107 protein-coding genes, 1 tRNA gene and 1 pseudogene (2 of these 109 only partly in view) are annotated in these 113,945 nt (G+C 57.0%); 61 read left to right on the forward strand and 48 right to left on the reverse strand.

Features of this window, described 5'->3' with window-relative positions; translation table 11 throughout:
• From AB1E42_RS00590 to AB1E42_RS00615, 6 genes are all read right to left on the reverse strand, one after another.
• Positions 1-605, reverse strand: the 5' portion of a protein-coding gene (locus tag AB1E42_RS00590) for a carbohydrate ABC transporter permease (RefSeq protein ID WP_368345066.1). It extends 319 nt beyond the left edge of the window; 605 of the gene's 924 nt are visible here — the first part of the coding sequence; its start codon is at positions 603-605; its stop codon lies off the left edge, out of view.
• A 110-nt stretch (positions 606-715) separates the two neighbouring features.
• Positions 716-841: a hypothetical protein gene (locus tag AB1E42_RS00595; protein ID WP_368345067.1), complete on the reverse strand. Its 126-nt coding sequence runs from the start codon at positions 839-841 to the stop codon at positions 716-718.
• Positions 842-849: 8 nt separating this feature from the next.
• Positions 850-1,992 carry an ABC transporter substrate-binding protein gene (locus AB1E42_RS00600; RefSeq protein WP_368345068.1) on the reverse strand — a complete coding sequence of 381 codons (1,143 nt, stop codon included), beginning with the start codon at positions 1,990-1,992 and terminating at the stop codon, positions 850-852.
• Between the two features lie 101 nt (positions 1,993-2,093).
• Positions 2,094-2,609: a substrate-binding domain-containing protein gene (locus AB1E42_RS00605; RefSeq protein ID WP_368345069.1), complete on the reverse strand. Its 516-nt coding sequence runs from the start codon at positions 2,607-2,609 to the stop codon at positions 2,094-2,096.
• Between the two features lie 45 nt (positions 2,610-2,654).
• Entirely contained in the window at positions 2,655-3,242 is a 588-nt protein-coding gene (locus tag AB1E42_RS00610) for a LacI family DNA-binding transcriptional regulator (protein ID WP_368345070.1), read from the reverse strand.
• Between the two features lie 194 nt (positions 3,243-3,436).
• Entirely contained in the window at positions 3,437-4,096 is a 660-nt protein-coding gene (locus AB1E42_RS00615; protein WP_368345071.1) for a TetR/AcrR family transcriptional regulator, read from the reverse strand.
• Positions 4,097-4,212: 116 nt separating this feature from the next.
• Between AB1E42_RS00615 and AB1E42_RS00620 the strand changes: the two genes are divergently transcribed.
• The 3 genes from AB1E42_RS00620 to AB1E42_RS00630 are packed head-to-tail and all read left to right on the forward strand — an operon-like array spanning position 4,213 to position 9,299.
• Positions 4,213-6,258 carry an FAD-dependent oxidoreductase gene (locus tag AB1E42_RS00620; RefSeq protein ID WP_368345072.1) on the forward strand — a complete coding sequence of 682 codons (2,046 nt, stop codon included), beginning with the start codon at positions 4,213-4,215 and terminating at the stop codon, positions 6,256-6,258.
• A gap of 1 nt (position 6,259) precedes the next feature.
• Positions 6,260-7,288, forward strand: a complete 1,029-nt coding sequence (locus tag AB1E42_RS00625) for a proline racemase family protein (RefSeq protein ID WP_368345073.1) — start codon at positions 6,260-6,262, stop codon at positions 7,286-7,288.
• 19 nt (positions 7,289-7,307) lie between these two features.
• Positions 7,308-9,299 carry an FAD-dependent oxidoreductase gene (locus AB1E42_RS00630; protein ID WP_368345074.1) on the forward strand — a complete coding sequence of 664 codons (1,992 nt, stop codon included), beginning with the start codon at positions 7,308-7,310 and terminating at the stop codon, positions 9,297-9,299.
• A gap of 127 nt (positions 9,300-9,426) precedes the next feature.
• Here the strand turns inward: AB1E42_RS00630 and AB1E42_RS00635 are convergent, their stop codons facing one another.
• From AB1E42_RS00635 to AB1E42_RS00675, 9 genes are all read right to left on the reverse strand, one after another.
• Complete coding sequence (locus AB1E42_RS00635) at positions 9,427-10,518, reverse strand: ABC transporter ATP-binding protein (RefSeq protein ID WP_368345075.1); 1,092 nt, start codon at positions 10,516-10,518, stop codon at positions 9,427-9,429.
• Between the two features lie 2 nt (positions 10,519-10,520).
• Positions 10,521-11,513 carry a levansucrase gene (locus AB1E42_RS00640; RefSeq protein WP_368345076.1) on the reverse strand — a complete coding sequence of 331 codons (993 nt, stop codon included), beginning with the start codon at positions 11,511-11,513 and terminating at the stop codon, positions 10,521-10,523.
• A 7-nt stretch (positions 11,514-11,520) separates the two neighbouring features.
• Positions 11,521-12,396, reverse strand: a complete 876-nt coding sequence (locus tag AB1E42_RS00645; RefSeq protein ID WP_368345077.1) for a carbohydrate ABC transporter permease — start codon at positions 12,394-12,396, stop codon at positions 11,521-11,523.
• Positions 12,396-13,556, reverse strand: a complete 1,161-nt coding sequence (locus AB1E42_RS00650; protein WP_368345078.1) for a carbohydrate ABC transporter permease — start codon at positions 13,554-13,556, stop codon at positions 12,396-12,398. Before AB1E42_RS00650 ends, AB1E42_RS00645 begins: the two co-directional genes overlap by 1 nt.
• Positions 13,557-14,816 (reverse strand): extracellular solute-binding protein, encoded by a 1,260-nt coding sequence (locus AB1E42_RS00655; RefSeq protein ID WP_368345079.1) that lies wholly within the window; start codon positions 14,814-14,816, stop codon positions 13,557-13,559. It lies immediately after the preceding gene.
• Positions 14,813-15,901, reverse strand: a complete 1,089-nt coding sequence (locus AB1E42_RS00660) for a LacI family DNA-binding transcriptional regulator (protein ID WP_368345080.1) — start codon at positions 15,899-15,901, stop codon at positions 14,813-14,815. Before AB1E42_RS00660 ends, AB1E42_RS00655 begins: the two co-directional genes overlap by 4 nt.
• 462 nt (positions 15,902-16,363) lie before the next feature.
• Positions 16,364-17,218, reverse strand: coding sequence for an alpha/beta fold hydrolase (locus AB1E42_RS00665; RefSeq protein WP_368345081.1), 855 nt, complete (start codon positions 17,216-17,218; stop codon positions 16,364-16,366).
• 68 nt (positions 17,219-17,286) lie between these two features.
• Positions 17,287-19,530 carry a molybdopterin cofactor-binding domain-containing protein gene (locus tag AB1E42_RS00670; RefSeq protein WP_368345082.1) on the reverse strand — a complete coding sequence of 748 codons (2,244 nt, stop codon included), beginning with the start codon at positions 19,528-19,530 and terminating at the stop codon, positions 17,287-17,289.
• Between the two features lie 3 nt (positions 19,531-19,533).
• Entirely contained in the window at positions 19,534-19,992 is a 459-nt protein-coding gene (locus tag AB1E42_RS00675) for a (2Fe-2S)-binding protein (RefSeq protein WP_368345083.1), read from the reverse strand.
• Between the two features lie 184 nt (positions 19,993-20,176).
• Here AB1E42_RS00675 and AB1E42_RS00680 point away from each other — a divergent pair, with 184 nt between their 5' ends.
• Positions 20,177-21,196: a helix-turn-helix domain-containing protein gene (locus AB1E42_RS00680; RefSeq protein WP_368345084.1), complete on the forward strand. Its 1,020-nt coding sequence runs from the start codon at positions 20,177-20,179 to the stop codon at positions 21,194-21,196.
• Positions 21,197-21,474: 278 nt separating this feature from the next.
• Here AB1E42_RS00680 and AB1E42_RS00685 read toward each other — a convergent pair.
• The 4 genes from AB1E42_RS00685 to AB1E42_RS00700 form a co-directional block, all read right to left on the reverse strand.
• A tRNA-Thr gene (locus AB1E42_RS00685) sits at positions 21,475-21,550 on the reverse strand.
• Between the two features lie 43 nt (positions 21,551-21,593).
• Positions 21,594-23,045, reverse strand: coding sequence for a heme biosynthesis protein HemY (locus tag AB1E42_RS00690; RefSeq protein WP_368345085.1), 1,452 nt, complete (start codon positions 23,043-23,045; stop codon positions 21,594-21,596).
• 7 nt (positions 23,046-23,052) lie between these two features.
• On the reverse strand, positions 23,053-24,315 hold the full coding sequence (locus AB1E42_RS00695) for a COG4223 family protein (protein WP_368345086.1): 1,263 nt from the start codon (positions 24,313-24,315) through the stop codon (positions 23,053-23,055).
• 84 nt (positions 24,316-24,399) lie between these two features.
• Positions 24,400-25,098 carry a uroporphyrinogen-III synthase gene (locus tag AB1E42_RS00700; protein WP_368345087.1) on the reverse strand — a complete coding sequence of 233 codons (699 nt, stop codon included), beginning with the start codon at positions 25,096-25,098 and terminating at the stop codon, positions 24,400-24,402.
• 78 nt (positions 25,099-25,176) lie between these two features.
• Here AB1E42_RS00700 and tsaD point away from each other — a divergent pair, with 78 nt between their 5' ends.
• Genes tsaD through AB1E42_RS00725 form a run of 5 tightly spaced genes read left to right on the forward strand, consistent with a single transcriptional unit; the run spans position 25,177 to position 28,377 of the window.
• Positions 25,177-26,271, forward strand: coding sequence for a tRNA (adenosine(37)-N6)-threonylcarbamoyltransferase complex transferase subunit TsaD (gene tsaD, locus AB1E42_RS00705; protein ID WP_368346338.1), 1,095 nt, complete (start codon positions 25,177-25,179; stop codon positions 26,269-26,271).
• A complete protein-coding gene (locus AB1E42_RS00710; RefSeq protein ID WP_368345088.1) occupies positions 26,268-27,233 on the forward strand; it encodes an NAD(P)H-dependent glycerol-3-phosphate dehydrogenase in 966 nt (321 codons plus the stop codon). The genes tsaD and AB1E42_RS00710 overlap by 4 nt, the downstream gene beginning before the upstream one ends.
• A gap of 2 nt (positions 27,234-27,235) precedes the next feature.
• Entirely contained in the window at positions 27,236-27,508 is a 273-nt protein-coding gene (locus tag AB1E42_RS00715) for a YciI family protein (RefSeq protein ID WP_368345089.1), read from the forward strand.
• Positions 27,508-27,927: an EVE domain-containing protein gene (locus AB1E42_RS00720; protein WP_368345090.1), complete on the forward strand. Its 420-nt coding sequence runs from the start codon at positions 27,508-27,510 to the stop codon at positions 27,925-27,927. Before AB1E42_RS00715 ends, AB1E42_RS00720 begins: the two co-directional genes overlap by 1 nt.
• A gap of 54 nt (positions 27,928-27,981) precedes the next feature.
• Positions 27,982-28,377 carry a DUF1761 domain-containing protein gene (locus AB1E42_RS00725; RefSeq protein ID WP_368345091.1) on the forward strand — a complete coding sequence of 132 codons (396 nt, stop codon included), beginning with the start codon at positions 27,982-27,984 and terminating at the stop codon, positions 28,375-28,377.
• A 217-nt stretch (positions 28,378-28,594) separates the two neighbouring features.
• Here AB1E42_RS00725 and ahcY read toward each other — a convergent pair whose 3' ends face one another.
• Positions 28,595-29,983 carry an adenosylhomocysteinase gene (ahcY, locus tag AB1E42_RS00730; protein WP_368345092.1) on the reverse strand — a complete coding sequence of 463 codons (1,389 nt, stop codon included), beginning with the start codon at positions 29,981-29,983 and terminating at the stop codon, positions 28,595-28,597.
• Between the two features lie 108 nt (positions 29,984-30,091).
• On the opposite strand from ahcY, the gene AB1E42_RS00735 reads away from it, so the two are divergent.
• Together AB1E42_RS00735 and AB1E42_RS00740 are read left to right on the forward strand one after the other, a co-directional pair.
• Complete coding sequence (locus AB1E42_RS00735; protein ID WP_368345093.1) at positions 30,092-30,685, forward strand: YfbR-like 5'-deoxynucleotidase; 594 nt, start codon at positions 30,092-30,094, stop codon at positions 30,683-30,685.
• A gap of 97 nt (positions 30,686-30,782) precedes the next feature.
• Positions 30,783-32,201 (forward strand): hypothetical protein, encoded by a 1,419-nt coding sequence (locus AB1E42_RS00740; protein WP_368345094.1) that lies wholly within the window; start codon positions 30,783-30,785, stop codon positions 32,199-32,201.
• Positions 32,202-32,262: 61 nt separating this feature from the next.
• Here the strand turns inward: AB1E42_RS00740 and AB1E42_RS00745 are convergent, their stop codons facing one another.
• Both AB1E42_RS00745 and AB1E42_RS00750 read right to left on the reverse strand, forming a co-directional pair.
• A complete protein-coding gene (locus AB1E42_RS00745; protein WP_368345095.1) occupies positions 32,263-32,811 on the reverse strand; it encodes an ActR/PrrA/RegA family redox response regulator transcription factor in 549 nt (182 codons plus the stop codon).
• A gap of 61 nt (positions 32,812-32,872) precedes the next feature.
• On the reverse strand, positions 32,873-33,490 hold the full coding sequence (locus AB1E42_RS00750; protein ID WP_368345096.1) for an SCO family protein: 618 nt from the start codon (positions 33,488-33,490) through the stop codon (positions 32,873-32,875).
• A 79-nt stretch (positions 33,491-33,569) separates the two neighbouring features.
• On the opposite strand from AB1E42_RS00750, the gene regB reads away from it, so the two are divergent.
• The 9 genes from regB (at position 33,570) to AB1E42_RS00795 (ending at position 47,000) form a co-directional block, all read left to right on the forward strand.
• A complete protein-coding gene (gene regB, locus AB1E42_RS00755; RefSeq protein WP_368345097.1) occupies positions 33,570-34,943 on the forward strand; it encodes a sensor histidine kinase RegB in 1,374 nt (457 codons plus the stop codon).
• Between the two features lie 65 nt (positions 34,944-35,008).
• Positions 35,009-36,493: a PAS domain-containing protein gene (locus AB1E42_RS00760; RefSeq protein ID WP_368345098.1), complete on the forward strand. Its 1,485-nt coding sequence runs from the start codon at positions 35,009-35,011 to the stop codon at positions 36,491-36,493.
• Positions 36,494-36,542: 49 nt separating this feature from the next.
• On the forward strand, positions 36,543-37,034 hold the full coding sequence (tsaE, locus tag AB1E42_RS00765; RefSeq protein ID WP_368345099.1) for a tRNA (adenosine(37)-N6)-threonylcarbamoyltransferase complex ATPase subunit type 1 TsaE: 492 nt from the start codon (positions 36,543-36,545) through the stop codon (positions 37,032-37,034).
• Positions 37,027-39,996 (forward strand): double-strand break repair protein AddB, encoded by a 2,970-nt coding sequence (gene addB / locus AB1E42_RS00770; protein WP_368345100.1) that lies wholly within the window; start codon positions 37,027-37,029, stop codon positions 39,994-39,996. The genes tsaE and addB overlap by 8 nt, the downstream gene beginning before the upstream one ends.
• A complete protein-coding gene (gene addA, locus AB1E42_RS00775) occupies positions 39,993-43,370 on the forward strand; it encodes a double-strand break repair helicase AddA (protein WP_368345101.1) in 3,378 nt (1,125 codons plus the stop codon). The genes addB and addA overlap by 4 nt, the downstream gene beginning before the upstream one ends.
• A gap of 58 nt (positions 43,371-43,428) precedes the next feature.
• Positions 43,429-43,749 carry a thioredoxin gene (gene trxA / locus AB1E42_RS00780; RefSeq protein ID WP_368345102.1) on the forward strand — a complete coding sequence of 107 codons (321 nt, stop codon included), beginning with the start codon at positions 43,429-43,431 and terminating at the stop codon, positions 43,747-43,749.
• 120 nt (positions 43,750-43,869) lie between these two features.
• Positions 43,870-44,427, forward strand: coding sequence for an ATP-dependent protease subunit HslV (gene hslV, locus AB1E42_RS00785; protein ID WP_368345103.1), 558 nt, complete (start codon positions 43,870-43,872; stop codon positions 44,425-44,427).
• On the forward strand, positions 44,424-45,734 hold the full coding sequence (gene hslU / locus AB1E42_RS00790; protein ID WP_368345104.1) for an ATP-dependent protease ATPase subunit HslU: 1,311 nt from the start codon (positions 44,424-44,426) through the stop codon (positions 45,732-45,734). Before hslV ends, hslU begins: the two co-directional genes overlap by 4 nt.
• 42 nt (positions 45,735-45,776) lie before the next feature.
• On the forward strand, positions 45,777-47,000 hold the full coding sequence (locus tag AB1E42_RS00795; RefSeq protein ID WP_368345105.1) for an MFS transporter: 1,224 nt from the start codon (positions 45,777-45,779) through the stop codon (positions 46,998-47,000).
• On the opposite strand, the gene AB1E42_RS00800 is transcribed toward AB1E42_RS00795, so the two are convergent.
• Together AB1E42_RS00800 and AB1E42_RS00805 are read right to left on the reverse strand one after the other, a co-directional pair.
• Positions 46,980-47,606 carry a Smr/MutS family protein gene (locus AB1E42_RS00800; RefSeq protein WP_368345106.1) on the reverse strand — a complete coding sequence of 209 codons (627 nt, stop codon included), beginning with the start codon at positions 47,604-47,606 and terminating at the stop codon, positions 46,980-46,982. The genes AB1E42_RS00795 and AB1E42_RS00800 overlap by 21 nt on opposite strands.
• Before the next feature lie 54 nt (positions 47,607-47,660).
• Positions 47,661-48,317 carry a Tim44/TimA family putative adaptor protein gene (locus AB1E42_RS00805; RefSeq protein ID WP_368345107.1) on the reverse strand — a complete coding sequence of 219 codons (657 nt, stop codon included), beginning with the start codon at positions 48,315-48,317 and terminating at the stop codon, positions 47,661-47,663.
• 109 nt (positions 48,318-48,426) lie between these two features.
• Here AB1E42_RS00805 and AB1E42_RS00810 point away from each other — a divergent pair, with 109 nt between their 5' ends.
• Positions 48,427-48,921 carry an FxsA family protein gene (locus tag AB1E42_RS00810; protein WP_368345108.1) on the forward strand — a complete coding sequence of 165 codons (495 nt, stop codon included), beginning with the start codon at positions 48,427-48,429 and terminating at the stop codon, positions 48,919-48,921.
• A gap of 71 nt (positions 48,922-48,992) precedes the next feature.
• Complete coding sequence (gene secB, locus AB1E42_RS00815) at positions 48,993-49,508, forward strand: protein-export chaperone SecB (protein ID WP_368345109.1); 516 nt, start codon at positions 48,993-48,995, stop codon at positions 49,506-49,508.
• Between the two features lie 6 nt (positions 49,509-49,514).
• On the opposite strand, the gene dnaQ is transcribed toward secB, so the two are convergent.
• From dnaQ to AB1E42_RS00835, 4 genes are read right to left on the reverse strand one after another with little or no spacing between them, the layout of a single operon-like run.
• A complete protein-coding gene (gene dnaQ / locus AB1E42_RS00820; protein WP_368345110.1) occupies positions 49,515-50,216 on the reverse strand; it encodes a DNA polymerase III subunit epsilon in 702 nt (233 codons plus the stop codon).
• Positions 50,209-50,805, reverse strand: coding sequence for a dephospho-CoA kinase (gene coaE, locus AB1E42_RS00825; protein WP_368345111.1), 597 nt, complete (start codon positions 50,803-50,805; stop codon positions 50,209-50,211). The genes dnaQ and coaE overlap by 8 nt, the downstream gene beginning before the upstream one ends.
• On the reverse strand, positions 50,802-51,635 hold the full coding sequence (locus AB1E42_RS00830; RefSeq protein WP_368345112.1) for a shikimate dehydrogenase: 834 nt from the start codon (positions 51,633-51,635) through the stop codon (positions 50,802-50,804). Before AB1E42_RS00830 ends, coaE begins: the two co-directional genes overlap by 4 nt.
• Entirely contained in the window at positions 51,632-52,231 is a 600-nt protein-coding gene (locus AB1E42_RS00835) for a nucleoside triphosphate pyrophosphatase (protein WP_368345113.1), read from the reverse strand. Before AB1E42_RS00835 ends, AB1E42_RS00830 begins: the two co-directional genes overlap by 4 nt.
• A 400-nt stretch (positions 52,232-52,631) precedes the next feature.
• Here AB1E42_RS00835 and hemJ point away from each other — a divergent pair, with 400 nt between their 5' ends.
• The 7 genes from hemJ (at position 52,632) to AB1E42_RS00870 (ending at position 59,977) form a co-directional block, all read left to right on the forward strand.
• Positions 52,632-53,081: a protoporphyrinogen oxidase HemJ gene (gene hemJ / locus AB1E42_RS00840; RefSeq protein ID WP_368345114.1), complete on the forward strand. Its 450-nt coding sequence runs from the start codon at positions 52,632-52,634 to the stop codon at positions 53,079-53,081.
• 122 nt (positions 53,082-53,203) lie between these two features.
• Positions 53,204-54,478 carry a transcription termination factor Rho gene (gene rho, locus AB1E42_RS00845; RefSeq protein WP_368345115.1) on the forward strand — a complete coding sequence of 425 codons (1,275 nt, stop codon included), beginning with the start codon at positions 53,204-53,206 and terminating at the stop codon, positions 54,476-54,478.
• Positions 54,479-54,504: 26 nt separating this feature from the next.
• Positions 54,505-55,785, forward strand: coding sequence for a tRNA uridine-5-carboxymethylaminomethyl(34) synthesis GTPase MnmE (gene mnmE / locus AB1E42_RS00850; RefSeq protein ID WP_368345116.1), 1,281 nt, complete (start codon positions 54,505-54,507; stop codon positions 55,783-55,785).
• A 2-nt stretch (positions 55,786-55,787) separates the two neighbouring features.
• Positions 55,788-57,668, forward strand: coding sequence for a tRNA uridine-5-carboxymethylaminomethyl(34) synthesis enzyme MnmG (mnmG, locus tag AB1E42_RS00855; protein WP_368345117.1), 1,881 nt, complete (start codon positions 55,788-55,790; stop codon positions 57,666-57,668).
• Positions 57,665-58,288 carry a 16S rRNA (guanine(527)-N(7))-methyltransferase RsmG gene (rsmG, locus tag AB1E42_RS00860; RefSeq protein ID WP_368345118.1) on the forward strand — a complete coding sequence of 208 codons (624 nt, stop codon included), beginning with the start codon at positions 57,665-57,667 and terminating at the stop codon, positions 58,286-58,288. Before mnmG ends, rsmG begins: the two co-directional genes overlap by 4 nt.
• The gene (locus tag AB1E42_RS00865) at positions 58,281-59,078 is read left to right on the forward strand and encodes a ParA family protein (RefSeq protein ID WP_368345119.1); all 798 of its coding nucleotides are present in this window, start codon (positions 58,281-58,283) and stop codon (positions 59,076-59,078) included. Before rsmG ends, AB1E42_RS00865 begins: the two co-directional genes overlap by 8 nt.
• A gap of 11 nt (positions 59,079-59,089) precedes the next feature.
• Positions 59,090-59,977: a ParB/RepB/Spo0J family partition protein gene (locus AB1E42_RS00870; RefSeq protein ID WP_368345120.1), complete on the forward strand. Its 888-nt coding sequence runs from the start codon at positions 59,090-59,092 to the stop codon at positions 59,975-59,977.
• On the opposite strand, the gene hemW is transcribed toward AB1E42_RS00870, so the two are convergent.
• From hemW to rph, 3 genes are read right to left on the reverse strand one after another with little or no spacing between them, the layout of a single operon-like run.
• On the reverse strand, positions 59,974-61,161 hold the full coding sequence (gene hemW / locus AB1E42_RS00875; protein ID WP_368345121.1) for a radical SAM family heme chaperone HemW: 1,188 nt from the start codon (positions 61,159-61,161) through the stop codon (positions 59,974-59,976). The two genes, AB1E42_RS00870 and hemW, sit on opposite strands and share 4 nt — an antisense overlap.
• Positions 61,124-61,735, reverse strand: coding sequence for an RdgB/HAM1 family non-canonical purine NTP pyrophosphatase (gene rdgB / locus AB1E42_RS00880; RefSeq protein ID WP_368345122.1), 612 nt, complete (start codon positions 61,733-61,735; stop codon positions 61,124-61,126). Before rdgB ends, hemW begins: the two co-directional genes overlap by 38 nt.
• Complete coding sequence (rph, locus tag AB1E42_RS00885) at positions 61,732-62,439, reverse strand: ribonuclease PH (protein WP_368345123.1); 708 nt, start codon at positions 62,437-62,439, stop codon at positions 61,732-61,734. Before rph ends, rdgB begins: the two co-directional genes overlap by 4 nt.
• A 135-nt stretch (positions 62,440-62,574) precedes the next feature.
• Between rph and hrcA the strand changes: the two genes are divergently transcribed.
• Together hrcA and AB1E42_RS00895 are read left to right on the forward strand one after the other, a co-directional pair.
• Positions 62,575-63,639, forward strand: a complete 1,065-nt coding sequence (gene hrcA / locus AB1E42_RS00890) for a heat-inducible transcriptional repressor HrcA (protein WP_368345124.1) — start codon at positions 62,575-62,577, stop codon at positions 63,637-63,639.
• Between the two features lie 11 nt (positions 63,640-63,650).
• Positions 63,651-64,211: a nucleotide exchange factor GrpE gene (locus AB1E42_RS00895; protein WP_368345125.1), complete on the forward strand. Its 561-nt coding sequence runs from the start codon at positions 63,651-63,653 to the stop codon at positions 64,209-64,211.
• Here AB1E42_RS00895 and mutS read toward each other — a convergent pair.
• Positions 64,208-66,838 carry a DNA mismatch repair protein MutS gene (mutS, locus tag AB1E42_RS00900; RefSeq protein WP_368345126.1) on the reverse strand — a complete coding sequence of 877 codons (2,631 nt, stop codon included), beginning with the start codon at positions 66,836-66,838 and terminating at the stop codon, positions 64,208-64,210. The genes AB1E42_RS00895 and mutS overlap by 4 nt on opposite strands.
• A gap of 126 nt (positions 66,839-66,964) precedes the next feature.
• On the opposite strand from mutS, the gene AB1E42_RS00905 reads away from it, so the two are divergent.
• The 3 genes from AB1E42_RS00905 to AB1E42_RS00915 are packed head-to-tail and all read left to right on the forward strand — an operon-like array spanning position 66,965 to position 70,835.
• The gene (locus AB1E42_RS00905) at positions 66,965-69,220 is read left to right on the forward strand and encodes an NADP-dependent malic enzyme (protein ID WP_368345127.1); all 2,256 of its coding nucleotides are present in this window, start codon (positions 66,965-66,967) and stop codon (positions 69,218-69,220) included.
• An 11-nt stretch (positions 69,221-69,231) separates the two neighbouring features.
• Positions 69,232-70,140 (forward strand): D-amino acid aminotransferase, encoded by a 909-nt coding sequence (locus tag AB1E42_RS00910; protein ID WP_368345128.1) that lies wholly within the window; start codon positions 69,232-69,234, stop codon positions 70,138-70,140.
• A complete protein-coding gene (locus AB1E42_RS00915; RefSeq protein ID WP_368345129.1) occupies positions 70,137-70,835 on the forward strand; it encodes an HAD family hydrolase in 699 nt (232 codons plus the stop codon). Before AB1E42_RS00910 ends, AB1E42_RS00915 begins: the two co-directional genes overlap by 4 nt.
• Here the strand turns inward: AB1E42_RS00915 and AB1E42_RS00920 are convergent.
• Positions 70,832-72,055, reverse strand: a complete 1,224-nt coding sequence (locus tag AB1E42_RS00920) for an argininosuccinate synthase (RefSeq protein ID WP_368345130.1) — start codon at positions 72,053-72,055, stop codon at positions 70,832-70,834. The two genes, AB1E42_RS00915 and AB1E42_RS00920, sit on opposite strands and share 4 nt — an antisense overlap.
• A 183-nt stretch (positions 72,056-72,238) precedes the next feature.
• On the opposite strand from AB1E42_RS00920, the gene AB1E42_RS00925 reads away from it, so the two are divergent.
• The gene (locus tag AB1E42_RS00925; protein WP_368345131.1) at positions 72,239-72,964 is read left to right on the forward strand and encodes a hypothetical protein; all 726 of its coding nucleotides are present in this window, start codon (positions 72,239-72,241) and stop codon (positions 72,962-72,964) included.
• Here AB1E42_RS00925 and AB1E42_RS00930 read toward each other — a convergent pair.
• A complete protein-coding gene (locus AB1E42_RS00930) occupies positions 72,961-73,392 on the reverse strand; it encodes an NUDIX domain-containing protein (protein WP_368345132.1) in 432 nt (143 codons plus the stop codon). The genes AB1E42_RS00925 and AB1E42_RS00930 overlap by 4 nt on opposite strands.
• A 78-nt stretch (positions 73,393-73,470) precedes the next feature.
• Here AB1E42_RS00930 and AB1E42_RS00935 point away from each other — a divergent pair, with 78 nt between their 5' ends.
• The 5 genes from AB1E42_RS00935 to AB1E42_RS00955 are packed head-to-tail and all read left to right on the forward strand — an operon-like array spanning position 73,471 to position 79,245.
• On the forward strand, positions 73,471-74,460 hold the full coding sequence (locus tag AB1E42_RS00935; RefSeq protein WP_368345133.1) for an Hsp33 family molecular chaperone HslO: 990 nt from the start codon (positions 73,471-73,473) through the stop codon (positions 74,458-74,460).
• Positions 74,453-75,052, forward strand: coding sequence for a CoA pyrophosphatase (locus AB1E42_RS00940; protein WP_368345134.1), 600 nt, complete (start codon positions 74,453-74,455; stop codon positions 75,050-75,052). The genes AB1E42_RS00935 and AB1E42_RS00940 overlap by 8 nt, the downstream gene beginning before the upstream one ends.
• On the forward strand, positions 75,036-76,205 hold the full coding sequence (locus AB1E42_RS00945) for a CCA tRNA nucleotidyltransferase (RefSeq protein ID WP_368345135.1): 1,170 nt from the start codon (positions 75,036-75,038) through the stop codon (positions 76,203-76,205). Before AB1E42_RS00940 ends, AB1E42_RS00945 begins: the two co-directional genes overlap by 17 nt.
• 12 nt (positions 76,206-76,217) lie before the next feature.
• A complete protein-coding gene (locus AB1E42_RS00950) occupies positions 76,218-78,050 on the forward strand; it encodes an ABC transporter ATP-binding protein (protein ID WP_368345136.1) in 1,833 nt (610 codons plus the stop codon).
• Positions 78,043-79,245: a class I SAM-dependent RNA methyltransferase gene (locus tag AB1E42_RS00955; RefSeq protein ID WP_368345137.1), complete on the forward strand. Its 1,203-nt coding sequence runs from the start codon at positions 78,043-78,045 to the stop codon at positions 79,243-79,245. The genes AB1E42_RS00950 and AB1E42_RS00955 overlap by 8 nt, the downstream gene beginning before the upstream one ends.
• On the opposite strand, the gene AB1E42_RS00960 is transcribed toward AB1E42_RS00955, so the two are convergent.
• Positions 79,235-79,780, reverse strand: coding sequence for a CAP domain-containing protein (locus AB1E42_RS00960; RefSeq protein WP_368345138.1), 546 nt, complete (start codon positions 79,778-79,780; stop codon positions 79,235-79,237). The genes AB1E42_RS00955 and AB1E42_RS00960 overlap by 11 nt on opposite strands.
• Positions 79,781-79,920: 140 nt before the next feature.
• On the opposite strand from AB1E42_RS00960, the gene AB1E42_RS00965 reads away from it, so the two are divergent.
• Entirely contained in the window at positions 79,921-80,514 is a 594-nt protein-coding gene (locus tag AB1E42_RS00965) for a L,D-transpeptidase (RefSeq protein WP_368345139.1), read from the forward strand.
• A 148-nt stretch (positions 80,515-80,662) separates the two neighbouring features.
• A complete protein-coding gene (locus AB1E42_RS00970) occupies positions 80,663-80,845 on the forward strand; it encodes a hypothetical protein (protein ID WP_368345140.1) in 183 nt (60 codons plus the stop codon).
• 49 nt (positions 80,846-80,894) lie between these two features.
• On the opposite strand, the gene hemH is transcribed toward AB1E42_RS00970, so the two are convergent.
• Together hemH and AB1E42_RS00980 are read right to left on the reverse strand one after the other, a co-directional pair.
• The gene (gene hemH, locus AB1E42_RS00975; protein WP_368345141.1) at positions 80,895-81,959 is read right to left on the reverse strand and encodes a ferrochelatase; all 1,065 of its coding nucleotides are present in this window, start codon (positions 81,957-81,959) and stop codon (positions 80,895-80,897) included.
• A 55-nt stretch (positions 81,960-82,014) separates the two neighbouring features.
• Positions 82,015-82,839, reverse strand: a complete 825-nt coding sequence (locus AB1E42_RS00980; RefSeq protein ID WP_368345142.1) for an SAM-dependent methyltransferase — start codon at positions 82,837-82,839, stop codon at positions 82,015-82,017.
• Between the two features lie 28 nt (positions 82,840-82,867).
• Between AB1E42_RS00980 and AB1E42_RS00985 the strand changes: the two are divergent.
• The 5 genes and pseudogenes from AB1E42_RS00985 to AB1E42_RS01005 all read left to right on the forward strand — a co-directional run.
• Positions 82,868-82,996: pseudogene (locus AB1E42_RS00985) on the forward strand (double zinc ribbon domain-containing protein); the annotation flags it as partial.
• A gap of 15 nt (positions 82,997-83,011) precedes the next feature.
• Positions 83,012-83,581 (forward strand): ComF family protein, encoded by a 570-nt coding sequence (locus tag AB1E42_RS00990; protein WP_368346339.1) that lies wholly within the window; start codon positions 83,012-83,014, stop codon positions 83,579-83,581.
• 29 nt (positions 83,582-83,610) lie between these two features.
• Positions 83,611-83,868 (forward strand): glutaredoxin 3, encoded by a 258-nt coding sequence (gene grxC / locus AB1E42_RS00995; protein ID WP_368345143.1) that lies wholly within the window; start codon positions 83,611-83,613, stop codon positions 83,866-83,868.
• The gene (locus AB1E42_RS01000) at positions 83,865-84,692 is read left to right on the forward strand and encodes a carbon-nitrogen hydrolase family protein (protein ID WP_368345144.1); all 828 of its coding nucleotides are present in this window, start codon (positions 83,865-83,867) and stop codon (positions 84,690-84,692) included. Before grxC ends, AB1E42_RS01000 begins: the two co-directional genes overlap by 4 nt.
• A complete protein-coding gene (locus AB1E42_RS01005; RefSeq protein WP_368345145.1) occupies positions 84,692-85,135 on the forward strand; it encodes a MarR family winged helix-turn-helix transcriptional regulator in 444 nt (147 codons plus the stop codon). Before AB1E42_RS01000 ends, AB1E42_RS01005 begins: the two co-directional genes overlap by 1 nt.
• On the opposite strand, the gene ubiG is transcribed toward AB1E42_RS01005, so the two are convergent.
• Positions 85,132-85,881, reverse strand: a complete 750-nt coding sequence (gene ubiG, locus AB1E42_RS01010; protein ID WP_368345146.1) for a bifunctional 2-polyprenyl-6-hydroxyphenol methylase/3-demethylubiquinol 3-O-methyltransferase UbiG — start codon at positions 85,879-85,881, stop codon at positions 85,132-85,134. The genes AB1E42_RS01005 and ubiG overlap by 4 nt on opposite strands.
• Positions 85,882-85,937: 56 nt before the next feature.
• On the opposite strand from ubiG, the gene pip reads away from it, so the two are divergent.
• The 5 genes from pip to infB all read left to right on the forward strand — a co-directional run bounded on the left by pip (position 85,938) and on the right by infB (position 92,395).
• Positions 85,938-86,918, forward strand: coding sequence for a prolyl aminopeptidase (gene pip, locus AB1E42_RS01015; protein ID WP_368345147.1), 981 nt, complete (start codon positions 85,938-85,940; stop codon positions 86,916-86,918).
• 124 nt (positions 86,919-87,042) lie between these two features.
• Positions 87,043-87,627, forward strand: coding sequence for a ribosome maturation factor RimP (gene rimP, locus AB1E42_RS01020; protein ID WP_368345148.1), 585 nt, complete (start codon positions 87,043-87,045; stop codon positions 87,625-87,627).
• Positions 87,628-87,632: 5 nt separating this feature from the next.
• Entirely contained in the window at positions 87,633-89,246 is a 1,614-nt protein-coding gene (gene nusA / locus AB1E42_RS01025) for a transcription termination factor NusA (protein ID WP_368345149.1), read from the forward strand.
• 24 nt (positions 89,247-89,270) lie between these two features.
• Positions 89,271-89,906: an RNA-binding protein gene (locus AB1E42_RS01030; protein WP_368345150.1), complete on the forward strand. Its 636-nt coding sequence runs from the start codon at positions 89,271-89,273 to the stop codon at positions 89,904-89,906.
• Positions 89,903-92,395: a translation initiation factor IF-2 gene (infB, locus tag AB1E42_RS01035; protein WP_368345151.1), complete on the forward strand. Its 2,493-nt coding sequence runs from the start codon at positions 89,903-89,905 to the stop codon at positions 92,393-92,395. Before AB1E42_RS01030 ends, infB begins: the two co-directional genes overlap by 4 nt.
• A 49-nt stretch (positions 92,396-92,444) precedes the next feature.
• Here infB and mutT read toward each other — a convergent pair whose 3' ends face one another.
• Genes mutT through AB1E42_RS01050 form a run of 3 tightly spaced genes read right to left on the reverse strand, consistent with a single transcriptional unit; the run spans position 92,445 to position 94,903 of the window.
• On the reverse strand, positions 92,445-92,843 hold the full coding sequence (mutT, locus tag AB1E42_RS01040; protein ID WP_368345152.1) for an 8-oxo-dGTP diphosphatase MutT: 399 nt from the start codon (positions 92,841-92,843) through the stop codon (positions 92,445-92,447).
• Complete coding sequence (gene argJ, locus AB1E42_RS01045; RefSeq protein WP_368345153.1) at positions 92,840-94,060, reverse strand: bifunctional glutamate N-acetyltransferase/amino-acid acetyltransferase ArgJ; 1,221 nt, start codon at positions 94,058-94,060, stop codon at positions 92,840-92,842. Before argJ ends, mutT begins: the two co-directional genes overlap by 4 nt.
• Before the next feature lie 3 nt (positions 94,061-94,063).
• Positions 94,064-94,903 (reverse strand): peptidylprolyl isomerase, encoded by an 840-nt coding sequence (locus AB1E42_RS01050; RefSeq protein ID WP_368345154.1) that lies wholly within the window; start codon positions 94,901-94,903, stop codon positions 94,064-94,066.
• Between the two features lie 181 nt (positions 94,904-95,084).
• On the opposite strand from AB1E42_RS01050, the gene secA reads away from it, so the two are divergent.
• The gene (secA, locus tag AB1E42_RS01055) at positions 95,085-97,787 is read left to right on the forward strand and encodes a preprotein translocase subunit SecA (protein WP_368345155.1); all 2,703 of its coding nucleotides are present in this window, start codon (positions 95,085-95,087) and stop codon (positions 97,785-97,787) included.
• Positions 97,788-97,888: 101 nt separating this feature from the next.
• Positions 97,889-98,887 carry a hypothetical protein gene (locus AB1E42_RS01060; protein WP_368345156.1) on the forward strand — a complete coding sequence of 333 codons (999 nt, stop codon included), beginning with the start codon at positions 97,889-97,891 and terminating at the stop codon, positions 98,885-98,887.
• Position 98,888: 1 nt separating this feature from the next.
• On the opposite strand, the gene radC is transcribed toward AB1E42_RS01060, so the two are convergent.
• From radC to AB1E42_RS01080, 4 genes are all read right to left on the reverse strand, one after another.
• Complete coding sequence (radC, locus tag AB1E42_RS01065) at positions 98,889-99,620, reverse strand: DNA repair protein RadC (RefSeq protein ID WP_368345157.1); 732 nt, start codon at positions 99,618-99,620, stop codon at positions 98,889-98,891.
• Between the two features lie 79 nt (positions 99,621-99,699).
• On the reverse strand, positions 99,700-100,845 hold the full coding sequence (dnaJ, locus tag AB1E42_RS01070; protein ID WP_368345158.1) for a molecular chaperone DnaJ: 1,146 nt from the start codon (positions 100,843-100,845) through the stop codon (positions 99,700-99,702).
• A 72-nt stretch (positions 100,846-100,917) separates the two neighbouring features.
• Entirely contained in the window at positions 100,918-102,831 is a 1,914-nt protein-coding gene (dnaK, locus tag AB1E42_RS01075; RefSeq protein ID WP_368345159.1) for a molecular chaperone DnaK, read from the reverse strand.
• 176 nt (positions 102,832-103,007) lie between these two features.
• Positions 103,008-103,901 carry an ABC transporter permease gene (locus tag AB1E42_RS01080; protein WP_368345160.1) on the reverse strand — a complete coding sequence of 298 codons (894 nt, stop codon included), beginning with the start codon at positions 103,899-103,901 and terminating at the stop codon, positions 103,008-103,010.
• A gap of 34 nt (positions 103,902-103,935) precedes the next feature.
• Here AB1E42_RS01080 and cysQ point away from each other — a divergent pair, with 34 nt between their 5' ends.
• From cysQ to AB1E42_RS01115, 7 genes are read left to right on the forward strand one after another with little or no spacing between them, the layout of a single operon-like run.
• Positions 103,936-104,736, forward strand: coding sequence for a 3'(2'),5'-bisphosphate nucleotidase CysQ (gene cysQ, locus AB1E42_RS01085; protein ID WP_368345161.1), 801 nt, complete (start codon positions 103,936-103,938; stop codon positions 104,734-104,736).
• Between the two features lie 20 nt (positions 104,737-104,756).
• The gene (locus tag AB1E42_RS01090; protein ID WP_368345162.1) at positions 104,757-105,530 is read left to right on the forward strand and encodes a manno-octulosonate cytidylyltransferase; all 774 of its coding nucleotides are present in this window, start codon (positions 104,757-104,759) and stop codon (positions 105,528-105,530) included.
• The gene (locus AB1E42_RS01095; RefSeq protein WP_368345163.1) at positions 105,527-106,759 is read left to right on the forward strand and encodes a glycosyltransferase family 2 protein; all 1,233 of its coding nucleotides are present in this window, start codon (positions 105,527-105,529) and stop codon (positions 106,757-106,759) included. Before AB1E42_RS01090 ends, AB1E42_RS01095 begins: the two co-directional genes overlap by 4 nt.
• The gene (locus tag AB1E42_RS01100) at positions 106,759-107,916 is read left to right on the forward strand and encodes a glycosyltransferase family 4 protein (protein WP_368345164.1); all 1,158 of its coding nucleotides are present in this window, start codon (positions 106,759-106,761) and stop codon (positions 107,914-107,916) included. Before AB1E42_RS01095 ends, AB1E42_RS01100 begins: the two co-directional genes overlap by 1 nt.
• 40 nt (positions 107,917-107,956) lie before the next feature.
• The gene (locus AB1E42_RS01105; protein ID WP_368345165.1) at positions 107,957-108,967 is read left to right on the forward strand and encodes a glycosyltransferase family 2 protein; all 1,011 of its coding nucleotides are present in this window, start codon (positions 107,957-107,959) and stop codon (positions 108,965-108,967) included.
• A complete protein-coding gene (locus tag AB1E42_RS01110; RefSeq protein ID WP_368345166.1) occupies positions 108,964-110,661 on the forward strand; it encodes a beta-1,6-N-acetylglucosaminyltransferase in 1,698 nt (565 codons plus the stop codon). The genes AB1E42_RS01105 and AB1E42_RS01110 overlap by 4 nt, the downstream gene beginning before the upstream one ends.
• Positions 110,662-110,664: 3 nt before the next feature.
• On the forward strand, positions 110,665-112,089 hold the full coding sequence (locus tag AB1E42_RS01115) for a nodulation protein NodH (protein ID WP_368345167.1): 1,425 nt from the start codon (positions 110,665-110,667) through the stop codon (positions 112,087-112,089).
• 1 nt (position 112,090) lies between these two features.
• On the opposite strand, the gene AB1E42_RS01120 is transcribed toward AB1E42_RS01115, so the two are convergent.
• From AB1E42_RS01120 to lptB, 3 genes are all read right to left on the reverse strand, one after another.
• A complete protein-coding gene (locus AB1E42_RS01120) occupies positions 112,091-112,555 on the reverse strand; it encodes a PTS sugar transporter subunit IIA (RefSeq protein ID WP_368345168.1) in 465 nt (154 codons plus the stop codon).
• A gap of 27 nt (positions 112,556-112,582) precedes the next feature.
• On the reverse strand, positions 112,583-113,155 hold the full coding sequence (gene raiA, locus AB1E42_RS01125; RefSeq protein ID WP_368345169.1) for a ribosome-associated translation inhibitor RaiA: 573 nt from the start codon (positions 113,153-113,155) through the stop codon (positions 112,583-112,585).
• A gap of 213 nt (positions 113,156-113,368) precedes the next feature.
• Positions 113,369-113,945, reverse strand: partial view of an LPS export ABC transporter ATP-binding protein gene (gene lptB / locus AB1E42_RS01130; protein ID WP_368345170.1) — the 3' portion only. The gene runs 176 nt beyond the window's last position; only the last 577 of its 753 coding nucleotides appear in the window; its start codon lies beyond the right edge, outside the window — the gene reads right to left on this strand; its stop codon occupies positions 113,369-113,371.

Raw genomic sequence — 113,945 nt, forward strand, 5'->3', positions numbered from 1 at the left:
GAGTCGGGGATCGAAACCAAACCTGCAAGCATCAACAGCATCATGAAGGGCGTCCATTGCCACGCATTGATGAAGATGACGGTCGGCAAGGCAAAGGTCGGATTGCCGAACCATGACGGCCCCTCGACGCCGATACCTGAAAGCACATAATTCATGATGCCGAGCGTCGGGTTCAGAATGTAGCTGAACATCAGGCCAACGCAGATCGGGGTGATCATCATCGGCAGGATCGCCATCGAACGCAGCACCTGACCGGCGCGTATTTCGCGCAGAGAAAGAAAGACCTTGGCGCAGAGAAAGCCAAAGGCAACTTCGAGCACGATGGACGAAAACGTCAACACTGCCGTGTTCTGCATCGCCTTGAGGAAAAGAGGATCGGACAGCAGACGCTCGTAATTTTCAAAACCCACGAACCATTTGCGGTCCATGCGGGTCAACTTGGCGTCATACAGGCTCAGATAAACCGAGTAGATGAACGGGAACACGCTGAGCAGGAGCAGGTAGATAACCGCTGGCGCAATGAAGAAGAGCTTGATCGCGCGTTCGCTCTCTTCCGCCTTGACCCGCACTTTAGCGCCAGGCGCATTATGGATGACATCAGCCATGGTGCCTCTCATTCCTCGGCATCTGGGAGTGGTTGAAGGCGGTGGGAAGGGGATCCCTTCCCACCTGTAGTGTCACACACCCCGCAGGCAGGGTGTGCGCGGGAGGTGTGTTAACGCAGGTAGCCTGCGCGGGTCAGCATTTGCGTGACCGCCTCGTTGGCTTCGTCCATCGCCTCTTGTGCGGTGGCATCACCTACGATTGCGCGGTTCACCTGAAGGCCGATCGCGTCGATCATTTCGAAGGTCATCGCGTGGCGCGGGCGACCTTCCTGCCATGCTGCTTTGGCCGACTCATAGAGCGTCGGAACCCAAGGCTGCGCGGCAACGATCTCGGCGTCCTGCATGGCCGAATGACGGCTCGGCGGGCCACCGGCGAGAACGAAGTCCTATGCACTTCGGGGCTGGCGAACCACTTCATGAAGTCCCAAGCAGCGTCTTTTTGCTGACCATACGCGTTTAGACACATGATCCAGCCACCAACGGGCGGAACCGGCGATGCGCCATCGGCATGCGGGAACATGGCGACGTCAAAGGCATCCGTGACCTTCGAGATGTCAGGATCGGTGAACAGCGGCGTCCGCACGGACCAGTTGTTGATCATAGCCACTTTGCCTTGTGTGAACGCATTGGCGCGCTCGTCCCAAGCAAACTGCTCAACACCCGGCGGTCCGTAAGGAACCATTGCCTTGAAGAACTCGATCATCTCGACGGCTTCCGGCGAGTTCAAGAGTGGCGTCTGATCTGCATACGGATCATCCGAGCCCGGATAGTTCGATTCCCAAGGCTTGCCGCCCGCAGAATAGATCCATTCGAAGAACTGCTGGCCCGCTGCCGAACCACGCTGGAAGTTCATCGCCATGCCAGCGACATCCGGATCACCGTCATCCTCGGCAAAGAAGCGTGCAACCTCCATCAGTTCGTCAAAGGTTTGCGGAACCTCAAGGCCATGCTGTGCAAAGAGGTCTTTGCGGTAGTGCAGCATGTGCCAGTAACCGGCGATAGGAAGACACTGGAGCTGTCCGTCCCAGACTGCTTGGCCTTTGAAGCTGTCGATGTAGTCATCCATTGCGATCACATCGGCGCTTGTTTCCGCAACGCGGCCTTCGACTGGATCGAGGCAGCCTGCCTCGGCAAATTCACCGACCCAGATGCCGTCGATGAAGAGCACGTCATATTCATCGCTGCCTTGCGAGCAGGACAAGATCTGCTTTTCGTGCAGTGGGTCGTAGCCGAAGCTATCCAAAGTCACGTCAGCGCCCGTCAACGCGGTGAAGCCGGGGCTCACCTGATCGAACGCATCGATGAACGGGTCAGCGATGGACTGCACACGGATGGTGGTGCCGGAATGGTCGCCCAGTTCGGCGCCCCAATCCTGGGCGGTTGCCATAGATCCCAAAGCAATCGTCAACGCGAACGTCGAGACCCCCTTGGCGATGGTTTTCACTGGTTCATAGTATCCTCCTCTGACTGAACCTTTTCGTGGTTTGATCAGGCGCCAGGCAAAGCGTATCTATTCGCGGCCGTTATGGTCGCGTTCCTGTTTTGCCTGGCGCAAGATTTCGTCTCCCTACCGCTGATGTGCTTCGTACTCCCCCTTTGTTCAGCGGCCCCGTTGAGCGTCGCTGGCGCGTGGTTCTGCGCCGGTTTTGTTGACGCCCGAATTTCAAGTCTGCATTTCAGATCTGCAATCGCGCTTGCCGGTTCCTCTCCGGCCAGACGATCTTTCAATGTTGTCCAGATCGATTCCGCCATCTCTTCCACGGGCTGGCGCACCGCAGTGATCGGCGTGCGCCGCGCGGACATCCAAGGATAGTCGTCGAAGCCCACGACAGACACGTCGTTGCCAATGTCGATACCGCGCGCTGCAAGGCAAGTCAGAACCGATAGGGTTGTCATGTCCGTGGTGGCGAACACGGCACTGGGCATCGGGTTGGCATCAAGCCATTCGTTCAGGTGAGCGGCACCGATCGCAGGCTTCGGGCCGATGACCAAAACATCCGTCATCCCGCCTGCCGCTTTGATCTCCGCCGAGACGCCATCGCAGCGATCCTAAATGGCCTGCAAACCGAGATCAGACGCGGCGATCAACACATGACGATGCCCCAGAGCGGCCAAATGGGCACCGGCTTGACGGCCTGCGTCGAAATTGTCAGGCAGCACGACATCAAAGCCTTTGGCGCCAACGCCACGGTCAGTCAAAATGATCGGCATGCTGTCCCGTGCCGTGACAAGTGCCTCAGGCACAGCGTCAGAACTGGGCACAATGATCATGCCTGCCGGCTGCCATGACAACAGCGCAGCGATGCGGCGCTTCTCGGTATCGGCATCATCTTTGGAACTGGCAACGATGATGTCAAAATCATCCGCCTCGGCCAACGCCTCGATCTCGGTGATAAGAGAGGTAAAGAACGGGTCGGACAGATCAGGCACCATGACTGGCACAATCCGGCTTTGCCCAGATCGGAGGTTCGACGCGGCGCGGTTCACATGGTAACCGAGCTTGCTCGCGACCTCGCGCACATGGGCGGCGAGCTCCGGTTTGACGGGTTTCTTACCGGAAAACACGTTGGATACGGTCGCTGTCGACACGCCAGCAGCATCTGCCACCTGTTTTATCGATGTCGGGCGCTTCGCCATATGTCCTCCCTGACCGCTCTTTGGCGGCTCGGTTAAACGTTAAACAGTAAATCGTTTAACCGTCAGGCTTTGTCGTCCTCGAGTGCATAGTGAGCTTTACCGACAGCCAAACCGGCCCGCGCTTGGCTGGGAATGCGCCTTTTAGGCTGGTGCTTCAGGTATTGTTTTCGCTCTCAGGTGGCAGCGGGTGCTGCTCAGCCGTGCGCGGATGGATCGAACTTCAGGCGGGCGTGGAATCGGGCGAGTTCGTTTGGAGTCGGGGCTTGGCCGCAGAAAGTTTTGACGTAACCGGGTGCGCGGGCGACACGGCTGGCGGTGGATTCGGACACCTGCATGGCGATGTAGCCGATTTGGGTCAGGTAGACGGTGCGGGCGCGAACGTCGGCTTCGTCCTTGGAAAAACCGAAACGTTCGAACATGGCAACGATCGCGGCCAGCCGAACCTCGTCTGCCTCGCGCACCCGCGCGGCGGTGGCATCGGACTGGTGCGCCCAGCCGCGTATCGCGAAATCGAGCTGCGGCTCGAACAGGGCTTCATCGTGAAACACCACGATCAGATTCAGAATAGATTCAGCGATGGACTCCGAATAGGCGCCGCAGGCCTCGACAAAGGCGCCGGTGTTCTTTGCGTCCCATTCAGCAAGCAGGGCATCCAAGAGCGCGTTGCGGTCCTTGAAGAACCAATAAAAGCTGGTACGCGCGATTTGGAGTTGATTGGCGAGGGGCTGGATTTTGACCGCATCGACGCCGGAGGAGATCAGCGCCTCCCGTGCGGCCATTAACCAGACGTCACGCGAGCCGCGCCAACCAGTGGCCTTTTCATCGGGCGGGCGGATGTCTGCTTTTGCCATCATGGCGGCGACAATAGCGCGGCATGGGGGTGCTCACAACATAAATATACACTTGTGAACTTTATCTTGACATAAGTGAACATTCTGTGGATTCAAATTGCAATCGACAGGAGTTTCGCATGTCAAAAGATCCCCTTCTCCAGCCTTATCAGCTTAAGCATCTGACGCTTCGCAACCGGATCATGACCACCAGCCATGAACCTGCTTATCCCGAAGATGGGATGCCAAAAGAACGCTACGCGGCCTATCATGCAGAACGTGCGAAAGCGGGTATCGCGCTTGCGATGACCGCAGGATCAGCGGCCGTGTCGAAGGACAGCCCGCCCGTTTTCAACAATATTCTGGCTTACAAGGATGAAGTGGTGCCTTGGATCAGGCACCTGACCGATGCCTGCCATGAGCATGGCGCTGCCGTGATGATCCAGTTGACGCATTTGGGACGGCGGACTCGCTGGGACAAGGGGTCGTGGCTGCCATCGGTATCCTCGACCAAACATCGTGAGCCGGCGCATCGGGCCTTCCCCAAGCGCGCGGAGGCGTGGGATATTGCGCGGATCATCGCCGACTTTGCCGACGCCGCGGAACGGATGAAGGCAGGTGGCATGGATGGGGTTGAGATCATCGCTCACGGTCATTTGCTGGATCAGTTCATGTCGCCACTGACCAACGAGCTGAACGGCCCCTATGGCGGCGACAGTGTGGAGGCTCGCGCCCAGATGACGGTCGACGTGTTGCGAGCCGTGCGTGAGCGGGTTGGCGATGATTTCATCCTGAGCCTCAGGATGGGGGCCGACGAAAAGGAGAGCGGCGGGATCACGGCTGAAGAGGGCGTGCTTCTGGCACGGCACATTCAGAGCTTTGGCCTTGTCGACGTGTTCAACATCAACGGCGGGCGAATCCATACGGACCCAGCGATGACCGACATGATCCCTGTGCAGGGCATGGCGAGCGCACCGCATCTGGGCCTTGCCGGTGCTGTTCGCGCGGCAACCGGCATGCCGGTGTTTCATGCCTCACGGCTACCGGATGTGGCGACAGCGCGGCATGCGGTTGCGTCCGGCCAACTTGATATGGTGGGGATGACCCGCGCGCATATGGCCGACCCGCATATCGTGAAGAAGATCATCGAAGGCCGCGAGGATGACATCCGCCCCTGCGTTGGCGCGACCTACTGCCTCGACCGGATTTACGGCGCGGGCGAGGCGCTGTGCATCCACAACGCGGCGACGGGGCGTGAGCTAACCATGCCGCATGAGGTAGCGCCCGCAACGACGCAAAAGAAGGTTGTCATCGTGGGTGCCGGCCCTGCAGGGCTGGAAGCTGCCCGCGTCGCGGCGGAGCGTGGCCACAGTGTGACGGTCTTCGAAGCGCAACCGGAGCCAGGCGGGCAGGTGCGGCTCACCGCGCTGAACGCACGGCGGCGCGAGATGATCTCGATCATCGACTGGCGCATGGCGCAATGCGCGGCGCGAGATGTGGAGTTCCGGTTCAACACATGGGCCGAGGCGGAGGACGTGACCGCCCTAAAACCTGATGTGGTGATCGTCGCCACGGGCGGGCTGCCGAATACGGAATTGTACGAGAGCAGCGGAGAGCAGAGCAACGTGATCTCGGCTTGGGATTTGATCTCGGGCGATGCGAAACCGGGGCAGGATGTGCTGATCTATGACGAAAGCGGCGACCATCCGGGCCTGATGGCAGCAGAGGAGGCTGCGGGCGCGGGCGCGAAGGTGGAAGTGATGACGCCGGACCGGACCTTTGCACCGGAAATCATGGCGATGAACCTCGTGCCATATATGCGGGCCTTGCAGGATAAGGATGTGACCTTCACCGTGACCCGTCGCCTGAAAGATGTGGCAAAGGATGGCAACCGCCTCAAAGCCACGATCGGTACGGATTATGGCGGTGCGACATATGACAAGACCTATGATCAGATCGTGGTAAACTATGGGACGTTACCGTTGGATGATCTCTATTTCGACCTGAAGCCGCTGTCTTCCAACGGGGGGGAGGTGGATCACGATGCCCTGATTGACGGCCAACCGCAGACCATCGTGCGGAACGCGGAAAACACTTTCCAGCTTTTCCGCATCGGGGATGCAGTTAGCGCGCGCAACACCCATGCCGCGATCTATGATGCGCTGCGGCTGATGAAGGACATCTAAGATGCGGTCGAGCAAGACGATCCACGTTATCTCTGCCCATGCCGAGGGCGAGGTTGGCGATGTGATCGTAGGCGGTGTATTGCCCCCGCCCGGCAATACGATCTGGGAGCAGAGCCGCTGGATCGCGCGGGATGGCACCTTGCGTAATTTCGTCCTCAACGAACCGCGTGGCGGGGTGTTCCGGCATGTCAATCTGTTGGTGCCGCCAAAGCACCCCGATGCCCAAGCCGCGTGGATCATCATGGAGCCGGAGGACACGCCGCCGATGTCGGGTTCCAACTCCATTTGCGTTGCGACGGTGCTGCTGGATGGCGGCCTGATCCCGATGCAGGAACCGGAAACGCATATGACGCTTGAAGCACCCGGCGGGCTGGTGCGGGTGCGGGCGGAATGCCGGAATGGCAAGGCCGAGCGTATCCATGTGCAGAACGTCCCCTCATTCGCTGCTGATCTGGACTGCAAGCTGGAAGTAGAAGGGCTGGGAACACTGACCGTCGATACAGCCTATGGCGGGGACAGTTTTGTGGTGGTCGATGCGGAGGCTTTGGGATTTTCACTCACTGAAACCGAGGCGCATGACATTGCTAAGCTGGGGGTCAGGATCACCAATGCCGCCAATGCGCAACTGGGCTTTACCCACCCAGAAAACCCTGACTGGAGGCATATTTCGTTTTGTCTGTTTGCCGGACCGCTGCGCGAGGGCGCGGACGGGCTGGAGGCGGGCGCGGCAGTGGCGATCCAACCCGGCAAGGTGGACCGCTCACCGACAGGCACAGCCCTTTCCGCGCGGATGGCGCTATTGCATGCGCGGGGCGTGATGCGCGTGGGCGACCGCCTCACGGCACGCTCGGTGATCGGGTCGACCTTTTCGGGCGTTATCGTAGGAGAAACCACGGTGGGCGGGACGCCAGCGATTGTCCCCGAAATCTCGGGCCGTGGGTGGATCACCGGCGTGCATCAACACATGCTGGACCCTTCCGATCCGTGGCCGGAGGGCTACCGGCTGTCGGATACCTGGGGCGCGAAGTGAACGGATTGGAGACTTTAGAATGACCCTCAAACACGTCTTCGCCCCGCTCACGCTGCGCCACAAAACCCTTCGGAACCGGATCGTATTTGGCGCACACACGACCAATATGGCAACGGACGGCCTGCCCGGTGACCGGCATCTGGGGTATTACCTCGAACGCGCCATCGGCGGGGCGGCGATGATCGTGGTGGAGCCGATGCCGGTGCATGCGGCGGCCGTGCTGACGCGCGGCAATTTCCGCCATTCGAGCGATGATGTGATCCCGCATTTTGCCCGCATCACCAAGGCCTGTCAGGACGAAGGCGCGGTGATGATCCAGCAGCTCTACCATGTTGGCGCGCATGGCGATTGGGATAACAGCTGGCATGCGAACTGGTCCCCTTCGGGCGGGCCGAGCTACCACGACAATGACGGCAGCCGCGCGATGTCTGCCGACGAAATCGAAGAGACGATCGACGCCTTTGTGCAGGCCGCGATCCGGTGCCAGAAATCCGGCTTTGACGGGGTGGAGATCTGGGCCGCTTATAACTGCCTGTTGGATCAGTTCTGGGCGCCTTTCTCGAACCAACGGGAGGACGCATGGGGCGGCAGCCTTGAGAACCGGACCCGTTTTTCGCGCGAGATCATGCGGCGGGTGCGCGCGGCCTGTGGTGACGATTTCATCATTGGGCTGTCCGTCTCTGATGACCCCACTACGGGCGTTTTCCCGACCCGCGACGAAATGGTCGAGATCGTTGCACTTCATGATGCCGAAGGGCTGATGGACTATGTGACCGTCGGGGCGGGCAGTTATGTGGATTTCCAAAAGATCATCCCAAGCTTCCAATACCCCGAAAACCTTGGTGCCGACCTTGCCCAGCGCCTGAGGGAAGTAAAGCTGAGCGCGTTCGTGACCGCCGAGGCCAATATCCGGACGCCGGAAAATGCCAATACGGTGCTGGGGGCGGGACAGGCGGATCTGGTGTCGATCGTGCGGGGGCAGATCGCCGACCCGCATATGGTGCGGAAAGCGGAAGCGGGGCGGCTTGAGGATATTCGCGGTTGCCTGTCTTGCAATCAGCAATGTTGGGGGCGGCGCGGGCGCGACTATTACATCTCCTGCCTGATCAACCCATCCGTGGGTCACGAGTTCGAATGGGGCGGGGATCGCTTTACGGCCTCCCCTGCCCCGAAATCTGTGCTGGTGGTTGGCGGTGGGCCTGCGGGGCTTGAAGCCGCGCGGGTCGCGGCGGAATGCGGACATCGTGTTATCCTCACCGAAGCGGCGCCCGAGTTGGGCGGCCAGTTCAGGCTGGCGGGATTGCAGCCGCGGCGCGCCCAAATCACCGATCTGATTGCATGGTACGCGCGGCAACTGACCAAACTGGGCGTCGAGATCCGGTTTAACTGCTACATGGATGCGGATGATATCGTGGATATTGGCGCTGACCTGGTGCTACTCGCGACCGGCTCGCTACCAACTGGGACGGGCTTCCAAAAGGCACTGCCGCAGGTGGGTGAATTGCCCGGCATCGACAGCGGCAACGTGTGGTCAACCGAAGATGTCATGGGCCGTGCTGCCCGTTTGGGCACGCATGTGCTGATCCTCGATGAAGGCGGCCACTGGAAGGGGATCGGTACAGCGTGGCACTTGGCCGAGGCGGGCCATCAAGTGACCATAGTGACCCCTGACGCGATGATTGCCCGCGATCTGGTGCGCAGCGCGACTGATTTCAGTGCGCGGCAGACATTGGCCAAGCTGGGGGTGACTTTCATAACGGAAAGCGCCCTGACCCGTTGGTCCAAGGGGGGTGCTCGGTGTGTTTCGCTGCTGACCGGCGAGGAGGCTGACATCGCGGCTGACTCGCTGGTGCTGGCAACGGGGAACCGGACCGATACGACGCTGTTGGAAGAGCTGCGTGAACGTGGCGTTAACGTGCAGCCGATCGGAGACGCGGCAGCCCCGCGCCTCGCCGCGGCGGCAATTCGTGATGGGCGAGAGGCCGTGCTGAAGCTGTGCCAAACGCACTGAAGCGCGTAACTAGCGGCACATATTATGACGGAATCACAAAGGGGTAGCGCGAATCCGCTATAAGCCGTGACCCGAAAAGGTGCGCGCTGTTATCGACGCAGCTCGATTTGATCGAGCTGTCGACCTGTTAATGAGGGTCGGACCCCGCCGCTGGTAGCTCGTCAAACAGATGTGCTTGATTGGGATCGAAGTCCAATCCGATTGCATTGCCGAGCGCAAAGATTTGATCCTCTGCAAAAGCGGCAATCGCCTTTGTGCCGTCGCGCAGCGTGATATCCACCACCGTCTCGGCCCCCAGCCGTTCGGTCAGGGAGACGCTTCCGTGGAGCATGCCCTGTGCGTCCGACGTCGGGCGCAGGTATTGCGGTCGAATGCCAAGCGTTGCCTTGGTCCCCGGCCTAATGTCCCGCCCTTTGGTCGCAACGGTAATGGGATCGAGCGCAGGCGCCGATACGGTCGCCATATCGCCATCGACCGACAATACATCGACGACAAAAAAGTTCATCGACGGCGCACCGAGGAAACCGGCAACGAAGAGGTTCGCTGGCGAATGGTAGAGCTCCATCGGCGCACCGGCCTGCATGACTTCGCCGTCTTTCAGCACGACGATCTTGTCCGCCAGAGTCATGGCCTCGACCTGATCATGGGTGACATAGATCATCGTCGCATCGAGCTGCTTATGCAGTTTGCCGATCTCCATCCGCATGTCCATTCGCAAGGCTGCGTCGAGGTTCGACAAAGGCTCGTCGAATAGGAACACATCCGGCTGGCGCGTAATCGCCCGCCCGATGGCCACGCGCTGCCGCTGCCCGCCTGAAAGCTGGCTCGGCCGCCGGTCCAGCAGATGTTCCATCTGCAAAATTCGCGCGGCTTCCGCGATCTTCGCCGCCTTCTCCTCCTTGGGAACCTTGGCAATCGTCAACCCGAATCCGATGTTCTCCCGCACCGTCATATGCGGAAAAATCGCGTAAGACTGAAAGACCATCGCCACGCCGCGATCCTTTGGTTGGATCTGGTTCACCCGCCGGTCGCCAATGTACATGTCGCCGCCGGAGATATCCTCCAGCCCTGCGATCATCCGCAGCAAAGTGGACTTTCCGCAGCCAGACGGGCCAACGAAAACCGTGAATTCACCGTCTTTGATCTCTAGATCGACGCCCTTGATGACATCGACATCCCCAAAGCTCTTGGAAATATTTTTAAGAACAACGTCAGCCATGATTATTCCGCAGCCTTCTCTTGCTTGCGGACGGTAAGAAGCCCGTCCGCATCGCTCTCGACCAGTTCCGGATCCATGATCTGGCCAACAAATTGCGCCTTGCCGCGATCCTCGAACCCTAAGATGAACATCGCGCCATCATGCTCGATGATGCGCGCCGCATACCGACGGCAGGGCATATCACCATCGAGAAACGCACCCGGGGCGATCTGCCACGGGCCGCGCGGATCATCCGCGATGAGGTAATGCGTGCCTGTTACCGCCGGCCCCGGATGCGACGCGGCGTATCCGGCCGACCAATGCATCGCGTCATTGCAAAACAGGCAATACCAGCGGCCGTTCCGCTCGAATACTTGCGGGACTTCCAACTGTCCGAACCCGCCCACAAAGACAGGCGGCTGCAATTCCCATGTGATCAGGTCATCCGAAGTCGCAAAACCGACGGCTCCGCCCTCGTTCGGATCTGCCACACCGGGTACGCGGGCGGTGAAATACATCAGCCAGCCATCGCCGTTGGGGTCACGCATCACCCAAGGATCACGCATCGCCCGATCATGCCAGAAGCCGACCTGATGCTCCGCTTCATAGTGCTGCGCAGCCGGTCCTACGAGATCGAGGCACAGCCCGTCGCCCACGCGCTCCCAGTTGTGCATATCGGTCGAGGTGGCATGACCCACACGCTGGTAGAGCGCATTCTCGGCTGCCGAGGTGCCAGTATAGAACAGGTGCCAAAGCCCGTCATCATCGCGGACGACTGAGCCGGTCCACGTCGTCTTGTCATCCCATGCAGGCCCAGTGGACGGCGCGAATGTCGTTCCAAGGTGCTCCCAGTTGACCAGATCATGACTGACCGCATGGCCCTGCGTCACGTTCATGTGCCGTGCATCGGGGTCGCCAAGGGATTTGTCAGCCTGCAAAAAGTAGCCATGCCACTTTTCTCCGTCATGGGCGTACCAGCTGTCCCAGATCCATTTCTTTTCGAGTGCGATGACCATTTTGTTTTTATCCTTTCACACCTGTCGAGGCGATGGAGGCGATAAACGCGCGTTGGAGGAAGAGGTAGAAAACCAGAACCGGAACCGTAATCATGCTCAGGTAGGCCATGATTTCACCCCAAGCGGTGTTCAACTGGAAGAAATACTGAAGCCCCACAAGCACCGGACGGTAGCCTTCCTCCTGCACCACCATCAGCGGCCAGAGGTATTGGTTGTACATCACGAGGAACTTCAGGATGGCAGCGGTGGCGATGATCGGCCCCGAAAGCGGCATCAGCACTTTCGCGTACACGGTCCACCAGCTCGCGCCTTCGACCCGTGCTGCCTCAATGAGGTCTTTCGGCAGATCACGGAAATACTGCACGAAGAGGAAGATCGTCAGCCCATCCGCTACGAAAGGGATGATCTGTACGCGGTAGCTGTTCAGCCAGCCGATTTCGAAGCCTTCCATGCCGACCCAAGGCAATTTGGACGCCATCAGCAAGAGCGGCACGGCGATTGTCTCAAAGGGCACCGTCAAGGTTGCCAGAATAGCCGACAGCACGAACGCCTTCCCGCGCCAGTCCAAAATCGCGATGGAGAATCCGGCCAGTGAGCAGAGAAACAGCGACAGGATCACCGTTGTCCCCGTCACCAAAAGACTGTTCATCACGAACAAGCCGACCGGCGCCCGCTTGAAGGCCATCACATAATTATCAAAGCTGATATCCCCGACCGGCAGGAACGCCCGCAAGCTGCCGCTATCGACGAGCAGCTGTTGGCTCGGCTTAAGCGAGGACATCAACATAAAGATCAGCGGAAAGATAAACAGCGCCGCGATCAGGGTCAGGACAAGGTAGCGGACAGCGAGCCGCAGACGATGATTGTCAGCTTGGATGGCCATTATGAACGCTCCCGCGTCAGGTATCTTTGGATCAACGAAATACTGAGGACGATGAGGAACAGCAGCACCGAAATCGCGGAACCACCCGAGATGTCCTGTTTTCCGTAACCGCGCTCAATGGCCTGAAAGACGATTGTCTGCGTACTATCGAGCGGGCCGCCGTTGGTCATGACATCGACCTGCGCGAACAGCCCGAAGGCCTGCATGGTGATCACGATAAGGATCAGCACCGCCGTGTTCCGCAAACCTGGCCACGTCACATAGCGGAAGGTTTGCCATTTGCTGGAGCCTTCTAGCTCGGCCGCCTCATAGAGCGTCGGGCTGATGGTCTGCAAACCCGACAACCAGATCACCATATGGAAGCCCACCGCCTGCCAGATCGACATGCCGATAATCGCTCCCAGCGCTGTCGAGGTCTGGCCCACCCAATCTACCGGCTCTATCGCACCGAACGAGATCGCGCCCAGCAGGTTATTCAGGAGGCCATTGTTGCCGTCGTAGATCAGCCGCCAAAGGAAGGCGACGACGACAATCGAAATCACCACCGGCATGAAGTAGATCGCGCGGTAGATGTTGATCCCCCGCAGCCGCTGATTGATCAGCAGGGCCAGTAACAGGGCAAGCCCCGCCTGTAGCGGCGCCACGATGATCACAAAGGTGAAGGTATTCTTCAGCGCCCGCATGAAGACAACGTCTTTGGCGAGAATGACCCGCTTTAGTTCGTCATTTGGGCCGGTTTGCCAGCTGAACCATTCACGCATTCCCTGAATTTTGGGGTAATCGGGGTTGTTACGGGTGAAATTCCGCAGCCGTGGATATGCGATTTCGCCATCATCGTCGCGCAGCGCTGCGCCGTTTTCATCGCGCTCCGGCTCCAGAAGGATCGTGCCAACACTCAGCAGTTGGGTGTAGTTCGATAGCCCGACGAACTGCGTCGGATTGGGTGAAATCAGCCGTTGATTGGTCAGGCTGAACCAGATCGCAAAGAAGAAGGGCAGGATAATGAACGCGACCATCAAGCCGAAACCCGGAAGGGCAAACCCCCAGCCGGCGCCGTTGGATCGTGTGAGGCTTTTTTCACGTTGCATTATCGTGACTTTCTCGTCCGTTTGCGGAAGGTCGGACCCCGGCACAGCGCCGGAGCCCGATGGGAAGATCATTTAGTTGCCGTAGCCACCGTTCTTTTCGATGTCTGCGTCGATCTCGTCTACGGCAGCGTCAAGCGTATCCGCTACATCCGCACCGTTCGAAATATCGGCCAATGCCTTTTCGAAGACCTTCGCCACCACTGCGTAGCCTGCTGTCACAGGGCGCACCAGTGCCTGCCCTTCGGAGAGCGCGAAGAAGTCAGCCATCGGGCCACCGTCCTGATAGTACTTGCTCATCGCCGCAGCGGAAGCCGTCGCGGGGATAAGGCCGATGCCGTCAGAGAAAGCTGCCAGATACTTGTCTTGGGTCGCGAACTTGATGAACGCAGCAGCGCCTTCCGGATGCTCGGAAGCGGTGGTCACGCCAAACTGCCAAGATGCTGCGCCGATTTTCGGGCCATTGCCGAAATCAGGCGCCGGCAGGAATACCGTGTCATCAAAGGCTTCAAGCGCGGCGAGTGCGGCCCAGTTGCCGTTCCAGCTGAACGCATATTTGCCTTCGTTGAAGCCGGTATCGCGGTCAGCACCGTCCTGAGAGGTACCTGGTGCATAGCCACCTTCGAAGAGGGACTGCCACCACTCACCAAAGGCAAGCGCTTCGTCGCCATTCAGGGCGCCTTCTGCGGTCAGGTAGGTCGAGCGGTCGATCATGTCGCCGCCGAACGATTGCAGGAACGGCGAGAATGCATAGGGGTACCACTCACCCGTCCATGCCATGCCCGGGTCGAATGCGAAGTCGAAATCTCCGGAAGCTTTGGCTGCGTCGAGGGCCGCCATGAACTCATCTTGCGACCATGGGTTGTCGAGTGTCGGCTTACGCAGGCCCAGATCGTCCAGATAGGACTGACGGGTCACAAGCGCGACAGCCGCATCCCACAGGCCGATCGAGTAGAGCGTATCGTTCCAGATACCTTTGGTGCCGGGAAGGAAATCCGCGAACTCTGCTTCGTCAATCGGCAGCGGCGCGATGTAGCCGGCCCATGCCCAACCCGGCATGACCGGGCCGTCGACGTCGATTATGTCCGGCAGGTTACCCGCCAGCGCAGCTGCCTGAACCGCGTCGTTGTAAGCACCCTGCGGGAAGCTTTCGAGCGCGATCGTGTAGTCAGACTGGCTCTCGTTGAAGTCGGCAATGATCTGGTTGAGGATTGCGCTCTCAACTTCGTTGCCAGCGCCGTGATACCACATTGACAGCTCGGTCTGCGCGATAGCAGATCCGGCCAGCGCCGTGGATGCCAGCAATACGCCGGCGGTGAGTGTAAGATGTTTCATGAAGTGGTCCTCCCGTTTGACTGAAACATGGTTACGTTGGTGGAAAAGAAATCCGTGACCGACGACCGCCAATGCACGGGGCCGTCGATAAGCTCTGGGTTGGGCGTGTCGCTGGCTTGCCCGTCGATGAGCGCCAACAGGCGTTCGGCAGCGCGTGCGCCCATCTCGGCATAGGGCAGATCAACCGTCGTCAGAGGCGGAAACAGGCCGCCCGCGATCAGCTCGTAATTATCGAAGCCCGCGATAGAAATTTCACCGGGGATATCGACCCCCTTGGCGCGGAGGATGCCATAAACCCGCATCGCCAGCTTGTCGTTTCCGCAGCAGATCACCGTCGGCTTATCTTCAAGCGCAAGTAGCCGGTCGAGCGCCTCTCTCAGTTGGCCAACGAGGCGCGGGTCTTCATCGTGTAGCACATGGTCCAAAAGTGCTTCGTCATAGGGAATGCCCGCCTCAGCAAGCGCATCCCTGTAGCCGTCATGGCGCAGCTGCATTGCAACGAGCTGCTGCGGCAGTTGGATGAAAGCGATCCGGCTGTGACCGGCCTTGATGAGCCGTGCAATCAAGTCGCGCTGGCCCTTGCGGTCATTCGGCAAGATGCTCGGCCGCCCCGTGGCGTCAAAGCAGTTGGCCAGAACAATCGGCAGATCCTCGGAAATTTCCGGCAGCTCGACCTCTTTATGATGGTCGGCCACATAGATCACGCCCTCGGCGCGATGCTCCTGAAAGGTGCGGAGCAAATGCGGAATTGTGTCCACATCGCCCATCGTATCGGAAATCATCAGCGTTTTCTTATGGGCGGCCATGATCCGCTGGATACCCTGAACGATAAACAGGTCCGGCAGGCCCGCAGGCTCTGGCGTATCGCTGGAGCGCGAGATTGCGCCCGTCACCAGACCGATAATTCCGGATTTATTGGATCGCATCATTCTAGCCGCGCTTGAGGGCACATAGCCCAACTCGGTCATCGCCTTCTCGACGGCGGCCCGCGTCTTCGCGCCGACAGGCGCATCCCCGTTCAGAACGCGCGACACCGTCTTTGGCGAAACACCAGCGATTTTGGCAACATCGTAGATCGTGGCCATCCAATTTCCTCCCATGCATTTACGATGCGGCCACCCTAGTAACCCTCATCGCAAATGTCATGACACCGATATCATGACATCGGTGTCATGACATCGGTGTCTAAATGTTAAGCCCGATTCGTGTCAAGTGTTCGCGCTAACAATTCTCATGGAGCGATCTGTTTTGGGGGTCACTTGGCCCAAGCATATCAACGAACGTTGGTGATCTTGGTTTCTTTGGCCTTAAGTCAATGCTCACTAGCGGCCCATTGCTGCCGCTTGCAATCGAATCGGGGGTCGCGCCGTCGATCGCCGGACCAGTCGTTGATGCATCATCAAAAATTTGGAGTGGTAGGTTCGCAGGGAGCAGGACAAGGCATAAAGGAAGTCCGCCCGCGACGGCAAAAACGGTGCGCTGGCGCGTTGCGGCCAGCCGAGCGACTCCAGTGCCTTCAACGACTTTTCGATTCAGAGACAAGAGACTTACTTGGTCGCGTTATCGAGCGCCTCTACCCCGTCAATAAAGCTCAGAACCTTATTGAGATAATCGGAATGATTGTCCTCCCAAGCATAGTGCGCCGCACCGGCAATGAGGGCGAAACGGCTGTTCGGCAGAAGATCGGCCAGCCGCTGCGAATTGGTTTCGGATACAAACGTATCGAATTCACCGTTCAAAACCTGCACCGGGGCCTCGATCCGGGGGACGTCGCGCGCAAGCGCCGGTGTCTCCGTCGGGTAACTGCCCAGAAACCCGACTTGCCCACGCAGCTTGGCGAAGCTTGTAGACCCGGCAAGATAGTCCGCTTTTGCCTCTTGTGACGGTTTGTTGAGACGATACCCGACACTATTTGCGGCGGCGCAGTAGATGCGTCCACCGATGGCACCACCGGCAGACAGCGTCGCCCATTGCGCAAAGCGCCAGTACACCAGCGCCCGAAAGAGAAACGCCCCTTCGACATTTCCGACCGCACCAGCATCGCCAACGGTGGCCGATTTGATCCGGCCGGGGTTATCAGCCATGAACCGCATCAGCGTAGGAGTGCCAATATCAGGCCCCACTGCGTGCGGGTGCGATAGCCCGAAATGATCTAGGATCTTGCCAAGGAACACTGCGTGCTGACTGACTGTCGTCACATGCCGTGCTGAATCGGAACCGCCGTGGTTGGGCAGGTCCACCGCCACCACGTCAAAGCGCTGTGAGAGCTGGTCCCACCAATTTCGGTAGGTCAGAACGCTCATCGGTTGTGGTGAGGTCAGCAACAGTTGTGGCTTGCCCGCATTCCGGCTGGCTGCAAAGCGGATCTTGATCCCGTCTATGATTGTGCTCTCGAACTTCATGTGCCTTGTTCCTCAGCCAATTGTTTTATGGATGCCGTCGGTTTCCGCGGCCGACGTCTTTGCAGGGTTCATGCGAAATCCACTGACTTGTTGAATGGCATCTCACGCAGACGCTGACCTGTCGCGGCAAAAATGGCATCAGCCAGCGCCGGGGCCGCTGGGGCCGTTGCGGGTTCACCCAATCCTCGGACCCGCTCGGCGCGCTGCAACAGCGATGTATGGAACCGCGGCGTTTGGTGCAGACGCATCCCTTCAAACGCATGAAAATTGGTCTGTTGAATGGCGTGATCCTCGTAGGTGAGTTCACAATTCATAGCGTGGCCAAGCCCGAAGATTGCTGCGCCTGTTAGTTGCGCCTCGGCGTTGACGGGGTCGAAGACGGTGCCGCAATCGGCGGCGATCCAGACTTCGTCGATGCGGATGCCACGATCGGTCATGGTCACGTCGATGACCTCGGCCACTGGCACACCATGGGTATGGGCAAAGGCTATGCCGCGTCCCCGCCCTGGCCCGATATCAGTACCTGACCAGTTCGACATCTCTCCCACCGCCTCTAGCACACGACGGCTATCGGGGTCGGAAATCAGGTTCAGGCGTTCCTCAAGCGGGTCAGCACCAGCGGCATAAATCAGTTCAGACAAAAAGCTTTCGTGAAAGAAGCTGTTCGAGCAGGCCCCGGGCGAACGCCACGAACCAACCGGCATCATCGGCGGCGCGGCGTAGCCGGTCACGCGGTAGTTGGGAATGGCGTAGGGCTGGTCGAAGGCACCCCAGACCAGCATCGTGTCAGGACCTGGCGGCACGACAAAGATGCGCCCGAACCAAGATGAGACAAGCGAGGGGCTTACGGTGTCTAGGTCATAAGCAAGGACGCGACCATTCCTGACGGTACCCCGCCCAACGGCCATGTGCAGGGGGCGGGGGAAGTCATGGGTCATGTCCTCCTCGCGGCTCCATGTCGTCTTGATGGGTGTGCCGGGCATTGTGGCGGCGATCTGGATCGCCTGCACAGCATAATCGTGGTCGAGCCTGCGGCCGAAACTGCCGCCAGCGGGCATGGCGTGGACGATGACCCGTGACGGATCGACGCCGGTTAGCTCCACTGCCGCATCACGCACCACAGCGGGAATTTGCGTCGCGGTCCAGATCTGCACTCTGTCCGCCTCGACCAAGACCGTGGCGCTGAGGGGTTCCAATGCGGCATGAGCCAGGAACGGCGAACGGTATTCGGCCTCGATCACGGTTGCACCTGCGAGAGCTGCCTCGACATCGCCGTCGTCGCGCAATCGGCTGTTGCGAAATTCATCCGCGCGGGCCTCCACAAGGGCCTGCCACATTTCGGCGGAACTGGCGGGATAATCGGGGGGCAACCACTCGACCTCTAGCGCCTCTGCCGCCTGAAAGGCAAGCCAGGTATTGTCGGCGATCACCGCCAGCCCCTCGTTCACTTCGACCACCGACCGCACGCCCTGCATCGCCAGCGTGGCATCTGCGTTATAGCCCGCCATCGCCCCGCCGCGCCCGGGGTTGGCGCGCACGGTTGCGTGCAGCATCCCGGGCAGCACCACATCGATGCCATAGTCTTGCGTTCCAGTTGATTTCGCGTGGATATCAAGCCTCTGCGAGGGCTTGCCCAAGCGCGTCCACTCGGAGGCAGGGCGGAGTGCCGCATCAGTAACAGGATCGATGGTCGCGGCCTCAGCTGCTAACTCGGTATAGGGAATGCGGGTGCTGTCAGGCAGTACGACATGGCCATCCTCGGTCCGGAGATCAGCATGAGCGACGCCCGTGCGCGCCGTCGCGGCGGCCTTGAGGGTTTCGCGGGCGGTCGCACCGGCGAGGCGCAATGTCTCGTGCAGGTCGGCGACAGACGATGATCCACCTGTGAACTGCGAACTGGTCAGCCTTGCGACCTGACCCATTAGCTCGCGGACTGTGCGGGGAACGACCCCTTGATCCCACGCCGCGAAGGGCAGGCTTTCTGCCGCAACAACAGAGTTGAAATAGGCTTGATGCGGCTGGCCGGGGTCAAGCGTGACAGTGGCCGGATCGATGTCGAGTTCCTCTGCGATCAGCGTGGCTTGTGTAGAGGCGATGCCTTGACCCACATCCGCGCGCGGCACAATCAATGTAATGCCGCGTGGCGTGATCTTGACGAAAGGTGTCAGCGCGGCGTCTCCCTCAGCCAACCCGTCAAGCAGGGGGTTTGGCGTCGGGCGGGATACGACATAGGCCCCAAAGGCGACCCCGCCGAGAATAGCGGCGGACCCGAGAAGGAAACCGCGACGAGCTATAGTTCTAACGCGCCCCATAGCTCACACCTCCCGCATCGTGACGGCGGCAGCGTGGACGGCAGCGCGGATACGGGGGTAGGTCCCACAACGGCACAGATTCCCCGACATCGCGGCGTCGATATCGTCATCGGTCGGCTGTGGGTTGCGGGCCAGAAGGTCTGCCGCCTGCATCATCTGGCCGGACTGGCAATAGCCACACTGCGCCACCTGATGATCAATCCAAGCAGCCTGGATGGCATGCAAAGCGTCGGGCGTGCCCAGCCCCTCGATCGTTGTGATCTCGCCCCAGACGTCAGCCAACGCCACCTGGCAGGACCGCACCGCCTCACCGCCGATATGGACGGTGCAGGCGCCGCATTGGGCAATGCCGCAGCCGTATTTCACGCTGGTGATGTTCAGGCCATCCCGTAACGCCCAGAGCAGTGGCATATCATCTGGCAGGTCAACCTTGTGGCTGGTGCCGTTTATCGTAAGGTCCATTGCGTTCTCCGGTCGGCTGGTGGATGGGGATTGCATTTCAATGGCCCCAAACTAGGCTCGTCGGCGCAACCCAGCGATATGCATATGTGGTCAGACGCATGCAAATCAGGTCAGACGGCATTCAAAGGCTGGCCCCGCCCATCCATCCGTGGCACTTATTCAAGAACTTCGAGAGTTCGGGCGCATGGATCATTCACAAAACTATTCCCTCTTCATGGCGACAGAAGTGGCGTGCCGTATCCTTGGTGTTGATCCACAGGTGATGCTAGAGACCGCTGGCCTTGGCGACCTTACGCCTGGCAGGGCCGAAGCGCGCGTGACGGCGCAACAGTTTTTCAATTGCTGGAACACGATGGAGGTGCTGTCGCCGCGACCCGATTTTGTACCTTATCTGGGCGTTGCGATTTCACGCGGGCCTGTCATACCCGCGTTCTTCACGCTCTCCTGCGCGCCTGATATGGAAACCGGCTTTAGACGTTTGGCGCAGTTCAAGTCCTTGCTGGGTCCGACTGTCATGCGGGTGTTCTGGGATGGCGATTTGCTGCGGCTGGAATTCGAAAGTGTCGATCCTCGCGCGACCATGCCCCCAAGCCTTGGCGCCTTGCAACTTGTGGTCGCAATCGAGAATATTCGCGGGGCGACGGCCCATCTGGTGTGCCCGGTTTCAGCGGGCTTCGATGGATCCGAAGAGGAACGGCACATGATCGCCGGGCATCTGGGCATCATGCCGGAGCGGTCACAGGCAACCTATGTGGCGTTTGCGCCCGAGGATGCCAAGCGCCTGTTTATTTCAGAGAACGCTGCCCTTTGGGCTGATGTTGAAGCCGACCTAAAGCTGCAGCTGGCCGGCCAGAACGACCGCCTTCCTGTCGCCGATCGAGTGCGGGGGGCTTTGGTTGATCTGATGCCCGCAGGACGCACAGGGGCCGAGGATGTGGGCCTCGCCCTTGGGATCAGCCGCAGCACGTTGCAGCGCCGCCTCAACGAAGAAGGCACATCATACCAAGCGGTGCTGGACGCCACACGGCGCGACCTGGCGATCCGGTATCTCGCCAAGACCAGCCTGAGCGCCGCCGAGATTGCAAGTGTCCTCGCCTATCGCGATGCCAACAGCTTTTCGAGAAGCTTCCGCAGGTGGACGGGACAAGCGCCCTTTGCCTTTCGCGAGAGGCTGACGCAAATGACCCAAAAGGCTGATACATAACCTTCAATATTGCTTGCGGGCTATGATCATGCGCTTACACAAGTTTCGGCAGAGGCGAGCTGGAGGTTTACCGTGGCCATTCCGCCCAAACGGAAGCCGGTGCTGCGCGGCTACTCTTCCAGTCACCCTCACCACAGGCAAGAGGAATCGACCATCCACACGCGACGATTACCGCACAAAAAATGACAAAGTGGTCCCAAAAGCAGTCCCGAAAATGGTCCCACAAATAGACCAAACCCCAGATTACGTTGATAATTATCAGAAAATCTGGGAAGAACTGGTGCCGCTGAAGGGACTCGAACCCCCGACCCCATCATTACGAATGACGTGCTCTACCAGCTGAGCTACAGCGGCTTCCGGCGTGGCTCTTAGCACCCTCATTGCGGGCAGAAAAGAGCTATTTTTCGGGTTCTGCTTCGATAACTTCGCTGTCGATGGGGGCGTCGGTTGCGGTGGGGTCGTCCGGCTCTTGGGTGGAGCCGATGATCAGGGGAAGCATCTCGGCGCCGGTGGGGGTGGCGAGAGGGCTGCGGGGGGCTTGCTTCCATGCTAGCGTATCGAGGCCGCCGCAATTCTCACAAGTCGGCGCCCAATCGGCATGGATGTGCTGGCAGCTTTCGCAGATCCATTGCGGGCCGTGGGGCGCAGTGACGGCTTTCGCAAGGAAGCCGCGCACGGCGGCATCGTCGGCGCCTGTGCCGCGCTCTATGGCAGCCATAAGGGTCAGGCTGCGGGTGGTTGGGTCGCTCTCGGCCAGATCACCAAGCGCACGGCGAGCGGCGGGGAAATCCTCGGCCGCGAGGTTCAGCTCGGCCAGCAGCATGCGTGTTTCAGGGTGAACGGGCTGCTGCTTGGTAAGTGCGGTGAAGCGCTTGAGTCGTTCCTGCGGGGTTTCTTCGGGCGCGATGCGGGCGAAGGCCGCGGCGAGGTCAGGGTGCGGCTGGGCGGCCCATGCCTTTGCCAGCAGACGCGCGGCGTTCTTGGGTTTGCCGTTCTCGATATAGGCTTGGGCTGCAAGAACGGCGGCGGGCACCAGATCGGGGGATTGTTTGTTGGCGGCGATGGCGGCTTCGCGGGCTTCGATGGTGGCGCCCTCGGCAAAGACCTCCTGCGCCTCGGACAAAGCGAGGATGGCATCGCGGCGTTTGTGGACATCCTTTGGCAGATGGCCACTGCGCTGCTTGGCGGTAAGGGTTGCGCGCGCGCCTTTCCAATCGCCCTGCCCTGCTTGCAGTTGCAAGAGAATGTCCTGCGTCTCGGCGTGGCGGGGCTTTAGCGCGAAAGCTTTTTCGGCCAGCTTCAGGGCGGTATCGGTATCGCCGTCGGCGAGGCGCTGCTTGAGAATGCCGAGGACGCCGACAAAGCGGGTTTTGTCGTCTTGCAAGAGGCGTTTGTAGGTTTCCTCGGCCTTTTTGCGGTCGCCAGCCATTTCGGCGGCTTGGGCGGTAAGGATGGTGGTCAGTTCGGGGCGGTCAAGGAAGCGCTCGGCCTTCGCTGCTTTTGCAAGTGCCAGATGCCCCTCACCCGAGGCCAGCGCCATCATCCCTTCCGACAGAGCCTGATAGCCACGCCGCTCGCGGTTGCGGGTGAAGTAGCGGGAAATGGCGGTTTCATCACCGTTGAGGAAATGCAGCACCGCCATCAGAAGGCCCAGAAGCTTGAGCCCGATCCAGACGAGAACGGCCAGCGCCAGAAGGACAAACGCAAGCTCAAGAAGGCTCAGCGGAACCTCTACGCCACCGAAGGTCAGGAGCGCCTGCCCCGGCATATCGGAGAGCATGACAGCGCCATAGGTCAGCGCGGTGACGATGGCGACAAATGCGAGAATACGGATCAGGGACCAGAGCATGGGCGCCTCAAAGCTCGTTCAGGGAAAGGGAGAGATCGTTAACAGCACCAACCGCGTTCTGTCGGGCTTCGGCGCGGGCTATCCAGCCGGTCATTTCCGCCCAAGCGCTGGGCGGCAGGAGGGCCAGCTCGGCTAAAGTGTCGGTGAGGCGGCCCGCTTGCAGGGCGGCCTCGGCACGGGAGAGCACAGCATCGGCATCGGCTCCTTCTCGCGGTGCAACGGAGCGGACATCGAACTGCGACTTGAGGAAGCCGATAAAACTGTTTTCATCCTCACCGGAATCGCCAGCGCGGCGGGATGCGGCCAGCGCGGCGCGCGCAACATCTGGGAAGCTTTCCTGTAGCGCAGAAAGAGGCGCGACGCCGCGATTTGCGGGCGTGGTGAGCGCTTCGGGCAAGGGGGCGCCAAGCGCATCTTGGAGATCAGCCAAAACGCTGGCGTAGCCGGTGCCGGCATCAATCGCGGCCTGAACGCGGGCCAGCGCGGCGCGGCCTGCGGCGTTTTGTGCGCGGCGCGTGGTATCTTCTTCAATCGCGGCGGCTTCGGCGCGGGTTTCTTCGAGCCGGCCTGAGACTTCATCCGCCAAGGCTTCCATTCCGGCGCGTTGCTCAGCGATCTGGGTGCGCAGGGCGGCGATTTCTTCGTCGTAGGCGGCCTGCGCAGCCTCTGAGATGCTGCCATCCGCGTTCGGCCGGCGCTCGAGCGTGGCAAGGCGGGTATCAATGGCGGAGAGTTCACTTTCAACGCGCTCTTCGAGGGTAGAAAGGCGCGCCATGAAATCCACGTTCGCAGCGGCAATGGAGCCGGGGATGTCCGTCTGTTCCTGCTCCGCCTGAACGCGGGTGAGGGCCGCTTCAAGATCAGCAATGCGGGTCATAACTGCGCTCTGTTCGCCGGTCGTCGACTCGCTGAAAGATTGGAAACGCTGTTCGAGCAAGTAGTAAGCACCTGCCACGCCGATCGCCGCTGAAACGATACCGGCGAGGATTAGGGGTGCCGCAGAGCTTCCTTGCTGTGGTGCTTGATTGCGAAACGAGCTCTCTGGCTCTGGCTCTGGCTCTGGCTCTGGCTCTGGCTCTGGCTCTGGCTCTGGAACGGCCTCGTCGATCACTTCAGCATCTTCAACGGTGTCTTCGTCTTCGGATTTTGCCGAATCGTCTGCGTCCGGCTCTTCTCCGATGTCCGCTTGATGAGTGGTTTCGTCACGAATTTCCTCTGCATCCGAGTGCTGTGCGTCGGTTGCGGGTGTGTCCGAGGTCTTTTTTGCCACGTTTGGTCATCCTTGATGCGAAGATCGGAGCGGAACTTCTCTCAGCGTAGCCCTGATCGCGGGGGGCCTCAACCAATCTGGGCACTATTCGGCCGATTGCAAAATGCGACAGGTTGACCGGAGCATGGCCGCTGCGTCTGGCGTCTCGGCGACGGTGAGGCTGGCAAGCGGTAGCGCGGCAAGGGGGGCTGCCGCCGCTTGGCTGATGGCGACCGCGTGAAGTGGGGCGGCGAAGGGCGAGCGCTGGGCGAAAAGTGCTGCCGTTCGGGGCGAAAACAAGGGAACAACGACGGGTTTGTCACCGTCAAGGGCCTCTCGCGCCTCGGGCGAGAGCAGCAGGGCGGCTTGGTCATAAATCGCGCGGCTTTCGACCTGAAAGCCTGCACTTTGCAGCCGCGCGGCAATGTCGCCGGTGACATGGCGCCCGTGCAGGTGCCACAGCGGGCTGGGCGGCTCTTCCGCGCGGATCAGTTCGACGAGGGCATCGGCATCACCATCGGCGCCGCGCGTGTGCATCCCAGCCGCACCTGCGGCGGACGCCGTGGCCTCACCAACGCACCATGCGGTGCGGCCTCTGGCGTGATCCTCGGGTGTGAGCGCGGCAACGGCATTGGCAGAGGTGAGGATCACATCCCCAACCCCCAGCGGCGCATGCGGCAGCGGGACGATCTCAAACAGTGGCGAAATGATCGCGGAAACATTTGCGCCAGTCACGGCCTCGATCTGCGCCAGAAACCGGAGCGAGGCTGGGGTGGGCCGTGTCAGAACGAGAGTGGCGGGCACGGAGGCTCCCTCATGCAGCATTGTTCGAGCGTCAAACGAGTGTTACCTGCAATGGAAACCTGTGCAAGCCGAGCCATGATGAACCGCGCCATGACGATACTTGGAATCGAGAGCAGCTGCGACGATACAGCTGCGGCCGTTGTGCGTGGAACGGTCGGCGCAGCGGAGGTGCTTTCATCTGAGGTGGTTGAGCAGGCAGACCTCCATGCGGCCTATGGCGGCGTGGTGCCGGAGATTGCCGCCCGTGCCCATGCAGAGAAGCTCGATATCTGTGTAGAACAGGCTCTAAATAAGGCGAATTGCAGCTTTTCGGATATTGACGCCATTGCCGTTACGGCTGGGCCAGGGCTGATCGGCGGCGTGCTTTCAGGGGTGATGTGCGCCAAGGGATTGGCGGCTGCAACGGGGAGGCCGCTTGTTGGGGTCAACCACCTTGCAGGGCATGCGTTGACACCACGGCTGACGGATGGATGCGCATTCCCGTATCTGATGCTTTTGGTGAGCGGTGGGCATTGCCAGTTTTTGTTGGTCAGAGGGCCGGAGAGCTTTAGCCGGCTGGGCGGCACGATCGACGATGCCCCAGGCGAAGCGTTCGACAAGACTGCGCGGCTTTTGGGCTTGCCGCAACCGGGTGGGCCGCATGTGGAGCGGGCCGCGAGGGATGGCGACGCGCCGCGCTTCCCGCTGCCAAGGCCGCTCTTGGACCGTGACGACTGTAATATGAGTTTTTCGGGTCTAAAAACGGCAATTCTGCGTGCGCGGGATGCGGTGATTGCAGAAAAAGGCGGGCTGACCGAGCAGGATCGCGCGGATCTGGCGGCGGCGTTTCAAGCGGCTGTGCGTGATATCTTCGTGGAAAAGACGCGACGTGCGATAGCGCTCTACCTCGCAGAGGCGCCAGCGGTGCCAGTTTTGGCGATTGCGGGCGGCGTGGCTGCGAACCAATCGGTGCGAATTGCCCTCGAAACGCTCTGCGCGGAGAACGGCGTGCGCTTTCTTGCGCCACCGATGGCACTCTGCACCGACAACGCGGCGATGATCGCCTATGCTGGGTTGGAACGGTTCGCGGCAGGACAGGTGGACGACATGAGCCTTTCCGCCCGTCCGCGCTGGCCGTTGGACAATGCGAGCCCGAGCCTGATCGGCTCAGGTAAGAAGGGGGCCAAGGCATGAGCGGGATCGGGGTGATCGGTGCTGGGGCGTTTGGGACGGCGCTTGCCATTGCGCAGGCGCGGGCCGGACGTGCAGTCACGCTATGGGGGCGGGATCGTGTGGCGATGGAGGCGGCTGCAAGAATCCGAAAGTTGCCGCGCCTGCCTGATGTGATGCTGCCGGATGAAATCACGATTACCTCTGATTTAGAGACTGTTTTTGAACATGACATCCTGCTGTTAGCGATCCCTGCGCAACAATTGCGCGGGTTTGTCCGTGCGCATGCCGATGCGTTACGCGGCAAGGCGTTGGTGACCTGCTGTAAGGGGATTGATCTGGAAACGGGGATCGGCCCGGTCCAAACCGTGGAGCGTGTCTTGCCGGAGGCGCAGGTTGCGATCCTGACGGGGCCAAGCTTTGCCGGTGATATCGCGCGCGGGCTGCCGACGGCGCTGACGCTCGCCTGCCGTGACGGTGAGGCGCTCAAGTGGCTGCAAGACGCCCTCTCCACGCCCTATTTGCGGCTCTATCGCACGGAAGATGTGATCGGCGCGGAGCTTGGCGGCGCGTTGAAAAACGTGATCGCGATTGCTTGCGGGGCCTGCATCGGCGCGGGCTTCGGGGAAAGTGCGCGGGCATCACTGATGACGCGGGGCTTTGCCGAGATGAACCGGCTCGCCGCGCATTTGGGTGCAGAGCGCGATACGCTTTCGGGGCTGTCGGGGCTGGGTGATCTGGCGCTGACGTGTATGTCCGCCCAGTCGCGGAACTTCCGGCTCGGCCACGCGATCGGATCGGGCGAAGGCTTTGACCCGAGCGTGACAGTGGAAGGGGCGGCGACGGCAAAAGCAGTCTCTAATTTGGGCAAAAAGGAGGGTTTAGACCTTCCGATAACCTCTGCCGTTGCGCGACTGGTGCAAGGTGAAATTGATGTCTCAACTGCGCTGCGTGAATTGCTCGCGCGGCCACTGAAGGAGGAATGAGTATGCGTGTAATACTGATGGCGAAGGACAAAGAAGGCGCGCTGGATATTCGCAAGGCGAACCGCGATGCACATTTGGCCTATCTGAAAGAAACCGGCGTCGTTGAACAAGCCGGACCGCTGTTGAACGAGGCGGGCGAGATGGCCGGTTCGCTGCTGGTAATGGATTTCGCTGACCTCGATGCAGCGAAGGTATGGGCAGAGAATGACCCCTATGCAAAGGCCGGTTTGTTCGCGGAAGTTCATATTTCTGCATGGAATCGGGTGATCGGTTAATGGCGTATTGGCTTTTCAAATCCGAGCCGTCGACCTGGGGATGGGACGATCAGGTCGCCAATGGCGATGCAGGTGAGGAATGGGACGGCGTCCGCAATTACCAAGCGCGGAACTTCATGCGGGAGATGAAGATCGGGGATCGCGGCTTTTTCTACCACTCGCAAAAGGAGCGGGCTGTTGTCGGGATTGTCGAGGTGATCGCGGAGGCGCATCCTGACAGCAAAACCGACGATCCGCGCTGGGAGTGCGTCGATATAATGGCCGTAAGACCCTTTTTAGAGCCTGTTTCACTTGATCAGATCAAGGCTGATCCGCGGCTGGAAGACATGGTGTTGGTGAAGAATTCGCGGCTGTCGGTCCAACCCGTGACAGAGGCCGAATGGCAGGTGATCTGCGGACTGGGTAAGACAAAACCGTAGGCAAGCGGCGGGAAATGGGGCTACGATTCCTCCATAATAGGGAGGGAAAGTCACATGGAACTGATCAGTGTTTTGGTTGCAGCGGCGGCATCTTGGGTGCTGGGCGCTGTTTATTACATGGCCTTATCGAAGCAATGGCTGGAGGTTTCCGGCATTCCGCGCGATGCGGAGGGCAAGATCGAAGGAGGCGGCAGCCCTCTGCCGTTTATCCTGTCAGCGATTGCCATGATTCTGGTGGCGGGGATGATGCGCCATATCTTCGCCGGCGCAGGCATTGATACCGTTGGCAAAGGGGTGCTCGCGGGGCTGGGCGTCGGTGCGTTTTTCATTACGCCATGGACGATGATCAACAACGCCTATGGCTTTCGCCCGTTTAAGCTGACGGTCATCGACAGCGGGTATTCGATCCTTGGTTGTGGGCTGATTGGCGGCGTGCTGAACCTATTTTAAGAGAAGAATAAAGAGGTCCGGCGGGACGCGGTGCCGGACCTCTTCCCCCGCGTGCTCCCAATCCACCACACGCGAAATCTGATACCGAACCGTTCTGGCCGTGACTTTAGGATGGCAAATGCTGCCGGAATCCGCAAAGGAAAAGCCCTGAAAATTTGACTAAACCAAAGAAAAACGCCGCCCCGAGAGGCGGCGTTTGTGCCATAAATTCAGGCTTTTAGTAGCGGTAATGCTCGGGCTTGAACGGACCTTCGACGGTGACGCCGATGTAGTCAGCCTGATCTTTACGCAGCTCGGTGAGTTTGACGCCGATGCGCTTGAGGTGCAGGCGGGCGACCTTCTCGTCGAGATGCTTGGGCAAGATGTAGACCTGATTGTCGTAATTCTCGCCCTTGGTCCATAGTTCGATCTGCGCCAGCACCTGATTGGTGAAGGAGGCAGACATCACGAAGGACGGATGGCCCGTTGCATTGCCGAGGTTAAGCAGGCGGCCCTCGGAGAGTAGGATCAAGCGGTTACCGGAGGGCATCTCGATCATATCGACCTGATCTTTGATGTTGGTCCACTTGTGGTTCCGCAGAGCGGCGACCTGAATTTCGTTATCGAAATGGCCGATGTTGCCGACGATCGCCATGTCCTTCATCTCGCGCATATGCTCGATGCGGATCACGTCCTTGTTGCCGGTGGTGGTGATGAAGATGTCTGCGGTGGGCAGTTCGTCTTCCAGCAACGTGACCTCGAAGCCATCCATCGCGGCCTGAAGGGCGCAAATCGGGTCTACTTCGGTGACTTTGACACGCGCACCTGCGCCGCGCAGCGAGGCGGCGGAGCCTTTGCCCACGTCGCCATAGCCACAAACGACGGCGACCTTGCCGGCCATCATGGTGTCAGTGGCGCGGCGGATGCCATCGACGAGCGACTCCTTGCAGCCATACTTGTTGTCGAATTTCGACTTGGTGACGGAGTCGTTCACGTTGATTGCAGGGAAAGGCAGCTGGCCTTTCTTGTGCAGGTCGTAGAGACGATGCACGCCGGTGGTGGTTTCTTCGGAGACGCCCTTGATGGCTTCCTTGGTCTTGGTGAACCAACCCGGGCTTGCCTTCATGCGCTTGTAGATCTGCGCTTTGATGACTTCTTCTTCCTCGGACTGGGGAACGGGGATGATTTCTTCGCCCGCTTCGGCGCGGGCACCGAGGAGAACGTAAAGCGTCGCATCACCGCCATCGTCGAGGATCATGTTGGCCCCTTCAGGGAACATGAAGGATTTGTCGAGGTAGTCCCAGTGCTCTTCAAGGCTCTGGCCCTTGATCGCAAAGACGGGGATGCCAGCCTTGGCAATCGCGGCGGCTGCATGGTCTTGGGTCGAGAAGATGTTGCACGACGCCCAGCGCACGTCCGCACCAAGAGCAACCAGCGTCTCGATCAGCACGGCGGTCTGAATGGTCATATGCAGCGAGCCAACAATGCGCGCGCCTTTGAGCGGCTGGCTCGCGCCATATTCCTCGCGCAGAGCCATCAGACCCGGCATTTCGGTTTCAGCGATATCAAGCTCTTTGCGGCCGTAGTCCGCAAGGGCGATGTCCTTGATGATGTAATCCTGCGGCATGTGCCGATCTCCTGAATCTCTGTTTGGCGGTGCAGATAGCACCGAGGGGGCATCTCGACAACGGCGGGGGGGCCAGTTTAGGTTGCCGCTTCGATAAGCGGGGTAAAAATGAAACAACAACGCGCATGGCAAAGGATGCTATCGGGGCGGCGGCTGGACTTGCTCGACCCTACGCCAATGGATGTCGAGATTGAGGACATCGCGCATGGTTTGGCATTCGTCGCGCGGTGGAACGGGCAAACCAAGGGTGATTTTGCTTACTCCGTGGCGGAGCATTCGCTGCTCGTTGAGGAGATCTTCGGGCGGCTATACCCGAAAGCACCAATGAAATGGCGGCTGGCTGCGCTGCTGCATGATGCGCCGGAATATGTCATCGGAGACATGATCTCGCCGGTGAAGGCAGCGGTTGGTAGCGGCTATGGCGAGCTGGACGCACGGCTGACGGCGGCGATCCACATCCGGTTTGGTCTGCCAGCGCAGCTGCCTGCCACAGTGAAAAAACAGATCAAGAAGGCGGACAAGATCAGCGCGTGGTTGGAAGCCACGCAAATTGCCGGGTTTTCGGTGCCTGAGGCCAACAAATTTTTCGGCAGGATCGACGAACAATTGGCTGAGACGCTGCAAATCCGGCTACGGCCACCAGTCGAGGTGCGGGCGGAATACACCGCGCGACACCTCCAATTAATTGCAGGAATCGACTGATCCACAAAGACTCTCTGTCAATTCAGGATCATGTCATAGAACTGTTATCTCCTTTGGGTACCACCCTTGCGATGTTTGACCGCAAAGGATGACCGATATGAAAAAGAGACTAATCAAGGGTGTTTTCGCGCTTTCGCTTTCCTCGCTGGTAGGAACCGTGGCGCTCGCAGACGCGCCAATCCTTGTTACCAACACCAATGACTCCGGCGCAGGATCACTGCGCGCGGCCGTTGAACAAGCCAACGCCCACAATGGCGGCCAGATTGCCGTTGTCGCAGTTGGTGACATCGAAATTGGTGACTCCTTGGCCTATAGCGGCACTGGGCCGCTCACAATTCTGGGCAACGGCCAAACAATCATGACCAAGCAGAACGTGACGCTGTTCGCTGCGACCCAAGGGGCCGATTTGACAATCAGCAACCTGTCTTTCGAAGGGCCGGGCGGCTTTGATATTGAAAACCGTGGTGATCTGGATGGTGATGCAGGCAAAGGGATCTTTGTCGATGTGCGTGACGATCAAATGGGCGTTGTGAGCCTAACATTGGATAAAGTGACCGTTTCCGGCGTCGCAAACCACGGCGTTCACGTCTCGGACTGCTCTCTCGCTGATGATTGTGGTGGCGGCAGCGGCGGCGCAGGCGAAGGGTCGCTTGCCTCTATCGCTGTTCACCTGACAGACGTAACCATCGAAGACGCTGCATATGGAAAGTTCGACGCCGATGGTCTGCGCGTTGACGAGCGCTCCGAAGGTGACATTCGCTTCACGGCAATCCGCAGCACCTTCGCGCGTGTTGGCGCTGATGGCGTCGAGCTGGACGAGGGGCAGAGCGGTGATGTTATCGCGCGGATCGCTGACAGCATGTTCATCGACAATGGTGGCTACTGTGATCCTGCGATCGTTGGGGCGTTCATGCCTGAGGTCGAAGAGGCAGAATTCGAGGAAGGAAGCGTGCAGGAAGCGGCTATTCCTGGTGCGGTGAGCGGTACGCCAGATAACACCTGCATTGAACGTACGGTTGATTTTTATGATGACGGGTCCGTTGAGGCTTATGAATTTGCAATCGACCTCGACGACGGCATCGACATTGACGAAGCCGGTGACGGAAGCCTCTACAGCGTGATGATCAACACCCTGATCGCCGGAAACCTCGACGAAGGCGTGGATTACGATGAGGAAGGTAACGGAGATATCGTTGCCCATTACGTCAACAGCCGCGCACGCAACAACACGGACGATGGCTTCAAGCACTCGGAAGAGGATGCGGGCAGCGTTGGCGGCCTGATGATCGATAGCAGCGCGCGCTATAATGGTGGTAAGGGCGTTGTCTTCGAAGAAGAGGGCGAGGGCGATCTGTCTGTTACGGCTTCTGGCCTTAAGACTGGCAACAATGACGACAGCGACGGCACCGGCCTTGAGCTTGTGCAAGAAGATGAAGGCGCTGGCGAAGCCACGGTAACAGCTTCAGAACTGCCTGACGGAACGGATTTGGACGGTGTCGAACTGACACTGAACTAAGCAATTTTTAGCAGGTGTGTGCGCTCCGCCAAGGCGGGGCGCATTATTTTTGGATCAAACTCTAACGCGGGCTGCGCTTTGCAAGAATACGCTGCAATGTGCGACGGTGCATGTTGAGGCGGCGGGCGGTTTCGCTGACGTTGCGATCACACAGCTCGTAGACCCGTTGAATATGCTCCCACCGCACACGATCGGCGCTCATCGGGTTTTCGGGGGGCGGGGGAAGTTCATCACCCGTTGCGAGCAGGGCATTAACGATGTCATTGGCATCTGCCGGCTTGGAGAGGTAATCCGTCGCGCCGATTTTCACAGCCGCAACTGCCGTGGCGATAGCACCGTAGCCAGTGAGCACGACGATGCGGCTGTCTTCGCGTTTTTCGCGGAGCACTTCGACCACATCAAGGCCGTTGCCATCCTCCAGCCGAAGATCAACGACTGCATAAGCTGGCGGGCGGGCGGTGGAAATGGCCTTTCCTGCCGCAACAGAGCCTGCTGTCTCGACCTCGAACCCGCGCTTTTCCATCGCTTTGGCCAAGCGGCGCAAGAACGCCTCGTCGTCATCAACGATCAACAGTGATGGGTCGTCGCCAAGGTCGAGCGTGTCTGCCATTCCAGTTTTCCCCTTGTTGCTAGGTAAGAGGTAGCGGCAGGGGGGTGGTTGGTCAATTCAATCACAAAGCGTTGATGAAGCAGGATGTCCGCGCAGCCACATTTTCGGGCGTTGCGTCACGCCGGAAGAAATCGACGACGCCAAACTCGGGTAGGGTCAAATAGGTGAAGGTCATGTGATCGACGAGGTAGAACTCGGGGTCTTCGTCATCGTGAATCGTATAGACAGTGCGGTACTCTTTTGCGGCGGCAGCGACTTGTTCAGGCGAACCGCTGAGGCCGACCATGCGGGGGTGCATGAAATCAGTGAACTCGGCCAGCCGCTCGGGCGTGTCGCGCTTGGGGTCAACGGAGATGAACACGGGCGAAACGATATGGCCTTGTTCTTCAAGGATTTCTGTCGCGATCGCGTTGCGGCTCACGTCTGTAGGACACACGTCAGGGCAGAAGGTGTAGCCGAAGTAGATCAAGGTCGGGCCGGAAATCACCTCTGTATCCGTTACCGTTGCGCCTGTTTCATCGACGAGAGTGAACGGACCACCTATAGCGCCGCCAGCGACCTGACTGCCGGAGCATGCCTCGAATTGGCGGGCAGGTTCGTTGATCACAGTCCAGAGATAGGTACCGCCGACGCCGAGCGTAACGATGGCCGCTGCTGAGATCGCAACAAACTTTCTCATCTTTGATCCTTTCGGGCGCATTGATCCCCTGACCTGCGGGACATAACAATTATCCTGCTTGTCGCAAGAGGAGACGGCCATGGCAGTATCCGAGATGGAAGTGTTTCAGGACCCGGGCCGCAGCAATTGGGTCAGGCTGCGTACACTTGTCATCCTGCGTTGGGTGGCCATTGCCGGACAAATCGCCGCGGTGATCGTGGCGGTGCGGTGGTTTGACCTGCGTTTAGAGACAGGCTTCGTCTCGATGACCATCGGGGCGTCTGTACTGGCAAATTTGTTCTCGACGTTTCTGTTCGAGGAAAACCGGCGGCTGAACGAGCGTGAAGCGCTGCTGATCCTGCTCTTCGACCTATTGCAGTTGGGGCTGCTGCTCTACCTCACAGGCGGATTGAACAACCCGTTCGCGCTGCTGATCCTTGCGCCGGTGACGATTGCGGCGACCTTCCTGCAAATGCGCAGCACCTTAGTGATGGGGTTGGTCGCTGTTGGAATTGTCGGGCTATTGGCGGGCAATCACATCGCGCTGGAAACCATGAGCGGGGAGGTTTTGAGCCTGCAGCCGGTCTTTCTCTTTGGTTTTTGGAGCGCTTTGACCATCGGCATCGTTTTCCTGTCGCTTTATGCAAGGCAAGTCACGGTTGAGATGCACAATATGGGAGACGCGCTGCTCGCAACCCAGATGGCGCTCGCCCGTGAGCAAAAGCTGACCGACCTCGGCGGGGTTGTGGCCGCTGCAGCGCATGAGCTGGGAACGCCACTGGCCACGATCAAACTGGTCAGCTCGGAACTGAAAACTGAATTGGACGACAGGCCGGAGCTGAAGGAAGATGTCGCGCTGATCAACGAACAAGCCGACCGCTGCCGAGACATCCTGCGTTCTATGGGGCGCAGCGGGAAGGACGATCTGCACATGCGACGCGCCCCGCTGGAAACGGTTCTGCGTGAAGCGGCCGAGCCGCATAGCGAGCGCGGCAAAAACGTTGAAATCATCATATCTGAAGACACTGATCAGCCGCAAAGGCAGCCGATTGTGGAGCGGCGGCCTGAAGTGATCCACGGATTGCGCAACCTGATCCAGAACGCAGTCGATTTTGCCAACACCAAGGTAATTATCGAGGCGGCGTGGAACAGTGATAAAATCAGGTTGAGGATTGCTGATGACGGGCCGGGATATCCGGCATCCGTTATCGGGCGGATCGGGACACCATTCGTCCGGCGGCGAAATGCGCAGGACGACACCGCCAAGCGGCCAGAATATGAGGGCATGGGCTTGGGCTTGTTCATCTCTAAAACGCTTCTCGAACGGTCCGGCGCGGTTTTGACGTTCTCCAACGGAGGCGGAAAGATTGCCGGGCAAGGAAAGGCAGGCGCGCTTGTGGTAGTGGAATGGGATCGCGATAAGATCGACCCGCCTGCGAGCGGCGGCTTAGGGGAGAATATCCCAATCACCTGAACGCGATTCACCGAGCGTTAACCTTAAGGCACAAGTGTGAGGGCAGAATCCATCGTGAGTCTGCCATGCCAGAACTGAATGACTGGGCGCTTGTTGCAAGCAATTTGGTGATCGTGCTGCTGATCGGCGGCGCAATCCTCCGGCATGCGCGCAAGGACAAAGCGGTTTCGGCGCGACCTGACGGGGGCATCACGTTCATCTTCGATGGCAGCACGCTGGTCGAGCAAAGTGAAGCCGCGCGGGCCTTGCTGCCCCAATTGTCGTCCGGTGAGTCAGATTGGCAGCGGTTCCTGGGAGCTTTTTCGAAAAACTTTCCACATTTGGAGGAGCGGCTCGGCCGTGTTGGCGGCAAAGGCTACCTTGCGATTGAGTCGTCAGATGGATCAGGTGATCGGATTGAGGCACATTATTGGTCCGGACTTGTACGCATCGAAATTCAGAAAGCCGCGCAGCCGCCAAGGCAAGAAGGTACGACACTGAACACGGCGACGAGCACGGCTGCGGATCTCTCGACGGACCCAATGTGGGCGGAAGATGACGACCGGCAAATCACATGGGCCAATCGCGCCTATCTGGCGCTTGCAGACAGGCACAGCCCTCCCCAAAGGATCGCCCCCTGGCCGCCCGCGCGCATTTTTGATTGCGAGGAAGGTGAAGTGTCTATTGCCGCCGGCCGTGGCGAAAATGGCGCGCGATATCGGATCTCCGTGGCTGCAATCACTGGCGGCGCCGTCTGCGTAGCACATGACATCACCGAAATTACCAGTGCAGGCCGCAACAAAACAGCGATGATCAACGCCTTCGGGTCGGCCTTTTCGACCCTATCGACAGGCCTTGCGCTGTTTGGTCCCGACAAAACCCTTTGCAGCTTCAACCCTGCATTGACCGAAGTATTGGGCCTGAAGCCAGAGTTGTTGGCCCATTCACCGACGATCGAAGGCTTTCTGGGCCTGCTGCGCGATGAAGCGATCCTGCCGGAACCGGCAAATTATAGCGCTTGGCGGCAAACAGTCGTTGCTGTGGAGGCAGGCGCGGAGGAGGGATCTTATAACGAGGACTGGACCTTACCCGACAGACGAACCGTGCGGGTCAGCGGTCGCCCGCAAGCCAGCGGTAGCTGCGCGCTGCTGTTCGAGGATATCTCGCCGCAACTGGCTGCGGCACGAACAACGCGCCGCTTCAATCTGATCTGGAAGGATGCGCTGGAGCAAAGCGAAACGCCGCTGTTAGTATTGGCGGAGTCTGGCAAGGTCCTTGGGGCGAATGCTGCCTATTGTGCCTTGTGGGGCGTTACGCCATCAGAATGCGAAAGCTATGACGGGCAAAGGCTGATCTGGGGGCAGAAAACGCTTTCTCGTAAGGCCATCGACGCACTTCCCTCTAGGCTGCCAACTGCGCCGCAAAACCTCGCGCTCACCGCACCAGACGGGGCGGCCACCCTACTGACCATCCGGAAAATATCTGGCGGCGCGACGGTAATTTCCTTCACCGCTGCGGAGAATTCGACAACCACGCAGGATGGGGAGAAAACACACAAGGTCAGCGCCTAGATCCGCGCTTTCTACTTGCGGCGGTGGCGGGACTATTTAGTCTTGGGATATGGCTGCCCATTGTGATCCGCTCTCCCTTTCGCTTCCGGACGAAGCTGCAACACGGCAGCTCGGCCGTGCGCTGCAAGAACTGCTGCACGCTGGCGATACGGTGCTGCTGGAGGGCGACATTGGCGCGGGGAAGACCAGCCTCGCGCGCGCATTGATTGAAGCAGGCCTGCTCCAGCCTGAGGATATCCCTTCCCCGACCTTCACATTAGTGCAAACCTACAACACCGCACACGGGGAGATCTGGCATTGCGACCTTTACAGGCTCACCGATCCTGACGAATTGTTTGAGCTGGGCCTCGATATGGCAATGGAAGCGGCCATCTGTCTGATCGAATGGCCGGACCGGATGGGCGACGCCCGGCCAGAAAACGCGCTCACCCTTTCGCTCTTTACAAAGGATACGGGCAGAACGGCCATTCTGGTGGGTGACGAAAGCTGGCAGCCGCGTCTACAAAAAATGGTAGCCGAACTGGCGGGCGCTCATGTTTGAACCAAGCGATACGCCGCGCCTGTTCGCACTGCCGCTCGGCGCGGATTTCGGGCGGGACTTCATCAAGGGACTTGAGGCACGCTGCACAGGTATGCCACCGGAAGCGGTGGCGCGGATAGAAATCTTCGTCAATACACGGCGCATGCAGGAACGCCTGCGCACTTTGTTCGACGCAGGGCCACCAAGATTACTGCCGCGAGTCCAATTGCTTGGTGATCTGGCCCTGCGGCCCGTTGCTTCCGACATCCCGCCACCTGTCGCGCCGCTGCGCCGCAGATTGGAGCTGACGCAGCTTGTGGCGCGGCTGATCGAAAAAACGCCCGATATCGCCCCACGCAGCGCGATCTATGATCTGTCCGACAGCCTTGCCAACCTGATGGACGAAATGCACGGGGAAGGCGTGTCGCCCGAGGCGATACGACAGCTGGACGTGAGCGACAGCTCAGGCCACTGGGCGCGGTCGCTTGCGTTTTTCAACATCGTGCAATCCGTCTTTGATGACAGTGCGACGCGCCCCGATATGGAAACGCGCCAGCGGATGGTTATCGAGAAAACAGTCTCTAACTGGGAAAAATCGCCACCAAACCACCCGATTATCATTGCTGGCTCGACCGGATCACGCGGTGCTACTGCGCTCTTAATGGAGGCCGTCGCCCGCTTGCCACAAGGCGCAGTCGTCCTGCCCGGATATGACGATGCGATGAATGCGCGAGACTGGGAGGCGCTTGGAAAATCTCGCGGCACTGCGGATCCGGACCACCCACAATACCGCGCCAAGGCATTGATGGCGCGGCTGGGAATAACATCGCGGGATGTAGTGCTCTGGGCGGATTCAGCTGACCGAAATCCTGCGTGCAACCGGCTGATCTCGCTGGCGCTGCGCCCAGCGCCTGTGACGGACCAATGGCTCTCAGAAGGGCCAAAATTGGGGGATTTGAGCGCCGCAACTGATGGATTAACCCTGCTCGAAGCCCCTTCGCCGCGCGCTGAGGCCGAAACAATCGCGCTGCGCCTGCGCGCCGCGTTGGAGCAAGGCAAAACAAGCGCGTTGATCACGCCTGACCGTTCACTCGCGCGGGAGGTGGCTGCCGGGTTGCGGCGCTGGGGAATCGTCCCGGATGACAGTGCTGGCCAGCCCGCGCAGCTGTCACCACCGGGACGTTTGCTGCGCCATGTAGCGGATCTGTTCGCAGGACCGCTGACAGCAGAAGCGCTGCTGACAATCCTGAAACACCCCCTGACCAACAGCTCGTCAGGCGCTGAACGCGGCCCGCACCTGCGACGGACGCGGGAATTAGAGTTGTGGCTGCGCAATGATGGCCCGCCTTACCCGACTCTGCATGACTTGCTGGAATGGGCCGCGAAGGGCGAAGACGCCGATGAAGGGCGCAGCGCTTGGGCGGCGTGGGTCGGTGCCGCAACCGCAGATCTGCATAGCGAGAGAGCGCTGCCGCTCGCAGACTTTCTAGAACAGCACATATCCCGCTGCGAGGCTCTTTGCGCTGGGCCGGAGGCCGCTGGCAGCGGTGCGCTGTGGGAAGAGGATGCCGGACGGGTTGTTCACGGTATACTGGCCGAACTACGCCAGCACGCCGATGCGGGCGGATTAATAGAAAATAGAGACTATATAAGCCTTTTTGGCTCAATTCTTGCGCGTGGCGAGGTGCGAAACGCCGATATCCCCGATCCGCGCATCAAGATTTGGGGTACCCTCGAAGCGCGGGTTCAGGGCGCGGATCTGGTCATTATCGGTGGGCTTAATGAAGGTGTTTGGCCCAGCGCACCCACGCCCGACCCGTGGCTGAACCGTGTGATGCGGGCGGAAACGGGCCTGTTACTCCCAGAACGGCAAATCGGGCTTTCGGCGCATGACTTTCAACAGGCAGTTTGCGGAAAAGAGGTCTGGCTGACCCGTGCGATACGTTCGGCTGATGCGCAGACGGTGCCATCGCGCTGGCTCAACCGACTGGAAAACCTGCTTGGTGGGCTTGAGGGGCTGAACGGGCCCCAACGGTTGGCGGAGATGAAAGCGGAAGGCGCGAAATGGTGTGCGGAGGCGGCAACCTTGGCAACGCCAACAGATGAGGAGCGGGCGGCGCACCCCCCAGCAACGCGCCCTGCCCCATCGCCGCCGCTTCAGAGCCGCCCGACACAGCTTTCGGTCACGCAAATCCGCACATTGATCCGCGACCCATATGCAATCTATGCGCAGAAAACTCTGAGGCTGCGGCGGCTCTTGCCGCTGTCACCTGAACCGACAGCAATGGCGCGCGGCAATATCATCCATGACGCTTTGGAAGAGTTTATCAAAGCACGGCATGACCCTGCCGACCCAGCCGCAGCTGAGGCATTTCTTACAATCGCGCGACGGTATCTGGATGAACATTGCCCTTGGCCCACGATCAGGCGACTTTGGGAAGTTCATCTCGCGGAAGCGATTGTGCCATTCTTGGAAGACGAAATCACCAGACAGGCGGCCGCCGAACCAACATGCTTCGAGACGAAGGGCAGGATCACCATTGATGATCCGCTGTTTGAGCTGACTGCGAAAGCGGATCGGGTAGATATCGCGGCGGACGGCGTGGCGCGGCTCTATGACTACAAAACAGGCTCTGTTCCTACGAAAAAGATGCAGATCGCCTTTGATAAGCAACTTCTCTTGCAGGCGGCGATGATCGAACGCGGTGCTTTTGAGGAGGTTGGAAAGCGGCGGGTTTCTGATGCTGCGTTTATTGGTGTGGGGAGAGGCAAAGGCGTCGTGCCCGCGCCGTTTGATGAAATCAGCAGCGACGAGTCATGGGCAGATTTTAAGAAGCTCCTGAAGGCGTGGCAAAGCCCGAAGCGGGGCTACACCGCGCGGATGGCGGTTGAAAAGGCGGATGAGGAGCACGATTTTGACCATCTTGCACGGTTTGGCGAGTGGTCGATGACCGATCTGCCGAAACGGGAGGATCTGAAATGATCCAACGGAACGACGCCACACAAAGGCAGGTTGATGCTGCTGATCCCCGCGCCTCGACATGGCTTTCGGCGAATGCGGGTTCGGGCAAGACACGGGTTCTGACGGACCGCGTGGCGCGGCTTTTGCTAGAAGGAACAGAACCGCAAAACATCCTCTGCCTGACCTATACCACCGCAGCGGCGGGGGAGATGCAGAACAGGCTTTTCTCGCGGTTGGGCAAATGGGCGATGATGGAAGATGGCGCCCTGCGCGCCGATCTGGAGAAGATGGGCGCGGGCCCGGCGCCGGACGGTGATACGCTGCGGGAGGCGCGGCGCTTGTTTGCGCGCGCGATCGAGACGCCCGGCGGGCTGAAAATTCAGACAATCCATTCCTTTTGCGCGATGATCTTGCGGCGCTTCCCATTGGAGGCAGGTATCAGCCCACAGTTCCGCGAGATGGATGAAATCTCCGCCCAGCATGCGCTGATGGATACACTCGACGCGATGGCGAGCGGAAAGGGCGCTGCGGAAATTGACGCAGTGGTGCGCTATCTGCACGACAAGAACCTGATCTCCTTTGCGAAACAGGTAGCGAAAGAACGAGATTTCTTCTTCTCCCCTTGCAGCACTGATGACCTGCGCACGGCACTTGGGCTTACGCCGCACGACAGCTATGAGACGGCTTTTGCCCATGCGCTTGGCGGCGGGAAGGCGGTGGTGGACCAGCTTAAAGATGTTCGCAGCGACCTCTCCCCGAAATACCGCGAAGAACTGGCTGTTTTGGAACAAATCGACTTCTCCGCGCCATTGAGGGAGGGGTATGAGGCTGCCTGCCGAATGTTCATCGACTCCAAAAACGAGCCAAAAATAGGACGCTATCCGCAGACAAACCACAAACAGGTTCGCGCGGTGTGCGATCATTTCCTTGATGAAATCGATGCATGGATCGCACAGGTTGCCGAGGCGCGCGACACTGTGCTGTCGCTGGATGCCTTGCCGAAGTCAGTTGCGCTTCATGGCTTCGGCCAGAAGTTTGTAAGCCTCTATGAAGAGCGAAAGCTGCGGGCGGGTTTGGTCGATTTTGATGACCTGATCCGCAAGGCGCGGCTTTTGTTGACAGATGCCGCCGTTGCACAATGGGTGCTGTTCAAACTCGACGGCGGAATAGACCACATTCTGGTGGACGAGGCGCAGGACACCAGCCCTGCCCAATGGGATGTGGTGCGGGCGCTCGCCAGCGAATTTGCCAGTGGCGAGGGAGCGCAGCCGGAGCGAGAGCGGACAATTTTCGTTGTCGGAGACAAGAAGCAATCGATCTATTCGTTCCAAGGCGCTGATCCCGCGGGCTTTGACCGCATGCGTACCCATTTTGACGGGCAGCTATCTGCTATTGAAAAGCGCCTCGCTTCTCTGACGCTTCAGCATTCGTTCCGCTCGTCGCACGCAATCTTGTCGCTGGTTGATCGTTGCTTTGAGGGCGACCGGCGGGCGGGGCTGGATGACGATATGAACCATATTGCGTTCAAAGAGGCGCTGCCCGGGCGGGTGGACCTTTGGCCGGCGCTGGAGGTTTCGCAAAAAGCAGAGGATGAAACGGCGTGGTATGATCCCGTTGATCTGCCCAGCGAGGAACATCATGACATCCGGCTGGCGGAAATGATTGCCGATGAGATCGGGCGGATGATCCGCGAGGAAACCATCCCCGATGAGGATGAAAACCATCAGATCATCCGAAGGCCAGTGCGGGCTGGGGATTTTCTCATTCTCGTGCGCAAGCGGGCGGGGCTGGGGGAACAGATCATTCGGGCCTGCAAGGCGAAAGAGCTGAATGTGGCGGGTGCGGACCGCTTGATCGTGTCGGACTCGCTCGCGGTGCGCGATGTTTTGGCGCTTCTGAATTTTCTGGCGCTGCCGGAGGACAGCCTGTCGCTGGCGACTGCGTTGAAGTCGCCGCTCTTTGGCTGGAGCGAACAAGAGCTTTTCACCCTCGCGCATCACCGACGGCAGGAGCATCTGTGGCCCGCATTGCGGGAGGCCAAAGACCAGCAGGAAGATACCTTCGCCATCCTGAAAGACCTGCGTGATCAGGCGGACTTTTTGCGACCATACGAGCTCATCCAACGCATACTCATTCAGCATGGCGGGCGGCTTAGACTGCTTGCGCGGTTGGGCGAGGAGGCTGAAGACAGCCTCGATGCGCTGCTTTCGCAGGCGTTGGACTATGAGCGCAGTGCGACGCCGAGCCTGACAGGGTTTCTTTGTTGGATCACGGGCGGCGAAACGCAGCTAAAACGGGAATTGGACTCAGCGGGCGACCGCATCCGCGTGATGACGGTTCATGGGTCAAAGGGGCTTGAATCACCGATTGTGATCCTGCCCGATACGGTGGCGGACTCGAGCCGACAGACCGAGCAGTTTTTCCAGTCCGGCAGTACGCTTCTTTGGGCGCCCAACAAGAACGAGCGACCCCGCGCGATACATGAGTTAGCCGACGAAGCGGAAGAGCGGCAGAACGAAGAGAGGCGGCGGCTCCTGTACGTTGCGATGACGCGGGCGGAAAAGTGGCTGATCGTAGCGGGGGCAGGCAAGCAAGGCACCAGTCCGTTCAACTGGTATCAAACAGTCTCTGACGGGATGCAGGCGGCGGGTGCGGTGCCTTGCGTCATGCCATCTGGAGAAGGGCTGCGGCTGGCGCATCTTGATTGGGAAGCGCCACCGCTGAGAGAACACGCACCGCTGCGCCCAACGCGCCCGCAGCGCCCTGTTTTTGGCAAGACGCCAACACCGCCAAAGACGCAGCGCACACTTGCACCCTCAGATCTTGGCGGCGCGAAGGTGGTGGCCGAAGCGACAGCGGATGGCGTATCCGAGGAGGTCGCGCTGGCGACAGGGCGGCTGATGCACAGGTTGCTGGAATATTTGCCCGCAATGCCGCCCGAGGAGAGAGGTGCTGTCGCGCGGATGATATGCGACAACGATCCAGACGCGGCGCTCTTACCCAATGCTACGCAAATCGCCATAGACGCGGTTTCGTTGGTGGGCGAGCCGTCGTTAGGATTTTTGTTCAAATCCGACGGGCTCTCGGAGGTGCCTATTACCGCGGCGCTCCCCGAATTGGATGGGCGGCGCATGCATGGCACAATCGACCGGCTGATCGTAAATGAGCGCACTGTTTTATCAGTTGACTTCAAGACAAACAGGATTGTTCCCGAGCGGCCCGAAGATACGCCTGAAGCGATATTGCGGCAACTTGGCGCTTATGCATCTGCGCTGAAGCAGATCTATCCAGATCACGCCATTCACAGCGCGGTTCTCTGGACGGCAGAGGCTAAACTGATGCCAGTTCCCGAAGAATTGATCCTAGAAGCGCTCCGGCGCAGCGCGGTCCCTTGACCATCTGTTGTGGGCTACTTAGGTTCCCGCCCTAGACATAGCGCCGAGGAGAGACCTTATGGCAACCGTAGCAGTTACCGACGACACGTTTGACGCCGAAGTCCGCCAGTCCGATATCCCTGTTGTTGTGGATTTCTGGGCGGAGTGGTGCGGCCCCTGCAAAATGATCGGACCGGCTCTCGAAGAGCTTTCCGAAGAGATGAATGGCAAAATCAAAATTGCCAAGGTCAATGTCGATGAAAACCCCAATTCACCCGCCCAGATGGGCGTGCGGGGCATTCCGGCACTGTTCATCTTCAAAGACGGTGAAGTGATCTCGAACCGCGCAGGTGCAGCCCCTAAAGCAGCGCTGGCGGATTGGATCAACAGCTCGATCTGAGCCGGCTGACAGAAATTAGGAAACGGGCGCCCGCAGTGGCGCCCTTTTTCTTTTGTATGGTTGCGGGGCGCGATAGCGGCGGCCATATAAGACCAAAGGTAGAAAAAGGATGCTGTTCTCATGGCTGATAACGAATTCCCCGGATGGCACGGCACGACGATTATCGGTGTGCGAAAGGGTGGCGAGGTGGTTATCGCCGGTGACGGGCAGGTAAGCCTTGGCCAAACAGTGATCAAAGGAACAGCGCGTAAGGTACGGAGGCTTTCGCCCGGCGGCTATGATGTGATCGCCGGTTTTGCCGGATCGACGGCGGATGCTTTTACCCTGCTCGAACGACTGGAGAAAAAGCTCGAAGCCGCGCCGGGGCAATTGGCGCGGGCTTCGGTCGAGCTGGCAAAGGACTGGCGCACAGACAAGTACCTACAAAAGCTGGAAGCGATGCTGATCGTCTCGGACGGCAGCGATCTATTTGTCATCACTGGCGCTGGTGACGTTTTGGAACCAGAACACGATGTTACAGCGATCGGGTCGGGCGGAAACTATGCGCTTGCCGCTGGACGCGCACTGATCGACAGCGACCTGAGTGCGGAAGAGATCGCCCGCCGCGCGATGGCGATTGCAGCTGATATCTGTGTTTACACGAATGGAAACCTGACGGTGGAAAGCCTGAAGAAATGACCGATCTGACCCCCCGTGAAATCGTATCAGAACTGGACCGCTTTATTATCGGCCAGAAGGAAGCCAAGCGCGCCGTTGCCGTTGCGCTGCGCAATCGCTGGCGGCGCAAGCAATTGGGCGATGATCTGCGAGATGAGGTGTACCCGAAAAACATCCTGATGATCGGGCCAACTGGCGTGGGTAAGACCGAGATTTCGCGACGACTGGCGAAATTGGCGAAGGCACCTTTTATCAAAGTAGAAGCGACGAAATTCACTGAAGTTGGGTATGTGGGCCGCGATGTGGAGCAGATCATCCGCGATCTGGTTGACGTTGCAATTTTAAACACTCGCGAGCAGATGCGCGACGAAGTGCGGGCCAATGCGCACACGGCGGCCGAAGATCGCGTGATCGAAGCGCTGGCCGGAACGGATGCGCGGGAAGGTACACGCGAGTCCTTTCGGCGGAAGTTGCGGAGCGGCGAGCTGGACAGCACAGTGATCGAGCTGGAAGTACAGGACCAGTCAAACCCACTTGGCGGGTTTGAAATCCCTGGGCAACCTGGCGGCGGTGGCATGCCCGGAATGATGAATCTGGGTGATATTTTCGGGAAGGCCTTTCAGCGGTCCGTAAGAAAAAAGATGACCGTGGCCGAGAGCTATGACGTTCTGCTCTCGGAAGAGGCTGATAAGCTTTTGGATGACGAAACCGTCACCAAAGCGGCGATTGAGGCGGTAGAGCAGAACGGGATCGTTTTTCTGGACGAAATCGACAAAGTCTGTGCCCGCGCAGAGGCCCGCGGCGGTGATGTCAGCCGCGAAGGAGTTCAGCGCGACTTGCTGCCTTTGATTGAAGGGACGACCGTTTCGACAAAGCACGGCGCGGTGAAAACCGATCATATCCTGTTTATCGCGTCTGGCGCATTTCATGTGGCAAAACCCTCAGACCTGCTCCCAGAACTTCAGGGGCGGTTGCCAATCCGTGTCGAACTGCGCGACCTCACCGAAGGCGACTTTGTGCGGATACTTACCGAGACGGACAATGCATTGACCCTGCAATATAAGGCATTGATGGGAACAGAAGAGGTAACGGTTGCGTTTACCGAGGACGGAATCGACGCATTGGCGCGAATTGCAGCGGAGGTGAACACGGCGGTGGAAAACATCGGCGCGCGGCGGCTCTACACGGTTATGGAGCGCGTCTTTGAGGAACTGTCCTTCACCGCGCCGGATCGGGCAGGTGAGACAGTGACCGTCAACGATGCCTTTGTCGAAGAACATTTGGGGGAATTGAGCCGCTCGACGGATGTGAGCCGCTACGTCCTCTAGAAAACGCTTTTCTTTTAGGCGGAACCGCGCAAGAGATCGGGCATGCGACAGCTCGATTTCTTGCGACTCAACGCGCCCTTTCTGACAGCCGGATTTCTTATGATGTTCGGGTCTGCCTTTGGGCAGACCTTTTTCATTTCGCTTTTCGCTGGTGAAATTCGCGCGGAATATGGGCTGAGCCACGCCGCTTGGGGTGGGATCTATGCACTGGGCACGACTGCTTCGGCTGCGGTGATGATCTGGGCGGGGAGTTTGACGGATATTTTCCGCGCGAGGGCCATCGGCGCGGTGACGTTGATCTTGCTCGCGGCGTCCTGCCTTTTCATGGCATGGAATGTGAGCGCGGCCCTTCTTCCACTGGTCATTTTTGCACTGCGGCTGAGCGGGCAAGGCATGATGAGCCATATCGGCGCCGTCGCGATGGCGCGCTGGTTTGTAAGGGCGCGCGGGCGAGCGCTGGCAGTAGCGTCGCTTGGGTTTTCAGTCGCAGAGGCGGTCCTGCCGATTATCTTCGTTGCGTTGATGGTGCTGTTTGACTGGCGAACGCTGTGGGTTGTCGCGGCGGGCATCTCTCTTTTATTCCTGCCAGTGCTTTGGCGGCTGTTGCGACTTGAGCGAACACCGAGCGCTGTTGCTGCGGAGACGGAATCGTTCGGGTTAGGTGGACGTCATTGGCGGCGCGGCGAGGTGCTGCGAAACCGGCTTTTTTGGTTTCTTGTGCCGGCGCTCTTGGCCCCGCCCGCTTTTAACACCGCCTTTTTCTTCCAGCAGGTGCAGTTCTCTGAAATCAAAGGCTGGGCACATATCGAGCTTGTCGCGTTCTTCCCGTTCTACACGGCAAGTGCCATTGGTGCGATGGTGCTTTCGGGCTTTCTGATCGACAAATTCGGGACGGCGCGGATCATGCCGGTTTATCAACTGCCGTTTGCGATTGCCTTTGTGCTGTTTTCCTTTGCGGAGACGCCGTGGCAAGCGCTACCGGCGTTTGTGTGCTTGGGCATTTCGTCAGGCGTGAACGCAACGCTGCCATCGGCCTTTTGGGCCGAGTTCTATGGAACACGCTACCTTGGGTCTATCAAGGCGATGGCGTCGGCGATCATGGTGCTGGGCTCGGCCATTGGGCCGGGAGTAACGGGCTTTTTGATAACTGCAGGTATCGGGCTGGAAACACAAATGCTGGGCATTTCAGCAGTGTTTGTGATTGTGTCGGTGTTGCTGACAGTCGGGATTGCCAGTGTTGCGCCCCTACGCGCCGCGACGCCGTAGATAGACATAATACGCGCCATGTCCGCCGTGGCGGATGTGTGCGGGCGTCACCTGTAGAACCGCCTGCTTGAATGGTGGTAGAGCAAGCCATTGCGGAACCTGATGCCGCAGGACACCATAACGGGCGGGGATCGGGCCGGGAGTGTCGTGATCCTTGCCCTTTCCCGTGATCACCAACACCAGCCTATGACCGCGATCATAAGCGCCCAGAACAAATGAGATCAGTGCAGGGTGGGCCTCCTCAATCGTCATGCCATGAAGGTCGATGCGGGCATCTGGTTTTAGCTTGCCACGGGTCATCTTGCCGAATGCGCGGGCGTCCATTTGAAGGGGCGCATTGCGAACGTGATCGGCGATCGGGCGGGCCAGATCGTGCGGGCGCGGTAAAGGATTGGCCTTCTCACCGACACGGAAACCACGAATGGAGTGGGAGGCCGCAAGATCACGGTCATGTGAGTGGGATGCAATTGGCGGCTTGGGTTTATCTTCGGGTGCAGCGTTTTCGGGCTGAGGCTTTGGCCGAGGGTCGAGCGGGATCGTGCGCTCCGCCACGCGATCCCACAGCTCTTTCTCTTCGCTAGATAATCTCCTCCGACGCCGGCTCATTGGCCCAAAATGCCCATGAAACCGGCGCGTAATGAGGAAGTAGACTCCATAAGCTTACTCGCCGGTAGCGACCAAGAGCCAATTGGGATCGTCGGTTCCCATCTTGCGAGAAAAGGTCCATGTATCGCGCTGGCGCTTGATCTCGCTGGTACTGCCTTCAACGATCTCGCCTTCGGCGTTGCGAACAACATAGGTGAACTCACCGGAGAAGCGCACGGTGATATCTGCCTCACCACTTGCCTGATCAAACTCAGCGGCAATAAGCTTGGTGTCGCTTACGCCAACAAAGGTTGCTTCGACCTTCAGGCCTTGCTTTTCCCGCTCATCAACGACTTCAGCAAAAGCCTCGTAAACCTCGGGCGAAAGATAGGGGACGACATCGTCAAGTTCGCCATTCTCGAAAGCCATTAGGATCATCTCGTAGGCGCCGCGTGCGCCGCCTAGGAATTCACCAACGTTAAAGCTGTTATCGGCGCGTTTTATGGCGGAAAGAGCATCTGCCATCGGGCTGCCCTCTGCGGCATGGTCAATGATATCGTGATCGGGGCCGCCGTCGATAACCTCGAACGAATTGCGCCGGTCTTCATCTTCGGAATGAGAAACGGGTGGACGTTCGAAACCATCTCTGGTTCCAAGAACGCTTCTCAAGCGTAGGATCAAAAATATCGCGATCCCTGCAAGAACCAAAAGCTGGATGATTGGCATGTCCATCAGTACCCCTTCAATACGGAATGCAGCGTAGTATTTCGCTCATTCGCCACTTATGTAGGATACGGGTGGGGTCAAGTCCACCAGAGGACGGATTAACTGAGGTGTTATTATGTGGCTGTTTCTAGTCTTTGTGGGCATACCGCTGCTCGAGATCGGCCTGTTCATTCAGGTTGGTGGGGTAATCGGGCTTTGGCCGACGCTGTTGATCGTACTTGCGACCGCCTTCCTTGGTGCTTGGCTGGTGCGGGAACAAGGCACTCGGGAAATGGCTAATATCAAGCGCAGCTTCAATGAACTACGCAATCCGGCGGAACCCTTGGCCCATGGCGCGATGATCCTCGTGGCCGGCACATTGCTGGTGACACCGGGGTTTTTCACAGATTTTGTGGGGTTTTCGCTACTTGTGCCACCTGTGAGGCGGGCTGCGTTCAACTGGATCAAATCACGCACAACGGTGGCCGAGTTTGAGGCTAGCCGACGCGAATACCATTACCACAGTGAGAGAGACGGTGTGGTCACCGATATCGACTACGAGGATGTGACCGCAGATAACGACCGGAACCCGCCAAACTCGAACGGAAATTCAGGCTGGACGAAACATTAGTTAGCGCTGCCATTGTAGCGGTCGTTGACCGCTGCTAGACATTCGCGGACATTTTTATTGGGAGAGACAAAATGGCAGATACGCCAGAAAACAAGGCGGATGGCGCAGCGGCCGATCAAACACAGCAGCCGCAGGTTAAGATGCGGGTGCTGGCCCAGTATATTCGCGACCTTTCTTTCGAGAATATCCTTGTCCAGAAAGGCGCTCAGGGCGATGTTCAGCCGGAAGTTAAAGTCAGCGTGAACCTTGATGCGCGAAAGCGTGCGACTGAGAACCAGTATGAGGTCATCACAAAGCTGAACGTAACTGCGACTTCCAAATCCGATCAGACCACGCTGTTCGTGATCGAGATGGAATATGCTGGTATCTTCCATGTTGAAGGCCTACCTGCCGAACAGTTGCACCCTTACCTGATGATCGAATGCCCGCGCATTACATTCCCGTTTGTGCGTCGCCTTGTCAGTGACATCAGCCGAGATGGTGGCTTCCCGCCGGTGAACCTCGAAATGATTGATTTTGTTGCGCTTTACCGCAATGAGATCGCGCGCCGCGTACAAGAGCAAAAAGAGGGTCAGCCGACTAACTAAGGTTGACTACTTACTGGAAGCGGACTTCCAAAGAGCGCCGTCGCCCATCGCCTCGACAAAGGTAGCATGGGCGGTGGCCTCTTTTTCTGTAAGGCGCGAAGGTAGGGGCGTGGGGCGCGGTGTTGGCCGCCAGTCAGATCCTGTCGACACGCCCTTGGTGCCGCTCGAATTGCCTTGAGACAGTACCAAGTCGGGCTGTCGCCCGCCGATGAGCTCAAGATAAACGTCCGCGAGTATCTCACTGTCGAGCAATGCGCCGTGCAATGTACGCGACGCATTGTCGATTCCGAAACGGCGACAAAGCGCATCGAGGGAGGCCGGAGAGCCGGGAAATTTGCGGCGGGCAATCGCCAGCGTATCAAGCGCTTGATCGTTTGGAATGAGTTTGCGCTTTGCCCACGAAAGCTCGGCATTGAGGAACTTCATATCGAAACTGGCGTTATGGATGACCAGCTTTGCGTCACCGATAAAAGCGAGGAATTCATCAGCAATATCGGCGAACAGCGGTTTATCTGCTAGAAATTCATCGCCCAACCCATGCACCTTAAATGCCTCTTCGGGCATCGCCCGCTGCGGGTTGATGTATTGATGGTAGGTTTTGCCCGTCGGGACGTGGCCAACAAGCTCTACTGCGCCGATCTCGACGATACGGTCGCCTTCGTCGGGTTCAAAACCTGTGGTTTCGGTATCGAGAACGATTTCACGCATCTTTTGAAGTTTTCCCCAGTTCTGCGAGTATGTTTGTCACGGCTTCGCGTGCGGTGTCCATATCAACCGTCGGGACAATGTAATCGGCACGGGCGCGCTTTTCGGCATCGGGCATCTGGCGCGACGTGATCATATCTAACCTGCTCTCGGTCATGCCTTCGCGGGCAAGAACGCGCGATTTCTGAAGATCGGGCGGAGCGGAGGCGACGACCGTTACATCGAGCCAATCTTCCGCGCCATTTTCAAAAAGCAGTGGAATATCGAAAAGCAGGAATGGTTCGTCGGGGTGCGCACTGATGAAGTTGGCGCGGTCTTGCGCGACAAGCGGGTGAACGATCTCTTCGAGCTTTGGAAAAAGGGATGGGTCATTTTCCAGCGCTTCACTAAGGCGCGTGCGGTCTATTCCTTCGGGTCCAAGGGCGACAGGAACCAATTGTGCTACCAGTGCTACTGCGGCACCTGATTTAGCGTAGAGGCGATGAACGGCTTTGTCGGCATCCCAAACTGGCACGCCTTGCGCTGCAAACATCGCGGCAGTGGTGGACTTGCCCATGCCAATCGAGCCGGTAAGACCGATCAGAGTGCTCATGCAAGAACGGCGCGACGGAGAGCGTCATCGACTTCAGGACGGGTCCCAAACCAACGCTCGAAACCGGGAACACCCTGATGAAGCAACATGCCAAGCCCATCAACAGTGGTGCAGCCCATTTTCTCGGCTGTATCGAGCAGAGGCGTGCGTAGAGGCGTGTAAACTAGATCAGTCACAACGGCATCGCGGCGTAGGCCGTCGAGCGGCACCCTGAACTCTGCCGCGCCCTTCATGCCCAGCGAGGTTGTGTTTACGACGGTCGTGGCCTCCTCAAGCATATTTCCGGCTTGAACCCATTCGACAACCGTTACGCGGGAGCCAAATTCAGCTCTCAACGTTTCGGCTTTTGCGCGGGTGCGGTTTGATAATAAGATTTCCGGCGCTCCTGCATCCAGAAGAGAGACAATAACTGCGCGCGCTGCACCGCCGGCACCGAACACCGCCGCGGGGCCGGAATTTGCCTGCCAATCAGGAGCGTTCTGACGGAGGTTTTCGATGAACCCGTATCCATCTGTATTGTCAGCGTAGATCTTACCGTCAGCGAGAAATGTCAGGGTGTTGGCTGCACCGATCAATGTCGCGCGGTCAGTGACCTGATCCGCAATATGGAGAGCATGGACCTTGTGCGGGATGGTGACATTGACCCCGACGAACCCCATCTTCGGCAATGTTTTGAGGACAACTTCCAAGTCATCGCCCTCGACATGAAGTGGGATATAGTCGCCAAGTATATCATACGTTTTGAGCCAATGGCGGTGCAGGCGCGGGGATCGCGAATGGGCGATAGGATTGCCGATCACACCTGCCAGCGGAATACGATGATCGCTCATGACGCTAGGTATCCTGTTAGTTTTAAGTGACTGATGATTTCCAGCAAAGGGAGGCCCAGAACTGTGAAATAGTCACCCTCGATGCGATTGAAAAGCTGAACGCCTTCTTCTTCGAGCTTGTAGCCGCCGACAGATTCGGAAATGGATGGCCAATTTCTTTCCAGATATGATGAAAGGTAGTCGTCACTGAAATCATGCATCGTAAGGCGCACGACGCCCACATGCCTCCAAACCGGCTTACATTCATGATAAAGCACCACCGCTGACAGGAGGCTATGCGTTTGCCCACGCAAGCGTAATAACTGTTCGTGGGCGTCTTCAACCGATTTGGGCTTTGAGAGCAGCTCTTTTTGATGTTCGAGAACCTGATCGCACCCGAGCACACGCGCATCGGGGTGTTTGTCTGAGAGTTTCCGCGCTTTCATTTCTGCCAGTGTATCGGCAATGTCACGCGGCGAGGCATCTTCCGCCAGCAGGGCGGATTTTATCGCATCTTCGTCAATGCGAGCTGGCAGCGCAGTGGCTTTGATCCCCGCCTGCTCGAGCAATTGTGCTCTTATTTTCGAACCGGAAGCGAGGATCAGAGGCAAGGGCATGTGGATAAACCTGCGAACAAATACGAGGGCGACTCACGGGATGATTGACTGGAAAACTACCTTCATCAGGACATTGTGGAGATAGGACCAGGTCATGCGACTATCGTAGTGTTCTTATCCCCTCTGGAAAAGGATAACTTCGCTGTTGTGGACGACTCAGCGGGATTTGTACTGTCTACGGGAACAGAAGCGGAACAAGAAATTTAGTTTCTTTCATAAGTATATGAAATATAGAATTTATTTATGAATTTTCGAAAGCGCTTCTTTCTCAGGTCAGGTTGGGAAAACGGGATAAGCCTGTGGAAAAAAACAAAATCCCGATATATGCACAGCACTACTGAAACTACTTCCTTTCTATATATATTCTTTTATTTTTATTGCTTTGAAACGGGAGCGCTTGATGACTGATTTTCTCTGGGCCGCTTATCCTTGGTTCAAGGTACTGCACGTCGTTTCGGTGATTTCGTGGATGGCGGGTATGTTCTATCTCCCTCGCCTTTATGTCTACCATGCGGAGCGAGCTGAGGTTGGCTCGGAGTTGGACCGTACCTTCCAGATTATGGAAGAGAAGCTGCTGCGCGTGATCATGCGGCCTGCGATGGTTTCATCTTGGCTTTTCGGATTGATACTCATGGGCATGGGTGCTTTTGACTGGGGTGAGGCTTGGTCGTGGATCAAGTTGGCTTCAGTGATTGCTATGACCGGTGTTCATGGATGGCTTTCCGCAAGAAGAAAGGATTTTGCGGCGGGTAAGAATGCGCTGTCGGGCCGATCATACCGGATTGCTAACGAGATACCGACGGTCCTGATGTTGATCATTGTGGTGATGGTGATTGTTCGCCCATTTTGAGCGGTTTTGTTGACTCCATACGTTAAACCAGCGTAGGGACCGAAAACCTGCCGTCCGGTGGGATGTATTCCAATTGAAAATATAAAGCTGACCGTTCTGAGCGGTTGTTAAAGGATATGCAAATGGCTGATGACCGTTTGAATCTGGCTGATCTAAAAGCCAAGAGCCCAAAGGATCTTTTGTCGATGGCAGAGGATCTCGACATCGAGAACGCCTCGACCATGCGCAAGGGCGACATGATGTTCTCGATTCTGAAGGAACGGGCAGAGGAAGGCTGGGTCATCGGTGGCGATGGCGTGCTTGAAGTTCTTCAAGATGGGTTTGGTTTCCTCCGGTCGCCGGAGGCAAACTATTTGCCCGGTCCTGACGATATCTATGTAAGCCCAGAGATGATCCGCCAACATTCATTGCGCACGGGCGATACGGTCGAAGGCGTGATCCAGGAGCCGAGCGAGAACGAACGCTACTTTGCTTTGACCGAAGTTGAACAGATCAATTTCGAGAGCCCTGAGCGAGCTAAGCACAAAGTCAACTTCGATAACCTTACGCCGCTTTATCCCGATGAGCGGCTGAAGATGGAGATTGAGGAAGATCCGACGATCAAGGACCGTTCCGCGCGGATCATCGACCTTGTGGCGCCGATCGGTAAAGGGCAGCGTTCATTGATCGTTGCGCCGCCACGGACAGGTAAAACGGTTCTGCTGCAAAATATCGCGCATTCGATCGAGCGGAATCATCCTGAGTGCTACTTGATCGTTTTGCTTATCGACGAACGGCCCGAGGAAGTGACGGATATGCAGCGCTCTGTGAAGGGTGAGGTTGTATCTTCTACCTTTGATGAACCAGCGTCGCGGCACGTTGCTGTATCGGAGATGGTGATTGAGAAGGCTAAACGCTTGGTAGAGCATAAGCGTGATGTGGTGATCTTGCTGGACTCGATTACCCGTTTGGGCCGTGCTTTTAACACTACCGTTCCATCGTCCGGTAAGGTGTTGACTGGTGGTGTCGATGCCAATGCTCTGCAACGGCCGAAGCGGTTCTTTGGCGCGGCTCGGAACATTGAAGAGGGCGGTTCGTTGACGATCATTGCAACGGCGCTGATCGACACGGGTAGCCGTATGGACGAAGTTATCTTCGAAGAGTTCAAAGGCACGGGCAACTCGGAAATCGTTCTTGATCGTAAGGTTGCGGATAAGCGCGTCTTCCCTGCGATTGACGTGTTGAAGTCCGGTACACGGAAAGAAGACCTTTTGATCGACAAGGGCGATTTGCAGAAGACGTTTGTACTGCGCCGTATTCTGAACCCGATGGGGACGACAGACGCGATCGAATTCCTTATTTCTAAGCTTAAGCAGACCAAGACGAACTCTGACTTCTTTGACTCAATGAACACATAACCCATTTAAAACAAAGGGTTATTAACATGGATACGATCTTTGCGCTGACCACGGCGCAGGGTAAAGCGGGCGTTGCAGTAATTCGGATTTCTGGCCCTGAAGCGAGATCCGTCGCTGAAAAGATGTGCGGGCAACTGCCGGAACATGGGCGGGCGTTACGGCAAGTCCATGCACTCTCTGGTGAGGTTCTTGATGAAGCTTTGCTTCTGACGTTTGGCGAGGGGCAAAGCTTTACCGGTGAGGTGGTGGTTGAGCTGCATCTGCATGGCAGCCCGGCAATTATTTCAGCGGTTTTGGGAGATTTGGCTGAGCGTCCTGAGCTGCGCATGGCCGAGGCGGGTGAGTTCACGCGCCGCGCTTTGGAAAATGGCAGGCTGGATCTGGCCCAGGTGGAGGGGCTTGCAGACCTAATTGACGCTGAGACAGAAGCCCAGAGGAAGCAGGCGCAGCGGGTATTCTCCGGTGCGCTCGGGGAGAAAGCCGAGCGTTGGCGGGCTGCGTTGCTCCGTGCAGCGGCGTTGATCGAGGCAACTATCGATTTTGCCGACGAAGAAGTGCCAGTTGATGTCTCACCTGAGGTAAGCGAACTGCTTTCTGTGACCGCCGCTGAAATGAGTACTGAGGCTAAGGGCGTCGGTATCGCGGAGCGAATTCGGTCAGGCTTCGAGGTTGCGATTGTCGGTCCGCCGAATGCAGGTAAATCAACGCTTTTGAACCGTCTTGCCGGCCGTGATGCCGCGATCACATCCGAAATAGCGGGAACGACCCGTGATGTTATCGAAGTGCGGCTGGATTTGCTGGGGCTGCCTGTCACCTTTCTGGATACGGCAGGCGTGCGAGATTCGGATGACACGGTGGAACGGATTGGCATTGCGCGAGCGATTGAACGGGCCAATAAGGCCGATTTGCGCATTCATTTGCTGCTACCAGATGGTGTACCGCTTGTTGACGTGCAAGAGGGCGACGTCGTTGCGCACAGCAAAAGTGATCTTTACTCTGTCGATGGCTTCGGAATCTCTGCGGTGTCGGGGGCTGGTATTGACCAGCTGATTGAAACCGTGGGTGGGGAGTTGCGATCCCGCGCGGCGCATGTTGGTATCGCAATGCGTGAGAGGCATCGGGTTGCATTGTTGCGCGGTATTGATCATTTGAATGAATCGAGGCGCCTGCTCGCCGTTGGGTTCGGTGATGATATCGTTGCGGAAGAAATTCGATCGGCATCGCGGGCCGTTGATCAAATTGTTGGGCGCGTCGATGTTGAGCAGATCCTCGGTGAGATTTTCGCCAGTTTTTGCATCGGGAAGTGAGGATGTTTCACGTGAAACAGTTTGATTTCGATGTCATCGTCATTGGTGGCGGTCATGCTGGAACTGAAGCGGCGAGCGCTTCGGCGCGTATGGGTGCCAACACCGCGCTGGTTACGCTTAAGAAAGAGGGCATCGGCGTTATGTCCTGTAATCCGGCGATCGGTGGCTTGGGTAAAGGACATCTTGTTCGTGAAATTGATGCGCTAGACGGGGTCATGGCCCGCGCCGCGGATGCTGCTGGAATTCAGTTTCGCCTGTTGAACAGGAAGAAAGGTCCGGCGGTTCAGGGTCCGCGAGCGCAGGCGGACCGCGCGCTTTATCGTGCCGCGGTTCAGCGGCAGATTGAGGCGCAGCCGAATTTGCTAGTGATTGAGGGCGAGGCCGTTGATCTGCTCCTGGAGGGTGATGATACAGTTGGCGGTGTTGTACTGGCGGATGGATCTGAACTTTCCGCCGCGGCAGTTGTGCTCACCACTGGCACCTTCTTGCGCGGTGTTATTCATATTGGTGACGTGTCTTACTCGGGTGGTCGCATGGGCGACAAGCCGTCGGTGAGAATGGCCGAGAGGCTTGACCAATTTGGGTTACCACTCGGCCGATTGAAAACGGGAACGCCGCCGCGCTTGGATGGGCGAACGATTAGTTGGGATATCCTAGAGAGCCAGCCGGGTGACGATGAGCCGACGTTGTTTTCGTTCCTCTCATGGGCTCCAGAGGCGCGACAGATTTCGTGCGGAATCACTCACACAAATACGCAAACGCATGAAATTATTCGAGAAAACCTTGGCCGGTCCGCGATGTATGGCGGACGGATTGATGGAATTGGTCCGCGCTATTGCCCATCGATCGAGGATAAAATTGTCCGGTTTGCGGACAAGGAATCTCACCAGATCTTCCTGGAGCCGGAAGGACTTGATGATCATACCGTTTATCCAAACGGGATTTCCACGTCGTTGCCGGAGGACGTTCAGGAGGCGTATGTTCGCTCCATACGGGGTCTTGAAGATACCAAGATACTTCAGCCAGGGTACGCGATTGAATATGATTACGTCGATCCCCGCGCGCTGCGGCCCACGCTGGAAACTAGGAACGTTTCAGGGCTTTATCTGGCTGGACAAATTAATGGCACAACGGGTTATGAAGAGGCCGGTGCGCAGGGATTGGTCGCAGGGCTGAATGCTGCGAGGCGCGCAAAGGGTGGAGATGAAATTACTTTTAGCCGCAGAGAATCTTATATCGGCGTCATGATTGATGATCTCGTTACGCGCGGTGTCGCGGAGCCTTATAGGATGTTCACGTCCCGCGCGGAATTTCGTTTGGCGCTCAGGGCAGACAATGCCGATCAGCGCTTGACGGGTGTGGGGCACGAAATCGGCTGCGTAGGTGGAATCAGGTGGAATCACTTCTTGGAGAAAATGGAGCGCATCCAATCGACTCGGGACAAATTGAGCGATGTGCTGCTCACCGCTCGCCAGATTGCTGAAACGGGTGCAAATCTTAATCCGGATGGCCCTTCCAAGACCGCTCTTGAAGCCCTTTCGCTGAATGATTTTGATCGCGATAATCTTCTCTCGGTTCTGCCGTCAGCGGCCGACGTCGAGTTAGAGACATTGAACCAGATTAGGCGAGACGCTCTCTATGCGCATTATATTGAGCGCCAGAAGCGTGACATTGAAACGCTTGAAAGGGACGAATCCTTGGCAATTCCAAGTGATCTGGACTATTCGTCTATTACCGGACTGTCAAAGGAGCTACAGGGCAAACTTGCAAGCGTGCGGCCTGAAAACATTGCTCAGGCGGGGCGCGTGGATGGGATGACACCCGCGGCAATTATGCTGATTCTTGCACGGATCAAAAGGCTTGAGGGGGCGAAGGCTGGATGAGCAGGCAGCTCCACTTTCCTGGCGGGCCGAATGTTTCACGTGAAACAGTGGAGCGATTGGAGTTATTCGAGGAGCTGGTCGCGCGTTGGACGACCAAGATAAACCTGATCTCCAAGGCAACGAGCGGCGATATCTGGAACCGTCATATCGTCGACTCTGCACAAATCTATCATTTGGCCCCTATGAGGTTCACCCATTGGGCGGATTTTGGAAGTGGCGGCGGATTTCCAGCGGTTGTTGTTGCGGCAATGGCGGCTGAATTTAACCCTGACGCGCGGATAACGATGCTCGAGAGCGATCAACGAAAAAGCGTCTTCCTCAGAACGGCCGTAAGAGAACTGGGGCTGAATGCTGAAGTGATTTCAAAGCGTATTGATGAGGTATCCCCGCTTGAAGCTGATGTTATATCTGCCCGCGCGCTCGCATCTCTTGGTAAGCTGCTTCTTTTTGCGGATTTGCACCTGAGCGATGGGGGGATATGCATTTTTCCAAAGGGCAGGGGCGCGGAAGACGAAATTGTCGACGCACGACAGGATTGGCGCTTTGAACTCAGGCAAACTCAAAGTATCACCGATAGCAGTGCCCGGATACTGACGATAAAAGAGCTGAAAAGTGCCTGATCTAAGCCGCCACAACCCACCGAAAATAGTCGCTGTTGCGAACCAAAAGGGTGGTGTTGGTAAAACCACGACAGCGGTGAATCTTGCCGCGGCTTTGGCCGAAGCAGGTAAAAAGGTCCTTCTTGTCGACCTCGATCCGCAAGGGAACGCTTCAACAGGCCTTGGGATCGATCCGCGCGCGCGTAACGCAACCACTTACGATCTCTTGATTGGTGACAAGCCGATTTATGAAATCCTTCACGAGACGTCGAACCCGAATTTGCTTGTAGTGCCCGCGACGACGGACCTCAGTTCGGCTGATATCGAACTGATGGATAATGCAAAACGGGTTTTTCTGCTGCGCGATGCTCTCAGACAACCTTCCATGGATGCATTTGGGCTGGATGTCGTATTGATCGATTGCCCTCCTTCGCTGAACATTCTGACTGTAAACGCTATGGTGGCGGCTGATGCGGTGTTGGTTCCGCTTCAGGCAGAGTTCTATGCGCTTGAGGGCTTGTCACAGCTAATGCTGACCCTGCGCGAAGTGCGACATTCTGCTAACCCAGACTTGCGGATCGCGGGAATCGTCCTCACCATGTTTGATATCCGCAATAATTTGAGCCAGCAGGTTGAGGCGGATGCCCGCGACAACTTGGGTGATTTGGTTTACGCGGTTCGAATTCCGCGGAATGTGCGGCTGAGCGAGGCTCCTTCATATGCGATGTCTATTCTTGAATACGATACCACTTCTAAGGGTAGTCAGGCGTATAGAGAATTGGCGCAAGAATTTATTCGCAATGAGCTTTAATAGAGGGTGTGATGGCTGAAAAATCTAACAAAAACAGAGGTTTAGGCCGTGGCTTGTCAGCGCTCCTTGCGGATTTGCCGGACGAGAAGGCCAGCAGCTCATCTCTGCCTTCGGATCAGAAGTTGCCAATACACAAAATTGTTCCCAATCCGGATCAGCCTCGCCGTCAGTTCGATGAAGAACTGTTAGACGACCTCGCCGCATCTATCAGTGAGAAGGGTGTTATCCAGCCCCTGATTGTCCGCCCCGCGAAGGACGGGAATTTCGAGATCGTTGCGGGGGAGCGCCGCTGGCGTGCGGCGCAGCGGGCGAAGCTGCATGATGTGCCCGTGATTGTACGCGAGCTCGACGATATTGAGGTTTTGGAGATCGCAATTATCGAAAACATTCAGCGCGCAGATCTCAATGCTATAGATGAGGCTGCGGGCTATCGTCAGTTGATGGAGCGCTTTGGCCATACACAGGAGAAGTTATCCGCAGCGTTGGGAAAAAGCCGCAGCCATATCGCCAACTTGATGCGCCTGCTGAGCCTCCCGGACAGTGTTCAGCAAATGGTGACGGATGGAAAGCTTTCCGCAGGGCATGCGCGGGCGCTTGTGGGGCATGATGATGCTCTATCTTTGGCACAAACCGTTGTTAAAAAAGGTCTTTCTGTTCGCGCGACAGAAGCTTTGGTGAAGAAAGGGCTATCAACATCCGGTAAAGCCCGCGCTAAGAGTGGCGCCTCTTCCCGCCGAAAGGACGCAGATACGGTCGCGTTAGAAAATGAACTATCGGCGGCATTGGGCATGAGGACAGAAATCGATCATGATCCCAAGGGCGAACACGGCCGACTGATCATCAGCTACCGGTCTTTTGATCAGCTTGACGATCTGATGCGGGCGCTTTCCGGCAGCTAGGTATCTAGGATTTTGCGAAGAACGGCATTGAGAAGGGGCCGCCCCTTCTCTGTCAACGCCAAGTTGCCGTTTTCTTCAGTAAGCATGCCAAGCTCTTTGGTTTCTGCAATGTTTTGATGAATCCGGTCATCTGCGAGCGATACAAACCGATGAACTGGCAGGCCCTCGCGCAGCCTAAGGCCCATGAGCAGCGTTTCGGATAGTACGTCTTCTGTGGAGAGCTTTTGGATGGGGTGCTCTGATGTGCTCCCCGACTCGACTGCGGCGAGCCACTTTCCGGGCGCGCGGTAAGCCTCGGTCGCCAAACGATCTCCGTCGAGGCTCAAGCGGCCATGCGCACCGGGGCCGATTCCAACGTAGTCTCCATACCGCCAGTATATCAGGTTGTGGCTGGATTCCTCGCCGTCTCTTGCGTGGTTTGAAACCTCATATGCGGGGAAGCCTGCCGCCTCGGTGATTTCTTGTGTGGCTTCGTACATTTCAGTCGCGAGGTCCTCGTCGGGTAGGCCGCGCAACTTCCCTGCATCGTAGCGGTCGCCAAATGCTGTGCCTTCCTCAACGGTGAGTTGATAAAGTGAAAGGTGGTCCACCGCCTGATCGAGCGCGGTAAGCAATTCTGTCTTCCAGTCCGCAAGGGTTTGGTTTTGGCGCGCATAGATCAGATCAAAGCTTATCCTTGGAAAAATATCGCGAGCGGTTTGAAAGGCAGCGCGGGCTTCTTCGACGGAATGAAGGCGCCCCAAAAGGCGCAAATCCTCGTTGTTCAGAGCCTGAATTCCAATTGAGAGTCGGTTGACGCCGGCTTCGCGATACGCCGCAAATCGACCTGCATCAACGGAGGTTGGATTAGCCTCTAACGTGATTTCTGCGTTATTTGACAAGCGCCAATTTCGGCGAACCTCGTCTAGGATCGCCTTAACCACGTCACCATTCATCAAGCTTGGCGTGCCGCCTCCAAAAAAAACGGTAGAGAGAATGCGCCCTTCCGTGATTTCGCCAAGGCGCGCAATTTCGCGAATATAGGCCTGTTTCCAACGGTCTTGGTCAATGCGAGCGCTGACATGGCTGTTGAAGTCACAATAGGGGCATTTAGCAGCACAAAACGGCCAGTGGATATAGAGGCCGAAGCCGCTTTCCTGCCAGTTTTCAGTCAAAACAACCCGCGATGAATTTGCGGAAGGCATCCGCGCGGTGGCTGATCTTGTTCTTTTCCCAGCGATCCATTTCCCCAAAGGTCAACTCATACCCATCAGGCTGGAATATCGGATCGTAACCGTGACCCTGATCACCGCGCATTGGCCAAACAATCTGGCCTGGCATGACACCCTCAAACACCTCATCATGACCGTCCGGCCAAGCCAGCACCAAGGTACAGCAAAAACGCGCGGTGTATGGGGGCGTGCCGGAGGCGTTCTGAATCTTTGCCCAGGTGTTTTCCATCGCCATCACGAAATCACGCCCGTTCGGCGTTTCTGCCCAGTCGGCGGTGTAAACCCCTGGCGCACCGTCCAGAATGTCGATCGAAATCCCACTGTCATCTGCCAAAGCGGGGAGGCCCGTCGCCTTTGCGGCGGCGTGGGCCTTGATCCGCGCATTCCCGATGAAGTTGTCCTCGGTTTCTTCCGGTTCTGGCAGGCTGTGATCACTGTTTGACGATAGGCTTATGCCGTAAGGCGCCAGCAGCGCGGCGATCTCCTCAAGCTTGCCGCGATTGTGCGTGGCAACAACCAACTCGGTTGCGTCGAACTTTCGGGTCATGATGTCGCTGCGATTTGGGCCGCCGCCAGCTCGGCGCTTCCCTTTTCAGCAAGGTCGAGGAGGGCGTTCATCTGCTCGCGCGAGAATGTTGCGCCCTCGGCGGACATTTGAACCTCGATCAAGCGGTTGCCAGTCATGACGAAGTTGCCGTCGACGCCGGCTTCGCTGTCCTCGGGATAATCCAGATCGAGTACGGGCTGACCGGCATAGATGCCACAGCTGATGGCCGATACCGGATCGGACAGCGGGTCACTGATAACATCGCCAGCTTTCATCAATGCGTTGACCGCCAAACGTAGCGCCACCCAACCGCCTGTGATGGACGCGCAACGGGTGCCACCGTCGGCTTGGATGACATCACAGTCGATCGTGATCTGGCGCTCGCCCAATGCGACACGGTCCACTCCGGCACGAAGGCTGCGGCCTATCAAGCGCTGAATTTCTTGTGTGCGACCAGACTGGCCGTTCTTAGCTTCGCGGCGCATGCGCGTATGGGTGGCGCGGGGAAGCATACCATATTCCGCCGTAACCCAGCCTAGGCCTGAGTTTTTGATGAACGGTGGAACGCGCTCGTCGACGGTTGCGGTGCAAAGGACATGGGTATCGCCACATTTGATGAGGCACGAACCTTCAGCGTGGCGGGTTACGCCGACTTCGATTGAAATCGGGCGCATTTCGTTTATCTGTCTACCGGACGGGCGCATGGATAACTCCTGATATGATCGCGTCACGGATACGCGGAGAATATCCGGAATCCAACCCTGATTGACCTGTTTCGCGGGACCGATTTAATTGCACGGCTCGGTATTGCGGAGCGAACGACCACTGGACCCGGAGTAATGACGACCAACACGCCAAAGATTGACGAGCTCAACGATCGCTCCCGCGAGGTTTTTCGCAGGGTGGTCGAGGGGTATCTCGAAACAGGCGCGCCGGTCGGGTCGCGGACTTTGTCAAAAGCAATGACGGAAAAGGTCAGCGCGGCGACAATCCGTAACGTTATGCAAGACCTTGAGTATTTGGGGCTGCTTGGCAGCCCTCATATCAGCGCCGGCCGGATCCCGACCCAATCCGGTTTGCGCATGTTCGTTGACGGCTTGTTGGAGGTTGCGGATTTACAGGGTGAGGATCGCGAAAAGCTGGATCAGACACTGGGTGGCAATCAGCAAGACATCCCGCAATTGCTTGATAAGGTTGGCTCAGCGCTTTCCGGCGTGACACACGGGGCGAGCCTTGTGTTGGCTCCGAAGCATGAAGCGGCGATCAAGCATATTGAGTTTGTGTCGCTTGCGGCGGATCGCGCCTTGGTGGTTTTGGTTTTCGCGGATGGTCATGTCGAGAACCGCTTGTTTACACCGCCGCCAGGGCAGACGCCGTCGTCAATGCGCGAGGCTGCCAATTTCATCAATGCTCTGGCCGAGGGGCGCACGATCTCGGAGCTTGGCCGTGTGATGAAGGACGAGATTGTCCGGCGCAGACAAGAAATCGACGGGCTGGCGCGCGAGATGGTCGAAAGCGGACTCGCTGTTTGGGAGAACAAGGGCGAATCAACAGAGCGGCTCATCGTGCGGGGTCGGGGCAATTTGCTCAGCGAAGGTGGCAGCGAAGAGGATTTGGAGCGCATCAAGCAGCTGTTCGACGACCTAGAACGGAAGCGGGATATCGCCGAATTCCTCGATCTGGCCGATCGTGGCGACGGTGTGCGCATTTTTATTGGCTCGGAGAACAAACTTTTTTCACTTTCGGGTTCCTCTCTGGTGGTTTCTCCATATATGAACGCCGACCGTAAGATCGTGGGCGCTGTGGGCGTGATCGGGCCGACGCGCCTGAATTACGGACGCATCGTGCCGATCGTAGATTATACAGCACAATTGGTCGGGCGGCTTCTGGCCGACCGGACATGAAGGAATTTGAAATGGCTGAGCAGAACGTCGAACCGAAGTCTTTGGACGAACTTGAATCCGAGGCGGATGATCTCGAACTGACTGAGGACGGTGAGGAAGGCGCGAGCGAGCTTGATGCATTGCGCGCTGAACGTGACGACCTGAGAGATAAGTTCATGCGCGCGTTGGCCGATGCCGAGAATGCGCGCAAGCGTGGTGAGCGGGACCGTCGTGAAGCTGAGAACTATGGTGGCTCGCGGTTGGCGCGGGACTTGTTGCCGGTTTATGACAACCTGCAACGCGCCCTGCAGGCGATCCCTGATGAAAACCGCGAGGCGAACGCGCCATTGATCGAAGGTGTCGAGCTGACGATGCGGGAGTTGCTGAACGTGTTCAAAAAGCACGGAATTGAGCAGATTAAACCCGAAATCGGTGAGAGGTTCGACCCGCAGCGCCATGAAGCGATGTTTGAGGCACCTGTACCGAACACCAAGGCTGGCGACATCATTCAGGTTATGGGTGAGGGCTTTATGCTGCACGACCGTTTGTTGCGCCCGGCGCAGGTTGGTGTTTCGTCGACGCCAGCTGGCTAAAGCAGCTCTTTAAGCTCGTAGATCAGATCAAGAGCTTCACGCGGTGAGAGGGTATCCGGAAGGGTGTCCTTGAGCCGCGCTTCTATTTTGGACGCCTCATGCTTTGGCGGCGTCGCCACTGGGGTAGCCGCGAAGAGTGGCAAATCGTCAATTAATGCCTTGCGGGCGCTGCCGCCCTCTCGTTCGCCATTTTCCAGCGCATCTAACACGATGCGGGCACGTTCGACGACCGATTGTGGTAGGCCCGCGAGCCGCGCCACCTGCACGCCATAGCTGCGGTCTGCGGTGCCCTTGCGCACTTCGTGAAGGAAGATGACCTCGCCCTCCCATTCCTTCACCGTGACGGTGGCGTTATCGACGCCATCAAGCTTCTCGGCGAGGGTGGCCATCTCGTGATAGTGGGTGGCAAACAGCGCGCGGCATCTGTTGACGTTGCGGAGGTGTTCGAGCGTTGCCCATGCAATGGAGAGGCCATCATACGTCGCAGTTCCGCGCCCAATTTCATCAAGGATGACGAATGAGCGGTCATCTGCCTGATTAAGAATGGCGGCGGTTTCTACCATTTCGACCATGAAGGTGGAGCGGCCACGGGCAAGATCGTCGGACGCGCCGACGCGGCTGAATACCTGTGAGACAATGCCGATGTGCGCGGCTTCGGCCGGAACATATGCACCAACCTGCGCGAGGATCGCGAAGAGTGCGTTCTGCCGGAGAAAGGTTGATTTACCAGCCATATTCGGGCCGGTGAGCAGCCAAATCGAACTATCCGTGAGGGCGCAATCATTGGCGATAAACGGCTGATTTTCCCTTTTTAGAGCCTGTTCAACCACCGGATGACGCCCGCCCGTGATCGCAAAGTCGCGGCTGTCGTCGAGGGTTGGGCGGCACCAATCATTTTGATGAGCAAGCTGCGCAAGCGCCGCGGCCAAATCAATTTCAGCAATCGCGCGGGCGAGGGCGGAAATTTTTGGGGCGGTAGCGAGAATGCGCTCGGAAATCTCCCGATAGAGGCGCTTTTCAATATCAAGCGCCCGTCCGCCGGCGTTGAGGATTTTTGTCTCGGTTTCATTGAGTGCGACCGTGGTAAAGCGTACTTGGTTCGCGGTGGTCTGGCGGTGAATGAAGGTTTCGCTCAGCGGGGCTGCGAGCATCTTCTCTGCATGTGTCGCGGTGGTTTCGATGAAATACCCGAGGACATTGTTGTGTTTGATCTTCAATGACTGGATGCCGGTCATCGCCATATAGTCGGCCTGCATCGCGGCAATGACCGAGCGGCCTTCGTCTCGCAAGGTGCGGGCTTCGTCGAGATCTTCATCGAAGCCGGGGGCGATAAAGCCTCCGTCGCGTGCAAGGAGGGGCGGCTCGGCCACAAGCGCATCGTCCAGCAGCGACAGGAGCTCATCATGTCCGGTCAGATCGCTCGCGGCGCGCGAAATAGACTCTGTTTTTTTGAGATCTGGGAGTATTTCGGCGATCTCTATGGCCTTTGAGAGTGTATTCCTGATGGCAGCCATATCTCGCGGGCCAGCACGGTCCAGCGCCAAGCGGGACAACGCGCGGTCGATATCGTGCGTCCGTTTGAGGTGCTCGCGGAATGTGTCGCGCAGCGCCGGTTTATCGACGAAAGCGGCAACAGCTTCTTGCCGCTCGTTGATCTCGTCTATCCTGCAGGATGGCGCGGAAAGGCGGCGCTCAAGCAAACGGGCGCCGGCGGCCGTGGCGGTATGATCAATCACCCCCAACAAAGACCCAGCCCTGCCGCCGTTTACAGATTGGGTCAATTCCAGTGACTTTCGGGTCGCGGTATCAATTTGCATTGCGGCGCGCTGGGCTTCTTTGACTGGCGGGCGGAGGAGGGGAAGGTTCCCCTTTTGGGTGATTTCGAGATACTCTACGACCGCCGCCAGCGCGGATATCTCGGCGCGATCAAAAGTGCCGAATGCGTCAAGAGACGCTACATTATAGAGACTACATAAGCGTTTCTCGCCATTTGTGCTGTCAAAGGCCGCGCGGCCAAGCTCGGTGACGGATGCGCCAGAATCCTCGGCAATGGACCATAAAGATGGTTCTACCCCATCGGGGAGAAGAACTTCCTTGGGCGACAGGCGCGCCAGCTCCGGCCCTAGGCGGCTCAGGTCGCAGGCGACGACACTGAAGGCGCCAGTTGAAATATCCGCCCAAGCCAATGCACCGCTGTCACGAACCCAAGAGAACGCCGCGAGGAAATTATGGCGGCGGGCATCCAGCAGAGAATCTTCGGTTAGGGTGCCGGGGGTGACGAGACGCACTACGTCACGCTTTACGACTGCTTTAGAGCCACGCTTCTTTGCCTCGCTCGGGTCTTCGAGCTGTTCGCAGACAGCAACGCGAAATCCTTTGCGGATGAGCGTCAGCAGGTACCCTTCGGCGGCATGAACCGGCACGCCGCACATGGGTATATCCTTATCGAGATGCTTGCCGCGCTTAGTCAGGGCAATATCGAGCGCTTCGGCCGCAGCGACGGCATCGTCGAAGAACATTTCGTAGAAATCGCCCATGCGATAGAACAAGAGCGCCTCGGGGTAGCGCGCCTTGATCTCCAAATATTGCGCCATCATTGGCGTGACGGATGGGCTACCCGCGTTCATCAATACCCCCAAGTGCTGATTTGCGACAGACTACCCAAGCGATGTTAGCGACGAAAGTCGAAAACGAAGCGGTTGCAGGCCAAGACTGTATACCGTTATCTCCTTCTGACTCACAGGGAGGACGGAATGGCTAATTCTCGGGTAACGCGCGAAGACGCGCTTGCTTTTCACATGGACCCAACTCCGGGGAAGTGGGAGGTGCAGGCGACGGTGCCAATGACCACCCAGCGCGACCTTTCGCTGGCCTATTCGCCCGGTGTGGCAGTGCCTTGCGAGGAAATCGCGGCGAAGCCTGAAACGGCGTATGATTACACCAACAAGGGCAACCTTGTCGCGGTTATCTCAAACGGGACGGCGGTTCTTGGCCTTGGGAACCTTGGTGCGCTGGGCTCGAAGCCGGTGATGGAAGGCAAGTCGGTTCTGTTCAAGCGGTTTGCGGATGTGAACTCGATTGATATCGAGTTGGACACCGAAGACCCTGACGAGTTTTGCCGTGCGGTACGGCTGATGGGGCCGACCTTTGGTGGGATCAATCTTGAGGACATCAAGGCACCTGAATGCTTCATCATTGAGCAGCGCCTGAAAGAGGAAATGGACATCCCCGTGTTCCATGACGACCAGCATGGAACGGCGGTGATTTGCGCGGCGGGTTTGCTGAATGCGCTGCATATTTCAGGTAAGAAGATCGAGGACTGTAAGATTGTGCTCAATGGCGCGGGCGCGGCAGGCATTGCCTGTATCGAATTGCTGAAGTCGATGGGCGCGCGGCATGACAACTGCATCGTTTGTGACACCAAGGGCGTGATCTATCAGGGCCGCACCGAAGGTATGAACCAATGGAAATCGGCCCATGCGGTGAAGACGGAATTGCGGACGCTTGAAGAGGCGATGAAGGGGGCTGATGTCTTCCTTGGTGTTTCTGTTAAAGGGGCGGTGACGCAAGATATGGTTCAGTCAATGGCGCCTGATCCGGTGATTTTTGCCATGGCGAACCCCGATCCCGAAATCACACCAGAAGAAGCTCATGCAGTGCGCGAGGATGCGATCGTTGCAACAGGGCGGTCGGATTACCCCAATCAGGTCAATAATGTTTTGGGCTTTCCCTATCTGTTCCGTGGGGCACTCGATATTCATGCCCGTGCGATCAACGATGAAATGAAGATTGCTTGTGCGCAGGCGTTGGCTGCCTTGGCGCGGGAAGATGTGCCGGATGAAGTGGCGATGGCCTATGGACGGAAGCTGAACTTCGGGCGGGATTACATCATTCCGACGCCGTTTGACCCGCGCTTGATCCATCGCATCCCGCCAGCCGTGGCGCGGGCCGGAATGAATACAGGCGTCGCGCGACGGCCGATTGTTGATATGGACGCCTATGAGCTGACCCTGAAGAGCCGCATGGATCCGACGGCCTCGATCCTGCGGTCGATCAATGCGCGGGCGCGGGCTGCACAGGCGACGATGATCTTTGCCGAAGGTGATGATCCGCGCGTATTGAGAGCAGCGGTGCAATACCAGCGCAACGGATTTGGCAATGCGTTGGTGGTTGGGCGCAGCAGTGACGTAAAAGAGAAGCTGACGGTTGAGGGGATGGCCGACGCGGTATCGGAGATCGAGGTCGTGAATGCCGCGAATACCAGCCACCTCGATCACTATAAGAGTTTTCTCTATGATCGCTTGCAACGGAAGGGCTTTGATCGCGCGGATATTCACCGGCTCGCGGCGCGGGATCGGCATGTGTTCAGCGCGCTTATGCTGGCGCATGGACACGGCGACGGCTTGGTGACGGGGGCCACGCGGAAATCAGCGCATGTTTTGGAGCTGATCAATCACGTTTTCGACGCTTCCCCTAGCAGCGGCGCTGTTGGTGTTTCAGCAGTTCTGCACAAAGGGCGGATCGTGCTGATCACTGATACGCTGGTGCATGAGTGGCCTGACGAGAATGATCTGGCTGATATTGCCGTGCGTGGTGCGGCTGTGGCGCAGGATCTCGGGCTGGAGCCGCGGGTGGCGTTCCTGTCTTTCTCGACATTCGGGCATCCGGTATCGGAGCGGGCCGACAAAATGCACCAAGCGCCAAAGGTGTTGGACGCGCGGCGGGTCGACTTCGAATATGAAGGCGAGATGACCGTCGATGTGGCGCTGAATGTCAGGGCGCAGGAGAACTATCCGTTCCAGCGGCTGACCGGCCCAGCCAATGTTCTGGTTGTTCCCGCGCGGCACTCGGCTTCAATCTCGGTGAAATTGATGCAGGAGATGGCGGGCGCGACGGTGATCGGGCCGATTCTGACGGGTGTGGATAAACCGATCCAGATTTGTTCAACCGTTTCGACGGTGAGCGACATTCTCAACATGGCGGCGCTGGCCGCGACGAATGTTGGATAGGTGAGGACCGAATGAACGATAAGGTCACGACCCATCAGGCAGAAGAAGATGCGCGCAATGCGGATATTCTCATCTATGTGAACGGTGAACTGAAACCGCGTAGCGAGGCGCTTGTGAGTGTCTACGACAGCGGTTTCATGCTGGGTGATGGTGTTTGGGAGGGTCTGCGGCTGTATGATGGGCGGTGGTCGTTCATGGACGAGCATCTGGATAGGCTTTTCGAGGCGGCAAAGACCATTGATCTGGACATCGGTTTGGATCGTGAAGGCGTCAAAAATGCCTTGTTAGAGACGCAAAAGGCAAATGGAATGACCACAGACGCCCATGCGCGGCTGATGGTTACGCGCGGGATCAAGATGCGGCCGTTCCAGCATCCGTCGCTGTCGCGCCAAGGGCCGACCTTCGTGATCATCATGGAGCATTCGAAGCCTAAAATCCCGCGCCCAATCCGGCTGGCGACGGTGCCGCATTTGCGGGGCTTGCCGATGACGCAAGATCCGAAGCTCAACAGCCATTCAAAACTGAATTGTATTTTGGCCTGTATCGCGGCCGAAAAGGCAGGCGCTGATGAGGCGCTGATGCTTGATGTGCATGGTTTTGTGAACACGACGAACGCCTGCAATTTCTTCATTGTGCGCAAGGGTGAGGTTTGGACCTCGACCGGCGATTACTGCATGAACGGGATCACGCGGCAGAAGGTAATCGACCTGTGCCGCGCAAACGGGATCCCGGTCTATGAGCGGAATTTCTCTCTGGTGGATACCTATGGCGCGGATGAGGCCTTCCTGACGGGAACTTTTGGCGCGCAGACGCCCGTGAGCGAGATTGATGGACGGATGATCGGAACCGGCGAAATGGGTCCGGTAACGGAGCGCATTCGTGGGCTTTACAAAGTCTTGGTCACTGGGGCTGCCGCATGAAAATCGCCATGTGGTCGGGGCCGCGGAACCTGTCTACGGCGATGATGTATTCCTTTGGCAACCGCGATGATTTCGCCGCGTGGGACGAGCCGTTTTATGCGCCCTACCTCTCAGCGAGCGGGATCGAGCACCCGATGAATGCCGAGATTTTGGCGGCGCATGAAGCAAGCGCTGAAGCTGTGGCCGCGCAGATCAGCGGGCTGGTTCCAGACGGCCGTGAGCATTGGTACATGAAGCACATGCCGCTCCATATGTTGGAGGGTTTTCCACTGGCGTGGGCGGAGGATAGTGTGAACGTGCACTTAATTCGCCATCCGGCGCGGGTGGTAGCGAGTTACAGCGCGAAGCGGGAACAGCCGACGCTGGATGATATCGGCTATTGGCAACATGCTGAGATGCTCGCGCGGTTTCCCGGCCCGGTAATCGATAGCGCTGATGTGCGGCGCGACCCGCAAGGTATGCTCAAGCGGCTTTGCGCCGAGATCGGGCTGCCATTCGACCCTGCGATGCTCCGCTGGGAAGCAGGGCCGCGTAGTTTTGATGGCATTTGGGCGTCGCATTGGTATGGCGCTGTGCATCAGAGCACTGGGTTTGCTGGAGCCGAAGGACCACTGCCGGAAAATGAAAACGCGGCCCTCGTTGAGGCCGCGCTCCCGTATTACGAAGAAATGTCTGCGCGAAAACTTCGGGCTTAGCCCATGCGCCGCTTGCGGGCGGCGAGGAGCTTTAGGCGCAGCGCGTTGAGCTGGATGAAACCCGCGGCATCTTTCTGATCGTAAGCGCCGGCGTCGTCTTCGAAGGTAACGTGTGCCTCGGAATAAAGACTATAATCCGACCAACGGCCAACGGTGCGGGCAAGGCCCTTGTAGAGCTTGAGCCGAACCGTGCCGGTGACGTGCTCTTGGCTTTTGTCGATCAGGGCTTGCAGCATTTCGCGTTCGGGGCTGAACCAGAAACCGTTGTAGATCAGCTCGGCGTAGCGGGGCATGATCTCGTCCTTGAGGTGGGCTGCGCCACGATCAAGCGTGATCTGTTCAATGCCGCGATGTGCTTCGAGAAGGACGGTGCCGCCGGGGGTTTCGTAGATGCCGCGGGACTTCATGCCGACAAAGCGCCCTTCGACCAGGTCAAGGCGGCCGATGCCGTGCTTACCGCCAAGTTCGTTAAGCTTGGTGAGGATTTCGGCCGGGGACATGGCGGTGCCGTTGATGGAGACAGCATCGCCCTTTTCAAATCCGATTTCGACATATTCTGGCGTATCGGGCGCGTCTTCGGGGTGAACCGTGCGCTGGTAGACGTAATCCGGCGCCTCATCGGCGGGGTTTTCGAGAACCTTGCCTTCGGACGAGGTGTGGAGAAGGTTCGCATCGACCGAGAAGGGCGCTTCGCCGCGCTTGTCTTTCGCGATCGGAATTTGGTGTGCCTCGGCAAATTCAAGCAGCTTGGTGCGGCTGGAGAGATCCCACTCGCGCCACGGCGCGATGACCTTGATGTCGGGGTTCAGCGCGTAGGCGGAAAGCTCGAAGCGGACTTGATCGTTGCCTTTGCCCGTTGCACCGTGGGCCACTGCATCGGCGCCGGTTTCCTCAGCGATCTCAACAAGGCGCTTGGAGATCAGCGGGCGGGCGATGGAGGTGCCGAGGAGGTACAAGCCCTCGTAGACCGCATTGGCACGGAACATCGGGAATACGAAATCGCGAACAAACTCTTCGCGGACGTCCTCGATAAAAATGTTTTCCGGCTTGATGCCCAGCATCTCGGCTTTTTGGCGGGCGGGTTCTAGCTCCTCGCCCTGACCGAGATCGGCGGTGAAGGTGACAACCTCACATCCGTATTCTGTGTTGAGCCACTTCAGAATGATCGACGTATCAAGACCACCGGAATAGGCGAGAACAACTTTTTTGGGCGCGGACATCTGTCACTCCATATTCAAACTCGCGTGGGCGATATAGGGTTTTGCAGTTTAGGGCAAGCTGACGCAATTGACCTTCACCCCCGTAACCGCCATCTATCTGTGAAATATTTGGGAGATGCGCGTATGGGCGGCCGGATTGTACAACATGCTTTTGGAATGATTTTCCGCAATTTGGCGGAGTCGTTGAAGATTTTGTTGGGGCCGAGCCTCATCGCGCTTGCAGTTTTCTATTTGCTGCTGGGTTCGGCTGGGGTGTCGCTTGGCCAATTCGCGGCGGCGATGCAAATGGGTGGCGCAATGAGCCCAGAACTGGCAGCGGCTGCGCCGTTTCTGTTGATCGGGATGGTGCTCTACTTCCTGATCTTCTGCTGGATTGCCGTTGCGTGGCACCGCTTTGTATTGCTGGAAGAATATCCCGGCCTGTTGCCGCCGTTGCCTGCTGGAGTGGTGGCCCATTACGCTTGGCGTTCGTTCGGGTTGGCCATGCTGATGACGGTCGGTTCTATCCCGGTATTGCTGGTCCTCGGGATGGCGCTTGGGCCAATGATAATGAATGGTGCTATGGGCGGTGTCGTTGAACTTTTTTTTGGCGTCATCGTTACGACGCTCTTCACCTATTTCTGGTTCCGGTTGGCTATTGTGCTGCCGGCGACCTCGCTCGGCGAGCCGCTATCATTGCGCGAAGGTTGGGGCGCGTCGGGGCGACTTTCAGGCCCGATTTTGAATACCGCCTTCATAATGTCGTTGGTCAATCTGGTGCTGTCTTTGGTGGTGGGGATCATCGCGAGCGTCTCTGTGCTGTTGGCGCAGTTGATTAATCTTGGCGGTACACTCGTGATCCTGCTCGCAGGTGTCAGCGTCTTGACCACGCTTTACGGGCATTTGATTGAAGGCCGTGAATTGCCCTAGAGCAATTGGAGGAAGTGGCGGTCGCCGGGGCTCGACACCCGTTCCGCTGCGACGTCACGCGGCAGAATGACCGGCATGTGGTCCGGCTCAATCGCGGGTCCGATCTGGCGAACGGGGTGTGCGAGATAGATGTGGCAGATCTTTTCGGCCCAGAGATCGTATTCCGGCATGAAGGTGAAGCGACGATACGACCCCAAGCGGCGCGGCGCGGTAATCTTCCAGCCAGTTTCCTCGAACACTTCGCGATGAAGAGCGGCGATGGGCTGTTCGCCCGGGTCAATGCCGCCACCGGGGAGCTGCAACTCTTGGTGTATCCCGCCTTGAAAGGTCAAAAGCAGGTCGCGGCCCATCGGAAGGACAGCATAGATTCCGGGGCGCGTGCGATAGGGCTTATCGGGGCGCGGGCTGTCACCAAAGCGTCTATTCACATTGTCCCCCTTGGACCCAGCCCTATTCCTATTATATGGACGCTCTAACTCTATAGCACCGCCGCAAGGATCCCCACAATGATTGGCTCGCAAATCGCATGGGACGATACCGTCCTCCCCTTTCAGCTCGACAAGTGTGATGTGCGTGGGCGCGTTGTGCGGCTGGACGGTGTTCTCGATGAGATTCTGTCGCAGCATTCCTATCCGCCACAAATTGAAGCACTTGTAGCTGAGATGGCGCTTATGACGGCAATGATCGGGCAGACGATCAAGCTGCGGTGGAAGCTTTCTCTACAAGTGCGCGGAAATGGCGGTGCTCGTTTGATCGCGACGGATTATTATTCGCCAACTGAGGAGGGCGCCCCTGCAGGGATACGGGCCTATGCGAGCTTTGATGAGGAAAAGCTGCATGGCGTGGAGAACCCATTTGAGCTGATCGGATCGGGATACTTTGCGATTTTGATCGACCAAGGCTCGGGAATGACGCCCTATCAAGGCATCACGCCAATTGCTGGCGGTTCACTTGCCGCATGTGCTGAAACTTATTTTGCCCAATCCGAACAGTTGCCGACACGGTTTTCGCTGAGCTATGGCCGTTCGCAGTTCCCTGGCGGTGCAGAAAGCTGGCGTGCCGGTGGTTTGATGTTGCAGCACATGCCAAAAGCCTCGCCGCATGTTTCGGGCGAAGGTGGTAGTGGTGAAGAGGGGTTGCTGTCGGCAGATGACATTTTGGATGGCGAGGACGGTGAAAACTGGAACCGCGCCAACCTGCTGCTCGACACGGTTGAAGCGCTGGAGCTGATTGGCCCGACGGTGCAACCTACCGAATTGCTCGTGCGGCTCTTCCACGAGGAAGCACCACGGGTTTTTGATGCGCAGGCGTTGAAGTTTGGATGTTCTTGTTCGGCCGACAAGGTGCGCGAGAGCCTTTCGATTTATTCTGCGAAGGATATTGATAGCATGACAACCGACGAAGGCATCGTTACAGCGGATTGCCAGTTCTGCGGGGCACATTACGAGTTTGACCCCAAAACGCTCGGCTTTGAGGCTGAAAAGAAAGATGACTGAGATCAGGCCGTGGCTGGAAAGGGCAATTAGCGCGGAGGGGCGGCCTTCCTCTGATTATGACCTGAATCCAGAACGGCCTGTTGTTTCTGTGTCCCAATTAAAACCGGCTGCGGTTCTCGTGCCGATTTCGCTAGAGCGGCGCTCGGTCATTTTGACGAAGCGGTCTGCACGGCTCCGACATCATGCTGGACAGATCGCCTTTCCTGGCGGCAAGAAAGACCTGACAGACGCGACCCTTGAAAGCGCCGCATTGCGCGAAAGCTTTGAGGAAATCGGCCTGCATCCCAAGGATGTGATCGTGCTTGGAGCTTTGCCTGAACACGAGACGGTTACGGCTTTTTCAGTGACGCCCTTCGTCGGGCTGGTGAGTCAAGATTATCTCCCAAAACGGGAAATTGGCGAAGTCGACGAGATATTCGAGGTTCCTTTGGACTTTCTGGCAAAGCCGGATAGTTTCCGCATTGAGGGGCGTCGGTGGCAAGGCCGGAAGCGGTATTATTACGCGGCACCCTATGGCCCGTATTATATCTGGGGGGCGACGGCGCGTATTCTGCGGGCTTTCGCAGATCGTTTGCATGACGCAGGAATTTAAACCGAAGTGGCTTGATACCCCACAGGTGCGCGACATTGCAGCCGCGTTTGACAAAGCGGGTGCAGCGCTTTGGTTCGTGGGGGGGTGTGTCCGAAACAGCCTCATAGGCAGTGTTGCAACCGACATTGATGCCGCAACCGATGCAGTGCCGGATAACATCATCCAGATCGCTGAAGATGCTGGGCTGAAGGCGATACCAACGGGCATTGAACACGGGACCATCACAGTGGTTTCGGAAGGTGTGCCCATTGAGATCACGACCTTTCGAAAGGATGTGGCGACGGATGGGCGCCGCGCGGTGGTGTCCTTCTCGACAGATATTGCTGAAGATGCGCAGCGCCGCGATTTCACCATGAATGCGCTTTATCTCTCATCGGAAGGTTATTTGGCTGATCCTTGTGGAACGGGATTGGATGATCTCAAGGCGCGAAAAGTGCGTTTCATTGGCGTGCCCGAGGCCCGCATTCGAGAGGACTACCTTCGGATATTGAGGTACTTCCGCTTTTTTGCGTGGTACGGGGACCCTGCTGAAGGGGTCGATCCGGAGGCGCTTTCGGCCATTGCGGAACTTCAGGAGGGTCTTGATCAGATTTCTTCCGAGCGCATTGGTGCGGAAATTCGAAAGCTGCTTTTGGCGATTGATCCTGTTCCTGCTGCGGCGGCGATGGCTCAGTGCGGGGTGCTGGGGCGCTTGTTGCCCGGAGCCGGGATTGGGCTTTTGGGGCCATTTGTGCACCTTGAAAGTGAAGCTGGATTCGCCCCCGAGATGATCGCGCGTTTGGTTGCGCTGGGCGGTGAAAATCCTGCGGATAGGTTGCGTTTGAGCCGAGCGGAGCAAAAGTCCTACAAGTCATTGATCGCGGCACTTGAGCGAGATGAGGTGAGCCATGAGGCTGCTGGCTATCGTTTGGGGGCGCATGTTGCGCGGCAGAGAGAGCTGCTGAGACGCGCCTCAATGGGCGCACCGTTGGACAAAGTGGCGCTGGAGAAGATCGAAGTTGGCGCCAAGCAGATATTTTTATTGAAAGCTGCCGATCTGCCCGATGGATTTAGCGGCCCAGAAATTGGTGAGGCATTGCGGCAGGCTGAAGAGTTGTGGATCGAAAGCGGATTTTCGTTGGATCGGGCAACCCTGCTCGAAAAATTATTGTGAATGGCTGAGGGAATGTTCCGATTTTTTGAAACCCTTATAGACCCGTATCAACCGTATCAGGAGCAGGATAACCCGCCCCAACGGCTCGGCGCGTTCATTGCGAGCTTTGCACGGCCATTCCGGAAGGTCTTTCTCGTTACCGGCGCGCTGTCGATTGCCGTTGCGGTGATCGAGGTTTGGCTCATTTACTATATCGGGCGTTTGGTCGATGTGATGTCATCGTCAACTGCGGATGAATTCATCGTCAGATACGGCGCGGAACTTTTGTTTGTCGCGGTTTTCATCCTGATTCTGCGGCCGCTTGTTCAGGTATTGCAGGTCGCATTGCTCAACAATTCGATCCTTCCAAATTTTGGTACAATCGTTCGCTGGCGGGCGCATCGGCATGTATTGCGGCAATCGGTTGGGTGGTTCGAAGATGATTTCGCAGGGCGCATCGCGAACAGGATCATGCAAACGCCCCCCGCAGCGGGGGAAGCGGTTTTTCAGATCTTCGATGCACTGGCTTTCGCTATTTCATATGTTGTCGGCGCGGCGATATTGCTGAACGGGGCTGATCCGAAATTGCTGCTTCCGCTTATCTTGTGGACGGTGCTCTATGGCGCCTTGATGTCGTGGACGGTCAGGCGGATTGGCCCCGCTTCTGAAGCGGCATCGGAGGCTCGCAGCGCGGTGACGGGGCGCGTGGTGGACAGTTACACGAACATCCATTCCGTAAAGCTGTTCGCGCATCATGATCGTGAGATTGATTACGCCAAAGACGCGATCGAGAATGCACGACGCACCTTTCAGTACGAAATGCGACTCTATACGATCATGGACCTTTCTCTGGTGATCCTGAACGGATTCTTGATTGTTGGTGTTGTCGGTTGGGCGATCTGGCTTTGGATTTCTGGATTTGCGTCTGTGGGTGTTGTCGCGGCGGCGACTGCGCTGACGTTGCGCCTGAATGCGATGTCGGGCTGGATCATGTGGGCGGCTTCGAATTTCTTCCGCAATCTTGGGATTGTCCGCGAAGGGATGGAGACGATTGCACAGCCGATAACATTGGTTGATCGCGCAAACGCCGCGCCGCTGGTGGACGGATCTGGGCGAATTGATATCAAAGATCTTTATCACCATTACGGGCGCGAAAAGGGAGGCCTGGCGGGTGTTACCCTGACCATTAATCCTGGGGAGAAGGTTGGCCTTGTTGGTCGTTCGGGCGCTGGGAAATCGACTTTGGTGAAGCTTTTGCTGCGGTTTTACGAGGCGGAAGCGGGCTCCATTGAGATTGATGGTCAGAATATCAGAGACGTCACGCAGGACAGCCTCAGAAAGCGCATTGGAATGGTGCAGCAGGAAAGCTCACTGCTGCATCGTTCGGTGCGAGAAAATATCCTCTATGGGAGGCCCGACGCCACCGATGAGGAGATGATTGAGGCAGCAACCCGCGCCGAGGCGCATGATTTCATAGCGGAACTCAGCGACTCGAAGGGGAACCGCGGTTATGACGCGCAAGTGGGTGAGCGCGGCGTCAAGCTGTCTGGTGGTCAACGACAGCGGATCGCGCTTGCGCGGGTGATCTTGAAGGATGCGCCGATCTTATTGTTGGACGAGGCAACCAGCGCGCTCGATTCCGAGGCTGAGGCCGCGATTCAAGAGACGCTTTATGGTGTTATGCAGGGGAAAACCGTGATCGCGATTGCGCATCGGCTTTCGACCATTTCGATGATGGATCGGATTGTCGTGCTTGATGAGGGTCAGATCATTGAATCCGGTCGCCATGAAGAGTTGATCGCAGCCAGTGGCGTTTATGCGGGACTTTGGCGGCGGCAGTCTGGGGGATTTATCGGCAATGACTGATGGGCTTTTGGTTGCGTCGCTGGGGCATCAGGGGGAGGGACGGCTGGAAGATGGCCGTTTTATCCCGCGCGTACTGCCGGGCGAGCGGGTCGAGATCGCCGAGGATGGGACTGCGCGTGTACTCGTGCCTTCCGCTGACCGTGTTGCAGCACCTTGTAGGCACTACAAATCGTGCGGTGGCTGCGCCTTGCAGCACGCCAGTGACGCATTTGTAGCGGAATGGAAGCGCAGTGTTGTCAAAACAGCATTGACCGCGAGAGGGCTAGAAGCTGATTTTGCGCCGGTCGATACGTCACCACCCTCATCGCGCCGTCGCGCGAAGTTTTCTGGGCGACGCACGAAGAAGGGCGCCATCGTCGGGCTGCATGGTCGCGCGAGCGATACCATACATGCTGTGCCGGAGTGCCAGTTGATGAAAGCGGCAATACTAGCGGTGATGCCCTGGCTGGAGAAGATTACCGTCACAATTGCATCGCGGCGTGGAGAATTGGGCTTTACGGTCATTGATACCGCCTCTGGCATTGATCTGGCGGTGGAGGCCGGTGACAGCAAGCCGGAAGATTTTGAGTTGCTGGCCGAGATTGCGCGTGAGGCAGATCTTGCGCGGCTGTCGTTGAACGGTGAGGTGATTGTCCTGCGTCGCCCGCCCGAAGTGCTGTTTGATGGCGTATCTGTTGCGCCGCCTGCGGGTTCATTCCTACAGGCCACGACGCACGGGGAAACAGCGCTGAGAGGCATGGTGCATCAGGTTGTTGGCAATGCACGCAAGGTTATCGACCTATTCAGTGGCTGTGGAACTTTTTCGCTGCCTTTGGCGCGTGGCGCGGAAATTCATGCCGTCGAATCCGAGCAAGATATGTTGGATGCGCTGATGGCTGCATGGCGAAAAGCCGAAGGCCTGAAGAAGGTTTCAGTAGAGAGGCGGGATTTATTCCGGCGACCCGTGCGACGGGATGAGCTTAACACATTTGGAGCGGCGGTCATTGATCCGCCGCGCGCCGGTGCGGAAGCGCAGATAGCCGAGATCGCCGCAAGCAACCTCGCCGTTGTGGCTATGGTGTCGTGTAATCCGGTGACGTTTGCGCGAGATGCGGAGACACTGATTCGAACCGGTTTTGCGCTTGGTGAGGTTCGGGTCGTTGATCAGTTCCGGTGGTCATCGCATGTCGAAATCGCGGCGGGGTTTACTCGCTAGGCGATGCCATCGCAGCTTCTTTACCTGTCACGAGAGTCCACCAGAGCTTTCCAGCCGCTTCTTGATACCAAGCAATACCGATTTCAGTGGCTTCAGGGTCAAGGAGGACGCTGCGTGTCTCGGGCGTCTCAACCCATGCGGCGAGGGTTTCCAATTCGCCTTCATAGGTTTCGGAAATGGCCTCGCCTATCAGTTCGCCACGGTACCCGACGCGCTCAACACGGTCGAGCGGGGAGGAGCCGTCGGACCCGAAATGCCAAGGGCGGTTTTGCAGCGCCATATCGCGTGAGTGGGTCGCAGCGGCGGCGTTGAGTTCGGCGCTGAATTGCACAGGAGCAACGCCTACTGCGCTACGCAAACTGTTCATGCCATCCAAGAAGCGGAAATAGACACCTTGCTCGTCACCTTCACTGATTCGGTATACCTGTGGCAGAGGGAGCCCGTCCGGACCGATCCGACCTTCAGGAACAGGGGCGCAGGCAACCAGCGCAGCAAGAGCAATAAGTGCGATAGATCGTGCAAATCGGGTGATCATGGTGTGTTTCTCCAGTCTTGGCTTCGTTTATCGCCTCTGGGATGCGCGGACAAACTCCAATTTTGCATCCTAACAGATGTTTGAATTGAGAACGCGGTCACAAGTGGATAGATAAACCGCGAATTAAAGGTATTCGGATCATGAAAAAGACCCTGACCTCAAACATGTCGCGCCGCGGATTTTTGGCGGGGACTGCCGCTATGGCTGGTAGCGCGGCATTCGCCCAAGCCGAAGACTCCACCGAGATCGAGCGCGAAATTTCGCAGACAATCCGTCGGAACGTATCAAGCTTCCGAGCTTTGGACTGGCGACCTTATTTCGATGATTTGAGGAACGGCGCGGTCTTGGTGGATACGCAGTCACGGGCGCTGCATTTCTGGTCTCAGGATGAGAGCGTTTATAAGCTTTATCCTACGAGCGTGCCTTTGACCGAAGACCTTACACGGCTTGGACGAACCGAAATTGTTCGCAAGGTTGTTGGCCCTGATTGGCGCCCGACACCGTCGATGATCGAGCGGAATCCTGAATGGCCGCGCTATGTCCCACCGGGGCCCAACAACCCGCTGGGAACGCATGCGCTTTATCTTTCGTGGCAGTACTACCGTATTCACGGGACACACGACACACGCAAGATTGGGCGCAGATCGTCAAATGGCTGTATCGGATTGTACAATGAGCAGATTGCTGAATTGTTCGATTTGACGAAAGTTGGCACGCAAGTGTTGCTAATTTGACGACATTTTTCGTTTGGCCCTGTGAGTTTGCGTGTAATCTCTTTGCATTTTGCCGTAATTACTGGTTAGACAGTCTCACGAGGTAAGTCTTGGGCGCCTACCGCTATCCTCAACGCATGTTGTGGTAGGCAAGAATTGGAGAATTGAAATGAAAAAACTCGCTCTCGCCGCTCTGTTCATCGGTGTCGCGTCTGCAGCTGTTGCCGGTGGCATGGCCGCTCCCGTTATGGAAATGGACCCGATCGTAATCGAAGAAGCAACCAGCTCCTCCGATGCCGGTCTGATCATCCCGCTGATCCTGATCGCTCTGATCGCAGCAGCAATGATCTAATCCAATCCATTTGGATGAAGAAAGGGCAGCGCATTGCGCTGCCCTTTTTTTATATCCACCCTTTAAGGTTGTCTCGGATCACTTTTGAAAGTGCCGAGATGTGCGCCTCATCTGCGTTGAGGCAGGGGATATAAGTAAATTCCTCACCGCCTGCTTCTTCAAAGCTTTCACGAATCTCTTCGTTGATTTCTTCGAGCGTTTCGATGCAATCGGCCGAGAACGCTGGCGCGCAGACGGCAATGTTTTTCTTACCTGTTTCGGCAAGTCTCGCGACTTCTTCTACTGTGTAAGGGCGGAGCCATTCCTCCGGCCCAAAGCGAGATTGGAAGGTGGTGGTGATCTCCGTGTCCTCCCACCCGAGACGCTCCTTCAATAAGCGCGTCGTCTTTTGGCACTGGCAGTGATAAGGGTCGCCTTCCTTTAGATACCGCTCTGGCACCCCGTGGTAGGAGCACACCAAAACGTCCGGTTTCTTGTCCAGATTGGCGTAAGCTTTCTCTACCGACTGGGCGAGCGCGTCAATGTACGCAGGTTCTTCAAAATATGGTGGAACAATACGGGCGATCGGCTGCCATTTCTCTTGCATGAGGGCACGGAAGAATTGGTCATTTGCAGTGGCGGATGTTGCGCCCGCATAGTGCGGATAAAGGGGGAAGAAGAGGATCTTTGTGCATCCGGCCTCAACCATTTCCCGAACCTTTGACTGGGTCGATGGGTTGCCGTAGCGCATACAGAAATCGACCATCACGCCATTGCCGTAGGCTTTTTCCATTTCTGAACGGATTGCCGCTGTCTGTTCCTTTGTGATGGTCAGCAATGGGCTTTCGTCTTTTTCGGTGTTCCAGATGGAGCGGTACGCTGCGCCAGATGTAAAGGGGCGCTTGCTCAAGATGATGAGCTGCAAAAGCGGCTGCCAGAGCCACTTTGGGTAGTCGACAACCCGCTGATCGGAAAGGAATTCACCGAGATAACGGCGCATCGACCAGTAATCTGTTGCATCGGGCGTGCCGAGGTTGGCGATCAGAATACCTATTTTTGTAGGCTTGATCTTCGGGTGGTCAGCAGGCGCATGTGCTGGGCAAACGGCGGTCGAGTCGGTGCTGGTATCAGACATCGTGCTTCCTGAGAGAGTGAGGTTTTAATCGGAGATAAAGGGAAATTTCTAAGGGTCAATCATTCTGCCTTGGCAGAGGGGATTCTTTTGTGCCGAGCGCATCCGCTAAACGCTGCGCTGCCGAACCGGGCCGAAGGGGTTTGGGCTGGCTCTCATCTGGTGCCCATCCCGTCAGGATTATGATTTCGAAAGTTGCGATCAGGCGATCATCTTCGTCGGAGTAGTTTTTGCGATAGATGTCCTCGGCGCGATTAAGGAACGCTTTTCCTAAATAGGCGCGATGCCGATCCTTCAACGAGTTCGTCTCGCCCATGGCGCGTAGGTCTTTGAATAGGGCTGGCAGGTTCTTGTAACTCGCCCGCAATGTGAAGCTGTCGGCTACGGGAAGGGCGAATCCAGCACGTTGCAGCAGCCCGCCCAAATCACGAATTTCAGCCATCGGGAAAACGCGCGGTGACATGCCACCCGTCAGTTCAATCTCGCAGGTTGCCAATGTCGCGCGCAGTTCGTTGAGAGTCTGACCACCGAAAGCGAAACCGAGAAATAGCCCGTCGCTTTTCAAGGCGCGACGGCACTGTATGAGTTGCCCAACGGGATCGTTTGCTGCGTGGAGGCTGTTCCCGTGAATAACCAGATCATGGGTCAAGGGGGTCAGGTCGAGGATATTGTCGTCCTCGATTATCAAAGCATCTGGAAACGCCTCTCGCCATGTGGCCTTTTGCCAGGAGACGACAGCGGGCGATGCAAACGATCTGTTAACCGTTTTGCGTCTTTCTTGGGCTTCAATAACGATCTCTTCGAGAATGAAATTGCGAGCATCTGCGCGGCGTCGGCGCAGTTTGCGAGCGGGATAGTCGAAAAGTTCGGGAGTGCCTGACATGAGCTTGAACTATTCGATGTTGTCTCTGATGCAAAGGGGGCGCGACATTCTATACCCTCACCGTTGTGTCGTATGTGGTGAGGACACAGATCAAAAGCTAGCGATTTGCGGTGCATGTTGGGGAGACATGCCGATCTGCGCGGGCCTCGTTTGTGCTAAGTGTGGCATACCCTTGCCTGGGGAAGATCCGAATGCCACCGCGATTTGTTCGGATTGTTACGGCTATGGGCGACCATGGCGGGCGGGTGCCAGTGTGATGGTCTATGACGGGCCGGCGCGCAGGGTCGTTCTCTCATTGAAAAATCATGACCGATTCGAGATTGCGGCTTTTATGTCCGGCCTGCTCTACGAAGCGCGCCAACGGCTCACGCCGCATCCAGCCGTGCTTGCCCCAATCCCTTTACACTGGCGGCGGCATATGCTGCGAAAATACAATCAGGCCGAACTGCTCTCGGCAGAACTTCAGCGCCTTGCGACGGATGATCTGCACATTCCAGACCTACTTTTGCGAAGGCGTCACTCCCCAGCGATGAGGCAGCTTACATTTGCTGAACGGATGGAGCGGATGGAAAACATTTTCGCGATTTCGCAGCCTGACGCAGTTGCGGGTAAAACGGTCATTCTGGTTGATGACGTCATGACAAGCGGCGCTACCTTCTCTGATGCAACGCGCGCATGCTATGCGCATGGCGCAAAGGAGGTTTGCATCTTGGCCCTAGCGCGCGCCACAAAAGATGCCTAAATCTGCATGTGTTAAAAGAAGAGGCATCGATGAAAACGATCGAAATCTATACCAGCCCGCTTTGTGGATTTTGTCATGCGGCCAAGCGGCTGCTGAACGCGAAAGGCGTTGCTTTTGCGGAGATTGATGTCTTGCAGCAACCCGAGCGCCGGCAAGAGATGATGAACCGCGCCAACGGACGCCACACTGTACCACAGATCTTTGTGGGCGATGTGCATGTCGGCGGGTACGACGACCTTTCTGCACTTGAAAACAGCGGGAAGCTTGATCCACTCTTGGCTTCGTGAGAATTTCTGTTGCGCAACTCTGCTCGTCTGATGACCCAGAGCAAAATCTAACCGCCCTTTTGCGGGAAATCCGTGCTGCTGAAGAGCGCGGGGTTGAGTTGTTCTGTACGCCTGAAGTCACGAACTGTGTTTCAACAAGCCGTACCCATCAGAACGCGGTTTTGTATACCGAGGAAGCCGATCCTTTCCTGCTCGCTGTTCGAGAGCAGGCGCAAAAATCCAATATGGCGGTGGCGCTTGGCTCTCTGGCGCTGAAGCTTCAAGATGATAGTCGCTTTGCCAATCGGAGTTTTGTTATTTCCGCCGAAGGCGAGGCGATCGCGCGCTACGACAAGATACATATGTTTGACGCGCAGATCTCGGATTCAGAAGGGTACCGTGAGTCTGAAGGCTTCCGAGCTGGGAGCGACGCTGTCATTGCGAAAGTCGCAGGTGCAACGCTGGGACTAAGTATCTGTTATGACCTGCGGTTCCCCTCGCTCTATCGAATGCTCGCTCAATACGGGGCGGATGTGCTTTTGGTCCCGTCCGCGTTTACCGTCCCGACGGGGCGCGCACATTGGGAGCCACTTCTGAGAGCGCGCGCGATTGAAAATGGCTGTTTTGTCGTTGCGGCGGCACAGACAGGCACGCACGCTCGCAGCGAAGGGCGCGCGCGTGAAACCTATGGTCACAGCATGATTGTTTCGCCGTGGGGCGAAGTATTGCTGGACGCCGGACGGGAGATTGGGGTTTATGACTTTGAACTTGATCTTGCGGAAGTTGCGATGGCGCGAAAGCGTATTCCGTCGCTTTCGGGTGATCGTGACATCAAGGGGCCCTGATGAACAATGTGACCAACAATCTGGCGGTTTCGCTTTTTAGCGAGATTTTGGCCGTTGATCAGTTGGCTCGTACCAATGTTGCGCGTGTGCTTCCGAAAGGCATGGAGCTTTCGCATTTTGCTGTGTTGAACCATTTGGCCCATGTCGGCGGAGAGCGGACACCCGCCCAATTGGCCCGAACCTTTCACCTCACGCGCGGCGCGATGACCAATACCCTTGGCAAGTTGGAATGGTCAGGTTGGGTGCACATCCGGCCAGATTGGGACGATGCGCGACGCAAGATGGTGTCGATCAGTCCCGCAGGTATCGCGGCGCGCGATGCAGCCTTATATGCAATCACGCCACTGATTGCCGACGCTGTGTCGCAAATCGGACCGGAAAAGGTGAAGATGGTCCTGCCCGTTCTGCGTGAGCTTCGGATCAAGTTATCTGAGGAAGGCTAGGAAGGGCGTGTGCTTGCTGTGACATAATTCACCGAAAGGTCGCTGTCAGAAATCTTCCAAGACCACATCAACGGATTGAACTTGAAACCTTTGCGGTCAACAGGTGTGAGCCCTGCTTTTTCGAGAAGGGCGTATAGCTCGTCAGGGGTAATAAACTTGTGCCATTCATGTGTCCCCTTTGGCAGCCAGCGCATCACATATTCGGCGCCAACAATCGCCATGGCAAAGCTCTTTGGGTTGCGATTGATGGTCGAGCAGATGTGAAGACCGCCCGGTTTGAGCAAATCATGGACAGCGGAGAGATAGGCAGACGGGTCCGCGACGTGCTCGATGACCTCCATATTGAGCACGACATCGAACTGCTCTCCATCTTCAGCGAGCGCTTCAGCCGTGGTGTGCCGATAGTCGATTTCGAGGCCGGATTGTTCGGCGTGGATTTGCGCAACATGAATATTGCGTTCGGCGGCATCCGCACCAACGACCGTAGCGCCCAGGCGCACCATAGGTTCGCATAGCAAGCCGCCGCCGCATCCGATGTCGAGAAGTCTGATCCCCTCGAACGGTTTAGAGGCTGATAAATCGCGGTCAAATTCAGCGGCAATTTGCCGAGTGATGTATTCAAGCCTGCAAGGATTCAGCATGTGCAGAGGCTTGAACTTTCCCTCAAGATCCCACCACTCGGAGGCCATAGCTTCGAACTTTTCGATCTCGCTTTGATCGACAGTAGAAGAATTGATGGTAGACATGGATTTCCTCCATTCCTGTGATGGTTTGTCGCCGTGAAGGCTTATATAGAACGAGTATGGACAAATTCTCTGGTCAAATGAGCGCAGCTGCTTCCCTCTATCCACCGATTGATCCTTATGATCAACGCATGATCGACGTTGGTGATGGGCATAGCGTATACGTCGAGCAATGCGGCAACCCAGAAGGTATTCCGGTTGTTGTCTTGCATGGCGGGCCTGGTGGTGGATGTAGCCCTACCATGCGCCGGTATTTCAATCCCGAGATCTATCGGGTGATTTTGTTTGATCAGCGTGGATGCGGGCGCTCCAAACCGCATGCTTCAGTCGAAAACAATACCACCTGGCATCTGGTTGCCGATATCGAGCTGATCCGCGAGACATTGGGCGTTGAGAAGTGGTTTGTTTTTGGCGGCAGTTGGGGCGCAACGTTGGCTCTCATCTACGCGCAGACACACCCTGAGCGGGTCGAGGGGCTAATTCTGCGCGGGGTCTTCTTAATGACGCAGCCGGAGTTAGACTGGTTCTACGCGGGTGGCGCAGGGCATTTCTGGCCCGAGGTCTGGGAGCGGTTCGTCGCCCCGATCCCTGAAGAGGAACGTGACAACCTGATCGCGGCGTATCACAGGCGTTTGTTCAGCGGCGACCGTGTCACCGAAACGCGCTACGCACGCACTTGGGCGGGTTGGGAGAACGCACTTGCTTCGGTGAGCTCAGACGGGCGTTCACCCGAGGGGCCGGCGGAATACTCCCGTGCCTTTGCGCGGTTGGAGTGCCACTACTTTTACAACAACGGGTTTCTTGATGGTGATACACAGATCCTTGACAGGCTTGATCGCCTGCACGGTATACTTGGTTATATCGTTCAGGGCAGGTTTGATATGATCTGCCCGCCAGTTTCAGCTTACCGGCTTGTTCATGGGTGGCAGGGTGCGCGTGTGAAGATGGTCCCCTTGGCGGGGCATGCACTTTCGGAACCCGGAATAAGCGGTGAACTGATCCGCATAATGGACCAGATCGGGCGCCAGAACGGCTCCTAAATAAGAGCTTGAAGAATCCAGAAGCAAGTCCTATACGGCGCATAACAGCGGCGCTTCGCTCTAGCGAGGCTCCACCGGAAGCAACAACGGGCCGCGCGCCCGTTTTTTTATTTGTATGGATCTCATGAACGATCTTGTCGCCAAAGCCGCCATTGATCAGCGCATTGCTGAGATTATTGCCCCTGTGATTGAAGACATGGGTTATGAGCTGGTGCGCGTGCGTTTGATGAGCGGCAAAGAGCAGACTCTACAGATCATGGCGCAGAAACCGGACGGTACGATCGAAGTCGATGAATGTGCCGAGATTTCGACCGCCGTGAGTGCCGTTTTGGATGTCGAAGATCCGATCCTTGAGGCTTACACGCTGGAAGTTTCGAGCCCCGGTATTGATCGCCCTTTGACGCGATTGAAGGATTTTGATCAGTGGAACGGCTACGTCGCCAAGATCGAAACAACCGAACTGATTGATGGCCGCCGCCGCTTCAAAGGTGCGCTGGCCGGTACCGAGGGCGAAGAGGTTTTGATCGAGATCGAAGAGCATGGCGAGCCGCTGACCATCGGGCTGAAGTTCGATTGGTTGTCTGATGCGAAGCTGGTGCTGACAGATGAACTGATCCGCGATGTTTTGCGCGGACGTAAGAACGCGGGCCAGATTGACGAGGCCCAATTTGATGAAGTCGAGACCATTATCGACGGTGACGAGGAGTAAGACCGATGGCAATCACCTCTGCCAACCAACTTGAATTGCTGCACGCGGCGGAAGCTGTGGCGCGCGAAAAAATGATTGATCCCGGCGTTGTTGTTGAGGCGATGGAAGAGTCGCTCGCGCGGGCGGCGAAGTCTCGTTACGGCTCGGAGATGGACATTCGCGTGTCGATCGACCGCAAAACCGGTAAGGCGACCTTTACCCGCGTCCGTACCGTGGTCGATGAAGAGGAGCTTGAGAACTATCAAGCCGAAATGACCGTGGAGCAGGCGAAGCAGTATCTTGAGTCACCGGCTGTTGGGGACACGTTCGTCGAGGAAATCCCGCCAGTTGAGCTGGGTCGGATCGCGGTTCAGTCCGCGAACCAGGTGATTTTGCAGCGTATCCGCGAGGCAGAGCGCGAGCGTCAGTACAACGAGTTCAAGGATCGCGCCGGAACGATCATCAACGCGCTGGTCAAGCGCGAGGAGTACGGCAACGTCATCGTCGATATCGGTGCTGGTGAAGCCATTCTGCGCCGTAACGAGAAGATCGGTCGCGAAAGCTACCGCCCCGGCGATCGTATCCGCTGTTACATCAAGGATGTGCGCCGCGAGCCGCGTGGTCCGCAGATCTTCCTAAGCCGCACCGCGCCAGAATTCATGGCCGAGCTGTTCAAGATGGAAGTGCCGGAAATCTACGAAGGCATCATCGAGATCAAAGCCGTTGCGCGTGATCCGGGCAGCCGAGCAAAGATCGCTGTGATTTCTTATGACGGCTCGATTGATCCGGTTGGTGCCTGTGTGGGTATGCGCGGTAGCCGTGTTCAGGCTGTTGTGAACGAGCTTCAGGGCGAAAAGATCGACATCATTCCCTGGAATGAGGATATGCCGACCTTCCTCGTCAATGCATTGCAGCCCGCTGAGGTTTCGAAGGTTGTTCTCGACGAGGAAGCTGGCAAGATCGAGGTCGTTGTTCCTGAAGAACAGCTCTCGCTTGCGATTGGTCGTCGGGGTCAGAACGTGCGCCTGGCGTCGCAGCTCACCAACCTCGACATCGACATCATGACTGAGGAAGAAGAATCGAAGCGCCGTCAGGCAGAGTTTGAAGTACGCACCAAGTTGTTCATGGAAGCGCTCGATCTGGATGAGTTCTTTGCCCAACTGTTGGTTTCGGAGGGGTTCACGAACCTTGAAGAGGTCGCTTATGTCGAGCTGGATGAACTGTTGGTCATTGATGGCGTCGATGAAGATACAGCCAATGAGTTGCAGGCCCGCGCGCGCGATGTGCTTGATGCGCAAAATACAGCAGCGTTGGAGCAGGCGCGTGCGCTTGGCGCCGAGGATAGCCTGATCGGATACGAAGGCCTGACACCGCAGATGGTTGCCGCTCTTGCTGAGGATGGCGTCAAAACGCTGGAAGACTTTGCTACTTGCGCTGACTGGGAACTGGCAGGTGGATGGACGACGGTTGATGGAGAGCGCGCCAAAGATGACGGTGTTCTCGAGCCGTTTGATGTAAGCTTGGAAGAGGCGCAGGACCTCATCATGAATGCACGGGTCATGCTGGGTTGGGTTGATCCCGCCGAGCTGGAAACGGCTGATGAGGAAGCCAACGCCGCAACCGAGGAAAGCGAAGCCTAATGTGGCTTCGGTTTGGTGGCACGCATGGCGCGGGGCGGATCGAATAAAACCAAAGGCGATGCATCGGAGCGTCGGTGCATCGTATCAGGCGATACCCAGCCAAAGGCAGGGTTGATCCGTTTTGTTGTCGGGCCGGACAATCAGGTTGTTCCAGACATTCTGGAAAAGCTGCCGGGTCGCGGCATGTGGGTCACTTCTGATGCCGAACTGTTAGCACAGGCTTCGAAGGGGCAGTTTTCGCGCTCTGCAAAGGCGCCCGTTACGGTGCCGGAAGGATTGGTTGACGAAGTTGAGCGCCAACTTGCGCGGCGCGTTGTCGATCTAATTGCTTTGGCACGGAAGGCAGGGCTGGCGGTCTGCGGGTTTGAAAAGGTCAAGGGCTGGCTAAGCGGCGGCGCCCATGTTCGGGTACTGCTACAAGCCAGCGACGGGTCTGATCGTGGTAAGGCAAAGCTTTGGACGCCCGAAGGCGCGAGATATTTTGGCTGCTTGACCTCAGATGAATTGGGTTTGGCATTTGGCCGGCAAAGTGTGATACATGGCGCGCTCGCGACTGGCGGACTCAGCGACCGTGTAGTAGAGGAAGCCTCGAGACTTCGAGGTTTACGCGATAAGGGCGACGGCAATCCAGCTGTCGGAAAGGATAAAGTAGCTAGATGAGCGATAACGACGGAAAGAAAACCCTTGGTCTGCGCGGCCCCCAATCGGGGAACGTAAAGCAGAGCTTTAGCCATGGTCGCACCAAGAACGTCGTGGTTGAGACCAAGCGCAAGCGGGTTGTGGTTCCCAAGCCGGGCGCCGCGCCGAAAGCGACTGCGGGTGGTGCTCAGCCGGTTAAAAGCGATCCGGCAAAGCGTCCCGGTGGGATCTCCGATGCGGAGATGGAACGCCGGATGAAGGCGCTCGCGTTGGCGAAAGCCCGCGAGGCTGAGGAAACTGAACAACGCGCGGCCGAAGAGCGCGAGCGCGCTGAAGAGCGTGAGCGCCGCCGTCAAGAAGCCGAAGCGAAAGAGCGCGAAGAGCGCGAGCGCGAAGAAAAAGCCCGCAAGAAGACGGAAGAGGAAGAAGAGCGCCAGCGCAAGGCCGAAGAAGCTGCTGCGCGGAAAGCTGTGGAAGCAGCGGCGCCCGCTCCGCAACCCGATGAAGCGCGCCCGGCCCCCCGTGGCAGCGCCGCGCCTGCGCGTAAGGCTCCCGAGCGTGATACACGCGAAAAGCAGGTCAAGCCCAAAGGCGCCCGCGATGACGAGGGCCGTCGTTCCGGCAAGCTGACACTGAACCAAGCCCTTTCGGGCGATGGTGGTGGACGCCAGCGTTCCCTTGCATCCATGCGCCGTAAGCAGGAACGTGCCCGTCAGAAAGCTATGGGCGGTCAGGTCGAGCGCGAAAAGGTTGTGCGTGACGTGCAGCTGCCCGAGGCGATCACGGTTGGCGAATTGGCGAACCGGATGGCCGAACGTGTGGCTGATGTCGTGAAATCCCTGATGCAGAATGGCATCATGGCGACTCAGAACCAAACGATCGACGCTGATACCGCCGAACTGATCATCACTGAATTCGGTCATAAAGTGCAGCGTGTTTCTGACTCCGACGTTGAAGACGTCATCGACACCGTTGAAGATGATCCGACGCTGCTGAAAGGCCGTCCACCGATCATTACGGTGATGGGACACGTCGACCACGGCAAGACATCGCTTCTCGATGCGATCCGAAATGCGAAGGTCGTTGCAGGCGAGGCGGGTGGCATCACCCAGCATATCGGTGCCTATCAGGTCATCACGGAAAGCGGTGCAGCGCTGACCTTCCTCGATACGCCGGGCCACGCTGCGTTTACATCCATGCGTGCCCGTGGTGCGCAGGTGACGGATATCGTTGTTCTGGTTGTTGCCGCCGATGATGCCGTGATGCCGCAGACCATCGAAGCGATCAACCATGCGAAAGCGGCCAAAGTGCCGATGATCGTGGCAATCAATAAATGCGATAAGCCTGCTGCTAATCCTGATAAGGTTCGCACCGATCTGTTGCAGCATGAGGTGATCGTCGAAAAACTTTCCGGTGATGTGCAGGATGTGGAAGTTTCGGCCATTTCCGGAAAAGGTCTTGATGAGCTGCTGGAAGCAATCGCGCTTCAGGCAGAGATTCTGGAACTGAAAGCCAACCCCGACCGTTCCGCAATGGGCGCGGTGATTGAAGCGCAGCTTGATGTGGGTCGCGGTCCTGTTGCGACAGTCCTCGTACAGCACGGAACATTGCGCCAAGGCGATATCTTTGTGGTTGGTGAGCAGTGGGGCAAAGTTCGCGCGCTCATCAATGACAAGGGCGATCGCGTACAGGAGGCCGGTCCGTCTGTTCCTGTCGAGGTTCTTGGCCTGAACGGGACACCGGAGGCAGGCGACGTTCTAAACGTTGTTTCGACCGAGGCACAGGCGCGTGAAATCGCTGAATACCGGCACAATGCTGCCAAAGAGAAGCGTGCTGCCGCTGGCGCCGCCACGACCCTTGAGCAGTTGATGGCGAAAGCCAAGGAAGATGCGAATGTTGCAGAACTTCCGATCGTCGTGAAAGCTGACGTGCAAGGCTCTGCCGAGGCAATCGTTCAGGCGATGGAAAAGATCGGCAACGATGAGGTTCGCGTGCGCGTCCTTCATTACGGCGTCGGTGCCATCACCGAAACTGATGTTGGTCTTGCTGAGGCATCTGGCGCGCCGGTCATCGGCTTTAACGTCCGTGCGAATGCTTCTGCGCGGAACACGGCCAACCAAAAAGGCATCGAACTGCGCTACTACTCCGTGATCTACGATCTTGTGGATGACGTGAAGAAAGCGGCAAGTGGCCTGCTGTCTGCCGAGGTGCGCGAGCGCTTTATCGGTTACGCGCAGATCAAAGAGGTCTTTAAAGTGTCCGGTGTTGGCAAGGTGGCTGGCTGTCTTGTCACTGAAGGTGTTGCGCGCCGTTCGGCTGGTGTGCGCCTCCTGCGTGATAACGTTGTTATTCACGAAGGTACTCTCAAAACGCTCAAGCGCTTCAAGGACGAGGTTGCAGAAGTGCAGTCCGGTCAGGAATGCGGTATGGCCTTTGAGAACTACGAAGACGTGCGCCCGAATGACGTTATCGAAATCTTCGAGCGTGAAGAGGTCGAGCGTTCGCTCTGATCTTCATGCGATTGAAATAGGAAGGGCGGGTCATTGGACCCGCCCTTTTTCATAGCCAGTCCCTTAAAATCGGGATCAGGGGAATATCCGCAGGCGGCATCTCATACTTGCGCAGCTCGTTCGGCTTCACCCATTTTAAGGTTTGTCCCTCTTTTGAATGTGGTGTCCCACCCCATTTGCGGCAGGCAAAAAGCGGCATGAGAAGGTGGAAGTCGTCGTAGCTGTGGCTCGCGAAGGTCAGCGGCGCGAGGCACGATCCCCATGTTTCTATCCCCAATTCCTCATCGAGTTCGCGTATCAGTGCCTCTTCCGGTGTTTCGCCTTGCTCGACCTTGCCGCCGGGGAACTCCCACATACCTGCCATCGACTTGCCTTCCGGCCGTTGGGCGAGCAGGACGCGGCCGTCAACGTCTATCAGGGCGACGGCAGAGACAAGAACCACCTTCATGAGCGATAGTCCGCGTTGATCTCGATATAACGGTGGGTGAGATCGCAGGTCCACACAGTCGATTGTGCGCCTCCGACGCCAAGGTCGCAGGAAATGACCAACTCTTGCTGCTTCATATAGGCAGCGCCCTGTCCTTCGCTGTAGCTGGGGGAGACCCATCCGTTTTCTGCGACGATGATATCACCGAAGCGAATTGTCAGAAGGTCACGGTCCGCTTTCGCGCCAGATTTGCCAACGGCCATGACGACTCGCCCCCAATTGGGGTCTTCGCCTGCAATTGCAGTTTTGACCAACGGTGAGTTCGCGATTGCCAGAGCCACCTTTCGGGCGTCATCATCGGAGGCGGCACCGCTGACTTGTACTTCGACAAACTTTGTCGCGCCTTCGCCATCGCGCACCACCTGATGCGCGAGATCAAGCATGACGCCATGTAGCGCGTCCGCGAATGCAGCATTGCCTTCGACATTGACACCCGAGGCACCTGTCGCCCCCATGAGCAGGGTGTCAGAGGTCGAGGTATCACTATCAACAGTGATTGCGTTGAACGTTTTGTCCGTGAGCGAGGAAAGCAAAGATTGCAGCGCCGTTGGGCTGATTGCGGCGTCAGTGAAGATATAGACCAGCATCGTCGCCATATCCGGCGCGATCATGCCGGACCCTTTTGCGATGCCGGAGATGTGGACCATCTTCCCGTCAATCTCGATTTCAGCGGCAGCACCTTTTGGGAAAGTGTCGGTTGTCATGATTGCTTTGGCGGCGGCCTCCGCGGCACCGGCGGATAGGTCGCCGGCGAGGGTGTCTATGGCAGCGATGATCTTATCATGTGGCAGCGGTTCACCAATGACACCAGTGGAGCTAGTGAAGATGCGCGCTTCTGGGATGCCGGTTGCCGCCGCGACCTTTTCAGTGATCGCTTTGACGGACTTCACCCCGAATTGCCCTGTGAAGGCGTTTGAGTTCCCAGAGTTCACAAGGAAGATAGCGTGCTCGTTTTCCCCTTTCGGGTTGGCGAGCTTTTCCTGACAATCCAAAACCGGCGCTGATCGCGTGGAAGATCGGGTGAAGACGCCGGCAATACTGCTGCCACTGGCCAGCTCTGCCATCATTACATCCGTTCGGCCCTTGTATCGAACGCCCGCAGCGATGGTCGAAAAACGGACGCCGTCGATTTCGGGAAGGGATGGGAAATTGGCAGGGGCCAGTGGCGATATCGTCATTTATCAGTCTTTCAAGAGATCGATGTTCTGCAAAACTGCCGGATCGATTTCAATACCTTCCGGCCGCACGATTTCAGCCGTTTCGAGGAGGGAATCAATAGCCTCCGTGATAGCTTGCTCCTGAATTTCGCTAGCAAGTTCGGAGCGGACAGTGTCGATATCGGGGGCTGGCTTTTCGCGGGTGTCGTTTAGCTTGATCACATGCCAGCCAAATTGGGTCTGTACGGGGGCCGAGATTGCGCCAACCTCCATGTCGACGACAGCTGCTTCGAACTCAGGCACCATCATCTCCATGCCGAACCAACCAAGCGCACCGCCTGACGGGCCTGATGGGCCGGTCGAAACCTCTTGTGCCGTGGTTGCAAAGTCTGCGCCGCTTTCCAGTCGCGCAACAACGGCGATGGCCTCTTCTTCCGTCTCTACAAGGATGTGTGATGCGTCAAACTCCGGCTCCGGCTCGGCCGTGCCGAAGCGCGATTCATAAAGCGCAGCAATCGCCTCATCAGTGACTGCTTCAAGAGATACCTCTTCGATTGCCTGCCCTGCCAACAGGGAACGCTCTTCAAGGACCAGAGCCAGAGCAACGTGCCGTGGTGTGCTTTCGACCGTATCAGCGAGGAGCTGTTGCTGGATCAATTGATCGAGGAGGCCATCATAGAGGACATCATCAGGTAACTGGAGGTATTGCTGGGGCAATTGCGCGCGCGAAACAATCAACTGACCGAGTGTAATTTCGGTTCCGTTGACGGTCGCCACAACGGTATCTGCATCGGCATCTTGCGCAATCGCAGACCCGCTAATGGCGAGGCTTGCGGCTGTCGCGAGAAGAATGGATTTCATCATAGAATTGGCCTTTCCTTTATGGCTTCTGCGTAACGTTGACACTCCAGACCCCGCCCCTTACATCGAACTAAGGTTCCGAGGGGACCTTGGCCGGTCCCTGTTTAGGCTTTGGGCACCACACCTACAAGCAACCTCCTCAGAATCGTGAATTTTACAGGCGCCGGAAAGCGGAGATAAGAAGTTGGGTATTGGATCGTTTGCACGAAAAGTCTTTGGCACTCCCAATGATCGAAAAATAAAAGCCACCCGCCCTGTCGTTGAAAAGATCAATGCGCTGGAGCCTGAGTTCGAGGCGCTTTCGGATGAAGGCATAAAGCAGAAAACCGAAGAGCTTAAAGAGCGCGTTGCTCAAGGCGCCAAGCTTGACGATCTTCTTCCTGAAGCTTTTGCCAATTGCCGCGAAGCTGCCAAACGTGCTTTGGGCCTGCGCGCATTCGATACGCAGTTGATGGGCGGTATTTTCCTGCATCAGGGCAATATCTCCGAGATGAAGACCGGCGAAGGTAAGACCCTTGTTGCAACTTTCCCTGCCTACCTGAATGCCCTCACAGGGCGTGGAGTGCATGTGGTTACGGTCAACGACTACCTCGCCCGCCGCGACGCCGAGTGGATGTCGAAGGTTTACTCCGCTCTGGGGCTGACAACAGGCGTGTCCTACTCCCAGCAGCCGGAAGAGGAAAAGAAGGCCGCATATGCATGCGATGTCACCTACGCGACGAATACCGAGCTTGGGTTTGACTATCTGCGTGACAACACAAAAACCGAGCTAAACCAGCTCGTGCAGCGTGATCACTTCTTTGCGATTGTCGATGAGGTGGACAGCATCTTGATCGACGAAGCGCGGACGCCCCTGATTATATCTGGCCCCGCGCAGGACCGTTCAGAGCTTTACAAAGCGGTTGACGTCCTGATCCCCGAATTGACCGAAGCGCATTTCTCGCTCGATGAGAAATCCCGCAATGTCAGTTTCACCGATGAAGGCAACGAGTTCCTTGAGGAGAGGCTGACTGCGCTTGGTTTGCTTCCTGAGGGGCAGAATCTTTATGATCCCGAAAGCACGACCTTGGTTCACCATGTGAATCAGGGTCTGCGCGCACACCTGCTTTTCTCAAAGGATAAAGACTATATCGTCCGCGACGATCAGGTGGTGCTGATTGATGAATTCACTGGCCGTATGATGCCGGGCCGACGCCTTTCAGATGGTCTGCATCAGGCAATTGAGGCCAAGGAGCACTGCTCGATTAAACCCGAGAACGTGACCATCGCATCGGTCACTTTCCAGAACTACTTCCGTCTCTACGAAAAGCTTTCGGGCATGACCGGCACAGCGCAGACCGAGGCTGAAGAATTTATGGAAATCTACAAGCTTGGCGTGGTGGAAGTTCCAACCAACCGGCCCGTTGCGCGGGATGACCAACATGATCAGGTCTACCGTACGGTGAAAGAGAAATTCGACGGAATCGTCGCGGCGATCAAGGTTGCGCATGAAAAGGGGCAACCCACCCTCATCGGTACGACATCTATCGAGAAGTCAGAATTCTTGAGCGGACTTCTGACGAAAGAAGGAATCAAGCATAACGTTCTGAACGCACGCCAGCACGAGCAGGAAGCACAGATCGTTGCTGATGCAGGTAAATTCGGCGCGGTGACGATCGCAACGAACATGGCCGGACGTGGGACCGATATTCAGCTAGGCGGCAACGTCGAGATGAAGGTGCTTGAAGCTCTCGCGGCAAACCCTGAGGCTGACCCCGATGCGCTGAGGTCTGAAATCGAAGCGGCTCATGCGGACGAAAAGCAGCGCGTTCTTGACGCGGGCGGTTTGTTCGTTTTGGGCACCGAGCGGCACGAAAGCCGTCGGATCGATAACCAGCTGCGTGGCCGTTCGGGGCGTCAGGGTGATCCGGGCCGCTCCGCATTCTTCCTGTCGCTCGAAGACGATCTGATGCGAATTTTCGGGTCTGAGCGCTTGGATAAAGTGCTGTCGTCACTGGGGATGAAAGAGGGCGAAGCCATCGTTCACCCTTGGGTCAACAAATCCCTTGAGCGCGCGCAGGCGAAGGTGGAAGGCCGCAACTTCGACATTCGTAAGCAACTTTTGAAGTTCGACGACGTGATGAACGATCAGCGTAAAGTGATCTTCAAGCAGCGCCGCGAAGTCATGGGTGCGAGTGATCTCTCCGAGATCGTCGAAGATATGCGCCACGAAGTGATCGAAGATCTAATCGACATCCATTTGCCGCCGAAAACCTACGCCGACCAGTGGGATGTCGAAGGCATCGAGAAGGATGTTGCCGAAATCCTATCCATCAAGCCGCCCCTTGCCGAATGGTGTGATGAGGATGGTGTCGATCAGGAAGTCGTTCGTGAACGTCTGATCGAAGCAGCCGACAAATTCATGGCGGAGAAGCTTGAGGCCTTTGGCCCCGAGACGATGCGCAACATCGAGAAGCAAATTCTGATCAACACGATCGACGCGAAATGGCGCGAGCATTTGCTCACCCTTGAGCATTTGCGTTCGGTTGTGGGTTTCCGTGGATATGCGCAGCGTGATCCGCTGAACGAGTACAAGACCGAGAGCTTCCAGCTTTTTGAGAGCCTTCTCGACAGTTTGCGCCAAGAAGTAACCCAGAAGCTTTCGCAGATTCGCCCGATGACCGAAGAAGAGCAGCGCGCTCTCATGCAGCAGCTCGCAGATCAGCAGCGCCGTCTACAGGCGGCAGCGGCGGGTGCTGCGCCTGTTGCGCAGCAAGAGGCCACAGGTGAAGTGCGTGAGGGGTTTGACGAAGCCAATCCGCAGACATGGGGCAATCCCGGTCGCAATGATACCTGCCCTTGCGGTTCGGGAAAGAAGTTCAAGCACTGCCACGGAAAGTTGACATAATCGGTCCAAATCGCGCCGTAATCTTTCCTTTGTCGCGTCGTTCTTGGGACACTTTAAAATCCTAGATTGTATCCGTTCTAGCCATAGAAGGGACGCGAGCGATGTCACAGATTCGAAAGATTGCGGTTGCCGGCGGCACTTTCGCGGCGGCTCTTGGAATCGGTTTTGTAGTGCAGAACGGCGATGCTCTGGCTTCCCGTCTCGCAGGTGAGCCCGAGGTTGTGGCGGCTCCTGTGGCGATGGTGCCGATGGTCGAACTCCCCGCATTTGAAGCGCCGCAGGTTGAGAACTCGACAGCGCTAGTGGCGCAGCTTCCCAAACCCATTTCCTCGTTTGACCCCACATTGGAGCCACAACTTCTTGCAGCAGTGGCGGCAGAGGACTTTGGCGTGACATCTGATGCGCCGGCGCTGACGACAATAGCATCGACAGGCGACTGTACGCCGCGCATGCTGCTATCGGCGGCTAAGGGCGCGATGGTAGAGGTAAACCTTGATGCACCATGTGCTGCGGATCAAATTGTCACGATCCACCATCAAGGGATGATGTTCACCGCCGCCACCGATGCGGATGGCCTTTATTCGACGCAAATTCCAGCCCTTGCCAAGGCGCCCGTTGTCATGGCCAGCTTCATGGACGGCTCGACTGCGGTTGGCGCGACCTTCGTTTCTGACTTTGACGATTATCATCGCGCGGTTTTGCTCTGGCAGGGAGATACGGGCCTGGAGCTTCATGCATTCATCGATGGCGCAACGTACGGCGATCCTTTGCACCTGACTACGGTTGGGAACACCAGTGCAGGCGGTGCTGTGATGCAGCGTTTTGGCGAGGATTTGGTCGCTGAGGCTAACTTCTCGGAAGTGTTTTCTATTCCTGCTTTTGGCGCGGAAGACGGCAGCAAATCAGTACGATTCTCGGTCGAAGCGGAAATCACAGCCGAAAATTGCGGCCGCGAGATTTCGGCTCAAACTTTGGAATTTGCCGCCGCTTCGGATCTGAGGGCGCTAGATTTGTCTTTGTCGATTCCGAGCTGCGACGCTGTTGGTGATTTCATCCTGCTCGGCAGCCTTATCAGCCCTGTTCATCTCGCGATGCAGTGAGCTACAGCAGGCCGCTTGCCCGAAAGCTCAGCTCTCGCTCTCGGCCAATGATGACATGATCGTGCAGCGCTATGTCAAAGACACGCGCTGCATGTTCGATTCTTTCAGTCATATCAATATCAGCCTGCGACGGCGTGGGATCACCCGTTGGATGATTATGCACAAGGATGACGGCTGTTGCAGAAAGATCGAGACAGCGCTTGATGATTTCGCGGGGATAGACGGGCACATGATTGACAGTGCCGGACCCCGCGCACTCATCCGCTAAAATCATATTTTTGGTGTTCAGGTAAAGGACGCGGAACTGCTCTGTTTCGCGATGGGCCATGACGGTGTGGCAGTAATCAAGGAGCGCATTCCAGCCCGAAATAATGGGCTTATTCATCATCCGCGCGCGCGACAACCTTTGGGCTGCCGCTTCGACAATTTTCAATTCGATGATGGCGCTGCTGCCAATCCCCTTTGCTGCGCGCAAGCGCCCGATCGGTGCCGTGATGACCGAATTGAAATCTCCAAAAGTTTCAAGCAGCTGGCGAGCAACTGGCTTAACGTCTCTGCGGGGGATGCCGCGGAAGAGCAGAAGCTCAAGTAACTCATATTCCGGAATAGCGTCGGGACCGCCTATCAAGAACCGCTCTCGCAGCCGCTTTCGATGGTCTTTGATGTAGGATGGCTGTTCAATGGTTGCCCGTACCGGCGCTCTGTCAGGTTTTGACGCGCCGGAGAGCGGCAAAAGCGGCTCTTTGTCGTATGTCCTGCGGTGACCCATATAGGGGCGGTAAACCAGTTATGGTTACCGCCCCGTTAACGGGTTAACCCTTCATCGAGTCCCAGAAGCTCTTGACCGATGAGAAGAAGGTTGAACTCAACGGATTGTTTTCCTCGCCGAGGTCAGCGAATTCCCGCAGCAGTTCTTTTTGCTTCGCGCTTAGTTTCACTGGCGTTTCAACGTTCAGCTCGATGAACATATCACCGACACCGCCCGACCTGAGCGCTGGCATGCCTTTGCCGCGAAGACGCATCTGACGGCCGGTTTGGCTGCCTTCAGGGATTTTCACGCGGCTGCGCCCGCCGTCGATGGTCGGTACTTCGATATCACCGCCAAGCGCGGCCGACGCCATAGAGACAGGCACACGGCAATAAAGATTGGTCCCATCCCGTTCAAAGAGCTTATGCGGCGCCACCTCGATGAAGATGTAGAGATCTCCCGATGGCCCGCCACGCAGCCCGGCTTCGCCTTCGCCTGCGAGCCGAATGCGTGTACCAGTTTCCACACCAGCGGGGATGTTCACCGAAAGTGAGCGGTTTTTCTCGGTGCGCCCTGCGCCGTGGCAGGATTTGCACGGATTCTTGATGGTTTGACCCATACCAGAGCAGGTGGGGCATGTGCGCTCCACCGTAAAGAAGCCCTGCTGGGCGCGCACCTTGCCCATGCCAGAGCAGGTGGGGCATGTTACAGGTTCGCTTCCGCCTTCTGCGCCTGTGCCGTTGCAGGAGTCGCATGCCACCGAAGTTGGCACGTTGATCGTCTTTTGCAGTCCGCCGAAGGCTTCCTCGAGTGTGATCTTCAGGTTGTAGCGAAGATCATTACCACGGGTGGCGCGATTGCGCCCGCCACCTTGGCGACCGCCCATGAAATCACCGAAGAGGTCGTCGAACACATCAGAAAAAGCACTGGCAAAATCGGCATTGCCGCCGCCATAGCCACCGCGCTGTCCGCCGCCCATTCCGTTTTCAAAGGCCGCATGCCCGAAGCGGTCATAGGCAGCTTTCTTTTCGCCGTCCTTGAGCACCTCGTATGCTTCGTTGGCTTCCTTGAACTGTGCCTCGGCGTCTGGGTTGTCAGCGTTTCTATCGGGGTGAAGTTCTTTCGCCTTTTGGCGATAGGCTTTCTTGATCTCATCGGCGGATGCGCCGCGAGAAATTCCAAGAACTTCGTAATAGTCGCGTTTCGCCATTGATTGATGCCCTCTTAAAAGGAAAGACCGGCGCGGGGGTCCGGGCCGGTCTCGCCTTTGCTACGCCTTGGCTTAGCGGCCGTCCTTGTTGTCACCGAGATCTTCGAAATCGGCATCTAGGATATCTTCATCGGCCGCTGAAGCTTCGTCTGCCGCTGCCGAATCGCCACCCGATTCATCCTGGCTGGCTTTGTAGATTGCCTCGCCAAGTTTCATCGACGCTTCGGTCACGTTCTGGATGCCAGACTTGATCTTGTCGGCATTGTCGTTCTCAAGCTCGTCCTTCAAGGCCGCGACTGCGAGTTCAATCGCTTCGACGGTGGTCGGGTCGACCTTATCGCCGTGCTCTTCGATCGCTTTCTCGGTGGAGTGGATCAGGCTTTCGGCCTGGTTCTTGGCTTCCACCAGTTCTTTGCGCTGCTTGTCCGCATCGGCGTTGGCCTCTGCGTCCTTGACCATTGCTTCGATCTCGTCGTCGCTCAGGCCGCCGGAAGCCTGGATTGTGATCTTCTGCTCACGGCCCGTGCCTTTGTCCTTCGCCGAAACGCTCACGATACCGTTGGCGTCGATGTCGAAGGTCACTTCGATCTGCGGCATGCCGCGAGGTGCCGGCGGGATTTCCTCGAGGTTGAACTGACCGAGCATCTTGTTGTCAGCAGCCATTTCACGCTCACCTTGGAACACGCGGATGGTCACGGCGTTCTGGTTATCCTCGGCGGTGGAGAACACTTGGCTCTTCTTCGTCGGGATTGTGGTGTTGCGGTCGATCAGGCGGGTGAAAACACCGCCCAGCGTTTCGATGCCGAGGGACAGCGGCGTCACGTCGAGAAGAACAACGTCCTTAACGTCGCCTTGCAGAACGCCTGCTTGGATCGCAGCGCCCATAGCGACAACCTCATCAGGGTTCACACCCTTGTGCGGCTCTTTGCCGAAGAACTTGGTCACTTCTTCGATGACCTTCGGCATACGGGTCATACCGCCAACAAGTACGACTTCGTCGATGTCGTTGGTCGACAGACCGGCGTCCTTCAGAGCGGCTTGGCATGGCTTGATCGACGCTTTGATCAGATCACCAACGAGGCTTTCCAGCTTGGCGCGGGTCAGCTTCATTACGAGGTGAAGCGGCTGGCCATTCGAGCCCATTGAGATGAACGGCTGGTTGATCTCGGTCTGGCTGGAGCTGGACAGCTCGATCTTTGCTTTCTCGGCGGCCTCTTTCAGGCGCTGGAGTGCCATTTTGTCTTGGGTCAGGTCGACTTGGTTCTCTTTTTTGAACTCGTCGGCAAGGTAGCTGACGATCCGCATGTCGAAGTCTTCACCGCCAAGGAACGTGTCACCGTTGGTGGACTTCACTTCGAAGAGGCCATCGTCAATTTCGAGGATGGTCACGTCAAATGTACCACCGCCAAGGTCATAAACGGCGATTGTTTTGGTTTCTTTTTTGTCGAGGCCATAGGCAAGCGCAGCAGCGGTCGGCTCGTTGATGATCCGCAGCACTTCAAGACCGGCGATCTTGCCGGCATCTTTGGTGGCTTGGCGCTGGGCGTCGTTGAAGTAGGCCGGCACGGTGATAACGGCTTGCGTGACTTCCTCGCCGAGGTAGCTCTCTGCGGTTTCTTTCATCTTTTGCAGGATGAAAGCAGAGATTTGGCTCGGGCTGTACTTGTCACTGCGTGCTTCGACCCACGCATCGCCATTGCCGCCATTAATGACGTTGAACGGCAGGTTCTTCTTGTCTTTTGCAAGATCCGCATCGTCGAACCGGCGACCAATCAGGCGCTTCACGCCAAAGATCGTGTTGTCCGGGTTGGTTACGGCCTGACGTTTTGCAGGCTGGCCCACGAGGCGCTCGTCGTCAGTGAATGCAACGATCGAAGGCGTAGTGCGCGCACCTTCAGAGTTTTCGATAACGCGCGGCTTGGAGCCATCCATGATGGCTACGCAGGAGTTGGTTGTACCGAGGTCGATACCAATTACTTTTCCCATTTTTCAAATCCCTCACTTAGGCGGTTTGATCGGCGCGGACCCTTGTCGGCATCCGAGCCTTCTGGTTGGTTCCTTCAGCCTTAAACGGCTTCTGGATAGATCAGAGCGTATATAGGGAGGCAAGCAGGGGGCTGCAACGGGTCAAACGGGCAAATTTAAATACGGATTGCGAATTGCTAGCGACCGGCGTTCCAACTCGCAGAGGCATTCTTACGGGTGAAGAACTCGATCATCAGACCGAACATAAACAAACCAACCGTTACCGACACCGGATAGGAGATCGAGCTATTGTGCGGGTAGTAGTTGATGAAGACAAAACCGCGCGCTTGGTCAATACAATGGAACAACGGATTCCATGAAAACAAGGCGACCATACTGGCAGGAAGCGTGTTCGCGACAAACATTTTGCCTGAGGCAATCATATTGACCCGTGAATAGACAGTCTGTCCGATTGGCGCGAGGTTCGGCAGCCACGGCCGGATCGACATGAATATGATGCCGATAGCCACACCCGAAATCCAAGCCAACAAGAACATGCCATATGCCCCGATAGGGTCGTGGATCGAGATTGGGGTGATGAGTGAATGGTAGAGGAAGAGTGCGACAACTAGTGTGAGCGTCTGTTGATAGAGCGTGCTTATAGCCGCTGCGGAGATCGTGACGATCGTATTGAGCGGCGCGTGATGCATCATAGGGGAGGTTGATCCCTCAGCACCAAACACGGAGCCGATGGTCTTGGCGTGGGTCATGAAGAGAAAGATGCCGGACATGATATAAAGGAGGAAGTCACCTCGGATGCCGCCGCCTCTCATTCCCAGTAGCAAAAACATCGCATAAAAAGCGGCAACGAAAAGCGTGGCTTGGATAAGGTTCAAGAGCAGGCCGACGACAGCATTGCTGTGGCTCTTCCGGATGTCCCGCACCACGCTGTGAAAGATCAACTCGCCCATTTCGAAGGCGTAGACGAACTTGCTTCTTTTTCGCTGGGTTTGAAACATTTCCTGAAGGTTTGGCCGCTCTGAGAATGAATGCGTTGCAGCGTAATACGGGATCACGCATAAAGCGATCATCTTTTCAGTTAAATACTTGTAGATGGAGATTCAGGTGGACTTTCAGAAGCTTGAGACAGAGATGAGGCGCCTTGCCCTTGAAGCAGGCGCGCTGATTATGGAAGTTTATGGAAGAGACGATTTTCAGGTCGAGTCAAAATCTGATGAAAGCCCTGTAACGGTCGCCGACAAACTCGCCGACGCGCATATCTCCGCAGGGTTACGAGCTGCTTTCCCAGATGTTGCGCTCGTGACCGAAGAGCAGGCCGATACGCATGGCACAACCGGCTCAACTTTTCTGATCGTCGATCCGCTTGACGGGACAAAAGAATTCATCAACCGGAGAGGCGATTTCACTGTGAATATCGCCTATGTGGAGGCTGGCGTTCCCATTCGCGGGGTCGTTTATACGCCGGCGCGTGAAAGGCTTTTCATCACCGATAATCGGGGTGTTTCAATCGAAGAGAAGGGGCCGTTTGACCCGCAAAAGAATGGCGAAACGGTGCCTATTTCAGTCTCTAAACCCAATAATTTGGCCTTGCGGATCGTCGCTTCCAAATCCCACAGAGATCAGGCGACTGACGACTATCTGGAACGATATTCTTACAGCGACACCAAGAGCGCCGGATCATCGCTGAAGTTTTGCCTCGTTGCGACCGGTGAAGCCGACCTCTATCCACGCCTCGGGCGGACAATGGAGTGGGATACTGCCGCGGGGCAGGCTGTTTTGCAGGGTGCAGGGGGTCAGGTCGTTGCGTTTGAGACCCATGAACCCCTTTCATATGGCAAGACCGGCTTTGAAAACCCGTTTTTCATCGCTTTTGCGCCGGGGGTTGAATTAGTCTCGTCCTCATGAAGACCTTGATTGTAATACCGATGCGGTTTGCGTCGGTTCGATTTCCAGGAAAGCCGCTTGCGCGATTAGTCTCGCCCGGCGGTGATGACAGATCTCTCGCTCATTGGACGTGGCTTGCGGCGCAACCACTAGCAGATCTTGCCCGCATCGTTTTGGCAACGGATGATGATCTTATTGAGGCGGAATGTAATTCGTTTGGTGGTGAAGTTGTTCGGACATCATCGGCCTGCCGAAATGGCACCGAGCGATGTGCGGAGGCTCTGCAAGCAATTGGCGATGAATTTGATCTTGTCGTGAATCTGCAAGGTGATGCACCTCTGATGCCACATTGGATTTTACAGTCCCTGATAAGCGCTTTCGACTCTCCTGCAGTTCAAGTTGCGACACCGGCCCTACCGACGAGCGGACGCATGCTCGCCGCGTTGCGAGAGGACAGGCACGAAGGTCGGGTCGGTGCAACGACGCTGGTGCAGGATAGTGACGGCAATGCTCTCTATTTCTCCAAAGAGGTTCTTCCGTACACCGCAGGGCGGTTTGATGACGAAGAAACCACCCCTGTATTCCATCATATTGGTGCCTATGCGTATCGCCCTGAGGCATTGAAAGCTTATTTGAGGCTGCCTGAGTCTCCCTTGGAACAATGCGAAGGGCTGGAGCAGTTGCGTTTCCTCGAAAACGGCATCCCTATCAAATGCGTGCAAGCGGACCTGCAAGGACGGTCTTTCTGGGAAGTGAACAATCCCGAAGACATCCCGAAAGTCGCACCGTATTTGGGCGCAGTGGGGCGGCAGTGATCGCGCCGCGTGTCAGTGTCATAATCGTCAGTCACGGGCGACCGAACCATTTGAACGGTGTCGTTAAGTCCCTGCTACAACAACGCTTTCCCAGCTTCGAAATAATTATTGTCGCCGAGCCTGAGGCGCTCTCTTCCGCGCAATTTGATGTTGGTGTCATCAAAACCGTCGCGTTCAGTCACGCGAATATCTCTGCTGCGCGCAACCTCGGTATTGCCCACGCCGCGGGCGAAATTATTGCGTTTATAGACGACGACGCGCGGCCAGAGCCATTGTGGCTATCTCGTCTCGTCGGGCCCATTGCGTCTGGCGCTGCCTCGGCCGCAACGGGGCGGGTGATTGGTAGAAACGGGATCACAAACCAATCAACCTGCGTTTCAGTCGCGCCAAATGCCGACGAGCGCACACTCCCTTTCGGCTCTAAAGCGCGTGTTTTTCGCGGTGAATGCATCAAGCTTGTTGGGACCAATTGCGCTTTTGATGCAAAGTTTCTGCGGCGCTTGGGCGGTTTTGACGAAGGCTACGCATTCTACATGGATGATACCGATGTCTCGATGCGCGCAAGAAATGATGGTGCGTCGATAGCCTATGTGGGTGATGCTGTCGTTCATCATGGTTTTGCTGCTGGGCCGCTGCGGCGGCAGGATCGCGTACCAACATCCCTAACAAAAATTGGCCAGAGTACAGCGCGGTTCCTTTCATCGCACTGTGGAGCGCGAGAACGCGGTTACGCGGTCGAAAAACAGACTCTATTACAGCGGAATAGACTTATTCAGCTTATGATCGACGGATTGATTGACCCTATCCAGGTGAGGCTTCTTTTGAAACAATACCAAGCGGGTATTGAGATGGAGACTAAAAGGACTCCAAAGGCGCCAGAGCTGGACTTGCGCCGGCCTTTTCGTCCCGTATCCGTACAGATCGGGCGAGACAAAGTTCTGGCGTCCCGCTTTTGGAACCGTCGCCGCGTTCGAGCCGTTGCGCGACAGTCTGCATTGGCCGGCGATATCGTCACAGTTATTCGGTTGAGTTGGACGGCTCTGTTTCACACTGCAAAATATTTGGATGATGAAGGATACTGGGTCCAAAGGGGCGGCTTGTTCGGGCGCTCTGAGAGAGGTGATCCAATTTTCCGTATCTGGAGGTTTCGTGGCAGGGTCGAGCGGGAAATAAAGCGCATATCTTCAGATCGGTTTTCTTCAATTATGCCTGATATAGAGCCGAAATAATGTCAGGAAGTCCGCAAACCCCACTGGTGATCGACCTAACGCGGCTATTATCGAGAATCGGCAAGCGGTTTTCGGGCATCGACAGGGTCGAATTCGAGTATCTCAGGTTTCTGAAGGAACAGGGGGAAACCTACGGTCTATTACGGACTAGGTGGGGTTATCTTTTAGTCGATCAAAGCGGCATGCAGCGCCTTTATCCCCTGATAGCTCCGCAATGGGCGGGCCGTTCGTTGGCTAAATGGCGTGTACTTGCCCAATTGAGGTTTTTCGCAGTCACTCGGGCACGATTTTCGACCCTAAATAAGGCTTTGTTGCGCCTTTTCCCAAATGGATTCTGTTATCTGAACGTGGGTCACAGTGCACTTTCGGCGTCTTTTTTCGCCACTTTGCGCTCGGCCGGATGTCAGGAAATCCGCATCATGATCCACGATGTGATCCCTTTGAGTTACCCAGAATATCAGAGGCCCGAAACCATTGTGAAATTCGAGAAAGGTTTCATGGCCGCGCTTGAATTTGCGGACCAGATTATTGTTACGACGCGAAGCGAAAAGGCACAGGTTGTTGCAGCCACAAATAAGCGGAATCTACGACTGCCTTCCCTATTGCAGGCGCCGCTTGGGTCCGATCATTTTTCGCCGCCGAACGGCGGCGACGGTGCGGAGACATCGTCATCACCATTTGTAATTCTGGGAACGATCGAACCGAGGAAAAACCATAGTCTCCTTCTCGATATTTGGTCGTCGCCAAGCCGCCCAAATGCCGAGCTCGTGATCGTGGGAGCACGGGGTTGGCGGAATGAGGAGGTTTTCCGGCGGCTCGATGCAGGGATCGACGGTGTCTCCGAGCGAAATGGTGTCTCTGACGCTGAATTGGTGCAGCTGTTAAGGCATTCCCGCGCGCTTCTGTTTCCATCATTTGCGGAAGGGTTCGGGCTTCCGGCGGTGGAGGCAGCGCGCATGGGCGTGCCGATCATTTGCTCTGATATTCCCGTTTTTAGAGAACTGCTTGGAGACTATGCCACTTACATTGATCCACACGATCGCGATGGTTGGGCTGAGGCAATTCGTCTTGCAGAGACGCAAGAGTCCGTGACCCGATCACATTTTTCTGCCACAGATTGGTCGTCTCACTTTGAGCTCGTCTTTAAAGTGTCGTAATATTTGAGCGTTATTGAGAGAAATCAGGTGGGAGTAGGCATTGGGTCTTTGGCAATCATATAGATTGCGTCTTCAAAGACGCCGTTGGCGAATTCGCGCGTTTAGAAAGCGCCGCGAGCTGACGGTGATCAATGACAGAACTTCCAAAATCCGCCCCGGCGATATTCTCCTCTTTTCGACCCTGCGGAACGAGGATGTGCGCCTCCCGTATTTCCTCAAATATTATAGGGGATTGGGCGTTAATCATTTCCTCATGGTTGACAATGGCAGCACTGACGGTGGCGGTGAGTATCTCGCCGCCCAGCCGGATGTGTCACTATGGTGGACCCAATCCAGTTACAAACGCGCACGATTTGGCGTGGATTGGCTGAACTGGCTCCAGATGCGGCACGCGCATGGCCATTGGTGCCTCGTTGTCGATCCTGATGAGTTCTTTGTCTATCCGTTCTGCGATACGCGGCCGGTGCGAGCGCTGACCGATTGGCTGGATGCCTCCTCGATCCGTTCATTCGGAGCGATGCTGATCGACATGTACCCAAAGGGCGGTCTGAAAAACGCGCGCTACCTCAAGGGGGAAAATCCGATCGAGGTGGCGCCTTGGTTCGATTCAGGCAATTACTCCATCAAGAAGAATAGCCGCTTCGGAAACCTTTGGATTCAAGGTGGCCCTCGGAGCCGCGCCTTTTTCACCGAGGAACCGTGGCGGGCGCCCGCCTTGAACAAGATACCGCTGGTGAAATGGGACAGGCGCTATGCCTATGTTAGTTCGACCCACATGCTGCTGCCACGGGGGTTGAACCTCGTTTATGATGAATGGGGTGGCGAGAAAGCCTCTGGCGTTCTTCTTCACACGAAGTTTCTCGATACCTTTGCAGTGAAGGCTGAGGAGGAGCTAGAACGCCGCCAGCATTATGCGAACAGTCACGAATACAAGGCATATGCCGAAGGGTTGAAAGACAGCGCCGATCTTTGGTGCAAGTGGTCCGAGCAATATATCAATTGGCGCCAGTTAGAGATCCTCGGCCTGATGTCAAAGGGGAACTGGGCGTGAGCGTCGGCGTCGTCATGTTGGTTCATACCGCCTTTGATCGCGCGGAACAGGTTGTACGGCATTGGGTCGCGGGCGGTTGCCCGGTTGTGATCCATGTGGACAAGGCCGTGGATCGTAAGGTGTTCAATGCGTTCAAAGGCGCGTTGCGCGATTTAACGGATGTGCGATTTTCCAAGCGGCACCGCTGCGAGTGGGGGACGTGGGGACTTGTCGCAGCATCCCAATCCGCCTCTGAATTGATGCTGGAGACATTTCCAGAAGTGCGCCATGTCTATTTGGCGTCTGGTTCTTGCCTTCCGCTGCGTCCGGTAAAGGAATTGATCCGCTATCTGGAGGCACGCCCCAAGACCGACTTTATCGAAAGTGCGACGACATCTGATGTCCTTTGGACCGTCGGCGGCTTGGATGAAGAGCGCTTTACACTACGGTTTCCCTTTGCATGGAAACGTCATCGGTTCCTTTTCGACAGATATGTCGAGCTACAAAGGCGACTGAACATTAAAAGGAAGATTCCAAAAGGGCTCGTGCCTCATATGGGATCACAATGGTGGTGTCTCACACGGCAGACTCTCTCCGCAATACTCGAAGACCCCGAGCGCCCAACCTTTGATCGTTATTTCAGACGGGTCTGGATTCCGGACGAGAGCTATTTCCAAACCTTGGTGCGGCAATACTCACTCAATATTGAGAGCCGCTCTCTGACGTTGTCGAAGTTCGATTTCCAAGGCAAGCCACACATCTTCTATGATGATCATCTTCAACTCTTGCGGCGTTCAGATTGCTTTGTCGCAAGAAAGATCTGGCCACATGCCGAAAGGCTCTATGCTACGTTCCTTGATGATCCCGCTGGCGCGATCAAGGGGCAGGAACCTAATCCGGGGAAGATTGATCGCATCTTCTCCAAAGCTGTCGAGCGCCGCACGAAAGGCCGCCCCGGTCTTTATATGCAGAGCCGCTTTCCCAACGAGGATTGGGAGAACGGTGTAACGTCCGCCCCCTATTCAATTTTCGAAGGCTTCTCCGATCTTTTCGAGAATTTCGAGCCTTGGCTCGCGAATGCGACCAGCGCGCGCGTACATGGCCATCTGTTCGCAAAGGATCGGGTCCATTTTGAGGGAGATCAAAAGACCTTTTCCGGCGCGCTCTCTGATTGCGCCAAAATCAGAGACTACAATGGGCGCATGTTTCTTCGCGGGATGATCTGGAATACCCGCGGCGAGCGGCAATGCTTCATGTTTGGCCCGCGTGACGAGCAATATATCAGTTGGGATGTCGCCAGAGATCCTAATGCGCAGATTTCGGTCGTGGCGGGTGCTTGGGCGGTGCCACTGTTCCGCTCAAACGCCAATTTCTCCGAAATCCGAAGCGTAGCAGCGCGCTTGCAAAAGATCGAAAGTGAACATCTCGAAATTCTCCGTTCGATCTATACGAAAGCCCGCGTGCGGATTTGGACCTTGGCAGATTTTCTCGAGTCACCAATAGAAGCACTTCAATCGGTGATCGACGAAATCACTGGAAAGAACATGCGCCGTTTGTCCGAGGCTCCGAAAATGGTTGATCTTCAGGGGTTTGCGCAGTTCATTCAGAATCTGAAAAATCAGGGAATGCATCCTTATCTCGTAGGAGATTTCCCGCCCGATGATAACTACGGCACACAAAAGCAGCGCCCGCAAAAACCATATCTGGTCCGGTAGGTCATGACCCAATTCGACTATTTTGTTGTGCTCGCTGAAATGCGAACAGGTTCGAATTTTCTCGAGGCGAACCTCAACGCTTTCGACGGGATTGAATGCCATGGTGAGGCCTTCAACCCGAGCTTTGTCGGCTATCCAAACAAGCCCGATCTCTTTGGCATCACTCACGAACTTCGCGAACGGAATCCGTTTATGCTGCTTGAGACGATCAAGACAAAGAGCAGCGGCATTGGCGGTTTCCGGTTTTTCAGCAATCACGACAGCCGTGTTCTGGAGGCCTGCCTAAATGACGAGCGATGCGCGAAGGTCGTTCTTCTGCGAAATCCGATTGAGAGCTATGTCAGCCTGAAAATTGCGCGCGCCACTGATCAGTGGAAGCTGACCAATGCAAAACACCTCAAGAAGCAAATGATCGACTTCGATGCCGATGAATTCGAAGAGCATCTTGATTCAGTGCAATCCTTTCAGGTCAAAGTTCTCAACAGCCTTCAAAAGTCTGGTCAGACGGCATTCTACATCGCCTATGAGGATCTTCAGGATGTCGACATCATCAACGGCTTGGCCCGCTTTCTCGGTTGTGAGGCACAACTGACTGCATTGGACCAAAAGCTGAAAAAGCAAAATCCTGAATCGCTGCGCGAGAAGGTCGGAAATTTCAAGGAAATGGAAGCGTCTCTTTCCAAGCTGGATCGCTTCAATCTCTTCCGAACACCGAATTTCGAGCCACGGCGTGGGCCTGTGATCCCGACTTTCGTCGCGGGAAAGAAGAGCAAGCTGGTGTTCATGCCGGTGCGTGGCGGCCCTGTAGAGGCAGTGACGCAATGGCTAGCCGATCTCGACGAGTGCGCTGTTTCCGAACTCAAGACCGGTTTCAAACAAAAGAACTTGCGACAGTGGAAGGCAACCAATCCGGGGCACCGGAGCTTCACGGTCCTTCGGCATCCCGTTGCACGGGCCCATGCAGCGTTTTGCGACCATATCTTGGCCACGGGTCCAGGCAGCTACTTCGAAATCAGAAAGACATTGAAGAACGCCTACAAGCTACCGATTCCCGCGAAGGGTCCGGACTCAAACTATACGCCCGCGATCCACCGAACAGCGTTTTTGGGCTTTCTCGAGTTTCTGAAGGCGAATCTCGCGCGGCAAACGGGCGTCCGCGTCGATCCATCGTGGGCGAGCCAACTGTCTGTGCTTCAGGGAATGAGCAGCGTCACGTTCCCTGATCTGATCCTGCGCGAGGAGTGGCTCCGCGAGGACCTTGCGATCGTTGCCGCGCAGATTGGCATGAATGAAATGCCCTTGCCAGTCGCGATGCCTGACCCGCATATCGAGCAGCTTTCGCAAATTTATGACAGCGAAATTGAAGCCGCTGCGCGCGCTGTTTATCAGAAAGACTATGTCGCTTTCGGCTTTGCCAACTGGCGATAGGTTAGGCCGCTTGCGACGTTTGCGCCTCTGTCAGGATCGTGTGCAGGATTGTTGGCGCGTCATTGGCCCGCAACTTTGTGCAGGTGTTCGGATTTCGCAGTGTCCGCGAAACCAGAGCAAGTGCCTTCAGGTGATCCACACCGGCATTGATCGGCGCAAAAAGCGCAAAGATAAGATCAACCGGCTGGCGGTCTACGGCGTCAAATTCCAGTGGTTTTTCGAGACGGACGAACAGGCCGCAAACCTCTTTGACGCTCTCCAGCCGCGCATGCGGCAAGGCGATCCCGTTGCCGACGCCTGTAGGGCCGAGCACTTCTCTTTCGAGTAAGCACTCGGTCACGATTTGTGAATCGACGCCATAGACCTGCTCCGCAAGATCGCCGATGTCCTGAAACAGGCGTTTCTTGCTGGAAGATGCTCCCAAGAGCTTTACGCCCTCGGGCTTCAAAATGGTTGAGAGTTCCATGAGCGTCGTAACTAGCTATTTTCCTGATCAGCCAGCGACCTTTGGATCGATCCAGCCAATATTTCCATCATCCCGGCGGTAGACAACATTCAATCCGCCATGCTTTTCATTCTTGAAAACAACAACTGGAAGGTGACTGATTTCCATTTGCATCACCGCTTCACCGACAGAGATCGACGGAATTTTGGCTTCCATCTCCGCGATGATTACGGGGCTGGAGTCGTCGCCCTCGTTAGAGTCATCTTCAGTTGCGGCGAGGATATAAGAGCCAGCGTCAGAAAGTTCAACCGGTTCCGAACGATGACGGTGGTGATCTTTCAGCCGCCGCTTGTTTCGGCGCAATTGCTTGTCCATTTTTTCACAGCAACCGTCGAAGGAAGCGTAAATCTCGTGGGCGTGATCTTTGGCTTGGCAAGTCAGGCCAGTGGACAAATGCACGATGGTTTCGCACACAAACTCGCTGCCCGACTTGGAGAATATTACAGTGGCCTCTGTGGGTCTTCCTGCATACTTTTCCACAGTTGTACTGAGTTCGTTCATGACGTGCGTTTGCAGGGCTTCACCGATGTCGATTTGCTTTCCGCTGATTTGGTACCGCATCGTTACTCCTTGTTATTAGAGGCAAATATCCATTTGGCTCAGAGAGCCATTACGAAATCTACCTATATGAGAGCGATAACGTTTGATTGATTAATGCCCCTCATGCAGTTGTGCTGCATGTACGAAGGGGATGTGTTGCCAATCATCGTCATCACCTTCATTTGGCGACAACTCAAGGTGTATTGTCAATGAGTCGAATGCGAGTTTTCGGATTCAGCCGATCCGGAATGAATCGCCTAGATAGACGCGGCGCACGTTCTCATCTTGGATCACTTCGTCGGCAGTGCCGCTCATCAGAACCTTTCCATCATGCAAGATGTAGGCCCGATCGACGATTGAAAGTGTTTCGCGCACATTGTGATCGGTGATCAGCACACCGATTCCCCTATCCTTCAGCCCAGCCACCAAATGCCGGATTTCACCAACCGCTATGGGATCGACGCCCGCGAAAGGTTCGTCGAGGAGGACATATTTCGGGTTCGACGCAAGGCACCGCGCGATTTCCGCGCGCCGTCTTTCGCCGCCGGATAGAGAGAGTGCCGGCGCGCGGCGGATATGTTCAATTGAAAACTCTGCCAGAAGGTTTTCCAGATGGTCGCGGCGTTTGTTGCGATCAGGCTCCGTGGTTTCAAGAATAGAGAGAATGTTATCCTCTACATTCATGCCTCTGAAGATCGAAACTTCTTGCGGCAGGTAGCCAATTCCCAAGCGTGACCGCCGGTACATCGGCAGAGTAGTAACTTCTTGACCGTCGATATAGACGTGCCCGCCTTCCGGGATCACCAGTCCG

It is taken from the genome of Pelagovum sp. HNIBRBA483 (genome assembly GCF_040931995.1).
Taxonomy (GTDB): Bacteria; Pseudomonadota; Alphaproteobacteria; order Rhodobacterales; family Rhodobacteraceae; genus JAEPMR01.

Bases quoted from the DNA above. Each gene is read 5' to 3' on its own strand.
- AB1E42_RS00595 (WP_368345067.1), bottom strand. From the start codon at position 841: ATGATCGACGCGATCGGCCTTCAGGTGAACCGCGCAATCGTAGGTGAT.
- AB1E42_RS00600 (WP_368345068.1), bottom strand. From the start codon at position 1,992: ATGGCAACCGCCCAGGATTGGGGCGCCGAACTGGGCGACCATTCCGGC.
- AB1E42_RS00605 (WP_368345069.1), bottom strand. From the start codon at position 2,609: ATGACGGATGTTTTGGTCATCGGCCCGAAGCCTGCGATCGGTGCCGCT.
- AB1E42_RS00610 (WP_368345070.1), bottom strand. From the start codon at position 3,242: ATGGCGAAGCGCCCGACATCGATAAAACAGGTGGCAGATGCTGCTGGC.
- AB1E42_RS00615 (WP_368345071.1), bottom strand. From the start codon at position 4,096: ATGATGGCAAAAGCAGACATCCGCCCGCCCGATGAAAAGGCCACTGGT.
- AB1E42_RS00620 (WP_368345072.1), top strand. From the start codon at position 4,213: ATGTCAAAAGATCCCCTTCTCCAGCCTTATCAGCTTAAGCATCTGACG.
- AB1E42_RS00625 (WP_368345073.1), top strand. From the start codon at position 6,260: ATGCGGTCGAGCAAGACGATCCACGTTATCTCTGCCCATGCCGAGGGC.
- AB1E42_RS00630 (WP_368345074.1), top strand. From the start codon at position 7,308: ATGACCCTCAAACACGTCTTCGCCCCGCTCACGCTGCGCCACAAAACC.
- AB1E42_RS00635 (WP_368345075.1), bottom strand. From the start codon at position 10,518: ATGGCTGACGTTGTTCTTAAAAATATTTCCAAGAGCTTTGGGGATGTC.
- AB1E42_RS00640 (WP_368345076.1), bottom strand. From the start codon at position 11,513: ATGGTCATCGCACTCGAAAAGAAATGGATCTGGGACAGCTGGTACGCC.
- AB1E42_RS00645 (WP_368345077.1), bottom strand. From the start codon at position 12,396: ATGGCCATCCAAGCTGACAATCATCGTCTGCGGCTCGCTGTCCGCTAC.
- AB1E42_RS00650 (WP_368345078.1), bottom strand. From the start codon at position 13,556: ATGATCTTCCCATCGGGCTCCGGCGCTGTGCCGGGGTCCGACCTTCCG.
- AB1E42_RS00655 (WP_368345079.1), bottom strand. From the start codon at position 14,816: ATGAAACATCTTACACTCACCGCCGGCGTATTGCTGGCATCCACGGCG.
- AB1E42_RS00660 (WP_368345080.1), bottom strand. From the start codon at position 15,901: ATGGCCACGATCTACGATGTTGCCAAAATCGCTGGTGTTTCGCCAAAG.
- AB1E42_RS00665 (WP_368345081.1), bottom strand. From the start codon at position 17,218: ATGAAGTTCGAGAGCACAATCATAGACGGGATCAAGATCCGCTTTGCA.
- AB1E42_RS00670 (WP_368345082.1), bottom strand. From the start codon at position 19,530: ATGGGGCGCGTTAGAACTATAGCTCGTCGCGGTTTCCTTCTCGGGTCC.
- AB1E42_RS00675 (WP_368345083.1), bottom strand. From the start codon at position 19,992: ATGGACCTTACGATAAACGGCACCAGCCACAAGGTTGACCTGCCAGAT.
- AB1E42_RS00680 (WP_368345084.1), top strand. From the start codon at position 20,177: ATGGATCATTCACAAAACTATTCCCTCTTCATGGCGACAGAAGTGGCG.
- AB1E42_RS00690 (WP_368345085.1), bottom strand. From the start codon at position 23,045: ATGCTCTGGTCCCTGATCCGTATTCTCGCATTTGTCGCCATCGTCACC.
- tsaD (WP_368346338.1), top strand. From the start codon at position 25,177: ATGAACCGCGCCATGACGATACTTGGAATCGAGAGCAGCTGCGACGAT.
- AB1E42_RS00710 (WP_368345088.1), top strand. From the start codon at position 26,268: ATGAGCGGGATCGGGGTGATCGGTGCTGGGGCGTTTGGGACGGCGCTT.
- AB1E42_RS00715 (WP_368345089.1), top strand. From the start codon at position 27,236: ATGCGTGTAATACTGATGGCGAAGGACAAAGAAGGCGCGCTGGATATT.
- AB1E42_RS00720 (WP_368345090.1), top strand. From the start codon at position 27,508: ATGGCGTATTGGCTTTTCAAATCCGAGCCGTCGACCTGGGGATGGGAC.
- AB1E42_RS00725 (WP_368345091.1), top strand. From the start codon at position 27,982: ATGGAACTGATCAGTGTTTTGGTTGCAGCGGCGGCATCTTGGGTGCTG.
- ahcY (WP_368345092.1), bottom strand. From the start codon at position 29,983: ATGCCGCAGGATTACATCATCAAGGACATCGCCCTTGCGGACTACGGC.
- AB1E42_RS00735 (WP_368345093.1), top strand. From the start codon at position 30,092: ATGAAACAACAACGCGCATGGCAAAGGATGCTATCGGGGCGGCGGCTG.
- AB1E42_RS00740 (WP_368345094.1), top strand. From the start codon at position 30,783: ATGAAAAAGAGACTAATCAAGGGTGTTTTCGCGCTTTCGCTTTCCTCG.
- AB1E42_RS00745 (WP_368345095.1), bottom strand. From the start codon at position 32,811: ATGGCAGACACGCTCGACCTTGGCGACGACCCATCACTGTTGATCGTT.
- AB1E42_RS00750 (WP_368345096.1), bottom strand. From the start codon at position 33,490: ATGAGAAAGTTTGTTGCGATCTCAGCAGCGGCCATCGTTACGCTCGGC.
- regB (WP_368345097.1), top strand. From the start codon at position 33,570: ATGGCAGTATCCGAGATGGAAGTGTTTCAGGACCCGGGCCGCAGCAAT.
- AB1E42_RS00760 (WP_368345098.1), top strand. From the start codon at position 35,009: ATGCCAGAACTGAATGACTGGGCGCTTGTTGCAAGCAATTTGGTGATC.
- tsaE (WP_368345099.1), top strand. From the start codon at position 36,543: ATGGCTGCCCATTGTGATCCGCTCTCCCTTTCGCTTCCGGACGAAGCT.
- addB (WP_368345100.1), top strand. From the start codon at position 37,027: ATGTTTGAACCAAGCGATACGCCGCGCCTGTTCGCACTGCCGCTCGGC.
- addA (WP_368345101.1), top strand. From the start codon at position 39,993: ATGATCCAACGGAACGACGCCACACAAAGGCAGGTTGATGCTGCTGAT.
- trxA (WP_368345102.1), top strand. From the start codon at position 43,429: ATGGCAACCGTAGCAGTTACCGACGACACGTTTGACGCCGAAGTCCGC.
- hslV (WP_368345103.1), top strand. From the start codon at position 43,870: ATGGCTGATAACGAATTCCCCGGATGGCACGGCACGACGATTATCGGT.
- hslU (WP_368345104.1), top strand. From the start codon at position 44,424: ATGACCGATCTGACCCCCCGTGAAATCGTATCAGAACTGGACCGCTTT.
- AB1E42_RS00795 (WP_368345105.1), top strand. From the start codon at position 45,777: ATGCGACAGCTCGATTTCTTGCGACTCAACGCGCCCTTTCTGACAGCC.
- AB1E42_RS00800 (WP_368345106.1), bottom strand. From the start codon at position 47,606: ATGAGCCGGCGTCGGAGGAGATTATCTAGCGAAGAGAAAGAGCTGTGG.
- AB1E42_RS00805 (WP_368345107.1), bottom strand. From the start codon at position 48,317: ATGGACATGCCAATCATCCAGCTTTTGGTTCTTGCAGGGATCGCGATA.
- AB1E42_RS00810 (WP_368345108.1), top strand. From the start codon at position 48,427: ATGTGGCTGTTTCTAGTCTTTGTGGGCATACCGCTGCTCGAGATCGGC.
- secB (WP_368345109.1), top strand. From the start codon at position 48,993: ATGGCAGATACGCCAGAAAACAAGGCGGATGGCGCAGCGGCCGATCAA.
- dnaQ (WP_368345110.1), bottom strand. From the start codon at position 50,216: ATGCGTGAAATCGTTCTCGATACCGAAACCACAGGTTTTGAACCCGAC.
- coaE (WP_368345111.1), bottom strand. From the start codon at position 50,805: ATGAGCACTCTGATCGGTCTTACCGGCTCGATTGGCATGGGCAAGTCC.
- AB1E42_RS00830 (WP_368345112.1), bottom strand. From the start codon at position 51,635: ATGAGCGATCATCGTATTCCGCTGGCAGGTGTGATCGGCAATCCTATC.
- AB1E42_RS00835 (WP_368345113.1), bottom strand. From the start codon at position 52,231: ATGCCCTTGCCTCTGATCCTCGCTTCCGGTTCGAAAATAAGAGCACAA.
- hemJ (WP_368345114.1), top strand. From the start codon at position 52,632: ATGACTGATTTTCTCTGGGCCGCTTATCCTTGGTTCAAGGTACTGCAC.
- rho (WP_368345115.1), top strand. From the start codon at position 53,204: ATGGCTGATGACCGTTTGAATCTGGCTGATCTAAAAGCCAAGAGCCCA.
- mnmE (WP_368345116.1), top strand. From the start codon at position 54,505: ATGGATACGATCTTTGCGCTGACCACGGCGCAGGGTAAAGCGGGCGTT.
- mnmG (WP_368345117.1), top strand. From the start codon at position 55,788: ATGTTTCACGTGAAACAGTTTGATTTCGATGTCATCGTCATTGGTGGC.
- rsmG (WP_368345118.1), top strand. From the start codon at position 57,665: ATGAGCAGGCAGCTCCACTTTCCTGGCGGGCCGAATGTTTCACGTGAA.
- AB1E42_RS00870 (WP_368345120.1), top strand. From the start codon at position 59,090: ATGGCTGAAAAATCTAACAAAAACAGAGGTTTAGGCCGTGGCTTGTCA.
- hemW (WP_368345121.1), bottom strand. From the start codon at position 61,161: ATGCCTTCCGCAAATTCATCGCGGGTTGTTTTGACTGAAAACTGGCAG.
- rdgB (WP_368345122.1), bottom strand. From the start codon at position 61,735: ATGACCCGAAAGTTCGACGCAACCGAGTTGGTTGTTGCCACGCACAAT.
- rph (WP_368345123.1), bottom strand. From the start codon at position 62,439: ATGCGCCCGTCCGGTAGACAGATAAACGAAATGCGCCCGATTTCAATC.
- hrcA (WP_368345124.1), top strand. From the start codon at position 62,575: ATGACGACCAACACGCCAAAGATTGACGAGCTCAACGATCGCTCCCGC.
- AB1E42_RS00895 (WP_368345125.1), top strand. From the start codon at position 63,651: ATGGCTGAGCAGAACGTCGAACCGAAGTCTTTGGACGAACTTGAATCC.
- mutS (WP_368345126.1), bottom strand. From the start codon at position 66,838: ATGAACGCGGGTAGCCCATCCGTCACGCCAATGATGGCGCAATATTTG.
- AB1E42_RS00905 (WP_368345127.1), top strand. From the start codon at position 66,965: ATGGCTAATTCTCGGGTAACGCGCGAAGACGCGCTTGCTTTTCACATG.
- AB1E42_RS00910 (WP_368345128.1), top strand. From the start codon at position 69,232: ATGAACGATAAGGTCACGACCCATCAGGCAGAAGAAGATGCGCGCAAT.
- AB1E42_RS00915 (WP_368345129.1), top strand. From the start codon at position 70,137: ATGAAAATCGCCATGTGGTCGGGGCCGCGGAACCTGTCTACGGCGATG.
- AB1E42_RS00920 (WP_368345130.1), bottom strand. From the start codon at position 72,055: ATGTCCGCGCCCAAAAAAGTTGTTCTCGCCTATTCCGGTGGTCTTGAT.
- AB1E42_RS00935 (WP_368345133.1), top strand. From the start codon at position 73,471: ATGATTGGCTCGCAAATCGCATGGGACGATACCGTCCTCCCCTTTCAG.
- AB1E42_RS00940 (WP_368345134.1), top strand. From the start codon at position 74,453: ATGACTGAGATCAGGCCGTGGCTGGAAAGGGCAATTAGCGCGGAGGGG.
- AB1E42_RS00945 (WP_368345135.1), top strand. From the start codon at position 75,036: ATGACGCAGGAATTTAAACCGAAGTGGCTTGATACCCCACAGGTGCGC.
- AB1E42_RS00950 (WP_368345136.1), top strand. From the start codon at position 76,218: ATGTTCCGATTTTTTGAAACCCTTATAGACCCGTATCAACCGTATCAG.
- AB1E42_RS00955 (WP_368345137.1), top strand. From the start codon at position 78,043: ATGACTGATGGGCTTTTGGTTGCGTCGCTGGGGCATCAGGGGGAGGGA.
- AB1E42_RS00960 (WP_368345138.1), bottom strand. From the start codon at position 79,780: ATGATCACCCGATTTGCACGATCTATCGCACTTATTGCTCTTGCTGCG.
- AB1E42_RS00965 (WP_368345139.1), top strand. From the start codon at position 79,921: ATGAAAAAGACCCTGACCTCAAACATGTCGCGCCGCGGATTTTTGGCG.
- AB1E42_RS00970 (WP_368345140.1), top strand. From the start codon at position 80,663: ATGAAAAAACTCGCTCTCGCCGCTCTGTTCATCGGTGTCGCGTCTGCA.
- hemH (WP_368345141.1), bottom strand. From the start codon at position 81,959: ATGTCTGATACCAGCACCGACTCGACCGCCGTTTGCCCAGCACATGCG.
- AB1E42_RS00980 (WP_368345142.1), bottom strand. From the start codon at position 82,839: ATGTCAGGCACTCCCGAACTTTTCGACTATCCCGCTCGCAAACTGCGC.
- grxC (WP_368345143.1), top strand. From the start codon at position 83,611: ATGAAAACGATCGAAATCTATACCAGCCCGCTTTGTGGATTTTGTCAT.
- AB1E42_RS01005 (WP_368345145.1), top strand. From the start codon at position 84,692: ATGAACAATGTGACCAACAATCTGGCGGTTTCGCTTTTTAGCGAGATT.
- ubiG (WP_368345146.1), bottom strand. From the start codon at position 85,881: ATGTCTACCATCAATTCTTCTACTGTCGATCAAAGCGAGATCGAAAAG.
- pip (WP_368345147.1), top strand. From the start codon at position 85,938: ATGGACAAATTCTCTGGTCAAATGAGCGCAGCTGCTTCCCTCTATCCA.
- rimP (WP_368345148.1), top strand. From the start codon at position 87,043: ATGAACGATCTTGTCGCCAAAGCCGCCATTGATCAGCGCATTGCTGAG.
- nusA (WP_368345149.1), top strand. From the start codon at position 87,633: ATGGCAATCACCTCTGCCAACCAACTTGAATTGCTGCACGCGGCGGAA.
- AB1E42_RS01030 (WP_368345150.1), top strand. From the start codon at position 89,271: ATGGCGCGGGGCGGATCGAATAAAACCAAAGGCGATGCATCGGAGCGT.
- infB (WP_368345151.1), top strand. From the start codon at position 89,903: ATGAGCGATAACGACGGAAAGAAAACCCTTGGTCTGCGCGGCCCCCAA.
- mutT (WP_368345152.1), bottom strand. From the start codon at position 92,843: ATGAAGGTGGTTCTTGTCTCTGCCGTCGCCCTGATAGACGTTGACGGC.
- argJ (WP_368345153.1), bottom strand. From the start codon at position 94,060: ATGACGATATCGCCACTGGCCCCTGCCAATTTCCCATCCCTTCCCGAA.
- AB1E42_RS01050 (WP_368345154.1), bottom strand. From the start codon at position 94,903: ATGATGAAATCCATTCTTCTCGCGACAGCCGCAAGCCTCGCCATTAGC.
- AB1E42_RS01060 (WP_368345156.1), top strand. From the start codon at position 97,889: ATGTCACAGATTCGAAAGATTGCGGTTGCCGGCGGCACTTTCGCGGCG.
- dnaJ (WP_368345158.1), bottom strand. From the start codon at position 100,845: ATGGCGAAACGCGACTATTACGAAGTTCTTGGAATTTCTCGCGGCGCA.
- dnaK (WP_368345159.1), bottom strand. From the start codon at position 102,831: ATGGGAAAAGTAATTGGTATCGACCTCGGTACAACCAACTCCTGCGTA.
- AB1E42_RS01080 (WP_368345160.1), bottom strand. From the start codon at position 103,901: ATGATCGCTTTATGCGTGATCCCGTATTACGCTGCAACGCATTCATTC.
- AB1E42_RS01090 (WP_368345162.1), top strand. From the start codon at position 104,757: ATGCGGTTTGCGTCGGTTCGATTTCCAGGAAAGCCGCTTGCGCGATTA.
- AB1E42_RS01100 (WP_368345164.1), top strand. From the start codon at position 106,759: ATGTCAGGAAGTCCGCAAACCCCACTGGTGATCGACCTAACGCGGCTA.
- AB1E42_RS01115 (WP_368345167.1), top strand. From the start codon at position 110,665: ATGACCCAATTCGACTATTTTGTTGTGCTCGCTGAAATGCGAACAGGT.
- AB1E42_RS01120 (WP_368345168.1), bottom strand. From the start codon at position 112,555: ATGGAACTCTCAACCATTTTGAAGCCCGAGGGCGTAAAGCTCTTGGGA.
- raiA (WP_368345169.1), bottom strand. From the start codon at position 113,155: ATGCGGTACCAAATCAGCGGAAAGCAAATCGACATCGGTGAAGCCCTG.